This window comes from Amycolatopsis benzoatilytica AK 16/65, assembly GCF_000383915.1.
Classification (GTDB): Bacteria; Actinomycetota; Actinomycetes; order Mycobacteriales; family Pseudonocardiaceae; genus Amycolatopsis; species Amycolatopsis benzoatilytica.
Genome location: NZ_KB912942.1, coordinates 3109335 through 3221818 on the forward strand (window position 1 = coordinate 3109335; position 112484 = coordinate 3221818).

General features: G+C 71.4%; 107 protein-coding genes and 1 riboswitch (2 of these 108 cut by a window edge). Of the genes, 45 read left to right on the forward strand and 62 right to left on the reverse strand.

The features are described from left to right. The 4 genes from AMYBE_RS0114200 to AMYBE_RS0114215 all read right to left on the reverse strand — a co-directional run. On the reverse strand, window positions 1–534 hold the 5' portion of the coding sequence (locus AMYBE_RS0114200) for an ABC transporter permease (protein WP_154676203.1). 318 nt of this gene lie to the left of the window's left edge; only the first 534 of its 852 coding nucleotides appear in the window; it begins with the start codon at window positions 532–534; its stop codon lies beyond the left edge, outside the window. Beyond that, window positions 531–1544, reverse strand: a complete 1014-nt coding sequence (locus AMYBE_RS0114205; protein ID WP_020660054.1) for an ATP-binding cassette domain-containing protein — start codon at window positions 1542–1544, stop codon at window positions 531–533. Before AMYBE_RS0114205 ends, AMYBE_RS0114200 begins: the two co-directional genes overlap by 4 nt. 105 nt (window positions 1545–1649) lie before the next feature. Beyond that, window positions 1650–2930 carry a phosphoribosyltransferase family protein gene (locus AMYBE_RS0114210; protein WP_020660055.1) on the reverse strand — a complete coding sequence of 427 codons (1281 nt, stop codon included), beginning with the start codon at window positions 2928–2930 and terminating at the stop codon, window positions 1650–1652. Window positions 2931–2997: 67 nt separating this feature from the next. Continuing rightward, window positions 2998–3333, reverse strand: coding sequence for a hypothetical protein (locus tag AMYBE_RS0114215; RefSeq protein ID WP_020660056.1), 336 nt, complete (start codon window positions 3331–3333; stop codon window positions 2998–3000). A 211-nt stretch (window positions 3334–3544) separates the two neighbouring features. Here AMYBE_RS0114215 and AMYBE_RS0114220 point away from each other — a divergent pair, with 211 nt between their 5' ends. Genes AMYBE_RS0114220 through AMYBE_RS0114230 form a run of 3 tightly spaced genes read left to right on the forward strand, consistent with a single transcriptional unit; the run spans window position 3545 to window position 5818 of the window. After that, window positions 3545–4495: a 5,10-methylenetetrahydrofolate reductase gene (locus AMYBE_RS0114220; protein ID WP_020660057.1), complete on the forward strand. Its 951-nt coding sequence runs from the start codon at window positions 3545–3547 to the stop codon at window positions 4493–4495. Further along, window positions 4495–5031: a P-loop nucleotide/nucleoside kinase family protein gene (locus tag AMYBE_RS41690; protein WP_020660058.1), complete on the forward strand. Its 537-nt coding sequence runs from the start codon at window positions 4495–4497 to the stop codon at window positions 5029–5031. The genes AMYBE_RS0114220 and AMYBE_RS41690 overlap by 1 nt, the downstream gene beginning before the upstream one ends. A 46-nt stretch (window positions 5032–5077) precedes the next feature. Next, the gene (locus tag AMYBE_RS0114230; RefSeq protein ID WP_020660059.1) at window positions 5078–5818 is read left to right on the forward strand and encodes a class I SAM-dependent methyltransferase; all 741 of its coding nucleotides are present in this window, start codon (window positions 5078–5080) and stop codon (window positions 5816–5818) included. Between the two features lie 84 nt (window positions 5819–5902). Here the strand turns inward: AMYBE_RS0114230 and AMYBE_RS0114235 are convergent, their stop codons facing one another. From AMYBE_RS0114235 to ligA, 11 genes are all read right to left on the reverse strand, one after another. Further along, entirely contained in the window at window positions 5903–6901 is a 999-nt protein-coding gene (locus AMYBE_RS0114235) for a ribose-phosphate diphosphokinase (protein WP_020660060.1), read from the reverse strand. Between the two features lie 20 nt (window positions 6902–6921). Then, a complete protein-coding gene (locus AMYBE_RS0114240; protein ID WP_020660061.1) occupies window positions 6922–7728 on the reverse strand; it encodes a hypothetical protein in 807 nt (268 codons plus the stop codon). Further along, window positions 7725–7949 carry a hypothetical protein gene (locus AMYBE_RS0114245; RefSeq protein ID WP_020660062.1) on the reverse strand — a complete coding sequence of 75 codons (225 nt, stop codon included), beginning with the start codon at window positions 7947–7949 and terminating at the stop codon, window positions 7725–7727. The genes AMYBE_RS0114240 and AMYBE_RS0114245 overlap by 4 nt, the downstream gene beginning before the upstream one ends. Before the next feature lie 222 nt (window positions 7950–8171). Next, window positions 8172–9635 (reverse strand): hydrogenase large subunit, encoded by a 1464-nt coding sequence (locus AMYBE_RS0114250; protein ID WP_020660063.1) that lies wholly within the window; start codon window positions 9633–9635, stop codon window positions 8172–8174. Then, complete coding sequence (locus tag AMYBE_RS0114255) at window positions 9632–11089, reverse strand: proton-conducting transporter transmembrane domain-containing protein (protein WP_020660064.1); 1458 nt, start codon at window positions 11087–11089, stop codon at window positions 9632–9634. The genes AMYBE_RS0114250 and AMYBE_RS0114255 overlap by 4 nt, the downstream gene beginning before the upstream one ends. Next, entirely contained in the window at window positions 11089–11748 is a 660-nt protein-coding gene (locus tag AMYBE_RS0114260) for a hypothetical protein (RefSeq protein ID WP_020660065.1), read from the reverse strand. Before AMYBE_RS0114260 ends, AMYBE_RS0114255 begins: the two co-directional genes overlap by 1 nt. A gap of 7 nt (window positions 11749–11755) precedes the next feature. After that, window positions 11756–12694: a respiratory chain complex I subunit 1 family protein gene (locus AMYBE_RS0114265; protein WP_020660066.1), complete on the reverse strand. Its 939-nt coding sequence runs from the start codon at window positions 12692–12694 to the stop codon at window positions 11756–11758. Further along, entirely contained in the window at window positions 12691–14691 is a 2001-nt protein-coding gene (locus AMYBE_RS0114270) for a proton-conducting transporter transmembrane domain-containing protein (protein ID WP_020660067.1), read from the reverse strand. Before AMYBE_RS0114270 ends, AMYBE_RS0114265 begins: the two co-directional genes overlap by 4 nt. Continuing rightward, window positions 14688–15167 carry an NADH-quinone oxidoreductase subunit B family protein gene (locus tag AMYBE_RS0114275; protein WP_020660068.1) on the reverse strand — a complete coding sequence of 160 codons (480 nt, stop codon included), beginning with the start codon at window positions 15165–15167 and terminating at the stop codon, window positions 14688–14690. Before AMYBE_RS0114275 ends, AMYBE_RS0114270 begins: the two co-directional genes overlap by 4 nt. A 94-nt stretch (window positions 15168–15261) precedes the next feature. Beyond that, window positions 15262–15618 (reverse strand): ArsR/SmtB family transcription factor, encoded by a 357-nt coding sequence (locus tag AMYBE_RS0114280; protein ID WP_034288568.1) that lies wholly within the window; start codon window positions 15616–15618, stop codon window positions 15262–15264. Between the two features lie 318 nt (window positions 15619–15936). Then, window positions 15937–17928 (reverse strand): NAD-dependent DNA ligase LigA, encoded by a 1992-nt coding sequence (gene ligA, locus AMYBE_RS0114285; protein WP_027927649.1) that lies wholly within the window; start codon window positions 17926–17928, stop codon window positions 15937–15939. Window positions 17929–18066: 138 nt separating this feature from the next. Between ligA and AMYBE_RS43995 the strand changes: the two genes are divergently transcribed. The 11 genes from AMYBE_RS43995 (at window position 18067) to AMYBE_RS0114340 (ending at window position 30278) form a co-directional block, all read left to right on the forward strand. Further along, the gene (locus AMYBE_RS43995; RefSeq protein WP_281172136.1) at window positions 18067–18369 is read left to right on the forward strand and encodes an NUDIX hydrolase; all 303 of its coding nucleotides are present in this window, start codon (window positions 18067–18069) and stop codon (window positions 18367–18369) included. A gap of 209 nt (window positions 18370–18578) precedes the next feature. Then, window positions 18579–19610 (forward strand): LacI family DNA-binding transcriptional regulator, encoded by a 1032-nt coding sequence (locus AMYBE_RS0114295; protein WP_027927650.1) that lies wholly within the window; start codon window positions 18579–18581, stop codon window positions 19608–19610. Further along, window positions 19607–20563, forward strand: a complete 957-nt coding sequence (locus AMYBE_RS0114300) for a carbohydrate ABC transporter permease (protein WP_020660073.1) — start codon at window positions 19607–19609, stop codon at window positions 20561–20563. Before AMYBE_RS0114295 ends, AMYBE_RS0114300 begins: the two co-directional genes overlap by 4 nt. Window positions 20564–20566: 3 nt before the next feature. Next, window positions 20567–21394: a carbohydrate ABC transporter permease gene (locus AMYBE_RS0114305; protein WP_020660074.1), complete on the forward strand. Its 828-nt coding sequence runs from the start codon at window positions 20567–20569 to the stop codon at window positions 21392–21394. Between the two features lie 38 nt (window positions 21395–21432). Further along, window positions 21433–22710 carry an ABC transporter substrate-binding protein gene (locus AMYBE_RS0114310; RefSeq protein ID WP_020660075.1) on the forward strand — a complete coding sequence of 426 codons (1278 nt, stop codon included), beginning with the start codon at window positions 21433–21435 and terminating at the stop codon, window positions 22708–22710. Window positions 22711–22804: 94 nt separating this feature from the next. Further along, on the forward strand, window positions 22805–23965 hold the full coding sequence (locus AMYBE_RS0114315; RefSeq protein WP_020660076.1) for an ADP-ribosylglycohydrolase family protein: 1161 nt from the start codon (window positions 22805–22807) through the stop codon (window positions 23963–23965). Beyond that, on the forward strand, window positions 23962–25290 hold the full coding sequence (locus AMYBE_RS0114320; protein ID WP_020660077.1) for an ADP-ribosylglycohydrolase family protein: 1329 nt from the start codon (window positions 23962–23964) through the stop codon (window positions 25288–25290). Before AMYBE_RS0114315 ends, AMYBE_RS0114320 begins: the two co-directional genes overlap by 4 nt. Next, window positions 25287–26180 (forward strand): ribokinase, encoded by an 894-nt coding sequence (locus AMYBE_RS0114325; protein WP_020660078.1) that lies wholly within the window; start codon window positions 25287–25289, stop codon window positions 26178–26180. The genes AMYBE_RS0114320 and AMYBE_RS0114325 overlap by 4 nt, the downstream gene beginning before the upstream one ends. Continuing rightward, window positions 26177–28252 (forward strand): SUMF1/EgtB/PvdO family nonheme iron enzyme, encoded by a 2076-nt coding sequence (locus AMYBE_RS46125; protein WP_020660079.1) that lies wholly within the window; start codon window positions 26177–26179, stop codon window positions 28250–28252. The genes AMYBE_RS0114325 and AMYBE_RS46125 overlap by 4 nt, the downstream gene beginning before the upstream one ends. Then, on the forward strand, window positions 28249–29457 hold the full coding sequence (locus AMYBE_RS0114335) for a CaiB/BaiF CoA transferase family protein (RefSeq protein WP_020660080.1): 1209 nt from the start codon (window positions 28249–28251) through the stop codon (window positions 29455–29457). Before AMYBE_RS46125 ends, AMYBE_RS0114335 begins: the two co-directional genes overlap by 4 nt. Beyond that, the gene (locus tag AMYBE_RS0114340) at window positions 29454–30278 is read left to right on the forward strand and encodes an HpcH/HpaI aldolase/citrate lyase family protein (RefSeq protein ID WP_020660081.1); all 825 of its coding nucleotides are present in this window, start codon (window positions 29454–29456) and stop codon (window positions 30276–30278) included. Before AMYBE_RS0114335 ends, AMYBE_RS0114340 begins: the two co-directional genes overlap by 4 nt. A 33-nt stretch (window positions 30279–30311) precedes the next feature. Here AMYBE_RS0114340 and AMYBE_RS0114345 read toward each other — a convergent pair whose 3' ends face one another. Continuing rightward, on the reverse strand, window positions 30312–32021 hold the full coding sequence (locus tag AMYBE_RS0114345) for an MFS transporter (protein ID WP_020660082.1): 1710 nt from the start codon (window positions 32019–32021) through the stop codon (window positions 30312–30314). 55 nt (window positions 32022–32076) lie between these two features. Between AMYBE_RS0114345 and AMYBE_RS0114350 the strand changes: the two genes are divergently transcribed. After that, the gene (locus AMYBE_RS0114350) at window positions 32077–32586 is read left to right on the forward strand and encodes a MarR family winged helix-turn-helix transcriptional regulator (protein WP_020660083.1); all 510 of its coding nucleotides are present in this window, start codon (window positions 32077–32079) and stop codon (window positions 32584–32586) included. Window positions 32587–32646: 60 nt separating this feature from the next. On the opposite strand, the gene AMYBE_RS0114355 is transcribed toward AMYBE_RS0114350, so the two are convergent. Beyond that, complete coding sequence (locus AMYBE_RS0114355; protein WP_020660084.1) at window positions 32647–33054, reverse strand: RidA family protein; 408 nt, start codon at window positions 33052–33054, stop codon at window positions 32647–32649. A gap of 306 nt (window positions 33055–33360) precedes the next feature. Here AMYBE_RS0114355 and AMYBE_RS41700 point away from each other — a divergent pair, with 306 nt between their 5' ends. Both AMYBE_RS41700 and AMYBE_RS0114365 read left to right on the forward strand, forming a co-directional pair. Further along, window positions 33361–33822: a hypothetical protein gene (locus AMYBE_RS41700; RefSeq protein ID WP_020660085.1), complete on the forward strand. Its 462-nt coding sequence runs from the start codon at window positions 33361–33363 to the stop codon at window positions 33820–33822. 71 nt (window positions 33823–33893) lie between these two features. Further along, complete coding sequence (locus AMYBE_RS0114365; RefSeq protein ID WP_020660086.1) at window positions 33894–34637, forward strand: DUF2249 domain-containing protein; 744 nt, start codon at window positions 33894–33896, stop codon at window positions 34635–34637. A gap of 380 nt (window positions 34638–35017) precedes the next feature. Here the strand turns inward: AMYBE_RS0114365 and AMYBE_RS0114370 are convergent, their stop codons facing one another. From AMYBE_RS0114370 to AMYBE_RS0114380, 3 genes are all read right to left on the reverse strand, one after another. After that, complete coding sequence (locus AMYBE_RS0114370) at window positions 35018–35710, reverse strand: helix-turn-helix transcriptional regulator (protein WP_020660087.1); 693 nt, start codon at window positions 35708–35710, stop codon at window positions 35018–35020. Window positions 35711–35748: 38 nt separating this feature from the next. Beyond that, on the reverse strand, window positions 35749–36090 hold the full coding sequence (fdxA, locus tag AMYBE_RS0114375) for a ferredoxin (protein ID WP_020660088.1): 342 nt from the start codon (window positions 36088–36090) through the stop codon (window positions 35749–35751). 152 nt (window positions 36091–36242) lie between these two features. Then, window positions 36243–37133, reverse strand: a complete 891-nt coding sequence (locus AMYBE_RS0114380; protein ID WP_020660089.1) for a LysR family transcriptional regulator — start codon at window positions 37131–37133, stop codon at window positions 36243–36245. A gap of 93 nt (window positions 37134–37226) precedes the next feature. Here AMYBE_RS0114380 and AMYBE_RS0114385 point away from each other — a divergent pair, with 93 nt between their 5' ends. Next, a complete protein-coding gene (locus AMYBE_RS0114385; protein WP_020660090.1) occupies window positions 37227–38219 on the forward strand; it encodes a DMT family transporter in 993 nt (330 codons plus the stop codon). Here the strand turns inward: AMYBE_RS0114385 and AMYBE_RS0114390 are convergent. Both AMYBE_RS0114390 and AMYBE_RS0114395 read right to left on the reverse strand, forming a co-directional pair. Further along, window positions 38144–39274, reverse strand: coding sequence for a hypothetical protein (locus tag AMYBE_RS0114390; protein ID WP_020660091.1), 1131 nt, complete (start codon window positions 39272–39274; stop codon window positions 38144–38146). The two genes, AMYBE_RS0114385 and AMYBE_RS0114390, sit on opposite strands and share 76 nt — an antisense overlap. Beyond that, window positions 39265–40080, reverse strand: coding sequence for an alpha/beta fold hydrolase (locus AMYBE_RS0114395; RefSeq protein WP_020660092.1), 816 nt, complete (start codon window positions 40078–40080; stop codon window positions 39265–39267). The genes AMYBE_RS0114390 and AMYBE_RS0114395 overlap by 10 nt, the downstream gene beginning before the upstream one ends. Before the next feature lie 96 nt (window positions 40081–40176). Between AMYBE_RS0114395 and AMYBE_RS0114400 the strand changes: the two genes are divergently transcribed. The 3 genes from AMYBE_RS0114400 to AMYBE_RS43375 all read left to right on the forward strand — a co-directional run bounded on the left by AMYBE_RS0114400 (window position 40177) and on the right by AMYBE_RS43375 (window position 42349). Then, the gene (locus AMYBE_RS0114400; protein WP_020660093.1) at window positions 40177–40548 is read left to right on the forward strand and encodes a winged helix-turn-helix transcriptional regulator; all 372 of its coding nucleotides are present in this window, start codon (window positions 40177–40179) and stop codon (window positions 40546–40548) included. 142 nt (window positions 40549–40690) lie between these two features. Next, window positions 40691–41071 carry a hypothetical protein gene (locus tag AMYBE_RS0114405; RefSeq protein ID WP_020660094.1) on the forward strand — a complete coding sequence of 127 codons (381 nt, stop codon included), beginning with the start codon at window positions 40691–40693 and terminating at the stop codon, window positions 41069–41071. A gap of 129 nt (window positions 41072–41200) precedes the next feature. After that, window positions 41201–42349, forward strand: a complete 1149-nt coding sequence (locus tag AMYBE_RS43375; RefSeq protein WP_020660095.1) for a phosphatase PAP2 family protein — start codon at window positions 41201–41203, stop codon at window positions 42347–42349. Here AMYBE_RS43375 and AMYBE_RS0114415 read toward each other — a convergent pair. From AMYBE_RS0114415 to AMYBE_RS0114430, 4 genes are all read right to left on the reverse strand, one after another. Beyond that, the gene (locus AMYBE_RS0114415; protein WP_020660096.1) at window positions 42261–42905 is read right to left on the reverse strand and encodes a phosphate signaling complex PhoU family protein; all 645 of its coding nucleotides are present in this window, start codon (window positions 42903–42905) and stop codon (window positions 42261–42263) included. The two genes, AMYBE_RS43375 and AMYBE_RS0114415, sit on opposite strands and share 89 nt — an antisense overlap. An 11-nt stretch (window positions 42906–42916) precedes the next feature. Continuing rightward, the gene (locus AMYBE_RS0114420; RefSeq protein ID WP_020660097.1) at window positions 42917–43270 is read right to left on the reverse strand and encodes a hypothetical protein; all 354 of its coding nucleotides are present in this window, start codon (window positions 43268–43270) and stop codon (window positions 42917–42919) included. A 104-nt stretch (window positions 43271–43374) separates the two neighbouring features. Then, window positions 43375–44118, reverse strand: a complete 744-nt coding sequence (locus AMYBE_RS0114425) for a dienelactone hydrolase family protein (RefSeq protein ID WP_020660098.1) — start codon at window positions 44116–44118, stop codon at window positions 43375–43377. A 123-nt stretch (window positions 44119–44241) separates the two neighbouring features. Then, window positions 44242–44937, reverse strand: coding sequence for an FMN-dependent NADH-azoreductase (locus tag AMYBE_RS0114430; protein WP_034286988.1), 696 nt, complete (start codon window positions 44935–44937; stop codon window positions 44242–44244). Between the two features lie 72 nt (window positions 44938–45009). Here AMYBE_RS0114430 and AMYBE_RS0114435 point away from each other — a divergent pair, with 72 nt between their 5' ends. Beyond that, window positions 45010–45849 (forward strand): sigma-70 family RNA polymerase sigma factor, encoded by an 840-nt coding sequence (locus tag AMYBE_RS0114435; protein ID WP_020660100.1) that lies wholly within the window; start codon window positions 45010–45012, stop codon window positions 45847–45849. Here the strand turns inward: AMYBE_RS0114435 and AMYBE_RS0114440 are convergent. Next, the gene (locus tag AMYBE_RS0114440; protein ID WP_084470006.1) at window positions 45846–46859 is read right to left on the reverse strand and encodes a DUF3152 domain-containing protein; all 1014 of its coding nucleotides are present in this window, start codon (window positions 46857–46859) and stop codon (window positions 45846–45848) included. The genes AMYBE_RS0114435 and AMYBE_RS0114440 overlap by 4 nt on opposite strands. Window positions 46860–47262: 403 nt before the next feature. Here AMYBE_RS0114440 and AMYBE_RS0114445 point away from each other — a divergent pair, with 403 nt between their 5' ends. From AMYBE_RS0114445 to AMYBE_RS0114455, 3 genes are read left to right on the forward strand one after another with little or no spacing between them, the layout of a single operon-like run. Beyond that, entirely contained in the window at window positions 47263–48534 is a 1272-nt protein-coding gene (locus AMYBE_RS0114445; RefSeq protein WP_020660102.1) for an MFS transporter, read from the forward strand. 9 nt (window positions 48535–48543) lie between these two features. Continuing rightward, window positions 48544–50931, forward strand: a complete 2388-nt coding sequence (locus tag AMYBE_RS0114450) for a glycoside hydrolase family 3 protein (protein ID WP_020660103.1) — start codon at window positions 48544–48546, stop codon at window positions 50929–50931. 21 nt (window positions 50932–50952) lie between these two features. Then, window positions 50953–51582 carry a TetR/AcrR family transcriptional regulator gene (locus tag AMYBE_RS0114455; protein WP_020660104.1) on the forward strand — a complete coding sequence of 210 codons (630 nt, stop codon included), beginning with the start codon at window positions 50953–50955 and terminating at the stop codon, window positions 51580–51582. A 168-nt stretch (window positions 51583–51750) separates the two neighbouring features. Here the strand turns inward: AMYBE_RS0114455 and AMYBE_RS0114460 are convergent, their stop codons facing one another. From AMYBE_RS0114460 to AMYBE_RS0114480, 5 genes are read right to left on the reverse strand one after another with little or no spacing between them, the layout of a single operon-like run. Then, on the reverse strand, window positions 51751–52206 hold the full coding sequence (locus AMYBE_RS0114460; RefSeq protein WP_020660105.1) for a DUF3291 domain-containing protein: 456 nt from the start codon (window positions 52204–52206) through the stop codon (window positions 51751–51753). 31 nt (window positions 52207–52237) lie between these two features. Continuing rightward, a complete protein-coding gene (locus tag AMYBE_RS0114465) occupies window positions 52238–52882 on the reverse strand; it encodes a helix-turn-helix transcriptional regulator (protein ID WP_020660106.1) in 645 nt (214 codons plus the stop codon). A gap of 41 nt (window positions 52883–52923) precedes the next feature. Next, window positions 52924–53652 carry a mycothiol-dependent nitroreductase Rv2466c family protein gene (locus tag AMYBE_RS0114470; RefSeq protein WP_020660107.1) on the reverse strand — a complete coding sequence of 243 codons (729 nt, stop codon included), beginning with the start codon at window positions 53650–53652 and terminating at the stop codon, window positions 52924–52926. A 33-nt stretch (window positions 53653–53685) separates the two neighbouring features. Next, entirely contained in the window at window positions 53686–54501 is an 816-nt protein-coding gene (locus AMYBE_RS0114475) for a phosphotransferase family protein (protein WP_020660108.1), read from the reverse strand. A 34-nt stretch (window positions 54502–54535) separates the two neighbouring features. Then, window positions 54536–54925 (reverse strand): ArsR/SmtB family transcription factor, encoded by a 390-nt coding sequence (locus AMYBE_RS0114480; RefSeq protein WP_020660109.1) that lies wholly within the window; start codon window positions 54923–54925, stop codon window positions 54536–54538. A gap of 250 nt (window positions 54926–55175) precedes the next feature. Between AMYBE_RS0114480 and mgtA the strand changes: the two genes are divergently transcribed. Together mgtA and AMYBE_RS0114490 are read left to right on the forward strand one after the other, a co-directional pair. Further along, on the forward strand, window positions 55176–57737 hold the full coding sequence (gene mgtA, locus AMYBE_RS0114485) for a magnesium-translocating P-type ATPase (RefSeq protein ID WP_020660110.1): 2562 nt from the start codon (window positions 55176–55178) through the stop codon (window positions 57735–57737). 55 nt (window positions 57738–57792) lie between these two features. Further along, the gene (locus tag AMYBE_RS0114490; protein ID WP_020660111.1) at window positions 57793–58512 is read left to right on the forward strand and encodes an MgtC/SapB family protein; all 720 of its coding nucleotides are present in this window, start codon (window positions 57793–57795) and stop codon (window positions 58510–58512) included. A gap of 147 nt (window positions 58513–58659) precedes the next feature. Here the strand turns inward: AMYBE_RS0114490 and AMYBE_RS0114500 are convergent, their stop codons facing one another. The 6 genes from AMYBE_RS0114500 to AMYBE_RS0114525 all read right to left on the reverse strand — a co-directional run bounded on the left by AMYBE_RS0114500 (window position 58660) and on the right by AMYBE_RS0114525 (window position 68400). Beyond that, entirely contained in the window at window positions 58660–59895 is a 1236-nt protein-coding gene (locus AMYBE_RS0114500; protein ID WP_020660113.1) for an MFS transporter, read from the reverse strand. 38 nt (window positions 59896–59933) lie between these two features. Then, complete coding sequence (locus AMYBE_RS0114505) at window positions 59934–61394, reverse strand: aldehyde dehydrogenase family protein (protein ID WP_020660114.1); 1461 nt, start codon at window positions 61392–61394, stop codon at window positions 59934–59936. Beyond that, on the reverse strand, window positions 61391–63007 hold the full coding sequence (mdlC, locus tag AMYBE_RS0114510; protein ID WP_020660115.1) for a benzoylformate decarboxylase: 1617 nt from the start codon (window positions 63005–63007) through the stop codon (window positions 61391–61393). The genes AMYBE_RS0114505 and mdlC overlap by 4 nt, the downstream gene beginning before the upstream one ends. Before the next feature lie 184 nt (window positions 63008–63191). Further along, window positions 63192–64034, reverse strand: coding sequence for an IclR family transcriptional regulator (locus AMYBE_RS0114515; RefSeq protein ID WP_020660116.1), 843 nt, complete (start codon window positions 64032–64034; stop codon window positions 63192–63194). Between the two features lie 55 nt (window positions 64035–64089). Beyond that, window positions 64090–66825, reverse strand: coding sequence for a glycoside hydrolase family 2 protein (locus AMYBE_RS0114520; RefSeq protein WP_020660117.1), 2736 nt, complete (start codon window positions 66823–66825; stop codon window positions 64090–64092). Window positions 66826–66957: 132 nt separating this feature from the next. Next, on the reverse strand, window positions 66958–68400 hold the full coding sequence (locus AMYBE_RS0114525; protein WP_020660118.1) for an aldehyde dehydrogenase: 1443 nt from the start codon (window positions 68398–68400) through the stop codon (window positions 66958–66960). 110 nt (window positions 68401–68510) lie between these two features. On the opposite strand from AMYBE_RS0114525, the gene AMYBE_RS0114530 reads away from it, so the two are divergent. Beyond that, complete coding sequence (locus tag AMYBE_RS0114530) at window positions 68511–69053, forward strand: TetR/AcrR family transcriptional regulator (RefSeq protein ID WP_020660119.1); 543 nt, start codon at window positions 68511–68513, stop codon at window positions 69051–69053. A 61-nt stretch (window positions 69054–69114) separates the two neighbouring features. Here the strand turns inward: AMYBE_RS0114530 and AMYBE_RS0114535 are convergent, their stop codons facing one another. Continuing rightward, window positions 69115–69861, reverse strand: coding sequence for a nucleotidyltransferase domain-containing protein (locus AMYBE_RS0114535; protein WP_020660120.1), 747 nt, complete (start codon window positions 69859–69861; stop codon window positions 69115–69117). A gap of 177 nt (window positions 69862–70038) precedes the next feature. On the opposite strand from AMYBE_RS0114535, the gene AMYBE_RS45760 reads away from it, so the two are divergent. From AMYBE_RS45760 to AMYBE_RS0114555, 4 genes are all read left to right on the forward strand, one after another. Next, window positions 70039–70812: a hypothetical protein gene (locus tag AMYBE_RS45760; RefSeq protein WP_211226820.1), complete on the forward strand. Its 774-nt coding sequence runs from the start codon at window positions 70039–70041 to the stop codon at window positions 70810–70812. 10 nt (window positions 70813–70822) lie between these two features. Beyond that, window positions 70823–71725, forward strand: a complete 903-nt coding sequence (locus AMYBE_RS0114545) for an NAD-dependent protein deacetylase (RefSeq protein WP_020660122.1) — start codon at window positions 70823–70825, stop codon at window positions 71723–71725. Window positions 71726–71851: 126 nt separating this feature from the next. Next, on the forward strand, window positions 71852–72697 hold the full coding sequence (locus tag AMYBE_RS0114550) for an LLM class flavin-dependent oxidoreductase (protein ID WP_020660123.1): 846 nt from the start codon (window positions 71852–71854) through the stop codon (window positions 72695–72697). Between the two features lie 90 nt (window positions 72698–72787). Next, complete coding sequence (locus tag AMYBE_RS0114555) at window positions 72788–75196, forward strand: glycoside hydrolase family 2 protein (protein WP_034288587.1); 2409 nt, start codon at window positions 72788–72790, stop codon at window positions 75194–75196. Window positions 75197–75316: 120 nt separating this feature from the next. On the opposite strand, the gene AMYBE_RS0114560 is transcribed toward AMYBE_RS0114555, so the two are convergent. Together AMYBE_RS0114560 and AMYBE_RS0114565 are read right to left on the reverse strand one after the other, a co-directional pair. Then, window positions 75317–76525 carry a cytochrome P450 gene (locus AMYBE_RS0114560; RefSeq protein ID WP_020660125.1) on the reverse strand — a complete coding sequence of 403 codons (1209 nt, stop codon included), beginning with the start codon at window positions 76523–76525 and terminating at the stop codon, window positions 75317–75319. Beyond that, entirely contained in the window at window positions 76522–77052 is a 531-nt protein-coding gene (locus AMYBE_RS0114565; RefSeq protein ID WP_154676205.1) for a PadR family transcriptional regulator, read from the reverse strand. Before AMYBE_RS0114565 ends, AMYBE_RS0114560 begins: the two co-directional genes overlap by 4 nt. Before the next feature lie 684 nt (window positions 77053–77736). Here AMYBE_RS0114565 and AMYBE_RS41710 point away from each other — a divergent pair. Continuing rightward, a complete protein-coding gene (locus AMYBE_RS41710) occupies window positions 77737–78144 on the forward strand; it encodes an STAS domain-containing protein (protein WP_154676206.1) in 408 nt (135 codons plus the stop codon). Window positions 78145–78198: 54 nt separating this feature from the next. Here AMYBE_RS41710 and AMYBE_RS0114575 read toward each other — a convergent pair whose 3' ends face one another. Beyond that, window positions 78199–78714, reverse strand: coding sequence for a bifunctional nuclease family protein (locus AMYBE_RS0114575; RefSeq protein WP_020660128.1), 516 nt, complete (start codon window positions 78712–78714; stop codon window positions 78199–78201). Window positions 78715–78854: 140 nt separating this feature from the next. Between AMYBE_RS0114575 and AMYBE_RS0114580 the strand changes: the two genes are divergently transcribed. The 3 genes from AMYBE_RS0114580 to AMYBE_RS0114590 all read left to right on the forward strand — a co-directional run bounded on the left by AMYBE_RS0114580 (window position 78855) and on the right by AMYBE_RS0114590 (window position 80612). Further along, on the forward strand, window positions 78855–79304 hold the full coding sequence (locus tag AMYBE_RS0114580; protein ID WP_020660129.1) for an ATP-binding protein: 450 nt from the start codon (window positions 78855–78857) through the stop codon (window positions 79302–79304). After that, window positions 79301–80086 (forward strand): SigB/SigF/SigG family RNA polymerase sigma factor, encoded by a 786-nt coding sequence (locus AMYBE_RS0114585; protein WP_020660130.1) that lies wholly within the window; start codon window positions 79301–79303, stop codon window positions 80084–80086. Before AMYBE_RS0114580 ends, AMYBE_RS0114585 begins: the two co-directional genes overlap by 4 nt. Window positions 80087–80198: 112 nt before the next feature. Next, window positions 80199–80612, forward strand: a complete 414-nt coding sequence (locus AMYBE_RS0114590) for a VOC family protein (protein WP_020660131.1) — start codon at window positions 80199–80201, stop codon at window positions 80610–80612. 145 nt (window positions 80613–80757) lie between these two features. Here the strand turns inward: AMYBE_RS0114590 and AMYBE_RS0114595 are convergent, their stop codons facing one another. Further along, a complete protein-coding gene (locus AMYBE_RS0114595; RefSeq protein WP_051124946.1) occupies window positions 80758–82308 on the reverse strand; it encodes a S53 family peptidase in 1551 nt (516 codons plus the stop codon). Between the two features lie 138 nt (window positions 82309–82446). Here AMYBE_RS0114595 and AMYBE_RS0114600 point away from each other — a divergent pair, with 138 nt between their 5' ends. Then, window positions 82447–83652: an SGNH/GDSL hydrolase family protein gene (locus AMYBE_RS0114600; RefSeq protein ID WP_020660133.1), complete on the forward strand. Its 1206-nt coding sequence runs from the start codon at window positions 82447–82449 to the stop codon at window positions 83650–83652. Here AMYBE_RS0114600 and AMYBE_RS0114605 read toward each other — a convergent pair. From AMYBE_RS0114605 to AMYBE_RS0114615, 3 genes are all read right to left on the reverse strand, one after another. Beyond that, window positions 83639–84937, reverse strand: a complete 1299-nt coding sequence (locus tag AMYBE_RS0114605; protein WP_020660134.1) for an MFS transporter — start codon at window positions 84935–84937, stop codon at window positions 83639–83641. The genes AMYBE_RS0114600 and AMYBE_RS0114605 overlap by 14 nt on opposite strands. A gap of 257 nt (window positions 84938–85194) precedes the next feature. Beyond that, complete coding sequence (locus AMYBE_RS0114610) at window positions 85195–86058, reverse strand: LLM class flavin-dependent oxidoreductase (protein ID WP_020660135.1); 864 nt, start codon at window positions 86056–86058, stop codon at window positions 85195–85197. 12 nt (window positions 86059–86070) lie between these two features. After that, a complete protein-coding gene (locus AMYBE_RS0114615) occupies window positions 86071–86973 on the reverse strand; it encodes an alpha/beta hydrolase family protein (protein WP_020660136.1) in 903 nt (300 codons plus the stop codon). A 143-nt stretch (window positions 86974–87116) separates the two neighbouring features. On the opposite strand from AMYBE_RS0114615, the gene AMYBE_RS0114620 reads away from it, so the two are divergent. Beyond that, window positions 87117–87692 carry a TetR/AcrR family transcriptional regulator gene (locus tag AMYBE_RS0114620; protein WP_020660137.1) on the forward strand — a complete coding sequence of 192 codons (576 nt, stop codon included), beginning with the start codon at window positions 87117–87119 and terminating at the stop codon, window positions 87690–87692. 196 nt (window positions 87693–87888) lie between these two features. On the opposite strand, the gene ligD is transcribed toward AMYBE_RS0114620, so the two are convergent. Beyond that, window positions 87889–88875 (reverse strand): non-homologous end-joining DNA ligase, encoded by a 987-nt coding sequence (gene ligD, locus AMYBE_RS0114625; RefSeq protein WP_020660138.1) that lies wholly within the window; start codon window positions 88873–88875, stop codon window positions 87889–87891. Window positions 88876–88930: 55 nt separating this feature from the next. Between ligD and AMYBE_RS0114630 the strand changes: the two genes are divergently transcribed. Beyond that, window positions 88931–89299 (forward strand): MmcQ/YjbR family DNA-binding protein, encoded by a 369-nt coding sequence (locus AMYBE_RS0114630; RefSeq protein WP_034286996.1) that lies wholly within the window; start codon window positions 88931–88933, stop codon window positions 89297–89299. A gap of 199 nt (window positions 89300–89498) precedes the next feature. On the opposite strand, the gene AMYBE_RS0114635 is transcribed toward AMYBE_RS0114630, so the two are convergent. The 10 genes from AMYBE_RS0114635 to AMYBE_RS0114680 form a co-directional block, all read right to left on the reverse strand. Then, window positions 89499–90086 (reverse strand): YbaB/EbfC family nucleoid-associated protein, encoded by a 588-nt coding sequence (locus AMYBE_RS0114635; RefSeq protein WP_020660140.1) that lies wholly within the window; start codon window positions 90084–90086, stop codon window positions 89499–89501. Between the two features lie 176 nt (window positions 90087–90262). Then, window positions 90263–90649, reverse strand: coding sequence for a type VII secretion target (locus AMYBE_RS0114640; protein WP_020660141.1), 387 nt, complete (start codon window positions 90647–90649; stop codon window positions 90263–90265). 7 nt (window positions 90650–90656) lie between these two features. Continuing rightward, the gene (locus AMYBE_RS0114645) at window positions 90657–92591 is read right to left on the reverse strand and encodes a WXG100 family type VII secretion target (protein ID WP_020660142.1); all 1935 of its coding nucleotides are present in this window, start codon (window positions 92589–92591) and stop codon (window positions 90657–90659) included. An 11-nt stretch (window positions 92592–92602) separates the two neighbouring features. Beyond that, window positions 92603–93031, reverse strand: a complete 429-nt coding sequence (locus tag AMYBE_RS0114650) for a hypothetical protein (RefSeq protein ID WP_020660143.1) — start codon at window positions 93029–93031, stop codon at window positions 92603–92605. Between the two features lie 47 nt (window positions 93032–93078). After that, entirely contained in the window at window positions 93079–93930 is an 852-nt protein-coding gene (locus AMYBE_RS0114655; RefSeq protein WP_020660144.1) for an ESX secretion-associated protein EspG, read from the reverse strand. Window positions 93931–94871: 941 nt separating this feature from the next. Continuing rightward, window positions 94872–95558 carry a flavin reductase family protein gene (locus tag AMYBE_RS0114660; protein WP_020660145.1) on the reverse strand — a complete coding sequence of 229 codons (687 nt, stop codon included), beginning with the start codon at window positions 95556–95558 and terminating at the stop codon, window positions 94872–94874. Between the two features lie 166 nt (window positions 95559–95724). After that, window positions 95725–96540, reverse strand: a complete 816-nt coding sequence (locus tag AMYBE_RS0114665) for an FAD binding domain-containing protein (protein ID WP_020660146.1) — start codon at window positions 96538–96540, stop codon at window positions 95725–95727. After that, complete coding sequence (locus AMYBE_RS0114670; protein WP_020660147.1) at window positions 96537–97004, reverse strand: (2Fe-2S)-binding protein; 468 nt, start codon at window positions 97002–97004, stop codon at window positions 96537–96539. The genes AMYBE_RS0114665 and AMYBE_RS0114670 overlap by 4 nt, the downstream gene beginning before the upstream one ends. Window position 97005: 1 nt before the next feature. Beyond that, window positions 97006–99258 carry a xanthine dehydrogenase family protein molybdopterin-binding subunit gene (locus tag AMYBE_RS0114675; RefSeq protein WP_020660148.1) on the reverse strand — a complete coding sequence of 751 codons (2253 nt, stop codon included), beginning with the start codon at window positions 99256–99258 and terminating at the stop codon, window positions 97006–97008. A 53-nt stretch (window positions 99259–99311) separates the two neighbouring features. Further along, the gene (locus tag AMYBE_RS0114680; RefSeq protein ID WP_020660149.1) at window positions 99312–100076 is read right to left on the reverse strand and encodes a sulfite exporter TauE/SafE family protein; all 765 of its coding nucleotides are present in this window, start codon (window positions 100074–100076) and stop codon (window positions 99312–99314) included. A gap of 305 nt (window positions 100077–100381) precedes the next feature. On the opposite strand from AMYBE_RS0114680, the gene AMYBE_RS0114685 reads away from it, so the two are divergent. Beyond that, the gene (locus AMYBE_RS0114685) at window positions 100382–103447 is read left to right on the forward strand and encodes a discoidin domain-containing protein (RefSeq protein WP_020660150.1); all 3066 of its coding nucleotides are present in this window, start codon (window positions 100382–100384) and stop codon (window positions 103445–103447) included. Between the two features lie 3 nt (window positions 103448–103450). Here the strand turns inward: AMYBE_RS0114685 and AMYBE_RS0114690 are convergent, their stop codons facing one another. Then, a complete protein-coding gene (locus tag AMYBE_RS0114690; RefSeq protein ID WP_020660151.1) occupies window positions 103451–104086 on the reverse strand; it encodes a GTP cyclohydrolase II in 636 nt (211 codons plus the stop codon). Between the two features lie 100 nt (window positions 104087–104186). Here AMYBE_RS0114690 and AMYBE_RS0114695 point away from each other — a divergent pair, with 100 nt between their 5' ends. From AMYBE_RS0114695 to AMYBE_RS0114705, 3 genes are all read left to right on the forward strand, one after another. Continuing rightward, a complete protein-coding gene (locus AMYBE_RS0114695) occupies window positions 104187–105335 on the forward strand; it encodes an epoxide hydrolase family protein (RefSeq protein ID WP_020660152.1) in 1149 nt (382 codons plus the stop codon). 435 nt (window positions 105336–105770) lie between these two features. Beyond that, the gene (locus AMYBE_RS0114700; RefSeq protein WP_020660153.1) at window positions 105771–106040 is read left to right on the forward strand and encodes a DUF3040 domain-containing protein; all 270 of its coding nucleotides are present in this window, start codon (window positions 105771–105773) and stop codon (window positions 106038–106040) included. Between the two features lie 148 nt (window positions 106041–106188). Further along, window positions 106189–107250 (forward strand): DNA polymerase IV, encoded by a 1062-nt coding sequence (locus AMYBE_RS0114705; RefSeq protein ID WP_051124699.1) that lies wholly within the window; start codon window positions 106189–106191, stop codon window positions 107248–107250. Window positions 107251–107307: 57 nt separating this feature from the next. Beyond that, a riboswitch (S-adenosyl-L-homocysteine riboswitch) is annotated at window positions 107308–107386 on the forward strand. Window positions 107387–107409: 23 nt separating this feature from the next. On the opposite strand, the gene AMYBE_RS0114710 is transcribed toward AMYBE_RS0114705, so the two are convergent. Then, complete coding sequence (locus AMYBE_RS0114710; protein ID WP_034288596.1) at window positions 107410–108165, reverse strand: class I SAM-dependent methyltransferase; 756 nt, start codon at window positions 108163–108165, stop codon at window positions 107410–107412. A 113-nt stretch (window positions 108166–108278) separates the two neighbouring features. Here AMYBE_RS0114710 and ahcY point away from each other — a divergent pair, with 113 nt between their 5' ends. Together ahcY and AMYBE_RS44860 are read left to right on the forward strand one after the other, a co-directional pair. Next, on the forward strand, window positions 108279–109739 hold the full coding sequence (gene ahcY / locus AMYBE_RS0114715; protein ID WP_020660156.1) for an adenosylhomocysteinase: 1461 nt from the start codon (window positions 108279–108281) through the stop codon (window positions 109737–109739). A 146-nt stretch (window positions 109740–109885) separates the two neighbouring features. Further along, the gene (locus AMYBE_RS44860; protein ID WP_020660157.1) at window positions 109886–110041 is read left to right on the forward strand and encodes a DUF6131 family protein; all 156 of its coding nucleotides are present in this window, start codon (window positions 109886–109888) and stop codon (window positions 110039–110041) included. 170 nt (window positions 110042–110211) lie between these two features. Here the strand turns inward: AMYBE_RS44860 and AMYBE_RS0114725 are convergent, their stop codons facing one another. From AMYBE_RS0114725 to AMYBE_RS41715, 3 genes are all read right to left on the reverse strand, one after another. Continuing rightward, window positions 110212–110418, reverse strand: a complete 207-nt coding sequence (locus AMYBE_RS0114725; RefSeq protein WP_020660158.1) for a hypothetical protein — start codon at window positions 110416–110418, stop codon at window positions 110212–110214. A gap of 198 nt (window positions 110419–110616) precedes the next feature. Continuing rightward, window positions 110617–111507 carry a non-homologous end joining protein Ku gene (gene ku, locus AMYBE_RS0114730; RefSeq protein WP_020660159.1) on the reverse strand — a complete coding sequence of 297 codons (891 nt, stop codon included), beginning with the start codon at window positions 111505–111507 and terminating at the stop codon, window positions 110617–110619. A gap of 97 nt (window positions 111508–111604) precedes the next feature. Further along, window positions 111605–112484, reverse strand: the 3' portion of a protein-coding gene (locus tag AMYBE_RS41715) for a S41 family peptidase (protein WP_084470008.1). It continues 65 nt past the right edge of the window; only the last 880 of its 945 coding nucleotides appear in the window; its start codon lies beyond the right edge, outside the window — the gene reads right to left on this strand; it ends in the stop codon at window positions 111605–111607.

The window sequence follows — 112484 nt, forward strand, 5'->3', positions numbered from 1 at the left end:
CTGGGTGATGGCGCTGGCCAGCAGCACGCCGATCGCGGTGACCATCACCGCTGCCAGCGCCATCTCCCCGGTCAGCTCGAGCAGCAGCGCCGGACGGTAGGGAACCCGGACCGCGCCCGCCAGCGAAAGCATCAGCATGCCCTGCAGGGTCGCGACGGTGGCGCCGCCGAGGATCTTGCCGAGCACCAGCGCCGGGCGGCTGACCGGGGCGACCAGCATCTCGCGGAGGAAGCCGAATTCGCGGTCCCACACGATCGACACCGCGGAGAAGATCGCGGTGAACATCACCGTCATCGCCACGATCCCGGGGAACAGGAAGGTCCGGATGTCGAATCCGGCTCCGGCCGCGGCCAGCCGGGTCAGGCCGGTGCCGAGGACGAACAGGAACAGCACCGGCTGGGCCAGCGAGGCCACCATCCGCAGCCGGTTTCGGCCGAACCGGATCAGCTCGCGCTGCCACACCACCCGCAGCCCGCGAACCTCGCCGCGCAGCCCGGTGCGGACCGCCGGCGGGCTGAGCGCCTGCTGGATCACCGCCGCCACCTCCTCGCCATTTCACCCGGCTCGCCGGACGAGTCGATGTCGCGGATCGTGCGGCCGGTGCAGGAGAGAAACACGTCGTCGAGGGTGGGCCGGGACGCCCGCACCATCACCACTCGCACGCCGAGCCCGGTCACCAAGGCCGGCACGAACTCCTCGCCGTCGGGCACCGCGAAGGTCAGTCCCTCGTCAGTTCGCTCGGCGAGCAGGCCGAAACGCTCGCGAAGCGCCACGGCGGCGGCCGCGTCGTCGACGGTGTGCAGATCGATCCGGTCCTGCCCCACCATGCCCTTGAGCGCCTGCGGCGTGTCGTTCACGACGATCCGGCCGCGGTCGATGATGGCGATCCGATCGCAGTTCTCCGCCTCTTCGAGGTGGTGGGTGGTCAGGAAGACGGTGGTGCCCTCGCTGGCCCGCAACTGGTCGAGGTAGGACCAGATGTGCACCCGGGTCTGCGGGTCCAGCCCGAGGGTCGGCTCGTCCAGGAACAGCACCTGTGGCGCGTGCACCAGGCCGCGGGCGATCTCCAGCCGCCGCCGCATCCCGCCGGAGAAGGTGCGTACCAGCGCGTTCCGCCGGTCCCACAGTTCCACCATCCGCAGCAGCGGCTCGGCCCGCGCGGCGAACCGCCGCCGGTCCAGCCCGTAGAGCTCGGCGTGGAAGCGGAGGTTCTCCATCGCGGTGAGGTAGGTGTCCACTGTGGACTCCTGAAACACCAGGCCGATCCGCCTGCGCACCCCGGCCGGATCGGCGAGCACGTCCAGCCCGGCCACCTTCGCGGTCCCCGACGACGGGCGCAGCAGCGTGCACAGCATCGCGATCGTGGTGGATTTGCCCGCTCCGTTCGGGCCGAGGAATCCGAACGTCTCGCCTGGCGCCACCTCGAAGCTCACGTCGCGCACCGCCCACACGTCGCCGAACCGCCGGCTCAGCGCCTGGGCCTGCACGACCGGTTCGCCGTCTCCGACGCGGCGTGCGACGGCCTCGGCCACCGATTCCGTCATGCCCGCCTCCTTCCGCTGTCCTCCGAGAATCAGCCGTGCCGGCGGAACGAAAAAGGGACGTTCGCCCTTCGGGCGCGGGCACGCGGTCCTGCGTCCGCCGCCGGTTCAGGCCGCCGGGAGGTGCCGCAGGAACCACGCGCGGGCCAGCTCGGCGACCTGGCCGAGCGCGCCCGGTTCCGCGAACAGATGGGTCGCGCCGGGCACCACCGCGAGTTCGCTCGGCCCGCCCAGCGCTTCCTGCGCTTGCTGATTGAGCCGTAGCACCGCGCCGTCGCGGCCTCCGACGATCAGCAGGGTCGGGCAGCCGACCGCGCCGAGGACGTGCGCGGCCAGGTCCGGCCGCCCGCCCCGCGAGACCACCGCCCGGATGCCGGTTCCGGCCTCCGCGGCGGCGAGCAGCGCCGCTGCCGCCCCGGTGCTGGCGCCGAAACACCCGACCGGGAGGGCGGCGGTGTCCGGACGGGTCTTCAGCCAGCGAGTCACCTCGACCAGCCGCTCGCCGAGCAGCGCCACGTCGAACACCCGGGCGCGATCCGTTTCCTCGGCCGGAGTGAGCAGATCGAGCAGCAGCGTCCCCAAGCCGGCTCGGTTCAGCGTCGCGGCGACGCGCACATTGCGCGGGCTGTGCCGGCTGCTTCCGCTTCCGTGCGCGAAAACCACCAGCCCGGCCGGATCGCCCGGCAGCGTCAAACGGCCGGCCAGCCGGGCTCCGCGCACCGGGACTTCCACGTCCTCGTCCAGCGACGGCGCTTCTCGCGCGGCGAGGCGCAGCAGGTCGGCGACCTCCTCGTCGGAAACCTGGCCGAAACGGCGGTACCACTGCCCGACCGAACGGAACCAGGCCGGGGTTTCCAGGCACACCACCTCGTCGGCGTCGCGGGCGAGCGAGCCGATCGAGTCGTGCGCACCCACCGGAACCGCCAGGATCACCCGCTTCGCGCCCTCCGCTCGTGCCACCTGGCAAGCCGCGCGGGCCGTCGCCCCGGTCGCCACGCCGTCGTCGACGAGGACCGCGACCCGGCCCGCCGGCGACACCCGGGCCCGGCCGGGCCGCCACCGCTCCGCCCGCCGCTGCAATTCAGCACGCCCGGCGCGCTCGGCCGCCGCGAACTCGGCACGACTCACCCGGGTGTGGCGCACCACGTCTTCGTTCACGACCAGGACGTCGCCCTCGCCGATCGCGCCCGCGGCGAGCTCGGGCTGCCCGGGCACCGGCAGTTTGCGGACCACGATCAGGTCCAGCGGCGCCGCCAGCGCCCGCGCCACTTCATAGGCGACCGGGACGCCGCCCCGGGGCAGGCCGAAGACCACGACCTCCTCGCCCCGCAGTGATTCGAGCCGCTCGGCGAGCCGGCGTCCTGCCTCGGCGCGATCAGTGAACGGCACTGAACACCTCCCGTCTCGTCCCCCGCCCCGCCCCGGCCGCCCGGGAGCGGCCAGGGCGGTTCGTCGCTCAGGCCGCGCGGCGCAGGTGATGGGTCCGCTCGATCGTCTGTGCTTCGTCGGCGTGCTTGCGGGACAAGCCTTCGAAGTACAGGAGAATCTCGCGCCAGAAGTAGGCCGCCCCGGCGACGGCGACGCCGGTGAACACGATTCCGAGCGCGGGCGAGCGGACCGCGAGGCCCCACTCGGCGAACAGGTCGAAGTTGACGATCCATGCGACCGCGATGCCGAGCACGACGAAGGCAGCCGCCCAGAGCTCCCGGGCCAGGGTCAGCCACCGCGCGGCGATCGCGGACACCGCCACGATCCCGAGGCCGAGCACCACAAGCATTCCGAAGGCAGGCATGACGTTTCTCCCGACTAGCCGGACATTTTGTCCGTTTCACCGTGCGCGGCCACGCCGGACCGGCGATAGAGACCAAAGCCTCCGCCGAAGTGCCCCGAGTACCGGCCCGGAACGGTCCTACGTCCCCACCCGGGGTGGCCAGGATCACGCCCGCCGTCCCACCAGGTCGCGACGTCAGCGAAGCCGCGCCCGACCTGCTAGCTTCCGCGCCATGGCCGACCACGACAACGGAGCGCTCCGCACCCTGCTGACCAACGCCGACAGCGGCGTTCTCCTCTTCGGGATCACGCCGCCGCGAGTCAGCGCGACCGCGGACCGGATCCGCGAGATCACCGCGGCCACCCTCGCCCGGCTCAGCTCTCTCGACGTGGACGGCCTCGCCCTGTACGACATCGACGACGAGAGCGACCGCAACCCGGAGGAACGGCCGTTCCCCTACCTGCCGACCCTCGACCCGGCCGCTTACCACGCCGACTACCTCGGCGAATGGGACCGTGCCGCGGTCATCTACCGGTGCGTCGGCAAGTACTCCGAGACGGAGCTGCGCGACTGGATGCAGGCCACCGACACCGACAGCACGCTCGCGGTGTTCGTCGGCGCGTCGTCGAAGGGGAAGACAGTGCGGACGCGCCTGCCGGAGGCGCATTCGCTGCGCCAGGAGGTGCGGCCCGAACTGCTTCTCGGCGGCGTCGCGATCACCGAACGTCCCGGCGAGCACCTGCGGCTGATCGCTAAGCAGAAGGCGGGCTGCGGGTACTTCATTTCACAGGTGGTCTACAACACCGACGCGGCCAAGAGCATGGTCTCCGACTACTTCTACGCCTGCCGGGAACAGGGGCTCGAACCGAAGCCGGTGTTGTTCACGCTGTCGGTGTGCGGCTCGGTGAAGACGCTGGCCTTCCTGAAATGGCTCGGCGTCGATGTCCCGCGCTGGCTGGAAAACTCGCTCCGCCATGCCGACAACACGCTCGCCGAGTCTTACGAGCAGTGCCTGGCCAACGCGCGCGAACTCACCGCGTTCTGCCGCAAGCTCGGGATGCCGTTCGGATTCCTGGTGGAAAGCGTGTCGATCCGGAAGGTGGAAATCGAGGCGTCGGTCGCGCTGGCCGGCGAAGTGGGCCGGCTGCTGCGGGCCGGCGGATTCACGGCCAGGAAAGCCTGATGGCCGGTGCCGGGCTGATCGTGTTCGGCGGGCTTCCCGGCGTCGGGAAGACGACCGTTGCCCGGCAGGTGTCCCGGGAGCTGCGCGCGGCCTATCTGCGGATCGACCGGATCGAGCAGGCGCTCGCCGACTCCGGGGAACTCCCGGCGAGACCGATGGCGGCCGGTTACCTCGTCGGATACGAACTGGCGGGTGACCAGCTCGGCATCGGCCTCAGCGTGGTCGCGGACTGCGTGAACCCGTTGAAGATCACCCGCGACGCTTGGCGGGCGGTCGGAAACCGGCACGGACGGTGGACGCTCGAAGTCGAACTCGTCTGCTCACGGCCGGACGAGCACCGCACGCGGGTGCAGACGCGGACCGTCGACATCGCCGGGCTCACGCCGCCGCCGTGGGACCGGGTCGTGCGCCACGAGTACGAAGAATGGGATCGCGACCACCTCGTCATCGACACCGCGGTGACCAGCGCGCAGGCGAGCGCCGCGCTCGTGGTGCGGCAGGCCCGCGCCCTGGCCGATTCGGCCTCGACGAGCTGATTTTCGCTATCCTGCCCGCAACGCCGGCTGATCGCGGGAGGAAACCGTGACCGATCTCTACGATCGCATCGGCACCGGATATTCGCGCGGCCGGCGCACTGATCCGCGCTGGATGGCGCGCGTTCTCGCCGCTCTCGGCACCGCGGAATCGGTCGCGAACATCGGCGCCGGCACCGGTTCGTACGAGCCGCCGAACCGGTCCGTGCTCGCGCTCGAACCGTCTGTCGAGATGATCCGGCAACGGCCGCCCGGGTCCGCGCCGGCGGTCCGCGCGGCAGCCGAAGCCTTGCCGCTGCGCACGAACGCGGTCGACGCGGCGCTGGCGGTGCTCACCGTGCACCACTGGACGGACTGGCGAGCCGGGCTCGCGGAACTGCGCCGGATCGCGCCGCGCCGGGTGGTTCTCGGATATGACACCCGGGTGCACGGGGACTTCTGGTTCGTTCGCGAATACGTGCCGGAAATCGCGAAACTGGAGCTGAGCCGGCCGTCCGCCCCGGAAATCGCCGAAGAACTCGGCGCAGACCTGGTCACTCCCCTGCCGGTGCCGGGAGATTTCACCGACGGAGTGTTCCCCGCCTATTGGCGCCGTCCGGACGCGTATCTCGACCCGGCAGTCCGCCGGTCCTGCTCCGCGCTCGCGCAGACCGATCCGACCGCTGTCGAACGCGGTGTCCAGAAGCTGCGCGAAGACCTGCGCAGCGGGCGATGGCACGAACGCCATCGGGAACTGCTGGACCTCGACGAATGGGACGCCGGATTCCGGCTGATCGTGTCGGAAGGCTGAAGGCGATCGAGGACTGCCTGTCACCGAGCACGTCCGTGCAGGGCCCTTGCGGGAATCCAATTCCGGCAAGGGACCCTGCCCGACCTAGCCGCCGCTTGCCGGCCGGGAGAAGAGGCTCGTCACCGACCCGTCCGTGAACACCTCGTGAATCGCGTCCGCAAGCAGCGGCGCGACCGACCGGACGCGCAGCTGCGGAAACCGCTGTGCCTCGGTGATCGGAAGACTGTCGGTCACCGTGACTTCCCGGATCCCGCTCGCCGCGAGCCTCGCCGGCGCGTCCCCGGACAGCACTCCGTGCGTCGCCACCGCGACGACGTCCGACGCCCCCGCGTCGAGCAGCAACCGGGTCGCGCCGGCCGTGGTGGTGCCAGTGTCGATCATGTCGTCCACGATCACGCACAGCCGTCCGGCGACGTCGCCGATCAGCTGCGCCGGGGCCGGATACGCCGGATCGAGCGCGGCGCGGCGCTGGATGAACGCGATCGGCCGGCTGCCGAGCAGCACGGACCACGTTTCGGCCAGCCGGACGCGCGCCGAGTCCGGGGCGACGATCGCGATCTCCCGGTCCTGATGGTGGCGCAGCAGGTCGGCGGCGAGCAGCGGTTGCGCGCGCAGATGGTCGACCGGACCGCCGAAGAAGCCTTCGGTCTGCGGGGTGTGCAGGTCGATCGTGATGATCCGGTCCGCGCCCGCCGTGGTGAGCAGATCGGCCACCAACCTGGCCGAAATCGGTTCGCGGCCGCGATGTTTCTTGTCCTGCCTCGAATACGGGTAGAACGGCAGCACCGCGGTGATCCGTTTCGCGCTGGCCCGCTTCAGCGCGTCGAGCATGATCAGCTGGTCCATCAGCCAGGTGTTCAGCGGCGGGGCAGGCGCGTGCAGGACGAACGCGTCGCAGCCGCGGACCGACCGGCCGAACCGCACGAAACGCTCTCCGTTGGCGAAACTGTGCGCGGTCTGCGGGGTCACCTGAGTGCCGAGCCGAGTCGCGACCGCCTCGGCCAGTTCCGGGTGCACGTCGCCGGCGAAGAACATCAGCTTCTTGGTGACGGCGCCCGCCTGGCGCGTCGCGGGTTCGCTCATGCGCGCGGCCTCCCTCCCCTTCACAACGCCGGTTTCCGTGTTTCGAGGACCGCACGGGCCACCCGATACGAAAGGTCCGGGTCGGCGAGATCCGGCACGATCCGGTCGACGGGTGTCAACGTGACCAGCGCGTGCACCGCAGCGCGGTGCGCGTCCAGGCCGCCCATCGGGTCGCCCGCGCACCCGCCGATCGGCTCTTTGCCCAGCGCGTACAGCAATCCAGGCAAGGCCAGCAGGTGCGCGACCGGGTCCTCCCGGGCGGCGACGACGCGCGGAAGCCCGGTTGCCGCGCCGATCAGGTCCACGACGACGCTCGCGTCCCGGGACACCGACGACAGCGGGAACCCGGACGCGTCAGCTTCGTTCCAGGACGCGATGTCCGCCACGCCGACCGCCATCAGCAGCGGCACGAGCAACGGCAGCCGCGACGGCGCGGTGACGACCACCCGCGCGTTGAGCGGAGCGACCTCGGTCCGGCGCAGGATCACCAGCACCGCGGCGACGAGGCCGATCGCGAGGGTGTCCTGCTCTGTCACCACCAGGACGCGGCCGGTACGGGCGAAGTCCTGCTGCACCGCACGGGCCCGTGCGGCTTCGGTTCGGGCCAGGAAGATCGCGCTGGCGTTCTCGGCGACCGCCCGCGCCGCCACCGCCAGCTCGCCCGCGTCCCGCGCGGTCACCGCGACCCGGTACGGCGTGAGCATCGTGTGATTGCGGAGCAGCTGAACATCGGACTCCAGCGCTGCCGACACCGCGCCCGGGTCGCCCGAGACGCCGCCGGGCAGCGCGCTGCCGTCGCCCAGCACCGCGAGACCGGAAGCCGTCATTGGTCGAGAGCCGCCTCGTCCTCGGCGAGCGCCGCCAGCACGGCGGGCTCCACCAGGCCGTTCGTCTCGAACTCGTGCCGCCCGGCCATTTCCAGCAGCTCGGCGAGACGTGCCCGGTGCAGGTACGCCTCATACGGATGCCCGGCATCGACTGCGATCTTCGCGGATCGCTGCGCATCGCTGATCCCTCGCCGCAGCTCGGCGGCGAACTGAGTTGGCACTGGCGCCTCTCCCTGTCCCTGGCCCGTCACCAGACTTAGTAAAGCTACCATGTTGACACTTTCGGAATTATGCAACTCTTCACTAGCTAGGTCGAGCGGTGGTGCTGCGGCGGGCGAAGGAAACATCGGCGAGCAGCCGCGAACGCGACCGCCGCGACCCGCACCGAACCGCCACCGCGCCCCGGCAACCGCTCACCCGGCCAAGGACGGTTCCGTTGTCCGCTACAGGTCGTTGCCCGCGTAGGACAGATTGAAGCTCTTGTTGGCCAGCGGGAAGTCCGGGACGATCGTGTCGGTCAGCGCGACCGGCAGCGCCGGCCAGTTGAAAAAGCTCGGGTCGACGACCTTCACCCGGGTCAGCTGTCCACTCTCGTCCAGTTCGACGCGGTGCACGATGGTCCCGCGCCAGCCCTCCGCGATCCCGACGCCGGAACCGGCCCCCGCACGGACCGAGCCGCGCGCGTCGAGCGAATGGAGCTCGCCGGTCAGCCGCCCGATCGCGGCGATGGACGCGCGGATCTCCGCGGCCCGCACCAGGAATCGCGACAATACGTCGCCGTCGGTCTGCGCGTGCACGGTGCGTTCGAAGCCGGCAGCGTGCGGATAGTCGACCCGGGCGTCGCCGGTCAGGCCGCTGGCCCGGGCGACGCAGCCGAGCGTGCCGAGGTCCTCGGCCTGCTCGCGGGTCAGCACCGCCGTCCCGGCGAACCGGTCGCGCACCACGCTGTTTCCCAGCGCCAGCGCGACGATCTCCTCGACGTCCGAGCCGATCTCCGGCAGCCGGTCCAGCTGATGCAGGCTGCGCACGGCCGCGCCGCCGGGATGGATCGACCCGCGCAGCAGCCGGTGCCCGGTGACCTGCTCGTTCAGCCGCAGCAGCTGTTCGCGCACCCGCTGGGCGTGGTTGTTCAGGATCCCGTGGCCGACGTCGTTGCACAGCCCGCCGAGGTCGGCGACGTGGTTGTAGATCCGCTCCAGCTCCAGCAGGATCGCCCGCAGCCGCTGGGCGTCCTCGGCCGCGGACACGCCGAGCGCGTCCTCCACCGCAAGGCAGAACGCCAGCGTGTGGCCCACCGCCGTGTCGCCGCTGATCCGCTCGGCCAGCTCGACCGCGTCCGCCGGGCGGCGACCGGCGAACAGCTTCTCCAGTCCTTTGTGGACGAACCAGAGCCGGGCCTTGAGATTGAGGATGGTCTCCCCCACCACGGAAAACCGGAAATGTCCCGGCTCGATCATCCCGGCGTGCACCGGGCCGACCGGGATCTCGTACACCCCGTCGCCCTCGACCGCGCGGAACGGGTACGGCCCGTCGACGTCGCCGAACTCCGGCGGCTCCCCGGCGTCGGCCAGCATCGGATACCAGCCGCGCGGCCAGTGGAAGTGCCGGACCAGGCGGCGCGGCAGCGGGTGGTCCTCGGGGACGATGCCGAACAGGTCCCGCATCTCGCGTTCGAACCGCCCGGCCGGGAACGACAGTCCGGCCAGGCTCGGCACCCGCGGCTGCGCCTTGTCCAGCGGCACGTGCAGTTCGACCCGCCGGTCCGGACCGGGCGCGGTGAACAGGTACACCGCGCGGAGCCGGTCGCCGTCGTCGTGCCCGGCGGCCAGAGCGAGCCGGAATCCGCCCGCCAGCAGCGCCTCGGCCTGCCCGGGCAGCTCCGCCGGGGCGAGAATGCGATGTGTCATGGCGTCCTCGTGAGCAACTGGGCCGCGGCGTGCAGCAGCGACGACAACGGACCGGCCGCGATGCCGAGCACCGCGGAGGCCAGCAGCCCGCCCACCAGCGCGATGGCAGTGGCAGGCGACAGCTTGACCGGAGTGGCCGCCGCTCCGGGGCCTTCCGGTGCGGCGCCGAGCAGCATCCGGCTGGTGTGCCCGATCAGCGCCGCGGCGATCACCAGCATCAGCACGAGCGCGGTCCCGGTGGCCCAGCCCATCCCGCCCGCGAATCCGGCTCGTGCGATGCCGAGTTCGCTGGCGAACAGGCTGAACGGCGGCAGTCCGATCAGCGCCAGCACCCCGAAGCCGACACACCCGGCCAGCAATCCCCCGCGCGCGGCCAGCCCTCGAACGTGGTCGATCCGGCTGCTGCCGAACCGCTGCAGCACTTTTCCGACGCCGATGAACAGCACGCTCTTCGCCAGGCCGTGCCCGAGCAGGTGCAGCAGCGCGGCGGCGATGGCGAGCGGACTGCCGATCGCCGCGGCAAGAGAGACCAGGCCGAGGTGCTCGATACTGGAGTAGCCGAGCATTCGCTTGTAGTCCCGTTGCGCCAGCAGCAGAGTCGCGGCGACGGCGAGGGAAGCGAGCGCCATGATCGCGAGCAGCAGCCGCGCGAAGCCAGGGCCTAGCGCCAGGTCCGCGATGACCTTCACCCGCAGCACCGCGTAGAACGCGACCGACAGCAACGCACCGGACATCAACGCGGAAACCGGGGTCGGAGCTTCGGAATACGCGTCCGGCAACCAGGCGTGCAGCGGTGCGAGCCCGGCCTTCGCGCCGAAGCCGATGACGAGCAATGCCACCGCGATCCGGGTGACGCCGGGGTCGAGCGCGTGGGCGTGCCCGGTGAGCGCGGCCAAGTCCAGGCCGCCGTCCCCGGCGTGCGCCGCGGCGTAGTTCAGCAGGAACGTGCCCAGCAGCGCCAGCGCGATCCCGGTCGAGCAGATCACCACGTACTTCCAGGCCGCCTCGACCGCCGCCTTGGTGCGGTACTGCCCGACCAGGAACGCGGTGACGATGGTCGCGGCTTCGATCGCGACCCACAGCACGCCGAGGTTCGCGGCGAGCACCGCGAGGTTCATCGTGGCCAGGAACAACTGGACGAGCAGGCTGTGCCGGGCCGCGGTCCGCGCGGTCGCCCGCCCGGAAGCGATCTCGCCTTCGAGATGGGGAGGCGAGGCCAGCGTGGTCAGCAACGCGACCGCGCTGACGACGATCAGCATGAATTCCGAAAGCGCGTCGGCGCGCAGCAGACCGGCGCCGCGCGGACCCGAGATCGCGAGCAGTATCGCGGACGCGAGCATCAGCGCGGCCACGAACGGGGCCAGCCAGGCAGTGGTCCGCCGCCAGCCGAAGCCGGCGTACCCGAGCGCGGCCAGCAGCGGCAGCGCGATGGGGGTGAACAGGAAGACGGTCATCAGTCGTGCAGCTCTCTCAGTTCGCCCAGGTCCGTGTCGCCGAAGGTCTCCCGCATCCGGCTGGCCAGGATCTGCAGCACCAGCACGGCCAGCAGGACGTCGAGCGACACGCCCAGTTCGACGATCAGCCCGGTACTGGCCGTCGTGAGGAAGCCGACCGCGGTGATCCCGTTGTCCAGCAACAGGAACCCGACCAGTTGAGACAGCGCGCGCCGGCGGGTGACCAGCACGAAGAACCCGATCAGGACCACCGTCATGCCGACCGGAATCGCTTGGGTGGCCGGGGCCGGGGCCAAATCCACCAACGGCTGCGACACCGCGTACGCGATCAGCGTCAGCGCGGCGGCGGCCAACAGCGACGATGCGACGTTCACCAGCGGCCGGGTCTCGCGCTGCGCCTCCGCGGTGGTCGCCATCGCGCGACGCAGCAGCCACGGCAGCAGCCCGACCCGCAGGACCAGGATTCCGGCGGCGGCGATCCACAGTTCGGCCGCGCCCTCCTGCGCGGCGAGCACCGCGACCAAGCCGGCGAGCGCGACGCCCTGCAGCGCGAAGACCCGCACGATGACGCTCAGCTCCCGCCGCCACAGGATCAGCACCGCGGTGAGCAGCAGCGCACCGCACGCCAGGTCCAGCAGCTGGACGTATCCGTTCACCATTGCCTCCTCAGGCCAGGAAGAAGGACGCGGCGACCGCGAGCAGGGCCAGCAGGAACGAGCCGGCCAGCAGCTCCGGGACGCGGAAAAGCCGCAGCTTGGCCAGGAACACCTCGCCCGCCGCCAAAGCGGCGCCGAGCAGCCCGACCTTCACCGCCAGCGCGCCGATCCCGGCCAGCAGGGCCAGCGGCGCGGCAGTCGTCGCGATGCCCCATGGCACGAACAGGTTCGCCAGCAGGCCGAGGAACACCGCCAGCCGCATCGACGACGCCAGTTCGACCAGCGCCAGGTCCGGACCGGCGTATTCGAGGACCATCGCCTCGTGCACCATGGTCAGTTCCAGGTGCGTGGACGGGTTGTCCACGGGCAGCCGGCCGGTCTCCGCGACGATCACCACCGCCAGCGCGACCGCGGCGAGCAAGCTGACCGGCGAAATCACCCGGCCCGGGTCGTGCACAGTGGACGAGACGATCGCGCCGAGGTTCGTCGAGCCGACCCGCACCGACAGCGCGAAGATCGCCACCAGCAGCGTCGGCTCGACCAGCGCGAGGATGGTCACCTCGCGGCTCGCGCCCATCCCGCCGAACGCCGTGCCGGTGTCCAGCCCGGCCAGCGCCAGCGCGACGGTGCCCAGCGCGAGCAGCGCGACCACGGCGAACAGGTCCGCGACCGGCCCGATGGCCGGCGTCGTGCTCACGAACGGGGCGGCGACCGCCACCACCAGCGTGGTCGCCATCAGCACGAGCGGCGCGAACCGGAACACCTCACTGGTGCCGCGCGGAGCGATCCGTTCCTTGCGCAGCAGCTTGCGGATGTCCCGCCACGGCTGGCCTATCCCCGCTCCGGCGCGTCCTTCCAGCCGCGCCCGCACCTGCCGCATCAGGCCGCGCAAGACCGGCGCACCGGCGACGATCACCAATGGCTGCACGACGGCCGCGATCGCGTTCACCGGGTCACCGCCAGCAGGATCAGCACGCCGACGACGGTCGAGAACCCGTAGCCGAGGTAGCGGTGCACGCTGCCGTTCGCCAGCCGCCGTCCGGCTTTCCCCCACGCGGCCACCGCGGCCAGCACCGGCTGGTAGAAGCGCCGTTCGATCCGGTCCGGCACCCGGCTGCGGTAGCCGACCGCCCGGACCAGGTACCGGGATTCGGCGTAGTGGTCCACGTCGACGTCGGTTTCCGGCTGCACGACGTCGTCGAAGACCCGTTGCAGCGGCTCGGCGAACGACGTCGCGGTGTACTCCATGCGCGCCGACAGCGGGCCCGCGCCGCAGTCCCACAGCCGTGCCGCGCGCCGAGCTCGCTGTGCCGCGACCGCGCGGACCGCGGCGGCCAGCACGATGCCGCCCAGCAGCAACGCGAGGGTCAGCACCAGCGGGGACACCGCACCGGTCACCCCGGCGAGCTGGATCGTCACGAGCCCGGCGACGGCCGGATCGCCCAGTCCGGACGCGGTGCCGATGCCGGGCAGTACCAGGGTCGGCAGCACGGCCAGCACGACGCACGCGAGCGCGGCCAGTCCCATGCCGGCGAGCATGGCGGCCGGACTTTCGTGCGCTTGGTCCGCCGCCGCGGTGCGCGGTTTGGCCAGGAATCCGACGCCGAACGCCTTCACGAAGGTGGCCACCGCCAGCCCGGCGGTGAGCGCCACCGCCGCGACGGCCACCGGCATCACGATCGCGGTGGTGACGCCGCCCGCGGGCAGCCCGTGGACCAGCGCCTGCAGGAGCAGCCATTCCGACGCGAACGCGGTGCCCGGCGGCAGCGCCGACGCGGCCAGCGCGCCCAAGCCGAACAGCCCGGTGGTCACCGGCATCCGGGTACGGAGCCCGCCCAGCGCGTCGAGGTCGCGAGTGCCGGTGCCGTGCAGGACGGACCCCGCGGACAGGAACAGCAACGTCTTGAACGCGGCGTGGTTGACCACGTGCAGCAGCGCCGCCGCGAGCGCGAGCCCGGCCAGCGTCCGCTCTCCGGAGGCGGCGAACAGCCCGGCTGCGCCGACGCCGACCAGCACCAGGCCGAGGTTCTCCGTGGTCGAGTAACCCAGCAGCCGCTTGAGGTCGGTGTTCATCGCCGACTGGAGGATCCCGTAGACCGCCGAGACCGCGCCGAGCGCCAGCACCAGGACCCACCACCAGCGCGGACCGCCGCCGAGCAGGTCGGACCCGACGCGCACGATCCCGTACACGCCGAGGTTCACCATCGCCGCCGACATCAGCGCGGACACCTGGCTCGGCGCTTCCGGATGCGCGCGCGGCAGCCAGGCGTGCAGCGGGAGGATGCCTGCCTTGGACGAGAACCCGGTCAAAGTCAGGAGAAAGACCAGCGAGCTCGCGGCCGGGGACAGCCGCGCGTGCCGCAGCGCCTCGAACGTGTCGCCGCCCGCCCGCGCCGCGAAGATCAGCAGTCCGCAGAGGATCGCGACGAAGCCGAGGTGCGTCATCACGGCGTACCACCGGCCCGCCGACGCCACCGCCGGCCGACGGCGGTGCTCGGTCAGCACGAGAATCAGCGACGCACCGGCCATCAGTTCCCAGCACACCAGGAACGTCCCGACGCTCGCCGCCGCCGGGACGAACAGCATCGCGGTCACGAACAGCGGGAACACCGCTTGCGGGACGCGGGAATCACCGCTCCCCCGCGCGTACCCGATGGCATAGATTCCGGCCGCGACCGCGACCGCGCCGATCACCGCGACGAACAGCCCGCCGAGCGCGTCCAGCGTCAGCGAAATGCCGGAGAACGGGAGAATCCCTTGCCACGTGGCAGAAAACTGGCTTCCGGCGAGCGCTGCGATCCCGGCCGTCGCTCCCGCCGCGCCGGTCGCCGCGGTACCCGCGCCCACCACCGCCGCCCGAACCGGACGCGGGACCAGCACTCCCGCTGCCGCGCTCGCCGCTCCGATCGTCCCGGCCGCGCCGAGAGCCGCTGCCGCGAGGTTCACCGTCCGGTCAGCTTCCGCAGACCGTCCACAATGGCCTCCGGACGCGGCGGGCAACCGGCGATCTCCAGGTCTACCGGGACAATGTCGCCGACCGCGCCGGCCACCCCGTAGGCACCGGCGAAAACGCCGCAGTTGCGCGCGCAATCCCCCACCGCCACCACGGCTTTCGGCTCCGGCACCGCCGCGTACGTCCGGCGCAGCGGCTCGGCCATGTTGCGCGTCACCGGCCCGGTCACCATCAGCACGTCTGCGTGCCGCGGCGACGCGACCTGTCGCGCGCCGTACCGCTCGACGTCGTAGACCGGCCCGAACGCCGAGGAGATCTCGATCTCGCATCCGTTGCAGGATCCGGCGTCGACGTGCCGGATCTGCACCGACCCGCCCAGCCTCGCGGCCGCCGCGACCGGTTCCGGCCGTTCCGGCGCCGGCTCCGCCACCCGACCGGTGCGACGGATCTTGCGCCACAAACTCAGCACTGCTGCTCCTACTACCCGAACAAAAGGACTACGCGGGGTGCGGCCGCGCGACCGGCAGATCGGGACTGAGCGAATCCGGCCGCGCGACCGCGGGTCAGCTGCCCCTGGCGACGCTTGTCCCAGCCGGCCCGCGCAGGTCGTCCAGCAACTCGATCTGACCGGACAGCACGCCGCTCAGGATCTTGCGCGCGACCGCGAGCAGCTCCGCGACGTGCGGGCTGGTGAGGGCGTAGATGACGCTGGATCCGTCCTTGCGCGTGGTGACCAGCCCGGCCCGCCGCAAGACCGCCAGCTGCTGCGAGAGATTGGCCGGCTCGATGCCGACCTCGGGCAGCATCTCGGCCACCGCGTGCTCGCGCTCCGCCAGCAGTTCCAGCACCCGGATCCGCGCCGGATGCCCCAGCGTCTTGAAGAACTCCGCCTTCAGCTGGTAGAGGGGCCTGCTGTTCACCTTCAGTCCTTCCGACGCGCCGTCCGGACCCGCACTCCACCGGATCACTGTTTCAACACTTGCTAAGCTTAGCAAGTCCGAAAGCCGAGGGCGAACGGAGACCTCCTGGCCCTCCGGACGAGGCGGGGCAGCATGGCGGCACACCGGACGAAGCTGCTCGACGCGCTGGGCGGGTCCGTCCTGGACTGCTTCGAGATCGGCCTGGACCGGATGCTGGACCTGTCGTCCTTCGCGCAGGGCGCGTCCGGTAGGCGCCCGAGCGGGAAGCCTGTCCAGCACCACGGCGAAGTTCAAGGCTTCGCGGTCTGCCCGCCGCCTCTACACCACGCCGGCGGCGATCAGCTGCTCCCAGACCACTCCCTGATCGACCACCTCGACGCCGAGCTTCTCGGCTTTGGTCAGCTTGCTCGCCCCGACGTCCGCACCGGTGATCAGCAGGTCCGTGTTCGCCGACACCGACGACGCGGTGGTCGCACCCGCCGTCTCGCACAGCCGCTGGAACGTCGGGCGCGGCACCTTTTCCCCCGACCTCGGGTCGTTGATCGCGCCGGTCACCACCACCGTCTTGCCTTTCAGCGGGGCGCCCGCGACGACGGCCGGCGGCAGGTCCTCCTCCAGCACGTCCAGCGAAACCCCGCGCTCGCGCAGCCGTTCGAGCTCGGGGCGCAGCCGGGTCAGGTGCTCGACCAGCGACGCGGCGACCTTCGGCCCGATGTCCTCGACCGCCACCAGCCCGTCGACGCCGGCCTCCAGAACCGCTTCCAGCGAACCGAATCCGGCCCGGCACAGCCGGGCCGCGGTGCCTTCGGACGCCATCGGGATCGCCAGCCCGATCAGCGCGCGGCGCAGGCCCACCCGGCGGCTCGCGTCGATCGATTCGACCATCCGGGTCGCGGACACCTCGCCGACCCGGTCGAACTCCAGGAGCCGTTCCTTGGTCAGCAGGTAGAAGTCCGAGGGGTGTTCCAGGTCCCCGGCCTCGGCGAGCCGTTCGATCCACACGCCGCCGATCGCGTCGATGTCCGCGGCCGCGCGCGATGCCCAGTGGATCAGCCGCCGCACCGTCTGCGCCGGGCAGGAAACGTTGGTGCAGAACAGTTCCCGGCTGTTGCCCTGTTCGGTCAGCGGCTGCCCGCAGGACGGGCACGTCGACGGCGGGACGATCTCCTTCTCCGCCCCGGTCCGCTTCGACGCGTCGAGCACGCCCGCGACGAACGGGATCACGTCGCCCGCCCGGCGCACCAGCACGGTGTCGCCGATCTTGATCCCGCGGGCACGGATGACTTCCTGGTTCGCCAGCGTCGCGCGGGTGACCGTGGTGCCGCCGACGAACACCGGCTCCAGCCATGCGACCGGCGCGATCTTGCCGGTCTTGCCGACGTCCCAGACCACATCGGACAGCACGGTCGTCTTCTCTTCGGCCGCGAACTTGAACGCCAGCGCCCCGCGCGGCGAACTCGACCGGGTGCCGGCGGCGGCGTACGCGGCGCGGTCGGCGAGCCGCAGCACCGCCCCGTCGATGTCGTAGTCCAGGTCGTTGCGCTTCGCCTCGATCGCGGTGATCACCGTCTGCGCGGCCGCCGCGTCGGCGCACCGGCGCATCTCGGCCGCGGTGAAGCCCAGCGCGGCCAGCCCGGCGGCCAGATCGGTTTCCGTGTCGCCGGAATCGGCGTCCAGGTCGAAAGCGAAGAACCGCAGCCGCCGCTCCGCGACCGCTGCCGGGTCCTTCGCCCGCAGGGTGCCCGCGGCCGCGTTGCGCGGATTGATCAGCGGCTTGTCCGGATGCGCGGCGTTGAACGCGGCGAACGTCGACCGCAGCATCACCGCCTCGCCGCGGACCTCGACCCGGCCCGGAACGTCGACCTGTGGCGGGATCCCGTCGGTCAGCGCGCGGACCAGCATCGTCACGTCGTCACCGGTCGTCCCGTCGCCGCGGGTGACCGCCCGAGCCAGCCGGCCGTCCTCGTACACCAGGGCCAGCGACAACCCGTCCAGCTTCGGCATTACCACTACGGACTGCCCGGGGAACCGGTCGAAGAACGCCTCCACCTGCTCCGGCCGGGTCGCCTTCTCCAACGACAGCATCGGACGCGAATGCCGGACCGGCGCGTGCAGCACCGCCGGCGCGCCGACCTGCTCCAGCGGGTTCGGGTCCGGCGCCAGCTCCGGACTCGCCTCGATCAGCCCGCGCAACTCGTCCTCGACCGCGTCGTAGTCGGCGTCCGCCACCAGCGGCGAACCCCGGTAGTACGCGTCGCGCAGCTGCACGACCCGATCGGCGAGTTCCTGAATACGCTTTCCGACATCCACGGGCGAGACGCTACCCGCCCGCACCGACAAAACCGGACGCCAACGCACCGTGCCGGAGAAGACATCGCCGAGGAAGGACGGCCGGGACTCCTCGGGACCGGAAGGACGTCCGTGCCCGTCAACGACAAGATCGCCTGAATCCGGCTCGCCGCGGGCCGGGTCCTCAGCTCCCGTTCGCGGGACAGGGACGTCTGGTATCTGCCGGGCGGCAAGCGCGAACCCGGCGAGACGGACCTGCGGACGCTCGTGCGAGAGCTCGACGAAGAGCTGACGGTTGAGGTCGACCTGGCGAGCGCGCGCCGTTTCACCACGTACGAAGCGCAGGCGCGCGGCCACGCCGCGGGCGTGCGCGTCCGGATGACCTGCGCGCACTTGCGAATGTCCGTGAAGGGCCCCTTGAGGGAATCCAAGTCCCTCAAGGGGTCCTTCACGGACTGCTAGCCCAACGCCTGGCCGAACGAAAGCGAGCCGACGGCGTCCCAACGCCTGGCCGGTCACACGGACATCACAGATCACCGTCCGCGTTGACACCTCCGGCATCCGGGTGACATGATTCCGCCACCGCCTGGAAACGTTTCCAACTTTCCAATCCACACGTCGGAAACGTTTCCAACCGCAGTTTCCCCACCGCTGTCTGCCCTGGAGGGACGATGACGTCAACCCGAGCCACGCTGATTCAGGTGGCCGAGCGCGCCGGCGTTTCGCTGGCGTCCACGTCGCGCGCGCTGCACGGGACCGGCGCGAGCCAGGCCATGGTCGAGCGCGTGCGCGCGGCCGCGGTCGAGCTCGGGTACAGCGTCGACGCGATCGGGCGGTCGCTGCGGTTGAAGAAGACCTCGCAGATCGCTTTCGCGGTGGCCGACATCGGCAACCCGGTATACGTCGAGATCATGCGCGGCATCCATGAAGTCCTTGCCCCGCACGGATACCGGGTCGTCGTGATGTCCACAGGGGACACCGCGGCGTCGACCGCCGAACTGATGCAGAGCCTGCACGGCGGCTACGTCGACGGGATGATCGTCATCCCGCTGCGCACCGACGACGAGCTGATCGGCCACATCGGCCGCGCACCGGTTCCGGTCGTGGTGATCGGGCGCGCGATGAGCGACCGCGGGATCAGCTCGGTCTCCACCGATTCCGCCGCCGGGATCGGCGCGGCGGTGCGGCACGTCGTTTCGCTCGGCCGCCGTCGGATCGGGTTCCTGAACGGGCCGCTCGACACCACTCCGGGTGCGTCGCGCCAGCGCGGATTCGACGAGGCAGTATCCGCGAAGGACTTCGCCGCCGAGCAGGCGGGCGTCGAGGTCGCCGCCGATTTCACTGTCGCGGCGGGCATCGAGGCGGCCCGGAAGTTGCTCGGCGGTCCGCAACGGCCGGACGCGATCGTCGCCGCCAACGACCTGCTCGCCATCGGGGCCATCCACGCCGCCCGCGAGCTCGGCCTGAGCGTGCCGCGCGACGTCGCCGTGACCGGGATGGACGACACCGAACTGGGGCAGGTTTTCCTGCCCCGCCTGACCAGTGTGTCCCTCGGCTCGGCCGAGCGCGGGCGCGCCGCGGCCCGGCTGATGCTCGGGCTGACCGACGACGCGGACGCCCCGGCGCAGCAGATCTCGGTCGGGACCGAGCTGCGCGTGCGGGAATCGACCATCCTCGAAAACCCCGTGGAGACTGCGGAATGACCACGGCTACGCAGCCGCGGCGGGCGGCCCCCGCTCCCCCGCCGCGGCGCGCCAAGCAGGCCGCCCAGGCGCGCACCCGCCGACGGGAGGCGATCGCGCTGGTGATGCCGTCGCTGATTCCGATCCTGGTGCTGTCGGTCGCCCCGCTGGTGATCGGCATCGGGCTGGCGTTCACCGACACCCGGCTGGTCCGGCACCCGGACTTCGGCTTCGCCGGAATCGACAACTTTATCCGGCTCGGCGGGAACGCGCTGTTCTGGGACTCGCTGCGGATCGGTCTCATCTGGACGGTCGGCGTCACCGTCCTGCAACTAGCCGCCGCGATGGGCCTGGCCCTGCTGCTGAACTCCGGCCTCCGGCTCCAGGGCCTCACCCGGGTGCTCGCGCTGATTCCGTGGGCGATGCCGCCGGTAGTGGTCGCGATCATGTGGCAAATGATCTATTCCGCGAACGGCGGACCGCTGAACGCGTTCCTGGGCAGCCTCGGACTGCCGGACGGAACGAACTGGCTGGGCGATTTCACCACCGCGCTGCCGGCGGTGATCGTGGTCGGCGTCTGGGTCGGCATGCCGCAGACCACCGTCACCCTGCTGGCTGGCCTGCAACAGATCCCAGCGGAGCTGCACGAGGCGGCGGCCGTCGACGGCGCCGGCGCGTGGCGCCGGTTCACCGCGGTGACCTGGCCGAGCATGCGGCCGATCGTCAGCTCGATCACCAGCCTCAATTTCATCTGGAATTTCAATTCCTTTTCCCTGGTCTACGTCCTCACCGCGGGCGGCCCCGGCGGAAAGACGATGGTTCCGGTCCTGTTCGTCTACCTCGAAGCGTTCAAGAACCGGGAAATCGGCTACGCGGCCGCGATGGGGCTCGTGCTCGTCATCGTGGTCGTGGCTCTGCTCGCCATCTACTTGCGGTCGCAGTTCCGCGGCGACCGCCCGGAAAAGGGGCGGTGACCCATGCGCTGGTCCGTGCGCCCCGCGCAGTACCTGGCACTCGCGCTGTACCTGCTGTTCCTCGGTTTCCCCTTGCTGTGGCTGATTTCCGCGTCCGTGAAGTCCTCGGCCGAGCTGAACTCGCTGACCGTCAGCCTGGTCCCCGGCGAATGGCACTGGGACAACTACGCCGAGGCGCTGTCCCGGCAGGGCCTGCTGCACTCCGCGTTCAACAGCCTGCTGGTCGCGCTGGCCAGCACCGTGCTGGCGATCCTGGTCTCGGTGCCCGCCGCGTACGTGCTCGCCCGGTTGAAGGGCAAGCTGCGGCTGGCGGGCGTCACCTGGATCCTGGTCAGCCAGGTGTTCCCGGTGGTGCTGGTGATTCTGCCGCTTTTCCTCGTGCTCCGGACGCTCGGGCTCGCCGACAGCCTGGTCGGGCTGACACTCGTGCACACCACCTACATTCTCCCGTTCGCGCTCTGGATGCTGCAGGGCTACGTCGCGGCGATCCCGCTCGAACTGGAGGAAGCGGCGGCGATGGACGGCGCGAGCCGGCTCACCGCGCTGCGCCGGATCGTCTTCCCGCTGCTCGCCCCTGGCGTCGTCGCGACCGCGATGTTCAGCTTCGTCTCGTCGTGGAACGAGTTCTTCTTCGCGCTGGTGCTGCTGCAGTCGCCGGAGAACTACACGCTGCCCATCACGCTCACCATGTTCATCGGCGGCGAGGGCAAGGTCGCCCTTGGCCCGCTGGCCGCGGGCGCCGTGCTCGCGGCGATCCCGAGCATCGCCTTCTTCAGCCTCCTGCGGAAGAAACTCACCAGCGGCCTGATGGCCGGGGCGGTGAAGGGATGAGTCTCCACCCCACCGGAAACAGTTCGAAAGGTCGGTCGATGAAGACACGACGCGCGGCACTCGCCGCCGGTCTCGCCCTCACCAGCCTGCTCGCCGCCGCGTGCGGCAGCGGCGGCGGCAGCGCGGACAGCGGGCCGGTCACCCTCACCTTCCAGTCGCTGTCGGACCAGCCGGCCGCGATCGCCGCGACGAACAAGATCGTCGGCTCCTGGAACCAGGCGCACCCGGACATCCAGGTGAAGCTCGTCCAGGCGGGCTGGGACAGCGCCTACGACAAGCTGATCACCCAGTTCAACGCCGGCACCGCGCCGGACATCGTGCACTACGAGGCGGCCGGCATCGGCCCGTTCGCCGCCGACGGGTACCTCGCCGACCTCTCCTCGTACCTGACCGGGCAGAAGCGCGCGGACATCCCGAAGGGCGTCCTCGACTCGGTGACGGTGGACGGCAAGGTCGTCGCCTATCCGACCGAGCTGCAGTCCTATGTGGTCTTCGCGAACAAGAAGCTGCTGCAGCAGTCCGGCGCGCAGATCCCGGCAGGCGAGACGATGACCTGGGACCAGCTGCGCCAGCTGGCCAAGACCGCGACCAAGGACGGCAAGTACGGCCTCGGCTGGGGCCTGTCCAGCCCGACCGCGACCTTCGTGGCGATGGCTCCCGGGTTCGGCGGCAAGTACTTCGACGGCACCGGCGACAAGGCGCAGATCAGCATCGGCCAGGGCGAGATGGCGTTGCCGCAGCTGGTGCACGAAATGTCCGCCACCGACCACTCGATTCTGCCGGTGACGCTGACCCAGTCCGGCGGCAAGGCGCTGGCCCCGTTCTACGCGGGCCAGGTCGCGATGACGGTGCAGGGTTCCTACCAAGCGGCGAACATCGAGAAGGACGCGCCGAAGGACCTGGACTGGGTCGCGCTGCCCCCGATCGCCGGCCCGAACGGCCCGGCGCAGGCGGCGAACCCGCAGACGCTGTCGGTGAACAAGGACTCCAAGCACGTCGAGCAGGCCGCGAAGTTCCTGGAGTACTTCACGAACACCGAGAACCTGGCCGCGCTCAACGAGGCCGACACGCTGATCCCGGCGAGCAATTCCGCGCGCGAGGCGCTGGACAAGAAGCTGAGCGGCAAGAACGGCTGGAGCACGATCCTGGCCTCGGGCAAGTACCTGACCTCGGCGCCGTATCTGTTCGCCGGCAAGTACGCGCAGTGGAAGGACACTGTCGCGACGCCCGCCTATCAGCGGTTCCTGGCCGGCCAGATCGACGCGAACACGCTGGCGCAGCAGCTGAAGGACGGCTGGGCGAGCGTCGGCAAGTGACCGCCGCGCCGGGTCCGGGCCGGAGTCCGGGCCCGGCGCGCACACCAGGCGCGGGCACCATGCCCGCGCTGGAGAACGGAAGGGACGCAAGCCGGTGACCTGGCTGGAGGACCGCGCGGTGGCAGTGATCACCGGGGCGGCGGTGGGGGACGCGCTCGGCGGCGCGACCGAAGGGTGGACGCCCGAGCAGATCGAGGAGCGCCACGGCGGACGGGTGACCGGCATCGTCGGCCCGTGGTACCCGAACTGGCGGGACGCGCGGCCGATCGCGCCGTACCACAAGGGCGACGGGCACATCACCGACGACACGCTGATGACCCGGGCGCTGGTCGAGGTGTACGCCAAGCGGCGCACGCACCTCGACGCGTACTCGATGTCCGAGGACCTGGTTCCGCTGATGATCGGCGAACCGCGCTGGGTGCCGGAGCTGGAGTCGACCGCGCTGCTGCTGCAGCGGGTGTTCCTCGCCGAGAAGTGGATCGTCGCGAAGCTGCACTACGGGCATGCGGACCCGCGCGAGGCGGGCGTCGGCAACATCGTGAACTGCGGCGCGGCGATGTACATCGCGCCGGTCGGCGTGGTGAACCCGGGCGATCCGCAGGCGGCGTACGCCGAGGCCATCGACCTGACCGCGCCGCACCAGTCGAGCTACGGCCGGGAGGCCGCCGGGGTGCTGGCCGCGATGGTCGCCGCTTCGGTCGCGCCGGGGGCTGAGCTGAGCGACCTCGGGCAGGCCGCGCTTTCCGTGGCGCACGACGGGACGTTGGCCGCCCTGCGGGCCGTTGTGGACGCTTTCGAAGGCTGGGCGGCTCCCCCGCGGACCGACGACGAGGAGCGCGCGCTCGCCCGGAAGATCCGCGAGGTCGTCGCGCCGTTCGACTCGGTCGGCCCGGAGTACCGGCAGATGTCGATGGACGCCCGCCGTCCATCGCGCACCAAGGCGATCGAGGAGCTGCCCGCGGCGCTCGGGTTCGTGCTGGGCCACCAGGGCGACTACCGCGGCGCGGTGCTCGGCTCGGTGAACTACGGCCGGGACGCGGACTCGATCGCGTCGATGGCCGGTGCGTTGTGCGCTGGGCTCGGCGGCGCGGCGGCGGTGCCGGCCGAGTGGATCGACCCGATCGGCGAGGCCAGCAGGATGGACCTGCGCGAGACCGGGCTGCTGCTCGCGTCAGCCGCGGCGGACATCGTGAAGGCCGACCGTGCGCGGACTCGGGCGCGGCTGGACGCGCTGGACGCGCTGGACGCGGCATGAGGCTCACCTGGGCCCAGCCGGAAGACCTGCTCGCCCACGAGTTCGTCCAGTCCGCGGCGGAAGGCAAGGACGTGACCGCGGTGCGGGAGCGGTGGGTCGCCGCCGGCGGCGACCCGGTGCCCGCGGCGAGCGGGGCAGGACCGCGGCCGGCACCACCCGCGTTGCGGGCGCTGGCCCGGACGCTGCTGGACGAATTGGCCGCGGTCCCCGCCGCGGCGGCCCCGCACGAGCCGGACGGCTGGGACGAGATCGTCGCGCTGCTCCCGGCCGCGCCGGAGCTTCCCGCACCGAGCGAGGACCGCGCGCTGGGCGCGTGGACCGGCCGGGCCGCGGGCTGTCTGCTGGGCAAACCGGTGGAGAAGATCCCGCGCGAGGGCATCGAGGAAATCCTGCGCTCGACCGGGCGCTGGCCGCTGGAGCGGTGGTTCACCGCGGTCGGGCTGGCGGACGAGGTCGCGGCGCGGTGGCCCTGGAATCGCCGCTCGAAACCCACGTCGCTGGAAGAAAACATCTCCGGGATGCCGGAGGACGACGACCTCAACTACCCGATCATGGCGCTCACGCTGCTGGAGCGGCACGGCCGGGAGTTCGGCACCGAAGACGTCGCGCAGCTCTGGCTGGAGCAGCTGCCCGCCGGGCGGGTCTTCACCGCCGAGCGTGCGGCCTACCGGAACCTGCTCGACGCGCGTCCGGTGCCGGAGACCGCGACGCACCACAACCCTTTCCGCGAGTGGATCGGCGCGCTGATCCGCACCGACGTCTTCGGCTGGGTCTCCCCCGGTGACGTCCGCGGCGCGGCTCGGCTGGCGTGGGCCGACGCGCGGCTCAGCCACACCCGCAACGGCATCTACGGCGCGATGTGGGCGGCGGCGCTCGCCTCCTCGGCGATGGCAGCCGGTTCCGTCCACAGTGTCCTCGATGCGGCGCAAACCGTGCTGCCGCCGGAAAGCCGGCTCGCCGAGGCCGTGCGGTTCGGCCGGGAGGCAGCGACCGCTGGTTCGGTCCGCGACGGTCTGGACCGGCTGCACGCCAGGTACGGCGATCTGCACTGGGTGCACGTCCTGAACAACGCCTCGGTGATCGCGTACGCGCTCGCTCGCGGCGACGGCGACTTCGGGCACAGCGTCTCGATCGCGGTAACCGCCGGTTGGGACACCGACTCCGCGGCCGCGACGGTCGGCGGGGTGGTGGGTGCGCTCGCCGGGGTCGACGGGATCGGCGAGCAGTGGACGAAGCCGCTCGACAACCGGATCGCGACGTCGCTGCCCGGCGGCGAGCAGCGGATCACCGACCTCGCCGCGCGGACCGCTGAGGTGCCGCGGTGACCGGGCGGGTCGTGGTGGTCGGGTCGGCGAACGTCGATCTGGTGGTCGGCGTGCCCCGGCATCCGCGCGGCGGCGAGACGGTGCTGGGCGGCGACCTGCGGCGCAGTCCTGGCGGCAAGGGCGCCAACCAGGCAGCCGCCGCCGCGCGCGCCGGCGGCGCGGAAACAACGTTCCTGGGCGCGTTCGGTCCGGACGACGGGGCGGATTTCCTGTTGTCCTCGCTGGAGAACGCCGGGGTCCGCACCGATCTGGCCTCGCGAGCGGACACGGCGACCGGGACCGCGTTCATCCTGGTGTCGCCGGACGGGGAGAACTCCATCGTGGTCGCGCCCGGGGCGAACTCGCGGCTGCGGCTCGGCGAAGCGCAACTGGCCCGGATCGCCGCGGCGGACGTGGTTCTCGCTCAGCTGGAGATCCCGTTGGACGTCGTGGCCGCGGCCGCACAGGCCCGCCGATCCGGCGCCCTGATGGTGCTCAACGCCGCGCCGTCCTGCCCGCTGCCGCAACTCGACGTGGACGTGCTGGTCGTCAACGAGCACGAGGCGGCCGACCTGGCCGGGACGAGCGGCACGCCGGACGAGCTGGCCCGGATACTGCGGCAGCGCGCACCCGCGGTGGTGATCACGCTCGGTGCCGCCGGTTGTGTCGTCGCCGAAAGGGAAACCGTGCGGCTGCCCGGGTTCCCGGTGTCCGCTGTGGACACGACGGGCGCCGGAGACACCTTTTGCGGCGTGCTGGCCGCCGCACTCGCCGGCGACTGTTCGCTGGTCGAAGCCGCCGAACGGGCGAGCGCGGCCGCCGCGCTCGCGGTCACCCGGCCCGGCGCGCAGTCCGCTGTGCCGACCGCTGCTGAGGTCGCCGAGTTCGGGACCGGAGGAAACGCCCGATGACCTACGTGTTCGACCCGCTCGTCCCGCGTCCGATCGATCGGCCCACCGAAGTGCCGCTCGCCGCGCCGCTGTCGGCCGAGCACCTGGAAGCGCTGGACGAGGCCAAGATCTTCGCCGGTCCGGCGGACCCGGCCGACCGCGGCGAATGGCGAGCCCGGCTCGTGCGGTGGCGCGCGGACGCCCGGCGGCGGCACAGCTATCACGGCCGCGCCTACGATCGGCCGGAGGCCGCGTGGGCAGCGGGCTGCCACGCGGTGGCGCAGGTCTGGCTGTGGGACGAGCTGCTGTATTCGTTCGCGGAGCACCGGTTCACGCCGGAACGGTTCCTCGCCGACGCGCATCAGCGGTTCGGCGGGCTCGACGCGGTCGTGCTGTGGCACGCGTACCCGGTGATCGGGCTCGACGATCGCAACCAGTGGGACTTCTACCGCGACGTGCCCGGTCTCGCCGCTTTGGTCGAGACTCTGCATTCGGCGGGCCTGCGGGTGTTCGTGGACTACAACCCGTGGGACGTCGGCACTCGCCGCGGCGGCGAAGACGCGGCCGAACTGTCCGCGGTGCTGGCGGAGCTCGGTGCGGACGGCGTTTTCCTGGACACCTTGAAAAAGGCCGATCCGGCGCTGGTCGAGCAGCTCGAACGGGCGCGGCCGGGGGTCGTGCTGGAGGGCGAGTCGAAACTGCCGGTCGAGCGGATCGAGGACCATTCCGCGTCGTGGGCGCAGTTCTTCGCCGATTCGCCGGTTCCCGGAGTGCTGCGTTCGCACTGGTACGAGCGCCGGCACATGCAGCACCACGTGCGGCGCTGGCACCGCGACCACACCGAGGAACTGCAGTCGGCGTGGCTGAACGGCGTCGGCGTGATGGTGTGGGAAGTCGTGTTCGGCGTATGGGTCGGCTGGTCGCAGCGCGACGCGGCGACCGTGCGGCGGATGGTGACTGTCCAACGTGCCGCCGGGGACCTGCTGCGCGAGGGCGAGTGGACCCCGCTGGCCCCGCTGACCGCCGAGGCGGAGGCCGCGGGCGTGTACGCCTCGAGCTGGGAACTCGGCGACTGGACACTGTGGACGGTCGTGAACCGCGGCGCCGAGGACTACCGCGGCCCGGTGGTCGACGGCCCGGTCATCGACTTGTTCGCCGACCGATGCGTGCCCGCCCGCGGGATCGCCGCGCTGCTGCGGGTCGCGGACGGCGCGCCGGAGCCGTCGTGGCTGCCTGAGGTCGCGACCCTGCCGCACGACCCGGACGCGCGGTTCCCGCACCGGCTCGCGGTGCGGCTCCAGCCCGGCCAGCCTTCCGTGAAGGGCCCCTTCGCGGAATCCGAGTCCCTCAACGGGCCCTTCACGGAATCTGAGTCCGGCAAGGAGCCCCTCACGGAACCTGAGTTCCGCAAAGGGCCCCTCACGGAATCTGAGTCCCGCAAGAGGCCCCTCACAGACTTGGTGGTGCTGCCAGCCGGGCCGTACGTGCTGACCGTCCGGTACCGCGGCCGGGAAACCGGCATGTACCAGGGAGCGCCGTACGTGGACGAGTGGAAGCCGCTGCCGCCCCGGCTGCACGATGCCCGCACGCTGCAACGCGAAGGCGAACTGGCCACCTCGGTCGCCGTCGCCGCCGCCGAGGTGACGAACGCGCAGTTCGCCGAATTCCTCGCCACCGGCTACCGGCCGGCCGGATCGCACCGGTTCCTCGCGCACTGGATCGACGGCAAGCCCGCCCCCGGCGCCGAGGAGGAGCCGGTGACCTTCGTCGACTTGGACGACGCTCGCGCCTACTGCGCCTGGCGTGGCGGCCGGCTGCCGACCGAGGACGAATGGCAGCTCGCCGGCGAAACCGGCGGCCTGCGGCGCGGCGAGCCAGCGGTGTGGAACTGGACGGAAAGCGAACACTCGGACGGGAGGACCCGGTTCGTGATGCTCAAGGGCGGCAGCGACTACCGCGCCGAAGGCTCGGAATGGTATGTCGAAGGCGGCCGGCACGCGGCGGACTACAGCGTGAAGCTGCTGCTGCCCGGGCTCGGCCTCGCGCGCGGCGCGACGGTCGGGTTCCGCTGCGCGTGGGACGTGCGCCGATGACCGTGTCGAGGGACCCCAGCGCCGGCGCGCTTGCCGGACTGCGGGTGGTGGACGCGTCGACGCTGTTCGCCGGGCCGATGGCCGCGATGCACCTCGGCGACATGGGGGCCGAGGTGATCAAGGTCGAGCACCCGTCTCGGCCCGATCCGTCGCGGACGCACGGGGTCGCCAAAGGCGACGTCAACCTGTGGTGGAAGACGTTGGGACGCAACAAACGCACCGTCACCGCGAACCTGAACAGCGATGGCGGACGCGAGGTGTTCCTGGCACTGGTCGAAACCGCGGACGTGGTGATCGAGAACTTCCGGCCGGGCACGCTCGAACGCTGGGGGCTCGGCTACGAGGAACTGTCCACGCGCAATCCGGGACTGGTGCTGGCGCGCGTCACCGGTTTCGGCCAGCTCGGCCCCTACCGGTCGCGGCCCGGTTTCGGCACGCTCGCCGAGGCGATGAGCGGCTTCGCGGCGGCCACCGGAGAACCGGACGGGCCGCCGACGCTGCCGCCGTTCGGCCTCGCCGACGGCGTGGCGTCATTGGCCACCGCGTACGCGATCATGGTGGCGCTGGCCGGGCGGGCCGCGTCCGGGCGCGGCCAGGTGGTGGACGTCGCGATCATCGAACCGATTCTCGCCATGCTCGGTCCGCAGATCACCCGCTGGGACCAGCTCGGCACGGTCCAGCCGCGCACCGGGAACCGGTCGGTGAACAACGCGCCGCGCAACACGTATCGGACCAGCGACGGGCAATGGGTAGCCGTGTCCACCTCGGCGCAGTCCATCGCGGAACGGGTGCTGCGGCTCGTCGGACGCGCGGACCTGATCGACGAACCGTGGTTCGCCAGCGGCGCGGACCGGGCAGCGCACGCGGACGAACTGGACGAGGCGGTCGGCGACTGGATCGCGAAGCACACCCGTGCCGAGGTCGCGGTCGCGTTCGAGGAAGCGCAGGCCGCGGTCGCGCCGATTTACGACGGCGCCGACATCGTCGCCGACCCGCAGTTCCGCGCGCTGGGCACGATTCATTCGGTGGACGACCCGGAACTCGGCCCGACGTTGATGCAAGGTCCGCTGTTCCGGTTGTCCGGCAACGACGGCGTGATCGCGTTCACCGGCCGCCCGCACGGGGCCGACACCGACGCGGTGCTCGGTGACCTGGGCTTCACCGCGGAGCGAATCGAGTCGCTTCGCGCGGAAGGAGCGGTATGACGCCCGTGCTGACCCTGCTGTACGTCCCGGCGGACCGGCCGGATCGAGTCGCCAAGGCACTCGCGTCGGAAGCCGACGTCGTGCTGGTCGACTTGGAGGACGCCGTCGCGCCCGCGCGGAAGGACGCCGCGCGGGAGAACGCGGTGCGGCTGCTGGCGGAGGTGCCGCCGGCGCGTCTGGTGCAAGTGCGGATCAACCACTTGGACACGCCGTGGCACGCCGCCGACGTCGCGGCGGTCGCTGCGCTGCCGTCCGGTGTCGGCGTGCGGCTGCCGAAGGTCGAGAGCCCCGTCGACATTCAGCTGCACGCCGACGCGTTGCCCGGGCGGGAACTGCATCCGCTGATCGAATCGGCGCTCGGGGTGGAGCGGGCGCTGACGATCGCGCTGGCTTCGCCGCGGATCGCGTCGCTCGGGCTGGGCGAGGCGGACCTGCGGTCGGACCTGCGTCTCGCCGACGAGACTGGGCTGACCTGGGCGCGCAGCCGGGTGGTGAACGCCGCCCGCGCCGCCCGGCTGCCTCCGCCGGCGATGTCGGTCTACGCGAACGTCCGCGATCTGGACGGGCTCGCGCAGAGCTGCCGCACCGGGCGCGCACTCGGGTTCCGCGGCCGGACGGCCATCCATCCCGGCCAGCTGGCGACGATCCGGGAGGCGTTCCTGCCGACCGAGGCCGAGGTCGCGCAGGCGCGCGCCGTACTGTCCAAAATGGATGGAGCCACCCAGGCCGGGGTGGGGGCGATCGCGCTGGCGGACGGGACGTTCGTCGACGTCGCGATGCTCGACCAGGCTCGGGCGGTGCTGTCGCTGGTCGCGGAGTAGCCGCGGGTTGCCCGCCACGGACCGGCCGAGGGGCTAACCCTTCGGCGCGGAGGCCAGCCGCAGCAACGGATCGAAGCGGCCCGGCCCCTCGCTGGTGAGCCGCACCGGGCGAGCGGAAGGCTCGTACCCGGTCACCACCACGGTGTACACCCCGGGGAACAGGTCGTCGACGACGTAGCGGCCCGCGTCGTCGGTGACTGTCACCCGCTGGACCTGGCCGTCCGCGTCCAGCACCGCGACCTGAGCGCCGGGGAACGGGCCGCGGACCGCGCGGACGGTGCCAGTGAGCCGGACCGGTCCGGCGTTCTTCGGGCGGCGGGCCTTGCGCGTGCGGGACAGCACCACGTCGACCACGCCGAACAGCAACGCGAGCACGACCAGCCCGGTGGACCCGATCAGTCCGAGCGCGGTCGCCGCGTGGTAGTCCCCGTGCGACCGGCCGAGCTGGCCGAAGAACAGCGACCCGCCGAGCGCGGTGCCGACCGCGGACCCGATCCGCTGCCCGGTCTGCAGGACGCCGGCCGCGGTGCCGCCTTCGGCGGGCGGGACTTCCTCCAGCGTCAGCGTCGAGTTCGGCGAGATCACCAGCCCGCTGCCGAACCCGCCGACGAACAGCGGCCCGGCGAGCACGAGCGCGGTCCCGGTGCCCGAATAGTCCCGCACCAGCCACGCCGTGCCGGCCAGCCCGATCGCCGCCAGCAGTGTGCCGAGCACGACCATCGGCCGGCCGAACCGGTGCACCAGCCGTCCGCCGATGGCCGGCGAGATGGCCGACCCGATCGCGAAGGCCAGCATCGCCGCACCGGCCTGCAGCGCCGTGTAGCCGAGGCCCTGCTGGAAGAAAAGCGTCAGGACCAGGAAAATCCCGGTGAATCCGGCGAAGTACACCAGGCCGAGCGCGGACCCCATCGAGTAGCTGCGCACGGTCAGCAGCTTGAGGTTCACCAGCGGCTGCTTGCCGCGGTTGCCGAGCCAGCGTTCCCACAGCACGAATCCGACCAGCAAGGCCGCCGCGACGCCCATCAGCCACCAGCGCGGCGATGCGGCCTGTTCTTCCTCCTCGATCAGCGGCAGCATCACCAGCACGACCGCCACGCCGAGCAGCGCGGTGCCGACCAGGTCCGGCGTGCGTTTGCGGCCGCTGCGGGCGTCCTTGGGCAGCAGCCGCAGGCCGAACAGGATGGCGAGCAGACCGATCGGCAGGTTCACGTAGAAGACCCAGCGCCAGCCCTCTTCGATGCCGATCCCCTGGATCAGCAGTCCGCCGAGCACCGGCCCGACCGCCGTCGACAGCCCGACCACCGCGCCGTAGGCGCCGAACGCCTTGCCCCGTTCGCGACCGGAGAACAGCTGCTGCATCATGCCGATGATCTGCGGGTTCAGCAGCCCGCCCGCGATGCCCTGGCACAACCGCGCGACGACCAGCCACGTCGCGTTCGGCGCGGCCCCGCACAGCGCGCTGGTCGCGACGAACAGCGCCAGCCCGACCAGGAACATCCGGCGGCGGCCGTAGTCGTCGCCGAGCCGGCCGGCCGGCACGAGCGCGAGCCCGAAGGTGAGCGCGTAGCCGGAAACGACCCACGAAACGTCCGCGGGCGTCGCGCCGATACCGCGTTCCATCGACGGCAGTGCGACGTTGACGATGCTGACGTCCAGCAGCGTCATGAATCCGGCGATCAAGCACACCCACAGCGCCCGCCAGCGCTGCGGGTCGGGCTCGGCGCGTTCGGTGGTTGCAGGCACGGGCCATCCTGATTCGAGACCGGTAAGATAATGACTGGTGTTAAGGTACTCGCCCATGCCAGCGGAGTGGGACCACGTCGACGGGGTCATGGCGCAGATCACCGGAGTGCGCTCGGAAGACCGGGTCAGCAAGGCGCTGAGCTTCCGACTGCTCCGGGTCGCGCGGTTGCTGGAGACGGAGCTGCGGCGCGAGTTCGACGCTTTCGGCGTCGGCCTGTGGGAGGTCGAGCTGCTGGGCGCGCTGAAGCGGGCCGGTCCGCCCTACCGGCTGTCGGCCGGGCAACTGCTCTCGAGCATGCGCTTGACGTCCGGCGGGGTGACCAAGCGCGTGGCCGGGCTGGAGCGGAAGGGCTGGGTCCGCCGCGACATCGACCCGGCCGACCGGCGGCAGATCCTGGTCAGCCTGACCGACGAGGGACTGGCCCGGGCGCTGGAGGTGTTCGGGATGAAAACCGAAACCGAAGCCCGGTTGCTGCAGGTGCTGCCGAGTGAGACGCAGGAAGCTTTGAACGCCGACCTGCGGCGTTTGCTGCTGGACTGGGAAGGGCCGGATCCGGAGGAGTGAGCCGATCCTCCGCCTACGCCCCGCGTCCGGCGCGCGGGCGGGGGTGCGCCGGACCGCACTTCACCGGGGCACCGCGGCCATCGCTTCGATCTCCACCACCAGCTCCGGCTTCGCCAGCGCCGCTACGACGATCATCGACTGCGCCGGCCAGTCCCCTTCCGGGAACCACCGTTCGAACGTCTCCCCCATCGCCGTCCGGAAACCGGGCAGCTCTTCCGTGCCCGAGACCATGCTGAACACCTTCACCAGGTGCTCCGGCCGCGCACCAGCCGCGGCGAGCACGCGTTCGATGTTCGCCAGCACTTCCCGGGTCTGCGCCTCCGCGCCCGGCCCGGCGAGCTCGCCGTCCGGCCGCACTCCGATCTGCCCGGCGACGATGACCAGCTCGTGCCCCGCCGGCACCTGCGCGACATGGCTGTACCGCCCCACCGGTGCGCCGACACCATCCGGATTCCACCGCTTCGCCATCACTGTCCCCTCCCTGGTTTCCTGCCCTCAGCACACCACGGACCACCGACAATTCCGGCCGTTCGCCAGTCGATCGTCACGACGATTCTGCCGAGCCGGTCGTCGGCTCGACGAGCACGCCCGGGCCGTCGGCCAGCGAGGAGTCCAGTGCACGGCTGGCCGCACCGGCTGCGCTGCCGCACCAGCGAAGCTGACAGCATTGCCGGGAGCCGGACCACTCGACACGAATTGCGCAGCGGCGGGGAACCCGCGCCGCTGCGGCCCCGCCAACGGTGCCGCCATTTTTCACTAGTCTAGATTGGGTATATGACTCCCCGCATCGCCGCCGCGCCTTTCCTCGCCCTCGGCACCGCGTGCACAGTGGCCGGCGGGCTCGCGTCCGCGGTCATCGCGCCCGCACCGACCCCGCACGGCGCATGGGCGGTCGCGTACCTGGTGCTGGTCGGCGGAGTCGCGCAGACCGGCCTCGGCATCGGGCAGGCGGTGCTCGCACCGCGACTGCCAACCGTCCGGGCGATCGTGGCGCAGGCGGTCGCCTGGAACGCCGGAAATGCCGCCGTGCTAGGCGGAACTCTCGCCGGGATCACGACGATGGTCGACGTCGGCGGCGCGATCCTGGTGCTCGCACTGGCACTGTTCGCGTTCGCGGTGCGCGGCGGCGGGCGGACCGGGCAACGCTGGCTGCGGTACGGGTTCGAAGCGCTGGTCCTGGTGCTGCTCGTCAGCATCCCAGTCGGGCTGGTCCTGGCCCGGATCGGTCCGTCCTGAGTCCGACGTCACCCTCGCCGTCGCCTCCTTTTGCACTAATATTTTCGTGACTACTATTCCGGGAGGTTTCCGTGACCGGTTCGTCCGACGTCTACATCAGCGGCACCAGCACCGATCCGGCGATCCGCGCAGACGGCGCGCTGCGCGCCGAGTCCGCCCGGATTCTCGCCGGATACCGGGAAAAAGCGGCCTTGGTCACCGATCTGCAGCTCGACGGCCCAGCACGAAGCGAGGCCCGCGCGCGGCTCGCCGAGTTCGCTGCCGGCCCGCTGCGCGACTACCTGACCGCGACCGACCGGGTCCTCAACGCGACCGCGGCCGGCGCCGCCCCGACCCGGCTGCTGGTGCGCGCACTGCGGCGGTGGCAGGACGGCGTGCTCGACACCGTCGACGAACTGCTCCGGTCGGACACTTCCGCGCAAGCCAGCCACGCCGCGCAGGCGCTCGACGCGGTGCTGGCCGGGTACCTGGAAGTCGAAACCGCCGTACTGCTGCCCGCGCTGGCCGAGCTCCCCGGCGCCGACTTCCCGCTCCTCGCCGACGACCTGCGCACCCTCCTCCGCGGCGGCAGACTGGAAACGCCGGTCGAACTGGACGTCCGCGAAATCCCGCACGGCACCCGGCATCCGCGAATCTTCGGCCGGTACGCGCGGCTCGCACCCGGCGAGTCGTTCGTGCTGGTGAACAACCACGACCCGAAGCCGCTGCGCCGCGAGTTCGCCGCCACGCACGGAGAAGAGTTCACCTGGGAATACGAGGAATCCGGCCCGGAACGATGGCGCGTCCGGATCGGGCGCGCGGCGGCGCCGGCCTGACCACAGGCTGGCTGGGTGGCCGAAGCCGCGGGTCAGTCAATGCCGGGCGCGGACCGGCTGGGCTGACCTGGCTTCGGCCCAGCCGGTGCGGGTGCGGACCACCGACCGGCAGTTCCTCCCTCGCCGCAACCCATGCCAAGACCTCGACCGGCAGCAGCCACATTCCCCTGGTCCGCCGCCGGTCCGCCTCCGGTGCCGAGTTCCGCGGCACCGGGCTGCCGCGCTGGCCGGACTCCCCCGCCCCGGCCGGCGCGGCCCGCTCGTCACCGGGATCCGCCGCAGCCAACCCGGACCCGCCCGGTCACCCGGGATCCCCCCGCTCGCATCGGCGCGTCCCGCACCATCACAAAATCCGCCGCGACCAACCCGGATCCGCGCCGTCACCGCCGCCGTTTCCCGGTCGGTTTCAGATGTGCCAAGCACAGCGAGGGCTCCACGAACGCCTCCAACCGCTCCGCCGCCAGCGGTGCCCGCACTTCCGCGAGCACGCCGCGCATCAACCCCAGATGCAGCCCGCACACCACGTCCCGGTGCTCCTCCGCCACCTCCCGGAACGGGCAGTGCCGCAGCCGGATCACCGGATGTTCCGCGTCCGCCGCCGGCTCCGGAGCGAACCCCGCTTCATGGAGCACAGCGGACAGCCGCCGCATTGCCTCCGCTGCGTCCACTCGGTGCGTGGGGGCCGGGCGGTCGGCCAGGTACCGGCCCCATGCCTCGCCGGCAGCTTCCGCCGCTTTCCCGGGCTCCGCAACGTTTTCCGCGACCAGACCGGTCAGCATCTCGGCAAGCAGGCGGTAGCTGCGCCGGCCGGCGGCGGTCTCCTCGGCGACCGCCGCGTACACGGTTCGCGGGCGGCCCGGCTGCGTGCGGTCTTCGGATTGCCGCGAGGCGAGTCCGGCGTCGACGAGGCCGTCCAGATGAAAACGGGCCGTGTTGGGGTGCAGCCCGACCGCGGTCGCGATTTCCTGCACCGCGGCCGGCCTGCCGGTTTCCCTCAGCACGGCCAGCACCCGGGCCCGGCTCTCGCCCAGCACGCTGGGGGCGGCCGGGTCGGTCAGCGTCTGCTCGCTCATGACGGTCAGTTTAACCGAACTTTCTAGGAGAAACGCGGCTACTCGGGCTTCGGCAGCCCGGCCACCAGCGGGGTGTCCACCCCGAGGTCGCCCAGCTTCACCGCGCCGCCCGGGCTGTCCAGCGGACCGTCCCGGCCGGGCAGGGTTTCGGCGAAGAAGGCGGCGTTGTCCGCGGCGTAGATCCGCCAGCGGTCCGGCAAGTCGTCCTCGTAGTAAATCGCCTCGACCGGGCACACCGGCTCGCAGGCGCCGCAGTCCACGCATTCGTCCGGATGGATATAGAGCGAACGCTCGCCGACGTAGATGCAGTCCACCGGGCACTCGTCCACACACGCCCGGTCCATCACGTCCACGCACGGCTCGGCGATCACATACGCCATGACCCGCTCCTTCCGGCCAGTTTTCACCAATACTACTCAGCAAAAACCCAGGAACGCGAGCGTGCGCGAAACCCCCGTCCTGATCGCATCGGAGCCGGGTCTCCAGCGCCCGCGCGGCGTGCGCGCCACGCCAAGCCAGCAGGGTTCGCGGCTCAGTGACTCACATACCGGGCAGACGCGTCTCGCAACGCGTCCAGCGCTGCCCGGACGCCGCCGTGCGACTCCTCCCCCGCCCGGCACGCCGCGACGATCGTGCGGTTCAGCACCGGCCGCGTCGCCAGCATCCGGACTCCGTCCGGCACCTGCCCGCGCGCGAGCCGCGGGATGAGCGCGGCTCCGACGTTGCCCGCCACCAGCGCCAGCTGCGTCAGGTAACTCCCGACGGTGCAGCGGATCCGCGGCTCCAGGTCCTGCGAACGCAGCACCTGCATCAGCCATTCGTAACAGCCGGAGCGCCCGGTCCAGCTGATCCACGACACGTCGTCCACTTCCGACAAGTCGACCGTCCGCCGGTGCGCCAGACGATGCCCGGCCGGCAGCGCGAGATCGGCGACGTCGGTGAACAAGGTGACCTGCGCGAGCCCTGGCGGCACCACTGCCGGCCGGGCCGCCCAGCTCTCGAACACCGCCACGTCGAGGTCGCCGACGACCACCATCGGCAGCGTTTGTTCGGCCTCTCCCTCGTCGAGCGTCACGTCAAGGCGCGGGTGCTGTTCGGTGAGCGCCGCCAGCGCGGGCGGCAGCAGTGCGTGCACGCAGGTCGAGATCGATCCGATCCGCAACGGTCCCAGCACGTCCTCGCGCAACCGTTCCAGGTCGGTGCGCGCCTCGGCCAGCTGAGCCAGCACCAGCTCCGCGTGCCCGGCCAGCACCTGCCCGGCCCGGGTCAGCCGCACGCTCCGGCCGCGCGGTTCGAGCAGCTCCAGACCGGCTTCTCGCTCCAGTTTCGCCAGCTGCTGCGACACCCCGGACGGTGTGACGTGCAGCGCCGCCGCCGCGCGGGCGACCGAGCCGTGCTGGGCGACCGCGTGCAGGGCACGCATCCGATCCACACTGAACACAGTAGTGATGCTACCGGTTTTGCCGCACGAACATTCACTTGTCCTTGACAGTTGTCCAGGCTGACCATAGCTGTCATGACCATCGGACTCCCCGACTCGCCCGCGGCCGGCCCGATCGCCGCTCTCACCGGCCGTGCCGACCCGAGGCTGCTGGCCGCCGGCGGCGCTCTCTGCATCGCGCTGACCTCGGTGTTCATCAAGGTCTCCGGGGCGAGCGGCCCGACCAGCGCGTTCTGGCGCTGCGCCCTCTCCCTGCCGTTCCTGGTCGTGCTGGCGTTCAGCGAAGCGCGGCGTACCGGCGAGCGGGCGAGAATCCTGCTGCCGCTGCTGGGCGGTCTCGGACTCGGGCTCGACTTCGTGCTGTGGGGCGAGGCGATCCCGCGCGTCGGTGCCGGGGTCGCGACCATGCTGCTGTCGATCCAGGTGGTGCTCGTGCCGCTGCTGGCGCTGGTCTTCCTGAAGGAACGGCCGGCCCCGCGGTTCAAGTTCGTCGCGCCGGCGCTGTTCGTCGGGATCGTGCTGGCCGGCGGGCTCGTCGGGTCGTCGGCCACCGGCTCGGACCCGGTGCTCGGCGTGGTCTTCGCGCTCGCCGCCGGGGCCGGCTACTCGGTGTACTTGCTGCTGCTGCGGATCAGCAGCGGGCCGTCGACGCAGGTGCGGTCGCTGTCGCTGGCGACGGCGTCCGCGGGCTGCGTTTCGGTCGTCGCGGGCCTGCCGACGCACAAGCTCGACCTGACTCCGGGTCTCGCGTCGCTCGGCTGGTTCGTCGGGCTCGCGCTGATCGGCCAGGTCGTCGGATGGCTGCTGATCGCCGGCGCGCTGCCCCGGCTCGCCGCGTCGACCGGCGCGACGATGATGCTGCTGCAGCCGGTCGGTTCGGTCCTGTTCGGCATCGTGCTGCTCGCCGAGCAGCCGACCCTGCTGCAGCTGGCGGGATGCGTGCTCGTGCTCGCCGCGGTCTGCTTCGCCGGACGCGGCGCGGGACGCTCGCCTCAGCCGTCGGCCAAGCTCAGCCCGGCCGAGTCGAGCAGCCCGCGCGCCATGTCCCTGAACTCGTCCCGGCGGTGATCGACCAGCTCGGCCCCGCCGAGCAGGTCGGCGGCCAGCTCGTCGACCGGCCAGCACACCAGTTTGCCGTGCCGGCCGAGCAGCAGCCCGACGTCGCGGATCCGGTAGAGATCGGCGACGTCGAGCCACGCATACAGCAGGATCTGCCAGAGCCACCGGCCGGCGCGCTCCGGGTCGCCCACGGTCAGCACCGTCTTCACGTCGAGCAGCGTCGCGGTCCCGTCGCCGATGCCGTTCTCCGGGTCGATGCGGCCGAGCAGGAGGTCGCCGTCCGCCCACCCGGGCACGATGGTCGGACCGGCGATCCCGAGCTGCTGTCCTTCCGGCGGCGCTCCGGCGAGCCGGCGCAGCTCCCACAGCGCACCGTTGTCGTGCAAGCGTTTCGCCAGTTCGACCAGTTCGCGCACTTGCTCGTCGCCGGGCAGCGCACGCAGGTCGGCGACCGTGCCGCCGCCGTCGACCACTCTCGCGAGCCGCGGGTCGATCCGGCCGGACCGGTAGATGTCCTCGCACGCGGACAGCACCCAGTTCGTCCGGGCCAGCCCGGCCTCCGCGCCAGGTCCGCCGAGCACCCCCGGCGGGGCGTGCCGCGCTTGGTACCGGCGAGCTCGTTCCAGCAGGTCGCCCCAGAGTTCCTGAGCGCCGGGCAGTGCCGGGCCGTCCGGCATTCCGTCGCCGAGGTCCAGCCAGGTCACCGCGGCCGGCCGGATGCCGACCGCGCGCGCCCGGTACTCCGCGGGCAGGCCGGCATGGGTGGGATAGGCGGCTGCTTGCGCGTGCGCCCACGGACCGTTGCCCCACTGTGCACGCACCATGCCGAGAAGCGCGTAGTACGGCGGCGCCGCCTGCACGAGGTCCGCGATCCGCTGGCCGAACGCCCCGCCGATCTCCGCCCAGTGCTGACGCGGCGGACGGGCCAGCACCGGCCGGACCGGGCGTACTCCGCTGGCCGCCTCTTCCACCCGGCGCGCGGCGGCGGACGTGCCGGTGAACACCCGCGCGCACCAGCGCGCGAGCTTCCCGCCTGGATCGGCCAGTTCGGAAGTCAGCGACACCCGGACAGTATGTCCCGGGCAAGAAACGGCAGCAGCAGATCGAGGAGCTCGCGCGGCCGGTCCAGCGGAATCAGGTGCCCGCACCCGGGCAATACCTGTCCGACCAGGTCGTCGGCGATCGGCCGCAACTGCTTCTCCAGCGCGGCGCCGATCGGGTGTGCGCCGATCGCCATCGTCGGCACCGTCAGCCGCGCCGCGTTCACCTGGCGAACGCTTTCCGGCATCGCGCGGTAGTAGTCGAAGGCGCAGCGGAGCGCGTCCGGACCGGTGTACGCGTCCGTGAACGCGGCCTGGATCTCCGGCGGGACGCCCCGGCCAAGCGTGCCCTGGTCGAGGAACCAGCCGACGTACTCGGCCTCGTGTCCATTGAGGATTGTCTCGGCGAGACCGGGCACCGCGTGAAAACCGAACCACCACGGCGGACCGCCCGCGGGGAAACCGCCGGGCAACGACTCCATCAGCACCAGCCGGCGCACCCGCTCGGGCTCTCGCGCCGCCAGCAGCAGCGCACCGGCCACCGACAAATCGATCGCCACCACCGCGGCGGACGGTTCGCCCAGCGCGTCCAGCAGCGCGCTGAAGTCAGCCGCCGTGGTGCCCGCGTCGAAACCGTCCGCCGGACGGCTGCTCCCGCCGAGCCCGCGCAGGTCCGGCGCGATCACCCGGTACTGCTCGGCGAGCGTGGGAAGGACTTCGCGCCACAGCTGCCAGGTGTGCGGGAACCCGTGCAGCAGCAGCACTGCCGGGCCGCTCCCGGCGACCGCGACGTTCAGCCGGACGCCATTCGCTTCGACCTGGCGGATCATTGGACCTCCTGTGGTTACCATTGGTTACCAACACACGCTAAGAAACCAATGGGCGGGTGCCAAGACGGCACTTTCCCGACAGGTGGTGAGCCCGAGGTGACCCCCTCCGCACGCGGCGATCTGTTCGACCCGGCCTGCCCGACCCGGCGGCTGCTCGACCGGATCGGGACGAAGTGGACGTCGATGACGGTCAAGGTGCTCGCCGAGGCCGCCCCGGACGAAGTCCGGTTCGCCGACCTCCGGCGGCGCGTGCCGGGAGTTTCGCAGAAGATGCTGTCGGTGACGCTGCAAAGCCTCGTCCGGGACGGCCTCGTCGCACGCAGGGTGGAGGATTCGGTGCCGCCGCGGGTGTTCTACCGGCTGACCGCGCTGGGCACGTCGCTGGATTCGGCACTGGCGGTGGTGCGCGAATGGGCGGAGGCGAACATGGCGGCGGTGGATCGGGCCAATCAGCGCGCCGATGGCTGACCTGCTTCCGCAACGGCTGATTCCTGTTCGACCGGCGAAGTCCCGCCGTGACAAGCCGAGCGGCTCCGGCGGCGGCGCGTCACGCAGGCACGCCGCGGGCACCGCCGGGCCGGACCGCCCTGGCCCGGGTACAGTCCCGAGCGTGATCAAGAAGACACTCTCCGCCACCATCGCCGTGATCACGCTGGCCAGCGTCTGCGCGTGTTCCAATCCGACCGGCAAGTCGTGGGCGATCACCTACGAGGTCACCGGCGCCGGGCCGGTCACCGGCATCTCCTACGGCGAGTCCGGCAACCGGTACGAGGACAAGGTCGCGTCGCACGAGCTGACCGGCCCGCTCGGGCTGCCGTGGAAGCAGGACGTGGTCGTCAGCGCCGGGCAACCGGCGTCAGTGACCGCGACGCCGTCGTCGGCCGCGGTGCTCACCTGCCGGATCCTGCTGGACAAGACGAAAGAACTCGCGAAAGCGACCTCCCCGGCCGCTGGCGAGCCGGTGACCTGCAAGCACACCACCGACTCCTGACCTCGCCGCGAGTCCATTGTGGACTTCTCGGGGGCTCCGTCACGGCTTCGCTACCGATAGGTACCCTCGTAGCCTTCGGGTGAACACGAGGTGGCCGCCAGGCGAACGCGGCGGCCGGGCGGGGGCGGCATGGCGAGCACAGGCGGAGCTTCGGGCAGCGCGACCTACGACGCGGTCACCGCGTTCGCGCTGAAGACGCCCGGCTGGGTGCAGGCGCTGATGCTCGCCTACACGTCCTACGGCCTGGTTCTCGTCGCCCCGCTCTTCGGCTGGCTCTGGTGGCGGGCCCGCAAGACGGGCGCCCCGGAGCGGATGGCGGCCGCGCTGCTGGTCCCGGCCGGGACGGTGGCCGCGTATCTGCTCAGCGAACTGGTCAAGGCATTCGTCCACGAACAGCGGCCGTGCCGGGGACTGCCCGCGTCGGCGATCGTCGGCACCTGCCCGGCGGCGGGCGACTGGTCGTTCCCGAGCAACCACTCGACGATCGCGGCCGCGACCGCGCTGGGCGCGGCGTTCGCCTGGCGGCGGGGCGCGCCGTGGCTGGCGCTGTTCGCCGCGTCGATGGGGTTCTCGCGGGTGTTCGTAGGGGCGCACTATCCGCACGACGTACTGATCGGGCTCGCGCTCGGCGCGGGAATGGCGCTGCTGCTCCAGCGGTATGCGGTAGCCCCGGCGACGACGGTCGTCCGGCGGTTCGCCGGGCGTGTGCCATTCGGCCTGCTGGGCGTTTCACCGCAGCCCGCCGCGCCTGGCCAGAGCGGTTTCGAGCCGACGCAGCGGCCGGGTCCCGGATTCGAGACACCGGATGCCCGCCCGGCTCGCGGCACCCGGTCCGGGCAGGCTCGCGGCAACGCTGGCCCGGTTCGCGAAGGCGGCCCGGCTCGACCGGTGCCTGCCCGCGGCCCGGCGGCGCGAGCCGCGAACGGCGCGCCCGTCAACGAGGCCAGCCCGATGCACGCACCCGGCACCGAAGCACCGCCCGCCCGCAGCGTCGACGCCGATCCGCGCCAGCCCCGCAACCGCGCACCAGCTTCCGGCGGCAACGTCCCGCCAGCTCACCACCGCGACGGAACCGCCAACCCGCCGCGCAACCCCAACCCCGGCCGGGCAGGCCGCTCCCAGCAGCCCCGCCCCGCCGGTCCCCCGGCCCGGCCCGCCGGGCAGAGCCCCGCCGGCCAGTCTCCGGAGATCAGCCCGGGAGATCGCCCGTCGCGGCGAACTCCAGGCGCTTCGCGACCGACACCGCCTGGTCGGCGAACCTCTCGTAATAACGGGTGAGCAGGGTCAGCGCGACCGCGGTCCGCTGGCCCTCGCCCCAGCCGGCCGAGGTGATCGTGGCCATCACCCGGGCGTGCAGCGCGTCGACCGTCTCGTCGGCGCGGCTCAGCTCCGCGTAACCGCCGCGGGCCTCGCCGTGCACGAGTCCGGCCAGCCGGTCGGCCATCGCGGACGTGACCTGGCCCAGTTCGGCGAACACCGGCGCCAGGGCGGCGGGCACGGTCGGCTCCGGATGCCCGCGGCGGGCCGCGCCGGCGACGTGCGCGGCCAGGTCGCCCATCCGCTCGAGCTTCTCCGCGCAGTACACCGCGGCCAGCACCGCACGCAGGTCGCCGGCCACCGGTGCCTGCAGCGCGAGCAGCGAATACGCCTCGTCCTCGCAGGCGGCGCGCTGGTCGTCCAGCGCCGCGTCGCCGCTGATGACCTCTTCGGCCAGCGGCAAGTCGATCTCGAGCAGGGCCCGGGTGGCGCGGCGCATCGCCTCGGCCGCGGTCTCGGCCATCGTCGCCAGGCGCCCGTCGAGCTGTTTCAGGTCGTCCTGGAAGCTGTCGCGCATGGTCAGCGACTTTACCGGCGAGCTCCGGCCCAGGCCGCGCCGGCCAGGAACCCGGACTCCTCGGGCGCGGCCAGTTCGTAGCTGTGGCTGCCCTCGTGCCCGCCCAGGACCCGGCAGGACAGGCCTTCGTCGGACTCCGCGCCGCACGTCGAGCGGGTCTCCAGCACCCGGCGGCCGGGCCACCAGCGCAGCCACAGCAGTGGCCCCCCGCCGCGCCCGACCGGGGCGGCGTGCTCGTGGCCGTGTCCGGCCTCCAGCTCGCAGAAGAGCTCGGATTCGGTCCCGCGGACGGCGACACTCCGCAGCATCGAGCGTTCCCGCCCGGTCAGCTCCACCGGTTCGCGGCACAGCGCACCTTCGGCCATGCGGGCCAGCCTAAACGCCCGGCCCCGATCCCGCGCGCAGGACCCGGCCCGCGGAGCAACCCCGCGGGCCGGCCCCAATCAGTCCATTCTGGACCGAAAACCGGTCAGCGCACCCGCTCCAGGAGCGCGAACAGGTTCTCCCAGTGCCGCTTCTCGCCTTCCTCGTGATAGGCCGCCGTGTCCGACATCGTGTAGCCGTGGGTCGCGCCCTCGTAGACCTCCGACTGGTAGGGCACGCCTGCCTCGTCGAGCGCGTTCTCCAGCACCTTGATCTGCTCCGCGGTGATCGACGGGTCCTGGTCGGCGTGCCCGAAGTAGACCTCGCCGGTAATCGACCCGACCGCCAGGTGCGGGCTGTCCGGCGCGTCGGTGGCCAAGCGCCCGCCGTGGAACGAGGCGATCGCCTTCACCCGGTCGGGGAACGCCTCGATCACCCGCAGCGCCTGCGTGCCGCCCATGCAGTACCCGGTGATCACGACCGGGCCCTCGGCGACGCCGTCCTGGCCGGCGAACCAGTCGAGATACTTCTCCGCGTCCCGTTTCATCGAGTCGACGTCGAGACCGGTCAGCAGCGGCATCAGCTTGGCGAACTCCGCCCCGCGCCGCTCCGGGTCCTCCAGCGCGGACATGTCCACCCGCGGCCCGCGGCCGCCGCGGTAGAGCAGGTCCGGAGCCAGCACCGCGTAGCCGGCCTCGGCGATCCGATCGGCCATCTCCTCGATTCGCGGCCGGAGCCCGAACGCGTCCATGAAGAGCAGCACCCCCGGATGCGGTCCGCCGTCCGGCACGACCAGGTACCCCTCCGCGGTCCCGTCACCGGCCGGAACGTCCACCTTCTCCTTGCGCATCCGCTATGTCCTCCCATTGGTTGGTCTTCGTTCCCAACCTATCCCCGCCCCGCATATTCCCCGGTGCTTTCCCCGGCCGCCGTTCGCCGTCCGTGAAGGGCCCCTTCCGGGACTTGGATTCCCTCAAGGGGCCCTTCGCGGACGCGGGCGAGCCAGGGTTTGGAGGCGAGCGACGGCTGCGGCCTTTGAGTCGGCGGCCAGGTGTTCCAGTCCGTCCAGGGCCGGGACGTCGCCTGCTCTGGTGAATTCCGCCGGAACGAACGTGGTGCGGGTCGCGCCCTTGTCGGCCAGGTAGGCGCGCAGGTAGGACTCCTGGAACTCGAAGGATTCCCTGGGGGTGCCCGGGCGGTAGCCGCCGCCTCGGGCGAGGACGACGACAAAATCCTTGTCTGCCAACAGCTTGCGACCGCTGCCGGGCTCGAGGAAGACGCCGGGAAAGCTGATCCGGTCGATCCACGCTTTCAGGGTCGCGGGGATGCCGAAGTTGTACATCGGGACGCCCAGCAGGACGGTGTGCGCGTTCAGGACCTCCGTGATCAGCGGGCGGGTCAGGTGCCATTCCCGCTGTTCCTCCTCGTCCGCGATCAGGGTTTCGATGTCGTCCAGGGACAGCACTCCCTTGCGCTCCACCCGGCGGCCCAGCCGGGCGTATGCCTCGCGCAGCGGCGCGACCGGTTCCGCGGAGACGTCGCGGTGATGCACGGTGCCGCCGGCGGCCAGCCATTGCCGAGCGAACAGGTCGCCCAGCTGCCTGCTTACCGACGCGGCTCGGTCGGCGCTCGAATCCACCCGCAGCAGGGCGGTTACTATGCCAGTCATCGGTTCCTCTCTCGCCTGATCTTCACGGGCCGGCTAATCCCATGACGGATCGAGACGAGAAAAGGTGACCGGATGGACGCATTGGCCAGCCGCTTCCAGGAGGAACGGCCGCGGCTGCACGCGCTGGCCTACCGGATGCTGGGCTCTGCCGCCGAGGCCGAAGACGCCGTGCAGGACGCGTGGCTCCGGCTCGGCCGAGCCGGAGACGTCGGCAACCTCGGCGGCTGGCTGACGACGGTCGTGTCGCGGCTGTGTCTCGACGTGCTCCGGGCGCGGCGGGAGGTGCCGGTCGAGGAAATTCCGGACGCGGCCGGCGGGCGTGAACCCGAGAGCGAGATCGTGCTGGCCGGCGAGGTCGGACGGGCGTTGCTCGTGGTCCTGGACCGGCTCGCGCCGGCCGAGCGGGTGGCATTCGTGCTGCACGATCTGTTCGCGGTGCCGTTCGACGCGGTCGGGCCGATTCTCGACCGGACGCCCGCGACGGCGAAGAAGCTCGCCAGCCGGGCTCGGCTTCGGGTTCGGGGGCCGGAAACAGCGGCCGCCGGGCAAGCCGCGGCGCAACGAGAAGCGGTGGTGGCATTTCTGGCCGCGGCGCGCGGCGGCGACCTGGCGAAGCTGTTGACCATCCTCGCGCCGGACGTCGTCCGCCGGGCGGACCCGGCGACGCTTCCGCCGGGCGCGGTGGCGGTGCTGCGCGGCGCGCAGGCGGTGGCGGAGGGGACGAAGCTGTTCGCCGGGCGGGCGCGGCTGGCGGAGATGGCGCTGGTGGACGGGAAAGCCGGTCTCGTGCTGGCACCGGCCGGGCGGCTGGCGGGCGTGCTCACGTTCGAGGTGCACGACCGCAGGATCGCCGCCTACTCAGTGGTGGTGGCTCCGGATGTGCTGGCCCGCACGGAGATTTCGCTGGCCTAGGCCGGGAACGGCCACGGGTTCGGCTTGCAGACGCGGTGATCGGCGGGGACAGCGCCCTGGTCGCCGCCGGGGATGTCGTTGAGTTTCGCGACGTAGTCGTCGGCGACCCCGAACGACTGCTGCATCATGACCGGAGCGGGAGTGTTGTCGCCGCCGCAGCCGACGTGCAAGTGGCCGAGTGCGTGGCCGACCTCGTGATTGATCGCGTATTCCCGGTACTCGGTCAGGTTGCCGGCGTAGGCCAGCGCGCCGTGCGCCCAGCGGGACAGGTTGATCAGCACTCGCCGTTTGAGGCTGCTGCGATAGCACGACGCTTCGAAGGTGATGTCGAACCCGCACGCGTCGGGGCGATGCGTCGTCGACGGGCTGGTCAGGCTGACCCGGAAGTCCGGTTTCGGATAGGTCGCGTCGACTCGCTGCAGCGACACTTTTCCGTCCTGGGTCCAGCTTTTGGCGTCGGACAGGATGCCTTCGACCGCGGTCGCGAAAGCATCGTCGCCGCTGTAGCTGGACGGGTCGAGGCCGTCTTCGACCTCGATCGTGTAGTGGTAGAGCTTGCCGGCGTCGCCGACGCGCTTGCCGGTGCCCGGGATGATGTGCCAAGTGCCCGCACCGGCCTGGGTGAACGGGCCGCCGCCGGGCAGGGCGGCGGTGTCGGCGGTCAGGTTCTGCGGTTTCGCCGGGGCTTCGTGGACGCTTTGCTCCGGGGCCGGGCCCGGTCCGGCTGGCGCAGCGGCGGCGGGCTGGGCGGGAGTGGAGTTCGCCGGTGAGGCCAGCGAATCGGTGACGACGAGCGCGGTGACCGCGAGCAGCGCCGGGATCACGCCGACCCGCCAGCCGTAAGTGCGCAGGAAGCCGGCGCGCCGGGCTTTGCGTCCGGCGAGCGGGTTCCGGGACGCAGCCAGTGGCTTCCGCTCGGCAGCCGTCCGGCCGGCCTGCGGTTTCGACGGCCCGGCCAACGGTTTCCGCAATGCGGTCAGCGGCTCCCGGCGCTGCTCGGCCACGCACATCCCCCACAAGATTGGCACGAATGAGTCCCAAAGCCAGACGGCTGTGCCCGGGCAAAGGTTGCGCGCGTTCGGCAAGAACCGCGCGAGCAGGGCGCTCGCTGCTGCCGCAGCGCCCCTTGAGCGGGAACTTCCGCCGGTTCCTTCCGAGGCACCGCCACGCCCATCCGGTCGGCGCCAATGTAGTGAGCGGCGTCCCCTGACCTGCGAATTCGGCGGATTCCGCAGCGGCTGTCCGCAGGTGACCGGCGGTGCCGGGCAGGTACCGACCGCTCAGCACATCCAATGGCACTTTATTACGCAGTGATTTCGATAAGATAACGCTGCGGTCGACAGACCGAGTAGTCGGTCGGTCGCCGTGCTGTCATGAGTCCCTCCCCGCCGAGGAATCGCAAGGAGGCGATCCATGGCCGCCACAGCATCCGCCGCCCAGGTCGGGCCCCTACTTCCCGCTCCCGTCGCGAAGGCCCCGCCGCGCGTCGTCGCCACGATGGCGCTCGCCCAGCTCGGACTCTTCTTCGCCCTGCTCACCCCGGTGATGGCCAGTCTGGCGATCAAGGTGCAGACCCTGACCGGGCCGGACGGCGCGGTCGCCGCACTCGGCACGGTCAGCAGCGCCGGCGCGGTCGCGGCGTTCCTCGCCAACCCGGTCTTCGGCCGGATCAGCGACCGCACCACCGGCCGGTTCGGCCGCCGCCGGCCCTGGCTCGTCCTCGGCGCGACCGGTCTGACCGTCTGCCTGGTCGTGATCGCGGTCGCGCACAGCCTGCTGCTCATCGCGATCGCCTGGTTCGTCGGCCAGGCTTTCGCCAACGCCGCGCTCGCCGCGCTGATGGCGACCGTCGCCGACCAGATCCCGATGCGCCAGCGCGGCAAGGTCAGCGGCCTGCTCGGCGTGATGCAGCAGGTCGGCATCCTCGGCTCGGCATACGCCGCGCAGTTCCTCGGCGCCGACCTGTTGCTGCTTTTCCTGATCCCCGGCCTGGTCGGGCTGGCCCTCACCGTGCTGTTCGCCCTCGTCCTGCCGGACCGCCAGCTGCCGCATCGGCCGCCCGCCGACGGCTTCGCGACCGTGCTCAAGACATTCTGGGTCAGCCCGCGCAAGCACCCCGACTTCGCCTGGGCCTGGGTGTCGCGGTTCATGGTCATCCTGGCGTCGTTCCTGTTCACCACCTACCGGCTGCTCTACATGCAGCACGAGCTGTCCCTGACGCTCGCCAAGGCCACCGCGGTGATGGCCACCGGCGTGCTGCTGTACACGATCATGGTCGCGATCACCGGCCAAGCGGCGGGATGGCTGTCCGACCGGCTCCGCCGCCGCAAGCCGTTCGTCGCCGCCGCGACCGTCCTTTTCGGACTCGGCATGGTGCTGCTGGTGCACGCCGACACGATCGGCGGCTTCTACGTCGCGGAGATCGTGCTCGGCGCCGGGTACGGCGTGTACATGGGCGTGGACCTCGCGCTCGTCGTGGACGTGCTGCCGAATCCGGACGACTCCGCCAAGGACCTCGGCGTGCTCAACATCGCCAACGCCGCCCCGCAGGCACTCGCCCCCGCGCTCGGCGCACTGCTCATCGGCGTCGGCGGCGGCCAGAACTACTCCCTGCTGCTCTGGGTGGCCGCCGCCGTGTGCGTGGTCGGCGCCGCCGCCATCCTGCCCATCAAGACGGTCCGCTGAAGGGATCCCATGTCCGAACTCGAGAACCGCCTCGACAAAGCGATCGGCACGCTCGACCTCCCGGCGAAGGTCCGGCTGCTGACCGGGGCCGCGCTGTTCAGCCTGCACGCAGAACCCGCGATCGGACTGCCCGAGATCGCGCTGTCGGACGGCCCGACCGGAGTCCGCGGCAGCCGGTTCGCCGGCGGCGAGGTCGCCTGCCTGCTGCCCAACGCGACCCTGCTGGCCCAGCATTGGCGTCCGGAGGCCGCCGCGGAGGCCGGCTCGCTGCTCGCCGACGAAGCGGTGGCCCAGGACGTCCGAGTGGTGCTCGGCCCGACCGTCAACCTGCACCGCACCCCGCTCGGCGGGCGGCTGTTCGAAGCGTTCAGCGAGGATCCGCTGCTCACCGGCGCGCTCGCGGCGGCGTACGTGAAGGCGTTGCAGGACAAGGGCATCGCCGCGACACCAAAGCACTTCCTGGCCAACGAGTCGGAGACCGACCGGACCACAGTGGACTCGGTGGTCGCCGAACGCGTGCTGCGCGAAGTGTATCTGCTGCCGTTCGAAATGGCGGTGGCCGAGGCGAATCCGTGGGCGATCATGGCGTCCTACAACCGGATCAACGGGGTGCCGGCCACCGAGCACGGCGAATTGGTCGAGGGCGTACTGAAGGGAGAATGGGGCTACGACGGGCTGGTCATGTCGGACTGGTTCGCCACCACCTCCACCGCGGAGAGCGCCAACGGCGGTCTCGACCTCGTGATGCCGGGGCCGGTCGGGCCGTGGGGCGACGCGCTGGTCGCCGCCGTGACGGCCGGGCGGGTTGAAGAGTCCGTTGTGGACGAACACCTTCGGCGGCTGCTGCGGCTGGCGGCCCGGGTCGGTGCTTTCGACGGCCCGGCCGAGCGGCGGCCGGACCTGCCGGCACCGGACAGCCCGGTGCGCCGCGAGCAGTTGCGCCGGCTCGCCGCGGGCGGCATGACGGTGCTGGTCAACCGGGAGCAGACGCTGCCGCTGCCCGCGTCCGGGAAGGTAGTGCTGGTCGGCCGGCACGCCACCGAAACCATCGCGCAGGGCGGCGGTTCCGCGCAGGTCCGGCCACCGCACGTGGTCTCGATCGCGGACGGCCTCACCGCCGCGCTCGGCGCGGACCGGGTCGTGCTCGCCGACGGAGTCGAGGTCCGGGACCAGCCGCTCGCCGCGGCCCCCGGCACGGTGCTCGACCCGGAGACCGGCGCACCCGGCATGCGGCTGACCGCGCGCGACGCGGCCGGCGACGTCGTGGTCTCCCGGCATGTCGACTGGGCGGAAGTCGTTGCCGGAGAAGGCTCCGACGCAGCCTTGGACGGCGCAGCGAGCATCGAACTCAGCGCCCGGCTGAGCAGGTCCGGACGAACCCAGGTCGGCGTCCGCGGTGCCGGGTCGTGGACGTTCACCGCGCCCGGGCACGAGGCACGGCTGCGGCTGGACGCTCCGGGCGGACCCGGCGGCGCGGTGCTGCACCCGCCCGCGCAGACCGTCGATCTCGACCTGGAGCCGAACTCGGTCATCACCGCCGTCACCCCGGGCGAACCGGGGATGCGGGTGCTCGGTCTCGTCGCACGCCAGGCCGCGCTGCCAGCCGCCGCGGCGATCAGCGCGGCGACGCACGCGGTCCGCGACGCGGACCTGGCCGTGGTCGTCGTCGGGCTGACCCAGGAACAAGAAACCGAAGGCGCCGACAAAACCACGCTTGCCCTGCCCGGCGAGCAGGACGCCCTGGTCGCCGCCGTCGCCGCGACTGCCCGGCGCACTGTCGTCGTGGTGAATGCCGCGACACCGGTGCTGATGCCGTGGCTGAACCAGGTCGACGCGGTGCTCTGGGCCGGTTTGCCCGGCCAGGAGGCGGGCGCCGCCGTGGCCGCCGCGCTGACCGGCGAGATCGAGCCCGCCGGCCGTCTCGTCACCACGTTCCCGGCCCGCGACGGCGACGGTCCGGCCTGGTCGCCGGTTCCGGTCGACGGCGCGCTCCCCTACTCCGAAGGCGTCGGCGTCGGCTATCGCGGCTGGCGGACCGAGCCGCTGTTCTGGTTCGGACACGGCCTCGGATACACCGAGTGGAGCTACCACGGAGCGGAAATCACCTCCGGGGCAACGGTGGAAGAGGTCCGCGTCGAGGTCGCCAACAGCGGCGCGCGGGCAGGCCGGGAAACCGTCCAGGTCTACCTGCGCCCGGACGGCGAGCCGGTGCGGCTGATCGGCTGGGCGTCGGTCGAGCTCGCGCCGAGGGAACAGTCGCGCGTCACCGTGCCCTGCGATCCGCGGGTGCAACGGATCTGGACCGGCGACGGCTGGCAGCCGCTCCCGCCGTCCGGAGAAGTCCTGATCGCCCGCGGACTCGGCGACATCCGCATTACGCTGCCCTTGGGCAGCTGACCGCCACCGAGGAGAGCTTGCATGTCGTTCCCGCCCCGCTACCGCACCGCCAGGGCGAAGTCCCGCGGCGAAGCCTCCGGCGAGGCTTCGCGCGAGAAGGCGGTGAAGGTCGCGCTGGAACTGTTCGCCGCTAGCGGGTTCAAGGGGACTTCGATCGCGAAGGTGGCGGAGAAGACCGGCCTGTCGCAGTCCGGTCTCCTCCACCACTTCCCGAGCAAAGCCGCGCTGCTGTCCGCGGTGCTGGAGGAACGCGACGCCGAAGACGGCCAGTTCCTCAGCAGCGCCGGCGAACCCCCGCTCGGCTGGGCGGCGTTCGACTCGCTCGCCGCGCTGGTGGCCCGCAATTCGACCCGGCCGCACCTGGTCGGGCTGTTCGTCCGGCTGTCCGCTGAAGCGATCGAACCCAGCCATCCCGCGCACGAGTGGCTCAAGGACCACTACGCGGGCATCGAAGCGTGGCTGACCGACGCGATCCGGACCGGACAGGAACGCGGCGAGATCCGGGCGGACGCACCAGTGCGGACCATCGTGCACACGACTGTCGCGGTTCTGGACGGGTTGCAGCAGCAATGGCTGCTGAACCCGGATCGGGTTTCGATGGTCGGAGAGTTCGCGGCGCATGTGGAGACGTTGCGGCAGCGGTGGAGCTGAGCCGGAAGCGGGCAGCCGGGCCGACGGCGCAGCAGATCACGTCGAAGATGAGGATCGTCCGACGGTCAGATGCGCGAGCGGCCTCGCAGCGGTGCTCAGAGCTTGTCTCAGTTGACTGAGGTGCCGAGATCGCGCACGGATGGCCGCCTGCCCACCAACTCCACGGGGTCAGCAGACGGCGGGCTCGTAGTTGTCCCGGAACCCGAACGCCCGAGGCGAAGGCCCCTCCGCCCGCAGCAGTTCCAGCCGTTCGACCGCCTCCTCCACCGACGGCAGATGCCCGGCCGGAACCCACCACAGCACCTGGAACGGCGCCTTCGGCAACCGGAACCACTCCGAACGACGGCGCAGCAGGTCCAGGTGCCCGCTGCGGTACACGTAGTCCCACAGCGCGTCTCGGCTCTCCCAGACCGACATGTTCACCAGAACGTCCGGGCCGAGCGTCGTCCGGAGCGAGGTGGCGTCGTTCGCGCCGTCCTCGACCAGCCGCCACACGAACCCCGGCGCGTTGTCCGCGACCTCGTTCAGCGCGTCGAGCATGGAGGTGAAGCCGTCCATCCGAGGGTCGTCGAGCGGGAAGTTCAACGCGCCCACGTTCAGCTGGGCGAGGCGGGGTCCGGTCATGCCCTCACTTCACCATCGCCGGATCTCTATGTCAATGATCGTTGTTTTTAGAATGTTCGACCGCGACGCAGCACAGTCCCGGCCGCGGGTCCATCCGCGCTCGCAGGCCGGGCGCGCCGTCGAGAAGTCCTTCCAGCAGCGCCAGGTTCATGCCGCAGACCAGCCCCGGATGCCGTTGCGAGAGGACCTGGAACGGGCAGTTGGCCAGCCGCAGCACGTCGCCGTCCGGGCGCGGTTCGTAGCCGCGGCCCGCCAGTACCGCCGCGGCGGCGGAGAGATCCCCGACCGGCTGGGCGGCCGCCCGGCCTTCCCGCCGGGCGGCGGCTTGCAGCGCGGTGTCGAGCCGGGCCACCTCGGCGACCTCGGCCAGCAGGTCGGCGGCAGTACGGTAATCCCGCTCCGGGACCGAGAACTGCAGCTCGGCGCCGGACCGCCGGTACAGCTTGGCGGGCCGCCCGGCACCGGGGCCGGACTGCCCGCCGAGCCGCCGGCTCTCGGTCTCCAGCAGGCCGGCATCGACGAGTTTGTCCAGGTGGAACGCGGCGAGCGTGCGCTGGACGCCGACCGCTTCGGCCGCGTCGCTCCGGCTCACCTCGCCGCGCTGGGCGACGACGTATTCGTACAGCCGCCGGCGGACCGGATCCTGCAGGACGGCGATCGCCTCGATGTCTTCCACCCGGTCATTCTAAGAACAACGAGGCTGCCCGATAGAAGCCGCTACTTCTTGAGCCGCCGGCTCCCGGCGTGCCAGTCCTGCTCCTGGCCCGCCTCGCCGGGCGCGACGCCGAACGACGGCAGCTGCGGCATCTCCCGCAAGCTCCGCTTCAGCTCGGCGAAGCCGCCGAACGAGGCCAGCCCGACCACGTGATCCCACAGCCGCACCGCTTCCTCGTCGGACGGCAGGCGGCTGATCACCGGCCCGAAGAACGCGACCCCGGCGGGCGGCCGGAAGTGCAGGATGGGCGTGCCGACGTCTTTTCCGGTCAGCGACAGAGCTTCGTCGGTCTCGCGCTGGATCTCGGTGTCCCAGCTCTCGTCGTCCACCGCGGCGGCGAACGACGCAGGCAAGCCAGCACGTGTCAAAGCCGCTTCGGCAGCTTCTCGACTGCCTTGCGCGGCACGCGCTTCCGCGGTGTTCTCAACCAAACCGCGCTCGAAGTTCTGTTCCCCCAGCGCTTCGTACAGCGGACCGATCGGTTCGCGACCCTCCGACGCGCGCACGGCCGCCGCGACCCGCAGCAGCCGGAGACCGGTGGTGTGCCCCGCCTCGTACTCCGGCGGGAAGTGCGTCGAGTAGTCGAGATGCGCGTTCAGCAGGCGCAGCGAGATGAACCGCCAGTCGACGGCGTATTCGCGCTGCCGGGAGACTTGCCGGACCCATTTGCTGGTCATCCACGCGAACGGGCACGTCGGATCGAAGTAGAAATTCAGCTCAGCATCGGCCATGGCGACAGCGTACGACCGATCCGCGCGAGAAGTTCACGATGTGGACTCCAGCCACGGCACGACCGCGCGAACGAACCCGTCCGGGCTCGTCATCGGACGGCCGTTCATGCACGCGACCAGGTGTTCCACCCCGAGCAAGGCGTCCCACGTGCGAGCCCGGCGGTACGTCTCGGCCGGAACGGCGCGCCGGACGGTTTCCCAGCCGTGCCAGGACATCAACGCCGCGTCCAGAGCCGGATCGCCGGGCATGGCCAGGTCCCAGTCGAGGATGCCGAGCAGCTTGCCGTCCGGCGACCAGTGGATGTTGGACCCGGACAAGTCGCCGTGCACCAACGCGTCCGGGACGGGTTCGAGCGCCAGCGCGGCGTCGAGCCGGCGCCGAACCTCGTCCCGCCACCGGGACGGCAGGCGCGAGACGATGTCCGTCTCGATGATCTCCGACCAGTGCCGACCTTCGGGGCGGCCGTCCAGCACAGTCAGCAGGTCGTCGTCGAGCGGCACCGACCGGACGGCCTCCAGCGCCTCGGCGATCTGTGCGACCGACCCGGTGCCCGCGGGCAGCCCGGCTCCGTCGATCCACGAAACGGCGACCGCGGCCCGGTCGCCGAACATCGTCACCGGCGTCAACGGCTCCGGAACCCGAAACGGCAGGCCGCCGGATGCCAGCCGGCGCAGCGTTTCCACCCGCCGGGGCATCGTCGCGGCGGCCAGCGGGCGTTTGCTGACCCGGACCGCCGCGACGCCCGGAATCAGGAGCACGTCGTGGATGTTGCCGTCGGGCGCGCGGACTGCCCGGTCCAGCCGGGCGCCGGGCAGCAGCGCGGCGGCGATCTCCAGAAGGTCGTCCACGGGATTCCTGTTCCGCAGCAGAGAGAGCCGGCCGTCAAGCCCTTTTGCGGCTCCGGCCGCCGTCGGACAGTTCGCGCTGATGCTCGACCGCCAGCTGGACGATGTGCCGCACGTGCGGGTCCTCCAGCACGTAGATCTGCCGCTTCCCGTCCCGCCGGGCGCGGACCAGCCCGGCCAGCTTCAGCTTCCCCAGATGGTGGCTCGCGGTCGGCACAGTCTGCCCGGTCTCCTCGGCCAGCGTCCCCACGTCGCGCTCGCCGTGCGACAGCAGCCACAGCAGGTGCAGCCGCACGGTGGCGGACAACAGGCCGAAGGTCGCGGCGGCGTCCTGCAGGAGGTCGGCCGGGAGCGGTTCGGGCGCGGCCGGCTCCAGCGGGACCGGGCCGGGCGGCGGAGGTTCGGGCGGGGTGGGCACGGCGGACATCCTCTCGGGTGGGACCCCAGGGTGACTTAGCCCCCATCACTTGCACAACCGTTTGACTGTTTTCGTGATCTGCGCTCTACTGATCCCGGCCCCGCCGACCTGGTCTTGCGAAGGAGGTGAGCCGGGTGACCGGCGAAGGAAGTAGTCGCGACCGCACGGGAATCCGGCCTGCCGCCAGCGCGGAGTAGGTCCGGGCTGCCCGCGCGGTCTGCTGGCGTTCAGCTGCGACCTCGAGGGACGAGGACCTCCGATGACCCGCTTTCCCGCCCTGCGCGCCCACGGCGACGCGCCGGTGCTCACCGTCTTCCGCAACCTGGACAGCTCGCCGAAGGGCCTGACCGAGGACGACGCGGCCGACCGGCTGCGCCGCTACGGCGACAATCGCGTCGCCGCCACCCGCACGCACCGGCTGCCCACCCGCGTCTGGGCCGCGGTCCGGAGCCCGTTCGTCGCGCTGCTGACCGTGCTCGGCGCGGTGTTCACCGGAGTCGGCGATCTCCGCGGCGCGATCACCGTCGGCACCATGGTCGCGCTCAGCATCGGCCTGCGCTACTGGCAACAGGCTCGGTCCGAGCGCGCGATCAGCGCGGTCCGCGACCAGATCACCACCACGGTCACCGTGCGCCGGCGCGCTGCCGCGGGGTTTCCGGCCAACGAGCGCGAAGTGCCCACCGCCGATCTGGTTCCCGGCGATGTCGTCTTGCTCGGGCCCGGCGACGTGATCCCGGCCGACGTCCGCATCGTCACCGCGCACGATTTCGTCGTGGACCAGTCCGCGCTGTCGGGTGAGGCGCTGCCGGTCGCGAAGCGAGCGCCGGAACTGGGCGCCCGCGAGAACCACGAACTGGTCGAGACCCCCGCGCTCGCGTTCGCGGGGACGTCGGTGGTCAGCGGCACCGCCACCGCGGTCGTCGCCGCGACCGGAACGGACACCTACTTCGGCGCGCTGGCCCGGGAATCCGCTCAACCGCGCACCGAATCCAGCTTCGACGCCGGCGTCCGCCGGGTCGGCTGGACGCTCGTGCGGTTCATGCTCGTGATGGTGCCGATCGTGCTCGTCGTCAACGGCACGGTGACCGGCGACTGGGCGCAGGCCGGGATGTTCGCGGTCGCCGTCGCGGTCGGGCTCACCCCGGAAATGCTGCCGGTCATCGTCACGACCAACCTCGCCCGCGGCGCCGCCGCGCTCTCCCGGCGGAAAGTCATCGTCAAGCGGCTCAACTCGATCCAGGACCTCGCCGCGATGGACGTGCTGTGCGTCGACAAGACTGGCACGCTCACCGAGGACCGGATCGCCTACGCGCACAGCGTCGACTACTCCGGCAGCCCGGACGGCGAAGCCGCCGAGTACGCCGGGCTCGCCGTGCGGTTCCAGACCGACCAGAGCGACCGGCTGGACGACGCCATCGCGACGCTGTTCGAAGAGGACCCGGTCGCCGACGCGTTGTTCGCCGGGGTCGCCGAGATCGGTTTCGACCACACGCGCCGCCGGGCGAGCGTCGTCGTCCGGCGCGCTGGCGAGCACCTGCTGATCAGCAAGGGCGACCCGGACGAAATCCTCCCCCGGTGCAGCCATGCCCGGCGCGACGGCGTCGTCGTCGATTTCGACACGGCGGCGCGGACCGGCGCCAACGAGCTGGTGCGCGCATACGCAGAACACGGCATGCGAGTGCTCGCGGTCGCGGCCCGGGAAGTCCCGCGCCGGCTCGGCGGATATGACGAGACCGACGAGAACGAAATGGTCCTCGTCGGTTTCGTGGGATTCGTGGACCCGGTCCGCGAGGGCGTCGTCCAGGCGGTGAAAATCCTTGGCGAGCAAGGTGTCGCGCTGAAGGTGCTCACCGGGGACAACCGGCACGTGGCCGAGCGCGTCGCGGATCAGGCCGGGATCCCCGTCGGCACCGTGGTCCAAGGGCGCGAGATCGAGGCGGCGGACGACGCTGAACTGCGCAAAATCGTCAACGACACCAATGTTTTCGCGAAGCTGACGCCAGCGCACAAGGCCCGGGTGGTCACCGCGTTGCGGGAGAACGGCCATGCGGTCGGCTTCGTGGGCGACGGAGTCAACGACGTTACCGCGCTGCGCACCGCCGACGTCGGGATCGCGCCCGACACCGCGACCGACGCCGCCAAGGACGCGGCAGACCTCGTGCTGCTCGAACGCGACCTCGGCGTGCTGGCGCGCGGCGTGGCGGAAGGACGGCGGACGCTCGGCAACACGCTGAAGTACGTCAACATCACCGCCGCGTCGAACTTCGGCAACGTGCTGACCGTGCTGGCGGCGAGTGCGTTCCTGCCGTTCCTGCCCATCCTGCCGATCCAGCTCGTGGTATCGAACCTGCTCTACGACCTGGCGCAGCTCGCGCTCGCCTGGGACCGGGTGGACGAGGACTACCTCGGCCGTCCGCGCCGCTGGGACGCGCGCGGGCTGACCGGTTTCATGCTGGTGTTCGGGCCGCTGTCGTCGCTGTTCGACCTGGCCACGTTCGCCGTGCTGTGGCACGTGTTCGGGGCCGGGGCGGACCCGCTGCTGTTCCAGACCGGCTGGTTCGTCGAGGGCTTGCTCTCGCAGCTGCTCGTCGTGCTCGTGCTGCGTGGCCGCTCGCTGCGGCCCAGCCGTCCGGTCGTGCTGGCGACCGCGACCGCCGCGCTGGCCGGGCTGCTGGTGCCGCTGTCCCCGCTTGCCGGTCCGTTGCGGATGCAGGCGCTGCCCGCCGCGTACCTGGGATGGCTGGCACTGGTGCTGGCCGGCTACGCACTGGCCGCCCAAGTGGCGAAACGCGGCTATTCCCGCCACCGTACGTGGTGGTGAGCTTCGCTTTTTCCGACCATTTCTGAACTTTCGGCAACGAATAGTGGGAGCGCAGATGACGACTGCGGAGATGCTGCTGCGCTTGGGCGCCGGCGTGGGCTTGGGCACGGTCATCGGATTCGAACGCCAATACCGCGCGCGGATGGCCGGACTGCGGACGAACGCGCTGGTGGCAGCCGGTTCGACGCTGTTCGTGCTGCTGTCCGCGCACGGTTTCAGCGGGGCCAGCGCCGATCCGACGCGAGTCGCCGCGCAAATCGTGTCCGGAATCGGTTTCCTCGGCGCCGGGGTGATTCTGCGCGAAGGATTGACCGTCCGCGGCCTCAATACCGCGGCGACGCTGTGGTGTTCCGCCGCCGTCGGCGCCCTCGCCGGGGCCGGGCTGTACCCGGCGGCCGGGGCGGGCACGGTCGTGGTGATGGCGGTGAACATCGGCCTGCGTCCGCTCGGCCGGGTCGTCGACCGCCGTCCTGCCACCGGACGCGAGACGCCGACGTCCTACACCTTCCTGGCGGTGACGAAGGACGACGCCGAGGCACACGTGCGGGCACTGCTCGTGCAGGCGTTGGCGCGAACGGATTTCGCGCTGCAGTCGGTCACCAGCATCAACGCCGGCTCCCCGGGGCAGGTCGAGGTGCGCGCCGAGCTGTCCGCGGACCAGCGCGACGACAAGCAGATGGAGTCGGCGGTGAGCAGGCTGTCGATGGAGCCGTCGGTGACGAGTGTGCGGTGGCAGGCGGAACTGGCTTACGCGGAACGAGACGGGGAGGGTTGAGCCGTGAAGGGCCCCTTCCGGGACTTGGATTCCCTCAAGGGGCCCTTCACGGACAGACCGGCGAGGACGCCGCGGTCGACCAGGTGCCCGTGCAGGTTGATCAGGTCCTCGATCGCGAACCGGACCTCCGGAGTCACTGCCACCCGGTCATCGTTCCACTGACGCCGGAAGATCCGCCGAGGGGTCCGCCGCCGGCTCGCGGTTCACCGCCGCGATCGCGGCCGCGCCGATCACCGCTACGGCGGCGAAGAGATAGAACCCCCACGGATAAGCCAGTCCCGCCGACAACAGCGCTCCGGTCACCAGCGGCCCGGACATCGCCCCGAAGCGGCCGATCCCGCTCGCCGCGCCCAAGCCGGTTCCGCGCGCCGACGCCGGGTACACCCGGGCGATGTAGACGTACACCAGCACCTGCGAGCTGAACGTGAACACCCCGGCCAGCAGCACCCCGGCGTACACGCTCGCTCCGGGCAGCTTGATGCTCAGCAGTGCCAGGAACACCGCGGCCGCCACGAACCAGGCGACGCTGGAACGGCGGTAGCCGATCCGGTCCGCCACCCGTCCGCCGATCAGCAGGCCCAGTACCGCGCCGACGTTCAGCACCAGCAGCAAGGCCAACGCAGCGCCGAGTTCGTAGCCCGCCTCGCGCATGATCTGCGGCAGCCAGGTATTCAGGCCGTACACCAGCAGCAGGCCCATGAACGAGGCGACCCAGAAGGCGATCGTCGCGCGCCGGTAGCCGCCCCGGAACAGAGTGCCGAGCGGGTTCCGCCGGGTCTCGCGGGTCCTCGCCAGCGCCTTCGACTCGGGCAGGAACTTCGCCATCAGCGGCACCAGGACCAGCGCCGGCGCGGCCCCGATCACGAACATCCACTGCCAGCCAAACCGTTGCAGCACCAGGATTCCCAGCAACGCGGTGAGCACCGCGCCCACGTGGTAGCCGGTCATCAGCACCGTCGTCGCGCTGCCGCCGCGGCCGACCCGCGCGTACTCGGTGATCAGCGCCAGCGCGGTCGGCAGCACGCCGCCCAGCCCGAGCCCGGCCAGCAAGCGCAGCACGCCGAACAGCCACGGGCCGGTCGCGAACGCGCAGAGCAGCGTGCAGACCGAGAAGCTGGTCACGGTCAGCAGCATCATGGCGCGCCTGCCGAACAAATCGCTGAGCGGGCCGATGGCGAACGCGCCGATCGCCACGCCGAGCAGCCCGATCGCGGTGATCAGCGAGGCCGAGTTCGGGTCGATGCCCCAGCTCTTGTCCTTGAGCAGCACCGGCAGCACCACGCCGAGCACCACCAGGTCGAATCCTTCGAGCGCCACTGCGGTCCAGCACAACGGAGCGACCCAGCGGGCATGCCGGGCACGGGGATCGATCGGGAGCGTCATGTCATCACCTGCGTCGTCGAAGGGGACCGGGCACTGCGTCAGAACGGGTACTGCGGGAGGTCGCCGCGCACGGTGACCCACTGCGTTTCGGTGAACGCCTCGAGATTCGCCTGCGCGCCGCCGTGCCGGGAGCCGGTGCCGGAGGCGCCCACTCCGCCGAACGGGGCGAGCGCCTCGTCGTTGACCGTCTGGTCGTTGACGTGCACCAGCCCGGACGGGATCCGGTCCGCCACGGCGAGCCCCCGCGCGACGTCCCGGGTCAGAATGCCCAGCGAGAGACCGTATTCGGTACCGCCGGCCAGGCGGACCGCTTCGTCCACAGTGGAGAACGGCACGACCGGCGCGACCGGGCCGAACACTTCCTGCGCGTAAGCCGGCGCGGTCAGCGGGACGCTGGTCAGGACCGTCGGCCGGTAGAACAGGTCCGCATAGGTCCCGCCAGCGGCTATTTTCGCGCCTGCCTCGGCGCTTCCGGTGACCAGCGCATGGACCTTGTCGCGTTGTCCCGCGTCGATCAGCGGGCCGAGGGCGACGTCGTCGCGAGCCGGGTCGCCGACGGTCAGCCCGGCCGCGTGCTCGGCGAGCGCGGCCGCGTAATCGTCGGCGATCTCGGCGGCGACCAGGTGCCTACCGGTGGCCATGCAGATCTGGCCGGAGTGGTTGAACGAGCCGAACGCGCCGACTGACACCGCTTTCTCGACGTCGGCGTCGGCCAGCACGATCAGCGCCGAGTTGCCGCCGAGTTCGAGGTGGACGCGCTTCAACCGCTCCCCCGCCGCCGCGGCGATGCGCCGGCCGGCAGCGGTCGAACCGGTGAACGCGATGACGCGCACCAGCGGGTCTTCCACCAGCGCCGCACCGACGTCCGCGCCGCCGGGCAGGACGTGGAACAGTCCTTCCGGCAGCCCGGCTTCCTCGAAGATCCGGGCCAGCAGCACGCCGCCGCACACCGCGGTGCGCGGATCCGGTTTGGCCAGCACCGCGTTGCCGAGCGCCAGCGCGGGGGCGATGGCACGGATCGAGAGGATGATCGGCGCGTTGAACGGCGAGATCACCCCGACCACGCCCGCCGGCACGCGGCGCGCCATCGACAACCGCGGCTGGCCGGACCGCAGCAGCTCACCGTAGGGATGCGCGGCGAGCGCAGCGGCTTCGTGGCATTCCTCGGCCCCGACCGCGCGGGTCTGGAACCGGGCGAACGCCCGGGTGGCACCGGATTCCCGGACGAGCCATTCGTCGATCTCGTCGCCGTGGTCCTCGAACAGCCGGGCCGCGCGGCGCAGGACGCGTGCCCGCTGGTCGTAAGGCTGTGCCGCCCATTCTCGCTGAGCGTCCCGCGCCATCGCGGCGGCCTTCGCGACATCGGCCGGAGTTGCCTCGCCGACCTGCGCCAGCGTGGCTCCGGTGGCCGGTTCGACCGCGTCGTACGTGCCGCCGGAGCCCGGGACCCAGCCGCCGGAGCAGATCCGGCCCTGCCAGTGCGCATCGAGCAGCGTCACGGCGTCACCGCCACTTCCAGCAGCAGCGGCTCGGTCCGGTCGACCAGTGTCGGCAGCACCTCGGCGAGAACCGATTCCAGCTCGTCGTACGTCTCGACGCGGCGCGCCGGGCAGCCCAGCGACCTCGCCAAGCCGCTCACGCTGATCTCCGCGAACGACGGCCACGGCGGCGCACCCGCGGCGGAGGTGCGTTCGCCGTGCCGGGCAGCGAGTTTGTCCATGATCGCGTAGCCGCCGTTGGCCAGCACGATCACCAGCACACCGACGCGGTAGTGCGCGGCGGTCCACAGCGACTGGATGGAGTACAGCGAGGAACCGTCCCCGATCACCGCCACGACCGGCCGGTTCCGCCCGCCCATCCGCAGCCCGATCGCCGCCGGGACGCCGAAGCCCAGGCCGCCCATCGCCGCGCTCACGAAGCCCATCGGCTCGCGCGCCGGGACGAGCGCGTGCAGCAGCGGACGGCTCGACGGCGATTCCTCGACCAGCACGGTGTTCTTCGGCAATTCGCGCGCCAGCAGGGCGAACACGTGCTCCGGCCGGAGCTGCTCGCCGTCGTCCGGCGCGCCGGGCAGGTCGACGGTCCGGCCGATCTTCCCGGTTCCCGCCTCGCGCTTCGAGACCAGCTCGGCCAGCGGCCCGCAGACCGCGGACGGATGCGCCAGCACCGCCAGGTCGGCCGGACTTCGGTTGGCCTCGTCGGGATCCTGCGTGACGACCGCGATGCGGGTGCCCGGTTCGGTGAGCGGACCGGGTTCGCGCGGGTACTGCCGGAATACCGGCGCGCCCACCGACAGGACGGCGTCGTGGCCGGACAACGCCTTTCGCAGCTCCTCCCGGCCCGCCGGCAGATGCCCGGCGAACTGCGGGTGGTCCTGCGGGAACCCGGCTCGTGCGCCGAAAGCTTCCTGCCACACCGGACAGGCCAGCTTCTCGGCGAGCGCGGTCAGCCCGCGCCAGGACTCCGCATCGTCGGCACCGGCCCCGGCCACCAGGACCGGGTTGCTTGCCTCGGCCAGGAATTCCGTCAGCTCGGCCAGCACGGCGGGCTCGGCGGCCGTCGCCTTCGCGACCCGCGCCGGGGCAGCCAGCGGCTCGTCCAGATCGGCCGGCGCGGACCAGTCGTCCATCGGCACGATCACCAGCGCCGGGCCGCGATGCTCGCGCGCCTCGTGCCACGCGCGGGCCAGTGCGCCCGGAACGTCCTGCGGCCGCGGCGGTTCGGCGACCCACACCGGTGCCGGCCGGGCCAGATCGTCCAGCCGGTTGCCGGTCAGGAACGGCTCCAGCGCGAGGTGGCGGCGGTCCTGTTGCCCGACCAGCACGACCAGCGGCGCCCGGTTCACGCGTGCGGTGGCGAGCGCGCCGACCGCGTTGCCGAGCCCGGCAGTGGTGTGCAGGACGGCAACCGCCGGCCGGTCGTGCGCCAGCGCCCAGCCGGTCGCCATGCCGACCACCGAGCCCTCGTGCAGCGCCAGCACGAATTCGAGGTCCCCGGGCAGGTCGGTGAGCAGCGCGATCTCGGTGGACCCGGGATTGGCGAACACCGTCGTCGCGCCGAACCGGCGCAGCACGTCGAACGCGGCGTCGCGGACGGTCGTGGTGGAACTCAAGGACTCTCCTCCGGCAGGCGGCAGCGGCTCGGCCTGGAGTGTCGCCGGTGCGCAGCGGCGCCGCCCAGCCCTACTTTCACTCAGCGGAAAAAGGAGTTCCGGGCCGCATCCGGCAGGCCGCGCCTCGCGCTGAGCGACCCGGCTCGTCCGACCGGATCAGCCGCCGGCGAACGCGCCCGCAGCGTCAGGCCTGCAATGCCCGCGTCACGCCGAGAGCCGCCATCCGCACCACCGGCACCAGCCGCGACAGGTTCGGCGTCTCGCTCGGCACCACCACCGAAATCGCCGCCACGACCTGCTCCCCCGGCCCGCGCACCGGCGCCGCGACCGAGGCCGCCCCGTCGGTCATCTCGTCGCGCGAGATGCAGAATCCCTGCAGCCGGATCTCCGCCAGCACCTGCCGCAGCCGGGCCGGGTCGGTGATCGTGCCGCTGGCCCTTCGCTCCAGACCGGCGGCGAGCACCCCCTCCAGCCGATCCGGCGGCGCGTGCGCCAGCAGCACCTTGCCCGGCCCGGCCGCGTGCAGCGGCAGCCGCAGGCCGACCCGCGACGTCACCACGACGTCCGGGTGCGCCTCGAGCTTTTCCAGGTACAGCGCGCGATCCCCGTCGAGCACCACCAGATGCACGACCTCGTGCGTCACCTGCAGAAGGTCCTGCAGGAACGGCAGGGCGACGTCGCGCAGCTCCCGCCCGCCCGGCGCCTGCGCGCCGAGCTGCCACAGCCGCAGCCCGATCCGGTACCGGCCGCGCCCGGTGCGTTCGAGCGCTCCCCAGCCGGTCAGCTCGGCCAGCAGCCGGTGCACGGTGGCCGGCGCGAGCCCGGTGGCGCGGGTGATCTCGCCGTGGGTCTGTTCGGGGCGGCCGGGCCGGAAGGAATCCAGCACTGCGAACGCGCGGCTGAGAACCGTGCGCCCGGGCTCGGCGGCGTTGCCGGCGATCGCGTGCCTCCGAGGCTGCGGTGGAACGGGACGGGGACTGGCCGCCATCATCCGCCAGTCGCGCGGACACGGCAACCCGCCGTCCACCGTCTGTCCATACTGGACACTCGGACTGCCCGATCGGCCACTCGCCGGGTCGCGGTCACCTGCCGAACGTGTTCGCCGCCGGGTCCGTCGCCAGCGCCTCCTGATTGAACGTCACCGCCAGCCCGTGCCCGGTCAACCGCGATGCTCGCTGATCGACCTTCCAGCCGTCCACCCGCACCCCGACGTTCGGCCGCGCGTCCGCCAGCCGAGCCCGGACGGTCACCGCCTCCCCGGCGACCAGGTTCAGGTAGTTGTCGCTGAACGTCGCGGGCAAGATCCGCTCCCCGGTGCGCGTGTCGTACACCTGCAGGTGCAGCATCAACGCGACCGGCTGGCCGATGTTCTTCACGTCCACAGTCACGTCCTGCCCCCGGATGCCGGCCACCGCCGACACCGCGGCCGCCGGCGCGGCGTCCAGTCCCGCGAATCCCGAAGGGCGAGCCGGGTTCTCGGCCCAGTAGAAGTTCCGGACCAGTTCCGTGCCGCGCGGATCGGTCAAGCTCAAGCGGACGAAAGCGACCTCCGACGGCGCCTTCCGCAGCTGCGCCGCGATCGAACCGAGCACCGTGTGATCGGACGCCGCCGCGCGCACCGGGAACGACGCGCGAGAGAAAGCCGTGCCGTTCAGGTCGAAGAGCGTCACCGCGGCGGTGCCCTGCACCACATCGCGGGTGTGGTTCGCGAGCACGACGTCGAAGGTCTGGCTGTTGAAGATCACGTTCACCCGCCGGCACGCGTGCTGGACGGCGTAGAACGACGAGTGCGCCTCCAGGTCGTGGCTGTACATCTGCCACACGAAGCTCGGCTGCGCGGGATTGGTCATCCACATGATGACGCCAGTGCGCGGATACCGGACGCCGCTGCGCATGTTCGCCGCAGACGCCTCGTAGATCGCCTTGATGCACTCGTAGTTCATCAGCTGCGATTTGCGGGCGAAGTCCGGCAGGTTCGCCAACTCGCCGTAGCGTTTCGCGGTGAGCGCGAGATAGCCCGCGCCGCCGCCGTTCCCGCCGTTGCCGTTCACGTCGCGGTCGGCCCAGAAGTCGTCCGGGTGCTCCCACGACGACTCGGGCAGCATCTTCCGGATGAACTCCAGCGTCGGGATCGAATACGACCCGACCTCGTTGTGGAACGGCGGCCACTGCGTGCCGTCGCTGAGCGAGAAGTGCTTGCTCGGCTCGACCCAGTGGTACGGCCCGCCGGAGCGGTAGCCGTCGATCGGGTTCTTCCCGGTGTCGCCCGCCGAACTGGTCAACGCGGCCCGCTGCGGGTCGAGTTCGGCGACCAGCGCGTCCAGCCCGTCGATCAACGGCTGCGGCGGCGGGCCTTCGTTGCCGCCGCACCACAACAGGACCGACGGGTGGTTGCGGAAGCGCAGGATGCAGTCGCGGATGTTGGCCAGGTCGCGTTCGGTGTTCTCCGGCGGCGGGCCTTCGGTCGAGCAGAAGAAGTCCTGCCAGACCAGGATTCCGTACTCGTCGCACGCGGCGAAGAAGTCTTCGGTGCTGCTCTGCCCGTTCCAGTTCCGGATGAGGTTGAGGTTGGCCTCGCGATGCAGCCGCACCTGCGCGCGCAGCCGCTCCCGAGGGATGCGTTTGAGCGCCTCGTCCAGGCCCCAGTTGCCGCCCATGACGAGGATCGGCTGGTTGTTGACAGTGATCGCCAGACAGTTGGTCTCCGCACCGGACGGGGACCGCATCGGCGTGGTGTACTCGATCCGCCGGATCCCGATCCGGAGCGTGCGCTCGTCGTGCAGCTGCCCGCCGGACTCGGCGCCGACCGTCAGCCGGTAGCGATACGGTTCGCCGTAACCGTTGGGCCACCACAACTTCGGCTGGTTCACCCGCAGGCGGACCTTCGCCGACGACGCGCCGGGCGGGGCGGCGACCGCCTGCGCGAACTCCTGCCCGTCCAGGGATCCCTTCAGCAGCACGGACTTCCCGGCGGAGCTGTCCAGCGCGACGTCGATCTCGACGTCCGCGGTCTGCAGATCCGCCGACAGCGTCGAAGTGACCTGCACGTCCGCGATCCGGACCGGGCCGGTCGTCGACCAGGCGACCGGCTGCCAGATGCCGAGGTCGCGGTCCGGGATGGTGGGCAGCCAGTCCCAGCCCGCGGTGCAGAAGAAGGTCGGGCCGTTCTTGAGCGTCACGCCGGTCTTCCCGCCGTTGCGGCCGCCACGGGTGACGCCGCTGGCGTAGCTCGGCAGCGCGGGCGGATCGGTGTAGTCCAGTTTGCCGACGAGCACCGCGAGATGCGCGACCCTGTCGGCCTTCGCGACGATGTCGGTGACCTCGAAGATGCCGCGCTGGAACGCGCCCTCGACGGTGCCCACCCGTACCCCGTTGAGCCAGACGGTGCCGAGGTAGTTGATGCCGTCGAACCGCAGCCAGAACCGCTGCCCCGGGAGGAGCCGCGGCACCGGGAAGCTCGTGCGGTACCAGTAGCCGGTGTCCTTGAGCGTGTCCGGAACCGTGTCGGTGACGATGTGGCCGTACAACGGATCCGGGTACTCGCCGTTGACGATCATGCTGGTGAGCGGCGTGCCTGGGACCACCGCGGGTTTCATCCCGGCGACCTGCCCGGCGCTCGACATCGTCGCGCCCGGCGCCGTCGCCGCGTCCGCCGGCGCGAACGTCCAGCCGGTGGTGATCTCCTTGCCGCCGCTGTGAAACGGCCGTCCGGCCGGGTCCGCCGCGGCGATGCCGGACAGCCCGGACGCGCCGAGCACACCACCACCGGCCGCCGCGACGGCGCCGGAAAGGAACCGCCTGCGATTCACCTGGGTCACGTCGCTCCCGTTCTGACATCGTTGTCACACTGAGGTGAACCCCATTATTCGGTCGCACGGCGGTCCCATGTCAACCGGCATCGGGAGGATTTCGGGCGGTGGCAAGGATTTCTGTCCGGCGGACAGAACGGCTCACACGGTGACGGTCTTGGCTTCGGTGTACTGCAGGAGACCCGCCATGCCGTACTCCCGGCCGATGCCGCTGGCCTTGAAACCGCCGAACGGGCCGTCGAAACCGATCGGCGCGCCGTTGACGGTGACGGTGCCGGCGCGGATCCGCCGGGCGATCGCGAAGGCGCGCTCCTCGTCTCCCGACCAGACCCCGCCGGACAGGCCGTACTCGGAGTCGTTCGCGATCCGGACAGCGTCGTCCTCGTCGTCGTAGGCGAGGATCACGAGCACCGGACCGAAGATCTCCTCCTGCGCGATCCGCATCGAGCTGTCGACGTCAGCGAACACTGTCGGCGTCACGTAGTTCCCGCCTTCCAGGCCGAGCGGGACCTCTGGCCCACCGGCGACCAGCCGCGCTCCTTCTGCGAGCCCGACGCGGATGTAGTCGAGCACGCGCTGCTGCTGGTCCCGGCGGACCATCGGCCCGATGAACGTCTTCTCGTCAGCCGGGTCCCCGACGCGCAGCGACTCGACCATCTCCTTCACCGCGGTCGCGACCTCCGCGTACCGGCTCCGCGGCGCGAGGATCCGGGTCTGGGCGATGCATGCCTCGCCGTTGTTCAGCAGCGACGAGAACTGCAGCCCGCGCACCGCTTTCCCGAGGTCCGCGTCCGGCAGCAGGATCGCCGCGGACTTGCCGCCCAGTTCGAGGCTGACCCGCTTGAGCTGTTCGCCCGCCAGCGAAGCGATCCGCCGCCCGGCCCGGGTGGAGCCGGTGAACGCGATCTTGTCCACCCCCGGATGAGTGACCAGGTATTCGCTGGTCTCGCGGTCGGCAGGCAGCACGCTGATCACGCCCTCCGGAAGACCGGACTCTTCCAGCAGTTGCGCGAGCAGGTTCATGCTCAGCGAATTCTCCGGGGACACCTTGAGCAGCACCGTGTTGCCCGCCAGCAGCGCCGGGATCACCTTGGCCAGCGCGGCCGAAAACGGCGAGTTCCACGGGATGACCGCGGCCACCACGCCGATCGCCTCGTGTCGCACCACCGACCGGAACGGGGCGTCCGGATCGGACGGGTCCAGCGTCTTCTCCCAGCCCAGTTCTTCGGCCGCCTTGAGGTAAGCGTTCGCCTGCCGGGTCAGGCCCGGCTGCCCGGCGCGGGTGAACCAGAGCGCGGACCCGTTCTCGGCCGAGATCAGCGCGGCGATCTCGTCGGCCCGCTCCTCGCGCAACGCGGCGAGCCGGCGCAGGACGGCGATTCTTTCCGCGGGCGGGGTATTCGGCCAGTGCCCTTCGTCGAACGCTCGGCGAGCGAGGGCGACCGCACGATCGACGTCGGCCCGTTGCGCCTGCGCCGCACGGCCGAGCAGCGCTCCGTCGTGCGGGGATACCAGGTCCAGCAACGCCGGATCGCTCGGCTCGGTCCAGGTTCCGCCAATGAACAGCTGCTGATGGGTGACCACAGGTCCTCCTAGGACGCTCTCGTATCTGTCTCACCAATGTAGCACTTAAATGCCACAGCACTGTGGCATCTATTGTCTGGAGAGTCACACCGTGCGGTAAGTTCGAAGCCATGAGAGCCGACGCCGCGCGCAACCTGGAACTCGTGCTGGCCACCGGCGCCCGGATGCTCGCCGCGGACCCGGCCGCGAGCATCACCGCGATCGCGGCCGAAGCCGGCGTCGACCGGCGGACCGTCTATCGCCGGTTCGCTTCCCGCGACGAACTGCTCGCCGCCGTCTACCAAGCACGCCTCGACGCCATCGAGGCAGCGATCGGGGCCGCCCGGCTGACCGAGGCGCCGGTCGCCGTGGCGCTGCACCGGTACGTCGAGGGCATCATCGAGGTGAACCGCACCTGGCCAGTCGACCTGGCTCGGATGCGCACCGTCCCGGCAGCGCGCGAACGCCGGGAACACGCGGTGCGGACGGTCGACGCGTTCTTGCGCCGGGCCGCGGACGAGGGCCTGCTGAAACCGGGAATGCCGGACGGCTGGGCGGGAGTCGTGCTGGGCAATCTCTTGCACCTCGCCGCGCGGGAGCTGCCCGCGCTCAGCACTGCCCAGGCGGCCGACGTCCTGGTGAACACTTTCCTTTCCGGCTTCGGCGCGGGGTGAGGAACTCCGGCAAAGCCGCGTCGGCGCATTCCCGGCCCGCCTGCGCAGCCGCCGAAACGGCCTACTCCAGCCCGCCGACCCTCCGCAACAACGCCACCGCCGTAGCGAACGCCCCCTCCAGGTCCCGCCCCATCCCCATGACCAGGTCGTCCAGCCCCCGCAACCCAGCCCGATCCAGCAAGGTCTTCTCGTTCGTCACCCACTCGCCCCGCGCCGCCAGCACCGCGTGCCCGGCCTGCATGGCCGCCACTCCCACCGAAGCGGCCGCCTCGGTCACCCGGCCGCGCCGGACATAAGCTGCCTTCGCGTACTTCACCGTCTGCGCCGCCGACGCTCGCCACACCGCAGGGGCCTTCTCCTGCAACAACTCCGGATACGCCGGCCGCGGCAACGACCCTCGCAGGACCCGGTTCAGCGCCAGCTCCGCCACCACCAGGTAGCTCGGGATCCCGGCCAGGTGGAACGCCAGCGGCTCCCACCGGAAACGCCCTTTCTCCGCCTCCGCCAGCTCGTGCTCCACGACGTCGAGGTCCCGGTAGTGCACGTCCACCGGCCGCCCGCCGACCGTCAGCCAGGCCCCGCCGTTGAACCCGCCGCCGCCCCATTCGCCCAGTTCCGACACCGTGCCGGGCAGATTCAGCGCACGCAGGTCGTCCGGGTCGAACGTGCCGCGGTAGTACAGCGCGTAATCCCAGTCGCTGTCCGGGCGATGGGTTCCGCGCGCTCGCGAACCGCCCAGCGCCACCGCGACCACTCCGGGCAAACGCGACAGCTGATCGGCGAAGGTTTCCTCGTCGTTTTCCGGCATCACCCGAAGATGCCATGAATCAGTGTCAAGATCACTTGAATTGTCCCTTCGGCCTGGGGAATCCGCCTGCCTTGGCGCGGCAAGCTCGCCGCAGACAGGACGATTTCCTGGACCGGCAACGAAAAGACCGCCGATCCGGGTTTCGGCAAGGCGACCGCGGTCTCCGGCCCACGCCGGGTGAGCGTGTCGACCGGCGCCGACGGTGCGACCCCGGCACAGACCTTGCGCTACTCGACCGCCCGCGTCACCGGCGGCCGGATCCAGTACGAGCAGGTCGCGTTCGACGAGTACCAGCAGGGCGACGCGGCCGAGCTGCAGCCGGGCGCACTGTTCTACGGTGCCCCGGCCCGGGAATCCGCGTTCCTGGTCGCCGCGTGCAAGAGCGGTCACGTGATTCGCGGCTGGGACTTCGACAACGCCGGCTGCGCCACCGATCCGCTGGTTAACTGCCGGCCACGAACCATCCGTACGACGACTGGTACCGGCAGCTCACCAAGAACGCCGCGCACTGACCGTCGGCCCTTCGGCGCGACGCGTCCGGAGCCAGCGGCGCGGCCCGCCGCCGGCCTGAACGCGAAGCAGGCCCGTGCTCTCCCACCCCGACGGGGAGAGCACGGGCCTTCGCCCATCGGCTGGACATCCGATGTTCCTCCCAAGAACACCGGCCCTCCGGCCGATGAGCCGCTTCACCCGGTCCGGCCGGCCTTGAAAACCAGCGCACCGGCGGAAACGACCGGCATCGACGCCTCCCGAAGCGCCGCCCGTCCTACCGCCTTCCGGCCCGCCTTGCCCGGCGTCCGGTCGCAATATCGCTCGACCCGCTCCATGAGCACGGCGGCGATCATCACGACCACGGGCGTAGCCAGCGCGAACCACATGCCGCTTTGGTACCCAGCAGGACCGAAGTCCAATCGCCCTTTCCCCGGCCGGGTCGTCCCCGCCGCGCCGTAGACTGGCGGACGTGCGCACGCGACCGACGCTGACCTGGGCCGGGCCCGGAGAACCACTGCCGCGCGCCGGCACCGTCGCGGAGGTGGCCGAGGTGGTCGCGGGCCGCCGGGTGCTCGTGCTCAGCGGAGCCGGGCTGTCCACCGAGTCCGGCATTCCCGACTACCGCGGCGAGACCGGCAGCCTGCGCCGGCACACCCCGATGACCTACGGCGATTTCGTCGCCAGCGAAGAAGGGCGGCGGCGCTACTGGGCGCGCAGCCACCTCGGCTGGCGGACCATCGCGCGCGCCGCGCCGAACGCCGGGCACCGCGCGGTTTCCGCGTTGCGGTCCGGCGGCTGGGTTTCCGGCGTCATCACGCAGAACGTCGACGGCCTGCACCGGGCGGCCGGCACCCCGGCGGTGGTGGAGCTGCACGGCAATCTCGACCGCGTCGTGTGCCTCGGCTGCCGCCGGATCACCCCTCGCGAGGAACTCGACGTCCGGCTGCGCGCGGCCAATCCGGACTTCGGCGGCACCGCGACGCGGATCAACCCGGACGGCGACGTCGAACTCGGCGACGACGCGGTCCGCGCCTTCCGCACCGTGCCGTGCGCGAGCTGTGCCGGGGTGCTGAAGCCGGACGTGGTGTTCTTCGGCGAGAACGTGCCGCGCGCCCGGGTCGAACGGTGCTACCGGATGGTCGACGAGGCGTCCGCGGTGCTGGTGCTCGGTTCTTCGCTGACCGTCATGTCGGGCCTGCGATTCGTCCGGCGAGCGGCGAAAGCGGGCAAACCCGTCGTGATCGTCAACCGCGGCCAGACCCGCGGCGACGAGCACGCCTCGGTCCGCGCGGACCTTCCGCTCGGCCCCGCGCTCACCGAGCTGGTGGCGGCGCTGGAAAACCGATTGCCCGCCGCGGCCGAGGCTCGTTAATCTGCCGGGACTCCGACGGCACGGTCCCAGAAGTACGCCGCAGAACGGACCGGCCGGCCTGAGCTGGTCAGCGCGAGGAGCGGGCGGCAATCCGATTTGTCGACCCGTTTTCCCGGAGGTTCCCCGATGTCTGTCGGCATTGGCCTGCCCATCAGCGATCCCGCCGCCCTGCTCGAGTGGGCCCGGCGCGCGGACGCCGGGCCGTTCCGCACGCTCGGCCTGCTCGATCGCCTCGTCTACGACAACCCCGAGCCGCTCACCGCGCTCGCCGTGCTGGCCGGCGCGACCACCCGCGTCCGGCTGCAGACCGAAGTCCTGCTCGCCCCGCTGCGCGGCACCGCGCTGCTGGCCAAGCAGGCTGCCACGCTCGACCGGATGAGCGGCGGCCGGTTCACCCTCGGCCTCGGCGTCGGCGGCCGCGAAGACGACCACCACGCCGCCGGAACGCCGGTGCGCGAGCGCGGCCGGCGGTTCGACCAGCAACTCGCCGCCTTGTGCTCGCTGTGGTCCGGCGAACCGCACAGCCAGCACGCCGGTCCGATCGGCCCGGCCCCTGCCCGCGAAGGCGGGCCGGAGATTCTGATCGGCGCGTTCCAGCCGAAGGCGCTCGCCCGGGTCGCCCGTTGGGGGGACGGCCTGCTCGCCGCCGCGCCGCCGTCGTGGGCGGGCAGCCTGTTCGACACCGTGCGCCGCGACTGGGCGATACAGGGCCGCCAGGGCGAGCCGCGGCTGGTCGGACAGGTGAACGTCGCGCTCGGCCCGGATTCGCTCGTCGACGAAGCGAAAGCGGCGATGGGCGCGTACTACGCGTTCAGCGGCCGGGCGGAGGAGATGGTGCGCGGAATGCTCACCACGCCCGGCGACATCCGCGCCGCGATCCGCGGCTACCGCGATCTCGGCGCGGACGAAGTGATGCTCTACTGCTACGGCGGCGACCCCGATCAGGTCGAGCGGCTTGCTGACCTCTGCTGAACAGCGTTCGAAGTAAGCTCGCGCCATGCAGGCATGGACGCACCCCGGCGGCTCGGCCGAATCCCGGCCCGGAACCGCCCGCTGCCGGGGATGACCGGCGAACCTGCGGAGCCCGCCCGCGTCCGGTGGCTCGCCGCGCACCCCCGGCGCACGTTCCTGCTCGGGGCCGGCGCGGTGCTCGCCGGCTCGGGTGCGGCCGCCGCGGCGCTTTCCCGTCCCGCACCTCCGGTGGCGCGGGACAAGTTCGGCGCCGACTGGCTGTTTGGCCCGTACCTGGACGGCTGCACCGAACCGGACTTCGACGACAGCGAAATGGCGCTGGTTTCGGTGCCGCACTGCGTGGTCCCGCTGTCCTGGCAGGACTGGCATCCGCCGGACTGGGAGCACGTGTGGGTGTACCGGCAGCATTTCCTCGCTCCCGAGCAGCTGCGCCGCAACCGGGCGTTCCTGCAGTTCGACGGAGTGCTGAGCGCGGCCACGGTCTACCTGAACGGCCGCCGCGTCGCCGGACGCAGCGGCGGCTACCTGCCGCTGCGCTGCGAGGTCACCGGCCTGCTCACCGACAAGGACAACGTGCTCGCGGTAGTCGTCGACGGCCGCTGGCAGCAGAACACCCCGCCGGACCTGCCGGAATACCCCAACCCGTCGGCGATCGATTTCTACCAGCCCGCCGGGATCTACCGGCAGGTCCAGCTCACCGAAGCGCCGCAGACGTTTCTGTCCGATGTGTACGCCCAGCAGATCGCGGTGCTGACGCCGAACCGCGAAGTGCTCGTGCACTGCACGGTGGATTCGGCGAAAGCGGTCAAGGGCAAGATCCGGATCACCGCCACGCTCAGCCAGGACGGCACGGAAGTCGCGACCTCCTACACCGACCTGACCGGTCTGCCGAAAGGCAGCAGCGACAGCACGGTCTCCTTGCGGGGCCTCGAAGCGGTTCAGCTTTGGGGCCTGGACGACCCGGCGATGTGCGACATCCTGGTCACGCTCTCGGTCGGCGGCCGCAAGGTGCACACCTACCAGGTCCGCACCGGCCTGCGCGACGCCCAGTTCACCGTGGACGGCTTCCGGCTGAACGGGCAGCCGCTCAAGCTGTTCGGCCTCAACCGGCACCAGTGGTACCCGTTCGTCGGCGGCGCGATGCCGGACCGCGTGCAGCGCCGCGACGCGCAGCTGCTCAAGGACGAGCTGAACTGCACCATGGTCCGTTGCTCGCACTACCCGCAGGCCACCGCGTTCCTGGACGCCTGCGACGAACTCGGCATCCTGGTCTGGGAGGAGCTGCCCGGCTGGGACCACGTCGGCGACACCGCGTGGCAGGAGCTGGCGGTCCGGGACGTGCACGACATGATCGTGCGGGACCGCAACCACCCGTCGATCATCGTGTGGGGCACCCGGGTCAACGAGACCCTGGGACAGTACGCACTGTACGGGCGCACCGACCAGCTGGCCGCGGAACTCGATCCGACGCGGCCGTGCACCGGCGCCGTCGCCGGCGAACGCGGGTACGTTTCGCCGCTGTACCCGGTGAAAGCGGCCGGCGGGGTGTTCTCGTTCAACGACTACAGCCGCCCGCATCCGCCCGGCTCCCCTCCCCCGCTGCGCCCGCCGCGGCGCGGGGTGCCGTACCTGGTCAGCGAAGCCGTCGGCACGCTGGTCGGTTCGCCGTACTTTCGCCGCACGGATTCGCTTGCGGTGCAACGGGAGCAGGCGATGCTGCACGCCTGGGTGCACGACCACGCCGCGTCCGACCCGCGTTACTGCGGCCTGATCGGCTGGTGCGGTTTCGACTATCCGTCCGGCTGGTACCACAACTACCGCGGCGTGAAATACCCCGGCGTGATGGATTTCTTCCGCATCCCGAAGCTGGGCGCGGGGTTTTACCGCGCCCAGCGCGACCCTTCCCGCGGGGCGGTGATCGAACCGGCGTTCTACTGGGATTTCGGCCCTGGCTCGCCGCCGGGCGGGCCCGGGCGCGACGCGATCGTGTGGTCGAACTGCGAGGTGCTGGTGGTGACCGTGGCTGGCAAGCGACCAGTGACGGTCCGCCCCGACCGCGCGCGGTTCCCGCATCTCGCGTACCCGCCGTTTTCGGTGGATCTGAGCGTGGACGGCCGGTCCCGCCCAGAGCTGACCATCGAAGGCCAGATCGGCGGGCAGACCGTGCTGCGCCGGAAGTTCAGCGCGGACACGTCGATGGACATCATCGCGGTGACCGCCGACGACAGCCAGATCACCGCGGACGGAGCGGACACCACCCGGGTCACGCTGCGCTCGCTCGACCGATACGGAGCCCCCCGTCCGCACGCTCGCGGCGTGCTGGCGGTGGCGGTGGACGGGCCCGGGGTGCTGATCGGCGACCCGTACCTGGATTTCGGCGCGCTCGGCGGGGCGGCCGCGGTGTGGGTGCGGTCGATGCGCGGCGCACCCGGCACGATCACCGTCAGTGCCACGCATCCGTTCCTCAACACCGGAACCGCGACCGTGACGTCGGTTTAGCGCCCGAGATCGCTCACCGGATGTCCGTGAAGGGGCCCTTGAGGGACTTGGATTCCCGCAAGGGGCCCTTCACGGACGAATCCGCCCGTCCCTGCCGACCGCACCAAACGAGACGCGAACTCACCACCGCACCGGCACCTCGGACACGCCTCCGGTCAGCCGGTTCGACCGCACTTCCAGCTCTTCGGCCGGCACCGCCAGCCGCAGGTCCGGGAACCGCCGGAACAGCGAGCCGAACACCACCCGCAGCTCGGTCCGCGCCAAGCTGGCCCCGATGCAGAAGAATCCGCCGTACCCGAAGGCGATGTGCGAGTTGGGTTTGCGTTCCGCGTCGAACTCGTCCGGCGACGCGAACACCGACGGGTCGCGGTTGGCGGACGCGGTCGAGATCAGCACCGCGTCGCCGCGCGGGATCCGGACGCCGCCGATTTCGGCGTCCTCGTGGGCGTACCGGAGCAGGCCCAGCCCGCCCGGAGCGGACATCCGCAGGATCTCCTCGACCGTCGCGTGCACGCGGCCTTCCGGGTCGGCCGCGAGCGCGTCGCGCCGGGCCAGGTCGGTGAGCAGGAACAGGACGCCGAGATCGATCCGGTTCGACGTCGTCTCGTGGCCGGCGAACAGCAGCCCGGCGGCGAGCCGGCCGAGGTCGTCGTCGGTGAACGTCGGGTCGTCGGCCTGCGCCGCGACCAGATCCGAAACGACGTCCTGGCCCGGGTTCGCGCGTTTGGCGTCGGCCAGGCCGGACATGTACGCGCTGAACTCGGTCATCGCGACTTCGGCGTCGCCGCCGCTGTCCAGCACGCCGATCCGGTCGGACAGGTCGCGGAACTTTTCCCGGTCGCCGTACGGGACGCCGAGAAGTTCGCAGATCACCAGCACCGGCAACGGAAACGAGAGGTGCTCGTGCAGGTTGACCGGCCCGTCGCCGCCGGCCGCGGCCATCGTGTCCATGCACTGGTCGGCCAGTTGCTGGATGTGCCCGCCGAGGCGGCGCATCCGGTTGGCGGAGAACGCGGGCACCAGCAGCCGGCGCAGCCGGGCGTGCTCGCGCTCTTCGTTCTCGAAATCGCCCTGCGGTCCGCTCAGCACCGCGGCGTCGGACACCGTCGAGGCTTCCTCGGGCACCGGGTGGGAACGGCCGAACCGGTTGTCCGAAAACACTTGCCGGGCTTGGTCGTAGGCGGTGACCAGCCACGCCGGGTCACCGGCCGGGGTGGTGACCGGGACGATCGGGCCTTCGCGCCGCAGCACTTCGTACAGCGGCGCGATGTCCAGGACGTTCGGCCGCGCGAACGGCAGCTTGTCCGGGGTCTTCACGGGCGTGGTCATCGGGGCTCCTCCTCGGGTGCTTCCGCTCGCGTGCGCAGCGCCGCGAGCCAGCTCTGTTCGTCCTCGGCCCGGCGCTGGACCTCCGCCAGCACCAGCCGGCTCCACGGATCGGTCTGCCCGGCGGCCAGTTTCGCCAGCCGGTTTCGCTGCGCCTCGACCGCGGCCTGCCGCGCGTCCAGCACCCGCAGCCGCTCGGCCGGGGCGAGCAGGCTGAACGCGGCCAGCCGGGCCAGGAACTCCACGGGTTCGCCGGCCAGTTCGGGCGGCAGATCGGCGAGCAGGTCGTGCAACAGTTCCCGTCCGACGTCGGTCAGTGCATAGACGTGGCGCGGCGGACGCCCCTCCTGCGGCTCGGCCGTGCGGGTGACCGCGCCGGCTTCCGCGAACCGCCGCAGCGCCGGGTACAGCGAGTTGTTCGACAGCGTGCGGCCGCTGGACTCTTCGACCTGTTTGCGCAGTTCGTAGCCGTGCCACGGGCGCTGGGAGAGCTTCGCGAGCAGCAGCACGTCGATCCACACATAGGTCACCGTAACCTAGGGTTTGGTGACCGGGCAACGTCTGAACGGCGTACACGGGCAGAAGATCTCGGGTTTCACCGGCGCCGCCGGATACTGTCGCGGCAATCGCAGGGAGGGACCCCGGCAAAACCGCACCCGTCCGATTTGGCTTGCACCTGCCCGCTTTCGGCCCGTTCGGCGAACGGGCCCTGATCAGCGACGGCGTGTTCTCGAGCCCCGGACCGCGTCCGCAGGAACCGGGCGTGCTGGCGAAGCTCGTGGCCCAAGCCTGCCCGGACGGTCGCCGCGACGACGTGGCGGTGGCCGGAAACGCCAGCCCCGCCTGGGAGGAGCCCGGCACGGTTCGATCTCGCCGCCCTCACCGAGGCGGGCATGACCTGGTGGATGGAATCCCTCATCCACTGCGATCCGCTGGAACTCTCGCTGGCGATCGTCGATGCCGGACCGCCGAGGATCGAGAGGCCGCTCCCTGCCGGAGCCAGCGATGCACCACTCTCCCGGCGGCCGCCCGGCGGATCCGCCGCCGCCGTCCGTCCCCCATCGGCGGCTTCCCCGAGACGCCGCTGGGGGTTACGGTGGTGGTCGGTTGAGCTTCCAGCCGTCCTGATCCGTTGTGCGCGCCGGGATATCCAGTGCCCGGCCGGTCCGGCACTCCGCCGCGGCCCGGTGCGCGACGCAGAGAGAAGTGCCGTGATGACCGCGCCGCATCTCGCCCGATCGCTCGCTTTGCCGTGGCCAGGTCCCGGAGGAGGGCTTCGGGTGCGCGTGTGCCACCCGACCGCGCGCACAGCCGTCGTGGAGGTGGCCGGCGAGATCGACCTCGCCACCGCACCGCACCTGTCCGAGGTCGTAGAGACGCGGCTGCGCAGCACGGTCGGCCTCGTGATCATCGACCTGCACGGCACCACGTTCCTCGCCGTCGCCGGGCTGCGCGCCCTGCACCGGCTGGAGCTGCTGGCCGCCGCGGCCGGAGCGGAGTTCTACGTCGACCCCGGCGATTCCCCAGTCGTCCGCCGACTGCTGTCGCTGTTCCCGCTCGGCTGCGAACGGCCCGGCGCCGCCGAAGGACTGGCCGGAATCCCCTCGCCCCGCCGCGCATGAACGGCCCGGCCGTCTCTGCCCCGAACGCCGGGCGCGGGACGCGACGACGGCCGCTCAGGCGTCCGGGTCCCGGAAATCCTCCGGGCTGACGTCGTCCAGCAGATCCCGGAACCGCCGGATCTCGTCCTCGTCCGGCGGTTCTTCGGCGACCAGCGCAGACTCGTCCCCCACCGCCACCGTCACGTCGACCGCGGCCTCGTCCAGCACCGCCTCCGCCACTTCGAGCGGCACGCGCGTGCGGAGCCCGATCGCGATCGCGTCGCTCGGCCGGGCCGAGATCCGGACGCCGCCGGACAGCACGAGGTCGGCGTGGAAGATGCTGTCGAGCAACTGGGTGATCTCGACGCGCTCGACGTGCTGGCCCAGCGCCGCCAGCACCTCGATGATCAGCTCGACGGTGCCCGGCCGAGCCGACACGACGTGCTCCTGTGCGGCGGCCAGCTCCTGGGCTTCCGGCGCGCCGATGGTGATGGCGAGCCACCGGCGCGATCCGGTCTCTTCGCGCAGCAGCACGACCGGTGCCGATTCCTGCGCCACCACGGCCAGCCCCTGCACCCGCACCTGCACCATGGGGATCACCCCGCTTCCGAAAGAGGTCCTCGTCTGTTGACTACCCAACCACCTCCGCATTGTCACCCGAAACCTGCGCGCGCTCGTTCCGGTGCCGCCCGGGATGTGTCAGCACTGCCCCAGATGGGTATGCGGCTGTTATGAACGACGAGGGACCGGGCAGCCGTGCGCACGGCGCCCCGCCCGCGGCGGATCGGCTGCTCGACGAAGTCGTCGAGCTGCGGCTGCCCGCGGCGACGCACCAGATCCCGCTCGTGCGCGTGCTGGCTCAGGCGGTCGCGGCCCGCGCGGACTACGGACTCGACGCGATCGCGGACGCCAAAATGGCAGTGGACGAGGCCTGTGCGCAGGCGGTCGGGACCGCCGCCCCCGGAGCCGCGATGACCTGCCGGTTCACTGTCGCGCCCGGCGGCATCCGGTTCACCGTCGAGACCTCGACGCTGGAACCGCTGCCGCCCAGCGAGCGCAGCTTCGGCTGGCACGTGCTGACCACGCTGGCGGCGAACGCGGCGGCGCGGTGCGTGCCGGATCCGGCAGGCGGTTACGCGCTGACCCTCGAGCTCGACCTGCACCGGGAGACGAGCGGGTGAACCGGCCGCCGGTGATCCGCCACCGGGACGAATACGCGCACGCCGCCCCGCTGTTCGAGGAGTTCGCCCGCCTGTCCGCGGACGACCCGCGGCACGCGCAGCTGAGGGAGCGGCTGGTCACCGAGTTCTTGCCGGTCGCCGAGCACATCGCGGCCCGGTTCACCGGCCGCGGCGAGCAGCGCGAGGACCTGGTTCAGGTCGCCCGGATCGGGCTGATCAACGCGATCGACCGGTTCGCCCCGGGCCGGGGCCCGGATTTCCTGTCCTTCGCGGTGCCGACGATCATGGGCGAGATCCGCCGGCACTTTCGCGACACCGGCTGGTCGGTGCGGGTCCCGCGCCGGCTCAAGGAGCTGCACCTCACGCTCAGCCACGGCTCCGGCGAGCTCGCCCAGTCGCTCGGCCGCGCGCCGACCCCGACCGAACTCGCCGACTACCTCGGGCTCGACCTCCCCGAAGTCCACGAGGGGCTGATCGCCGGACACGCGTACCAGACGCTCTCGGTCGACAAACCGGTGCACGACGACGCCGAACCGCTCGTCCTCGCCGACACGCTGGGCGAGGACGATCCGGAAATCGAGCACATCGAAGACCACGAGGCCCTGGCGCCGCTGCTGCGCGCGCTGCCCTCGCGCGAGCGCGCCATCCTCGTGATGCGGTTCTTCGGCGGCTTCACCCAGACCCAGATCGCCGAACGGGTCGGGATCTCCCAGATGCACGTCTCGCGGCTGCTCGCGCACACCCTCGAACAGCTGCGTGCGAAGCTCGCCACCGAGCCGTGAACCACGCCCCGGAAACCCCCGTCCCGGGGTCGCCCGTCCGGGCCCGATCCCGTTGTCGCACCCGGCCCGGTCTGCGACGATGCCCCTCGACCATCGACCGAGGAGGGGCCCGATGACCTCGAAGCTCAACCCCTACATCAATTTCGCCGGCAACGCTCGCGCGGCGATGGAGTTCTACCACGGCGTCTTCGGCGGGGACCTCGCGCTGAACACCTTCGGCGAAGCCGGCACGCCCGCCGACAGCGGCTACGCGAACCACATCATGCACGCGCAATTGGTGGCCGACAACGGTTTCACGCTGATGGCATCCGACGTTCCGCCCGGCATGGAACACCACCCGGGCACCAACATCACGGTCAGTCTCAGCGGCGACGACGGCGACCTGTTGCGCGGCTGCTGGGCGAAGCTGTCCGAGGGCGGCACCGTGACGGTTCCGCTGGAGAAGCAGATGTGGGGCGACGAGTTCGGCGCCTGCGTCGACCGGTTCGGCATTCCCTGGATGGTCAACATCGGCCAGCCTCGCTGAGACGGACCCGCCGCGCGCCGGCAACGGCGATTCCAGCCGTCCCGTTTTCCCTTCCGCACTGCGAAGGAGCGGGCCGCCAAGGTGCGCACGGCGGCAACGGGTCGCTGCCCGGTACCCAAGCCGGAGTCCGGGCAGCGACCGTTGCTCAGGCCTTCTTGCCGCCGAGGACCTGCTGCAGCGCCGTGCCGTCCGGCACGCCCAGTCCGGTGCAGGCGTCCCAGCCCGCCGCTGCCGAGTACGCGCCGTTGCTGCCCTGGGTGATGTCGCGGAACCCGGGCTGCACCTTGCCCGCCGCCACCCCGGCGTACAGCTTGGTGTGCACCAGCCCGAATCCGTGTCCGGCCGTCTGCGCCAGCCGGGCGAGCAGCGCCGACCACAACGGCGCCACCGCGCTGGTGCCTCCGAAGACCGCTTGTTTCCCGTCGACGAGAATCCGGTACCCGGTCGCCGGATCCGCGTTCCCCGCGACGTCCGGAACGCCGCGCCCGGCCTTGCCGTCACCCGCGCGGGCCGGCACTCCGGCCGCGGTCTGGAAGGGCGGGACCGGGAACGCGTCGCTCACCCCGCCGCCGGTCGACCCGCCGCCGTTGGTGTTCCAGACCGTCTCGGCGGTGACCGTCGACGGCGGAGTGCCGTCGAGCCGGGTCCCGCCGCAGGCGAGCGCGTGCGGACTGGACGCCGGGAAGTCGACGTGTTGCGCGCTGTCCGTCGAGCCGTCAGTGCTGCCGTTGTCGCCCGAGGCGCAGCACACCGTCACGCCGAGCGCGGCGGCGTCGGCGAACGCCTGGTCCATCGCAGCGCGCGCCTGCGGGGTCCATTGGTCCTCGGACCCGCCCCAGCTGATGCTGACCGCCACCGGCGTCGGCGTCGCGTGCACCGCGGTGCTCACCGCGTCGAGGAAACCCTGGTCGGTGTTCGGCGCGAAGTACACGATCTGCGCGGCGCCGGGCGCGATCGCGCCGATCACCTCGATGTCCAGCGCCACCTCGCCGTCCGCCGAATTCGGGTCGCCCGCCGGGGCGTTCTTCGCGCCGTCCACGCCGGTCGCGGTGATCTTCGGTTCCGGGATCTTCAAGCCGGCGAAGTAGTTCGTGAGATCCGCCGTCGTGAAGCCGCCGCCCAGTTCGATCACCGCGACGGTCTGCCCGGTGCCGTCGGTGCCCGCCGGAAACCCGTACAGCTCGCCCACCTGATCCGGGGAGTACCCCTGTCCAGCGGCCTCGGCGTGCATCCGGAACAGCGCGCGCGCCTGCGGACGCTCGTCCAGACCGAGGACCGCGACCACGACGTCCTCCAGCGGGGCGGGCACCTGCAGACCTCCGGTGCGGGCGGCGAACTCCCCGGATTCGCCGTGCCGGACCCGGTTCAGCTCGGTCTGGAACGCGGCGGTCATCGCCCGCGCCGGGCCGCGGACCGCCACCCGCCGCGATCCGGCGTGCGTGTCGGTGACGGTCAGCCCGGCGTCGGTGAGGACCGTGCGCACGAGGTTGAGGTCGTCGTCGCTGGCGCCGTACTGGTCGGCGAAGTCCGCAGCGGAAAGCGTCTCGCCGAGCGAAGCGAGGTCGAGTTCGCTGCGGCGCCGCAGCACGACGGTCGCGGTGATCGTGGCGTCCGGGTCGACTGGGCCGAGCACTTCGGCCGAAACGAGCTCAGACCGGACACTTCCGGCAAGGGATACCCATTGTGGTGGTGTCATCGCTCTATGGTCGCGCCGCAGCGGCTTGTGCACCACCGCCGCATCCCCCGTCCGGCGGCAGAATCTGTCCGGTCTTTTGTCTGCCCGGTCGCTGGGACGGCTGGTGACGCGGGCCGCGCGCACTCGCACAGTATTCCCATGAAACGGATCCTGACTCTGGGCACGGCCGCCGTGCTCATGCTCGGCGCGGTCGCCGCGTCGGGCAGCGCTGAGGGGGACCTGGCCGCGCACGGCTGGGTCGGCACGTGGGCCGCCGCGCCCGCGGCCGCGGTGCCGAACACACCGCAGGGATATCCGAACTACTCCATCCGCAACGTCGTGCACAGCAGTGCCGGCGGAAACCAGGCCCGGGTCCGGCTTTCCAACACCTTCGGCACGCAGCCGCTGACGTTCGGCCACGTGACGCTCGCCGTCGCCGCGGCCGCCAGCAGTCCGCAGGCGGCACCGGGCACGATGCGCACGCTGACCTTCGGCGGACAGTCCACAGTGGTCGTTCCGGCCGGCGCCGAAGTGCTGAGCGACCCGGCGTGGGTGCGGGTGCCGGCCGACGCCGATCTCCTGGTCACCACCTACACGCCGGCTCCCTCCGGCCCGGTCACCTATCATCCGCTGGCGCAGCAGACCTCGTTCTTCACCCGCGACGGCGACTTCTCCGGCGAGGAGTCCGGCGCGTCCTTCACCGAGCGGACCGGCGTGTGGCACTACGTCAGCGAAGTTGACGTGCGCGGACCGGCGCGCGCAGCCGTCGCCACACTCGGCGACTCGATCACCGACGGCGCGGCATCCACGCCCGGCGCCAACCACCGCTGGCCGGACTACCTGAGCGACCGGCTGCACGGAACGCTCGGTGTGCTCAACGCCGGCATCAGCGCCAACCGGCTGCTGCTCGACTCCGCGCCGGGCGGCAGCTCCGGCCGCAATGCGCTGGCCCGGCTGGCCGACGACGTGCTGACCGGCGAGGGCGTGCGCACGCTGATCGTGCTGGAAGGGATCAACGACATCCAGCAGGACCCGCACCAGACCGATCCGGCGATGATCGTCTCCGCGCTGCGCCAGATCGTCGCGCAGGCCAAGGCACAGGGCATCCGGGTGCTCGGCGGCACCATCACGCCGTTCCAGGGCTGGAAGGTCTACGACCCGACGCTGGAGCAGACCCGGCAGGCGGTGAACACCTTCATCCGGACCAGCGGCGTCTACGACGGAGTCGTCGATTTCGACGCCGCGCTGCGCGATCCGGCGCACCCGCTCGCCATGCTCCCGGCCTACGACTCCGGAGACCACCTGCACCCGAACGATGCCGGGTACCAGCGGATGGCGCAGGCGGTGCCGCTCACTCTGCTGTGACCGGCACGAGCGGACGGCGCGGGAACGTCAGCACGGCGAGGAGGCTGAGCACCGCGACGCCCACCATGTAGAGCGACACCGACAGCGAGGTCCCGGTCGAGGTCTGCAGCGCGGACGCGATCAGCGGCGCGAACCCGCCGCCCAGCACCGCGCCGACCGCGTAGGCGAACGACGATCCGCTGTAGCGGAAACGGGATTCGAACAGTTCGGAGAACAGCGCGGACTGCGGGCCGTAGGTGGCGCCGAGGCCGAGGTTCAGCACGACCACCGCGACGATCAGCAGCCACGGCCGCGCGGTGTCCACGAGCAGGAAGAACGGGATCGGCCAGACCACCAGCAGCACGGAACCCGCCAGGTAGACCGGTTTCCGCCCGGCCGAGTCCGACCAGATCGCCGACGCGACGATGCTCAGCAGCCACACCACGCTGCCGACGATCACCACCACGAGCATCGTCGCGCTCGACAGCTTCAGCACGGAAGTGCCGTAGGACAGGAGGTAGGCGAAGAAGAGGTAACCGAGCGCGGTGTTCGCGATGAAGCTGACCGCGGCCGCGAGCACCTGCTTCGGCCGCGCGCGCAGCACCTCCACGATCGGCAGCCGGCTGCGCGCGCCGGAGCTGCGCAGCTGCGCGAACACCGGGCTTTCCTCGACCCGCAGCCGGATCACCAGACCGACCCCGACCAGCACCAGGCTGAGCAGGAACGGGATCCGCCAGCCCCAGGACCGGAACTGATCCGGCGACAGCGAGCTGTTCAGCACGAAGAACACCAGCTGCGCCAGGATCAGCCCGGCCGGGACGCCGATCTGCGAAAACGACCCGTAGCGGCCGCGTTTGCCCGCCGGCGCGTGCTCGACCGCCATCAGCGCCGCGCCGCCCCATTCGCCGCCGGCCGAAATCCCTTGCAGGACACGAAGTGCGACCAGCAGGATCGGCGCGATGACGCCGGCCTGGGGATAGCTGGGCAGGGTGCCGACGCCCGCCGTCGCCAGCCCCATCAGCAGCAGCGACGCGACCAGCATCGCTTTGCGCCCCACCCGGTCGCCGAAATGTCCCCATACGATGCCGCCCAGCGGCCGCGCGACGAACCCGACTCCGAGCGTCGCGAACGCGGCGAGCGTGCCGGACGCCGGAGACAGCGAAGGAAAGAAGAGTTTGTTGAACACCAAGGCAGTCGCGGTGCTGTAGGCGAAATAGTCGTACCACTCGATGGTGGTGCCGACCGCGCTCGCGAGCGCCACCCGCCGGATCCGCCCCGCTGTGTTCGCTTGCTGCTCGACGACCATTCGCGAGTCCCCTCTCGTCCAGGCGGGTCATCTTGGCACGCCCGATCGGTCCCGGTCGACCACCGGACGGCGGGTTCCTGCCTGCTCCGGACGGCGCTGGCCGAGCAGGGCCAACGACAACCGCGCGTCCGCCTCGGCCCCTGCCGCGCGGCATCGACAGTGGACCAGACCTGCGGGCGCCTGATCGCCTGGGCGAACGCCGAGCCGAGGAAGAACGTCGCGGAGATCGGCCGGCTCCGCTGGCCGGCGAGCCGCCGCTACCCGGCCTTCTCGATCAGTTCCTCCGCCACCCACGCCGCGACTCCGGCCGGATACGGCGCGGGCAGTCCCAGCACGACGTGACCGACGCCGGCCGCCACCGCGCCCGCGATCGCCTCGCGCACCGCGCCCGGCTGGTCGTAGGACACCGGCAGATGGATCGACCGCGTGATCTCCGCCGGGTCGCGGCCGATCTCCGCGCAGTACTCGTCGAGTATCGCGCTGCGGCTGATCACGTCCGCGAGGTCGCCGCCCGGAATGTTCCAGACGTCGGCGTGTCCGGCGACCACCCGCAGCGTCGCGCGGGCGCGGCCGCCGATGACGAACGGCGGATGCGGGCGCTGCACCGGCTTCGGGTTGCCGAACGCGCCGGTCAGCTGGAGGTGCGCACCGGTGAAGTCGAACGGCTTGTCTTCGGTCCACAGCTTCTTGATCACCGTGCACGCCTCGGCGAACCGGCCCACCGCGTCCGCGGTTTCCAGGTACGGCAAACCGTGTCCGTCGTACTCGCGGCGCGCCAGCGGGTGACTCGGCCGCGAACCGACGCCGAGACCGAAGTCCAGCCGTCCACCGGACACGATGTCGACGGTCGTCGCGATCTTGGCCAGCATCGCGGGCGGACGGAACCGGTTGCTGGTCACCAGAAGGCCGAGCCGGAGCCGTTCAGTTTGCGCGGCCAGCGCGGAAAGCAGCGTCCAGCCTTCGAAAATCGGCCCGTCCGGGTCTCCGGCGATCGGCATCAGGTGGTCGAACAGCCAGGCGTGCTCGATCGACGGGATCGCGTCCGCTTCGCGCCAGACCTGCTGCAGCTCGGCATAGGTCGTCTGCATCGGCGCGGTCAAAATACCGAAGCGAGGGTTCATGACTGGCTCCTCCTACTGGTGCGATTCGATACGGCCGAGCGGGCTCTGCGGCACGCGAGCCCAGCTGTCGTCGCCGGGGATCAGCTCGCTGCGGAGGTAGGCGACGCTCAGCCGCTGCTGCAACGCCACCCGCTCGGGGTTTTCGTCAGTGGTTTCTTTGGCTTCGTAACCGGGAATTCCGCCGAGCGAGTGCTCCGCGCCGAAGAGCGTCAGCAGGCTCTTCGGCCCCGGGCTGAGCCGGTAGGCGTCGGTGAACCAATCCGGCCCGCGCACCGAGAGCATCGAGTCGTCCTGGTCTCCCGCGACGATCAGCGCCGGTGCCTTCATCTGCGCGAAACTCGGGCTCAGGAAAGGGAAATGCTCGGCCGCGAACGGTGTCAGGTCGGCTCCGCCGGTACCGGTGAGGGCGAACAGCACGCCAGCGGACACCCGCGGATCGGACAGGTCTTCGCCGAGGCTGCCGTCGGCTTCGAGAACGCGCGCGCCCAGCAGCATGCTCGCCGACTGCGCACCCCAGGAATGCCCGGCCACCGCGACCCGGCTGCGCTCGACCCGGCCGGCCAGACCAGGCATCGCGGCCTCGACGGCGTCCAGCTGGTCGAGAACGTGCCGGAGATCGTCCACCCGCAGCCGCCAGATCCGCGGCGTGCGCGGGTCTCCGGCGGGCAGCGCGCGAGCCCGCGAGTCGAGGTGGGTCGGCTGGACGACGACGAACCCGTGCGCGGCCCAGAAATCGGCGAGCGGGCCATAGCCCTCCGACGACGAGCCGAACCCGTGCGAGAACACGACCACGGGCAGGTCGCGGCCGGTTTCCGGGGCCGACACCCGGACCGGCAGGTCCTCGCCGCGGCCCGGCGCGGCCAGCCGCACCGGGCGGACTGACACGACCGGGACCGGCGGCGTGAGTGCGATCATGGGAGTTACCTTCTTTCGCGGCCGGGCCGCGAGAGGTGGCAGCCGACGGCCGGATCTGAGACGATGAGCAAACGGAACGTTGCTCCGGCAACTATACGGAACAACGTTCCGCTTGTCTACCGGCACCTGCGGAGGAATGGCACATGAGCGCGAACGCGGGAGCCCGTACCAAGCGGGCGGATGCCCGGCGCAATGAGAAAACCCTGCTCGACGCCGCTTCGGCGGTGTTCGTCGCGTCCGGGGTGGACGCCCCGGTGCGCGACATCGCGGCGAAGGCGGGCGTCGGCGTGGGCACGATCTACCGGCACTTCCCCACCCGCGCGGACCTGATCATCGCGGTCTACCGGCACCAGGTCGAAGCATGCGCGGAGGCGGGGCCGAAGCTGCTGGCGGAGAACGCATCGCCACATGCCGCGCTCGCCAAGTGGATCGACCTGTTCGTGGATTTTTTGGTCACCAAGCACGGGCTGGCCGGCGTCATGCAGTCCGACCACAGCGGCTTCGAGACACTGCACGCGTACTTCCTGGAACGGCTGGTCCCGGTGTGCGCGGAACTGCTCGCCGCGGCGAACGCGGCCGGAGAAATCCGGACCGATCTCGAACCGGTCCACCTCATGCGCGGCGTCGGAAACCTGTGCATCGGAGCGGAAGCCGACGCCCGCTACGACGCCCGGCAGCTCGCCGCGCTGCTGATCGCCGGGCTGCGGCAGACGGCCTAGCCGTCCACGACGGCGGACGCCCGCCGGGCACAGCTCCCGCCAGCCGACGAGCCCGGTCGAGGACGACCTGTTCGACCGGGCCGGCGCCGAATTCGAGGACGAGCGAAACCGCCGTGGCGAGACCGGCGATACCGGAGGCGCACGCCTCGCCAAGAGGTCCGAGGTCGCAGCGGTATCCCGACGCACGACGGCACATTCACCGCGGCGGAGGCACCTTTGCCTCGGCCGGCTCCCGGTCCGGACGCAGACCGCGCCAAGCGGCGTGCCGCAGCCGCCCCTCGCCCGGCGTGAACCGGCGGTACACCACCTCCCCCACCACCTCCGGCGACAGCCAGTGCACACCGCGCGCCCGATCCCTCGGCACCTCGTTGTCGAATGGATTATCCTTGCGCTCCAACGGAATCAGCTGCGCCAGCAGGTCGTCGAGCATCGTGTCGGTGAAGCCGGTGCCGACGTCGCCCAGGTACCGCAACGCGCCGTCGCTGTCGTACCCGCCGAGCAGCAGCGCGCCGATCGTTCCCTCCCGGCGGCCGTGGCCCGGCTGCCAGCCGCCGAGCACGACTTCCGTCGTATGCACGAACGGGTGCTTGAGCCATTCCGGGCTGCGCCGCCCCGGGTGATACCGCGACGCCCGCGCCTTGACCATCAGCCCTTCCAGCATCGTCTTCCGCGCGACGTCGAGCAGCCCGTCCGGAGTCAGCCCGTTCTCGGCGAGATCGCTGTGCCGGTACCAGGGCGTGATCGCGACCAGCCGCCGGTCCGGCGGCTCGATCCCGGCGAGGATCTCGCGACGTTCCTCGTACGGCGCGTCGAGCAGGCTTTCGCCACCCAGCTGCAGGAGGTCGAACGCGAAGTACGCGACCGCCTGCCCGGCTCGGTTCTGCAGCAGCCCGAAATCCGGCCGGCCTTGTTCGTCGAGGGCGACGATCTCGCCGTCGAGCACCGCCGAGCGGCCGCCCAGCGCGTCGCCGAGGGCACCGGCCAGCTGCGGGAACCGAGTGGTGAAGTCGTTGTTGTTGCGGCTGGTCAGCAGAGTGGCGCCGTTCGGGGCGATCCGCATCGTCGAGCGGTAGCCGTCCCATTTGAACTCGTAGGCGTACGCCGGGTCGTCGCGCAGGACACCGCCGTCCGGCGACGCCAGCATCGGCTCGATCGCGGACGGCATCCCCTGCGCTTCGGGCATTCCGGCACCTCCGCGCACCACGGTAAGCCGAACCGGCCGGATCCGCCGCCGTAGGATGAGCGCGTCCAGACTGGAGGGTGACGTGCCTAGCGCGGATTTCGAACGGATCGTCGAGGCGCTGCGCGACGTCGAACGCGGCAGCGGCCGCGACTACACGTCGTTCAGCGTGCGCGGCAAGCGATTCGGCTACTACTGGCCGCGCACCGACACGGTCGGGCTCAAACAGACGATCTCGGAGCAGCAGGCGCTCGTCGCGGAGCGCCCGGACATCTTCGAGGAGCAGTTCACGTCCGGCGGGTTCGGCTGGGTGGTGGTCCAGCTGAGCGGCGTCGAGGCGGACGAACTCGCCGAACTCGTCTACGAGGCGTGGCGGCTGTCGGCGCCGGACGAGCTCGCGGCGGAGGTTCCGCTGCCCCGGGTCTGACGCCGGCCGCGAACCAGCGCCGCGGATCTCGCCTCGACGGTCCATAGTGGACAGCCGATCGGTCCGCCATTGTCCCGGCAGGGGCGTGAAGGGAACATTGCGGGACTCTGAGTCCGTGAATGTTCCCTTCACGCCACTGCGGACGACGGCCAACAGAAAAGCGCCCCGGCCGCATCGGCCGAAGCGCTTTCCGCACCTGTCACCAGGGGTTGTTGTCCTGCTCGTCCGGGTCGATGCCGCCTGGACGCCGCGGCGGCGAACCCGCCGGACCACCGCTCGGCGGCGGGGTCGCGGGCGGACGGCCGGTGCCTCCGGCCGGGGGTGCCGGCCGGGCGGGCGGCTGTTCCCGCGGTTCTTCCGGGGCCTCTTGCTTGTCCGCCGCTTCCGGGTCCGGGTCGGGGAACCGGTCGCGGAGCGAGTCGAGCATGACCGCGCGGGTGTCCGGGTCCTCGTCGCCCAGTTGCCTGCCCATCACCTCGGCCACCCGCTCGCTGATGCCGGACTGCGCGCGCCGCATGGTGTCGAGCACCATCCGCGCCAGTTCCTCGGGCGGGACGGTGCGGGTGCGGGAGCTGAACACCAGGTCGGAGACGACCCCGTCGGCTCCGACGGTGACCTTGACGGTGCCGTCCGGGCTCGACGCGGTCAGCCGCAGCTGCTGGGTCTCCTCCTGGGCCGCCGCGTAGCGCTCCGCCTTGCGGGCGAACCCGGCCGCCCATTCGTCCATCCGCCGGATTGCGTCGTCGGGGTCCCTGATCAGGTCACCCAGCCCGCCCGCGCTGGTCATGTGTTTCGTTCTCCTCGAGTCCGCCTCGCCCGCGCCACCGCGCGGGGCCTTGCCGGCACGCGCCCGCGCGCCGTCGTTCCGCCGACGTTACCCGCCTGCGCTACCCCGCTGACGAGCGCACTCGCCAGCCAGGCCGGGCCTGGTGACGGCCCCGGCCCGGCCGGCGAGCGCCTCGGCTACGCCTCCGAGTGCTGCACGCCGCCGACCCGGAACCGGTTCCGCATCTGGTCTCCGACGCTCAGCGCCCCGTCGGTCTCCGCGTCGACCTTCTTGAACGGCTGCGATTCGCCCTCGTCGCCGTCCTGGTACGACTTCGCCGCCGTCCGGACGTTGTCCGAGGTCGCCTGCACACCCTCGACCGCGGAGCCGATCGCTTCCTTGGCCTTCTCGCCGGTCGGATTGATGATCGGCGGGAGGAACGCGCAAAGCAGCCCATACGCGTCGTCGGACATCGCGTAGTCCGCCGCCTGCGACGCGGTGTTCAGCCGGTCCACCAGCCCGTCCAGATGGCTCGCGTGCGCCATCAGATCGTCCGGCTCTACGCGGAATCCGCCTGCGGTCATCCCCGCCTCACTTCCAGTCCTTGTTCTTCCAGTCGCCGATCACCGGCGGGGCCACGACCTCGTCCGGCGCGAAGAACGACGGGTCGTCCGACTCGACGTAGCTGGCGATCTTGTGTTCCTTGTCCTCCTGGCCCTTGCCGCCCTTGGCACCGCCCATGGCCCCCATGCCAGGAGATCCGGGGGCACCCTTGCCGCCCGCTCCGGCGGCGCCGGCCGCCCGGGCGGCGGCCGCTTCCTCGGCTGCCGCGCCGGACCCGGCCGCGCCGGACATCGAGCCCGGACCGCCCGAGCCCATGCCCCGGCCGCCGAGGCCGCCCGAGCCGCCTCCGCCGAGCCGGCTGCTGATGCTCTCGCCGTTGACGCCGCCGATCTTGCCGAGGTTGGAGCCGGAGATCTTCTCCCCGCCCGGACCGGTGATGTTCAGCGGCTTGCCGTCCGGACCGATCTTCGGCGGGTTGAACGGCGACGGCTCGTACGGGTTGCCCTTGATCCCGTTGGGGCCGCTCGGGATGGGCGGCATCTTGAACGGGGTCGGCTTGTACGTGCTCGGATTCCCGTCCGGGCCGATGGTCGGCGGGGTGAACGGCGGCGGGGTGAAGCCCGGCGAGTTGGGCCCGCCGCCGCCGGGGATCGGCGGGAGGTTCGGCATGTTCGGGCCGGTGCCGGTCGGGCCGCTCGGGATCGGCGGCAGCGTGGGCGGGGTCCAGCCCGACGTTCGCGTGCTGCCCGGGTCGCCCGAGTGCCCGCCGGGGATCGACCCGCCGGGGCCGCCGAAGGAGCCGCTCCCGCCGCTCCCGCCGCTGCCGCCGATCTCCGGGATCTTCGCGCCGCTGCCGTGCGTGCTGCCGCCGGGGCCGCCGGAACCGGAGCCGCCGCCGGAACCGAGTGGCTGGCCGTCCGGACCGATCAGCTGCCCGTTCGGGCCGATCCGCTGGCCGGGGATGTTCCCGCCGCCGAGCGGCTGGCCGTCCGGTCCGAGCGGCTGGCCGTCCGGGCCGACGCCGCCGGGCGCACCCGCGCCGCCGCCGGCCGGGCTGCCCATGAGCGCCGGCTGCAGCCGGGCGGTCTCGGCGGGGAGCGCGGGCGGCTCGGCGAACCGCGGCGTCGCCACCGCACCGCCGACGGTCTGGTCGTATTGGGTCATGATCTGCGCGGCCTGCTCGCGGGCGGCCTGCTGCTCGTTGTAGGTCTTCATGTCGGCCGAGTACGCCTGGACGTACTGGACCGGGTCCTTGATCGTCATCAGCTTGGCGTTGGCCTCTTGCGCCGAGAACTGCACCGGCGGATTGGCCTGCATCGCCTTCTGCGTCTCGTTGAGCGCCTGCGAGTGGATCTCCTGCTGGCGCCCGGTGAGGGTAGCGCCCTGCGCGGTGGAGCCGAGCCACTTGGCGACGTTGGCCATGTGCACGCGGGCCGCGTCGCCGCCGGAGCCCTTCCAGTCCGCCGCGCTCGCGTTGATCGCGTCGCCCAGGTTCTGCTGGTGGGTGGCGAGCTCGTTGCCGATGCTCACCCACTCCTCCGACGACTCGCCGACCGCGGCCGGGTCGGCGTTGGTCGTGATGGCCTGGACCATCTGCTCGTGCGTCGCGTTCTTCCAGTCGCTGTGCGGCGCCGCGCCCGGGTCGCGCATCTCGAGCCCGTCGCCGAGGTTCTTCTTCGCGTTCTCCAGGTTGGCCTGGTACATCGACTGCACCAGCTTGTCGTGCGTCTTCTCGTCGACCTTCGGGAACAGCCAGCCGTTGAACAGGTTGTCGACCCAGTTGGTGGCCTGGTTGCGCAGCTCGTCGCCGGAGCGCAGGTCGTCCGGCCGGACCGGGCCGATGTAGTACTTCGACTGCGGGTCGAGCGTCATGTCGTAGAGCGGGCTGGAGGGGTTGTAGTCCGTCGACTTCGGGTCGGAGACGGACTCTTTCGTCGGCTGCTTGTTATCGGTGTCGGCCACGATTGTCCCTTTCAGCTCAGCTCTTCGGAGCGGCCGATGGTCTTGAACGTTTCCCGGGAGGTGTGCTCGCGGTCCTTGTAGTTCTGCTTCGCGAGCCGGATCGCCTCGACGTAGGTCGGGAACGCGTCCTTGGCCGCCTGCAGCTGGGTGAGCAGGCCCTGCTGGTCGGCCGCGGTGTCGGTCATCTGCTTGCTCACCCACTGCGCGGCCGGGCTGTCCGACATCTGCGGGGTCCGGCCCACCTTCTGCAGCGCGCTCCAGCGTGCCTGCAGCGCGTCGACGACGCCTTCGAGAGCGGCGATCATCTTGTCGCCGGTGGTGTCGTCCACCGCGAACGAGCCCTGCGAGGCCAGCGTCCTGAGCTGGCGCGCCTCCACCATCGGAACGGACGCCGTCATCTTGGTCCGCTGGACCATTTCGGCGGGTACCTCGTCGGTCATCGGGACCTCGGTCTCCTTGTGAGCTTTCTCCGTTGTGCCGGAAACGATCAGTAAACTGCGGAAATGGCCTGCTGGACAGCGCGGGCCAGGTCGCGGTGCCCGGCCGGGAGGTAATCGGCGGTCAGGTCGCCCGCCGGGCTGACCTCGGACTTGATCAGGTAGCGGCCGTCGGCGGTGTCGAGCCAGCCGAGCGGGGTCCCGCCGCGCCGCTCGCCGTGCCTGCCCCAGCCGGTGACCGAGATCTGGCCGCCGCCGAGGCGCGGCTGGGCGAGCACCCGCTCGAGCACCTCGACGCCGCCGGCCGGAGCCCGGGAGACCCGCGGGTCCGGACGGCGCGCCTCGACCCGGCCGCTGACCTCGATCATCCCGAACGCGTCGGTCTCTTCCTCGTCCTCGGCCGCCTCGGCCCGGCGGCGCGCGGTCATCGCGGACACTTCCTGCGAAGCCGCCTGGCGGACGGTCGCCGCGCCGGTGCTGGCCGGCCGCGCCCGGGGCAGCACCCCGGCGACGACCTCGACCAGTTCCTCGTCGGCGAACAGCGAGAACAGCAGCTGGTCGGTCTTCGGGTCCTGGGTGATCCCGAGCGCCTGCCGGCCGTCGGTGAGCGCGAGCACGGCGATGTCCGCGCCGAGGCCGTCGACGCCGCTGACCGCGACCGACACCCGCGGCTTCGCGAGCAGCTCGAAGGCGGTCCGCACGGACGGCCGCAAGTCGTCGCCGACGGAAAGCCGGCGCTCCTCGACCGAGTCGTTCACCTTCTTCGCGACCTGCACGAACCGTGCCGGGTCCGAGGGCAGGGAACCGATCCGCAGCGGGAACTGGCGGATGTTGCCGCCGGTCGCCTCTCCGATCACCAACGCTTCGACGACGTCGAGAACGAACTCGAACCTGTCCGCCATCCCGAGTGCATCCTTCCCACATCCGGGTCCGGCACGACCGCTCCGGCATCACCCGATCGTGGTGCCGAATTGCGTTGCCGTACCAGGGATTCGCAATGGGGAAAGAGTATCAGCCCGAGGTTGACAAGTGATCACCACACGGGCGGCTGCCCCAATGTACCGGCAGCGGTGTCCTAAGAGACATGACCTGCGGTTTCGCCGCGCGATCCGGTTGACGGGCGTCGTCGACGGGACGGCGATTCCTCCTTTCCGGTGGACGGACAACCGCCGCCGCGACCGGCCGAGGGCCTGCGGCGGGCCGCCGCGGAGGGGCGTTTCCGCAGCTCGTCGCTCCACAGTGGACTCGCCGATGGCCGGGAAACGGACTCCGCGCGGCCGGCTCGCGACGGCGGCGGGGCGGGCCAGCGGTTCGCCGGACATTCGCCTGAGGTTCACCGGAACCTGCCGGTGTTATGCCGGTGTTCTGCCGGTGCGCGGCGGGTGCACGGCCCGGAACCTGCCGGAAGTCTGCCGGTATTCTGCCGGTCGCTTCCGGGCGTGGCGAGCTTCTGCGGCGGGTTCGCGGTTCGGGGGCAGCGCGTCTTCGGTGCGGTGCGGGGTCAGCGCGGTGCGGGGTCAGCGCGGTGCGGGGCGGAATTGTCAGATCCTCGGCGGTCCTGGGTCGGCGGCCCGAGCGGGCCTGGACACGGCGGCCCCGCGGATGCGCTGGCAGCCGCAGCGGGCGGGCAACTCCCGGATCGGCCCTCGCCCGGAGGCATGCGAGCACCGCAGCCGCCCACGGCCAGTGGTCGACCACCGCCGCCAGGACCGCCGACCGCACCGGCGATCGACCAGGAGCGGAGCTGGCCAGGTCGCGGTGTTCCAGCCGGCGTCGGGCGCGCGGGCGGAGCAGCCGCGTCCATCGCCTTCACCGCCCGCTCGCCCGCCCGAGGGCCGTCCGGTCAGGAGATCCCGCGCGCCCGCTCGATGTCCGGCGAGCGGTAGAGCCGTTCCGGAATCTGCGCCAGCGTCGACTCGTGCACCTGCGGCCCGAGCCCGTACAGCTTCTGAAAACTCATGATCAGCGGCCGCCAGGCGTCCGGGTCGACGTGGTCGTCGGTGCCGGCCAGCCGGATGTCGTCGTGCACGAAAACCCGCTGCACGCGCACCTCCAGCCCGACGATGCCGCCGCGCTGGGACTCGTCGTCCTCGGCGAACGGATGGACCGCCTCGAGCACCGCCTCCATCGCCACCGGGCACTCGGCCACCCGAGGCGGCGCGACCGTCTCGGACGGCACCGGGGTCAGCCCTGCCCGGCCGAACTTGTCGCCGACGTGGAAGTAGCCGCGCTTCACCTTCGCCGCCGGCACCGGATCCGACCCGGTGGTCATCGCGAGCCGGTCGACCTGGGCGGCCAGCGCCGACGACGGGAGGTTCAGCACGCATTCGCGCGTGCGCATGAGGTTCTGCGTGGTCTTGGACCGGGCGCCGAGGCCGAGCATCGCGCGCCAGCCGAGCCAGAACGCCGACGACATCGGGGCCAGGTTGGCCGAACCGTCCTCATTGGACGTGGAGAGCAGGACGACCGGGGTGCCGAAGTACAGGATGCCGGGCTCGATTGCCGTGTGGGCGGGAAAAGTCGTTTTCACACCGCCAAGTCTGGCCAGCGGGCGGCACGGGGCGCTGGCGGAAATCCGCCCTCGCGATCACGCCCGGCTCGCACCCGCACTGACGCGGTGAAAGGCCCCTTGCCGGAATAGGATTCCGGCAAGGGGCCCTTCACGGACGTCTCCCGCCCGGACGGGAGCGGAACCGTCAGGCGATTCCCGCGCTCGCCAGCGCCCGGCCGGTCAGCACCCGGGCCAGGTGTTTCCGGTACTCCGCCGTGGCGTGCGGCTCTTCCGGCGGCGAAGTGTCGTCCGCCGCCAGCTTCGCCGCCTCCGCCGCGCTGGCCCCGTCGGCCAGCGCCCGTTCGGTCGCCGTCGCGCGCAGCGGGGTGCCGCCCATGTTGATCAGGCCCACCGAGCGGCCGGTGACCGCGACGCCCACGATCGCCCAGTCGATGGCCCGGCGGGTGAACTTCTCGAAGCCCCAGCCCAGTCCCGCCTGGCTCGGCAGGCGGATCTCGGTGAGCAGCTCGTCCGGCTCCAGCGGAGTGGTGAACGGGCCGAGGAAGAACTCCGCGGCCGGGATGCGCCGCTCCCCCGATGGGCCGCGCGCCACGAGCGTCGCGTCCGCCGCCAGCACCGCCGCGGGCAAATCGGCGGCCGAGTCGGCGTGCACCAGCGAGCCGCCGATGGTGCCGCGGTGGCGGACCTGCGGGTCGCCGACCGAGCCGGACACGTGCGCCAGCAGCGGCGCGTGCTCGGCGAGCACCGGGTCGTGCTGCAGGTCGTGATAGCGCGAGAGAGCGCCGATCACGACTTCGTCGCCGTCCAGCCGGACGAACTTGAGCTCCCGCAGCGGCGCGATGTCCACCACGATCTCCGGCGCGGCGAACCGGAGTTTCATCAGCGGCAGCAGCGAATGCCCGCCGGCGAGCAGCTTCGCGTCGTCTCCGTGTTCGGCGAGCAGCGCGAGCGCTTCGTCCACAGTGGACGCGCGACGGTAGGAGAAACCGGCCGGGATCACTGCGCCACCTCCTGCCCGGACGCGTCGAGCACGGCGCTCACGATGTTGTGATAGCCCGTGCAGCGGCAGAGGTTGCCCTCCAGCGCGGCGCGCGCTTGTTCCCGGGTCGGTTTCGGGTTTTCCTTCAGCAGCGACACCGTCGCCATCATCATGCCGGGCGTGCAGAACCCGCACTGCAGGCCGTGCTGCTCGCGGAACGCACGCTGCACCGGGTGCAGGCCGTCCTCGCCGCGCAGACCCTCCACAGTGGTCACTTCGTGCCCGTCGGCCTGCGCGGCCAGCACCGTGCAGGATTTCACCGACTCGCCGTCGAGCAGCACCGTGCACGCCCCGCAGGACGTGGTGTCGCAGCCGATGTTCGTGCCGGTGAGGCCCGCGGTGTCCCGCAGGTAGTGCACGAGCAGGGTGCGGTCGGGCACCTCCGCGGCGGTCTTCTGGCCGTTCACCTCGATCGAGACCTGCACGTCAGTTCGCCTTCCTAGCATCGTTGAGGGCCGTCCACACCCGCAGCGGAGTGGTCGGCATGTCCAGGTGCCGCACCCCGAGGTGGCCGAGCGCGTCGACCACCGCGTTGTGCACCGCGGGCGTCGAGCCGATCGTCGCCGCCTCGCCGATCCCCTTGACTCCCAGCAGGTTCCGGGTCGTCGGCGTCTCCATGTCCACCAGCTCGAAGTCCGGCAGCTCGGTCGCGGTGACGAACGAGTAGTCGGCGAGCGTGGCGGTCGTCGGGTTGCCGTCCGCGTCGTAGCTCATCACCTCGAGCAGCGCCTGCGCGATGCCCTGGCCGAGCCCGCCGTGCCGCTGGCCGCGGAACGTCAGCGGGTTGACGATCGGTCCGGCGTCGTCCAGCGCGACCAGCCGGCGCACCTCGACCTTCCCGGTCTCGGTGTCGACCTCGACCACTGCGAGGTGCGCGCCGAACGGAAACGTCGGCGAGCCGTCGCCGAACCAGACGTCGGCGGTGAAGCCGCCGGCCTCGCCGGCCACCCGGGCCCAGTCCAGGGTGGCCGACGACGGGGCGCCGCGGACCTGCCAGACGCCGCGTTCGACGTCCAGCTCCAAGTCCTCCGGCGCGGCTTCGAGCAGCTCAGCGGCGACCTGGCGGGCCTGCGCCACGACCTCCTCGGCGGCCCGCCGGATCGCCGAGCCGCCGAGCTGCAGCGACCGCGAGCCGAACGTGCCGATCGCGCGCGGGACCTCGTCGGTGTCGCCGTGCCGGACGGTGATCTTCTCCATCGGCACGCCGAGCTGGTCGGACAGCAGCATCGCCAGCGAGGTGCCGAGCCCCTGGCCGTGCGGCGAGCTGCCGGTCCACGCGGTGATCGAGCCGTCCTCGTGCACGTCGACCCGGCCGCTCTCGCCACCGCCGTCGCCGCCGGTGATCTCCACGTACGTGGCGATGCCGAGGCCCAGCGCGACCGGGTCGCCGGACGCGCGGCGCGCTTCCTGCTCCTCGCGCAGCTGCGCGTAGCCCGCCGCCGCGAGCACCTTGTCCAGGGCCGCGGCGTACTCGCCGGTGTCGTACGAGCCGCCGGTCGGCGTCGTGTACGGAAACTCGTCCGGCCGGATGAAGTTGACCCGCCGCACGTCCGCCGGGTCCATCCCGATCTCCGCCGCGAACAGGTCCATCGCACGCTCGACCGCGGCGGTCGCCTCCGGCCGTCCCGCTCCGCGGTAGGCCGCGATCGGCGTGGTCGTGGTGACGACACCGCGGCTGCGGGTCTGCACGGTCGGGAACCGGTACACGCCTGGCGCCATCAGCTCGGTGAGCGTGGGCAGGAACAGCGCGCGCGGGTACGCGCCGGCGTCCTGGAGCACGTCCAGCCGGTACGCCAGCACCGTGCCGTCGCGCTTGCCGCCGATGGTGACGGTGTTGCGCTGCGCGCGGCCGTGCGTCATCGAGGTCAGATTCTCGCTGCGCGACTCGGCCCACCGCACCGCGCGGCCGGACTTCTTCGCCGCCCAGGCGAGCAATGTCGCCTCCGGGTCGGCGCCGATCTTCGCGCCGAAGCCGCCGCCGACGTCCGGCACGATGACCCGCACCAGCTCGTTGTCGATGCCCAGCCCGGCGGCCACCGTGCCGCGGGCGATCTGCGCGTTCTGCGTGGACAGCCACAGCGTGACGCGGCCGTCCTCGCCCCACGCGACGGACGCGCCGCGCGGTTCGAGCGGCGCCGGCGCGACGCGCTGGTTCAGGATTTCCTCGGTGACGACGACGTCGCAGTCCGCGAAGACCGAGTCGTCGAACTCCTCCATGCCGTGCACCTGCACGACGTTGCTGCCCTGCTCCGGGAACACCAGCGTCTCACCGGCGAGCGCGCCGTCGAAGTCCGCGACCGCGTCCAGCGGGTCGTAGTCCACGTCGACCAGCTCCGCCGCGTCCGCGAGCTGGTAGCGCTCCTCGGTGAGGACCAGCGCGACCGGCTCCCCCACGTACCGCACGACGTCGCCGGCCAGGTACGGCTCGGGAACCGGCCCCGCCTTGCCCGGCTCGAGGTCCAGCTCCGCCGCGGTGTAGACGGCGACCACGCCCGGCGCGGTGCGGGCTTCCTCCGCGTCGATCCCGGTGACCCGCGCGTGCGCGATCGGGCTGCGCACGAAAACCGCGTGGACCGCGCCGGCGAGCGACTCTTCCCTCAGGTCGTCGACGTACGTTCCGCCCTCGGTGATCAGCTTCTCGTCTTCGACGCGCACCACCCGGGTGCCGACAATGCTCATCTGTCCTCCTGCTTGGGTACCCCGCCGACTATGCCTGTTCCCGCGTCCCCGCGTCAGCCCGAGTAGGCCTGCCAAGCGAGAACCGCTGCGAGAGCGAGCCCGCCGAGGCCAATCGCGATCCGCAGCGGCGTCGCGGGAAGGTAGCGCACGAGCACCGAACCGAGCCACGAGCCCGCCACCGAGCCGAGACAGACCGCGATCGCGGCGGGCCAGAACACCTTGCCGGTGAAAGCGAAGACGAGCGCGGCGATCAGGTTCGCGGTGCCGGTGGCGATGTTCTTGGCGGCGTTCGTGCGAGCAAGCGACTGGCTCCAGACCGTGGTCAGCAGCGCGAGCATCAGCACGCCCGCCGCGGCCCCGAAATATCCGCCGTAGACGCCGACGAGGAACGCGGCGATCCCGGTCAGCGGGCCGATGCCGTGGTGCTCGCGGCGTTCGGCCATCCGGCGCAGCTTCGGACCGGCCATCAGCAGGATCGACGCGCCGCCGATCAGCCAGGGCACGACGACGGTGAAGGCGTCCGGCGAGCTGACCAGCAGGACGAGCCCGCCGCACGCACCACCCGCCGTGGTGATGAGGCAGAGCGGCAGCAGGTGCCGGCCCTGCCCCTTCAGCTCCGGACGTGCGCCGGCGGCGGCTCCGGCGGTGGTGCCGAGCATCGCGACGGTGTTGGTCATGTTCGCGGTGACCGGCGGCAGCCCGGCGGCGAGCAGCGCCGGGTAGGACACCAGCGAGGCGAGCCCGGCGGTCGCGCCGGTGAGACCGGCCCCGACGCCGGCCACCACGAGCAGCAGAAGTCCGCCAGGGCCGATGATCACGTTGTCATCTCAACACGGCGGGTACCGGGAGAGCGGCACCGGGTCGGCCCGGCTGTCCAGCAGAGCCTGCCGCGCGCGTGGGGCGCTTCGTTCGCCGTCCGGGTCGAAGCGTGTCAGGCCCGCGCGAGGCACCCGCTCGCCGCCTGGGTCAACAGGCTCCCCCACCCTCGCCGGACCGTATATATCGTTATACACTACTCGTCCGCACTTGTCCGAAACCGGACGAAATCCGGCCCGGAGCTTGCCCGGCTGCTGGGCGCCGCACAGAATCCCGCTGACAAGGTTGTCAGGCTCCGGAGGCGCAGATGGCCAGGCTCACCCGGCGGCAAGTGTTCGCCCTCGCCGGCGCTGCCGCGCTGCTCGCGTCGGCGCCGGACCTGGCGCACGCCGGTCAGCCCGCCTCGTCCGCGCCCGATCCGGTCGCCGCGACCTACCTGCGGGTCCTCCTCCGGCACACCCGCTGGGCCGAGCAGCAATTCGACCCTGCCGCCGGCATCTACCCGGCCCGCGACTTCACCTTCGCCGTAGTGCTCGGCAACGCCCTCCTGTTGACCCGCCCCGGCTACGACGCCGCCGTCGCCGGAGTCGACCGCGAAACGCTCCGCGCGCACACGCTCGCCACGATCAGCCACTTCGCCGCCTCCAACCGGCTCACCGGCGGAGCCGAATGGGGCCGGAGGCTCTTCTTCGACACCACGTTCCAGTCGTACTTCCAGCTCGCCGCGCGTCTGCTGTGGACAGACCTGGACGCTGTCACGCGACGGAACGTCGAGCGCATCGCCACCGAACAAGCCGCCTACACCGCCAGCCTCGGCACCGGCAACGACCCGGCCTCCGGCGACTGGACGCCGAACGGGCTGCGCGGCGGCTACGTCGGCGACACGAAACTCGAAGAAATGGGCGTCTACGCGCAATCCCTCGCGCCCGCGCTCGCCTGGGCGCCGCAGGATCCCCGCGCGCCGGAATGGCGCGCGGCGTTCGGCGCGTGGAGCCGCAACGAAGGCGGGCTGCCCGCCGCCGACCAGGCGAATCCCCGCCTGGTGGACGGAAAACCGGTCAGCGACAACACCGCCGCCAACCTGTACGACACGTTCCTGGTCGAGAACCACGGCTCGTTCGGCCCGCACTACCAGGAAGAACTCTGGCGCACCTCCGGCCGCAACGCGATGCACTTCCTGGCCGCTGGAACGCCGCTGCCCGAAGTCCTCACCGCGCAGCCGAACGGCGAACTGCTGTGGCGCACCATGCTCCTGATGACCAGCGACGCCGGCGAACCGCTCATGCCGATGGTCGCCGACCGCGAGCACCTTTACGGCCGCGACGCCATCCCGCTCGCCTTCCGCGCGCAAGTCCTCGGCGACCGCTTCGCCGCCTACGCGGAAGCGCAGTTGGCCGCCCGGCTGGAGCCATATCAGGCGTACCCGCCGGTCGACCGGATCACGAAGTTCTCCGGCGAACCGAAGTACGAACCGGAAGCGCGCGCCGAACTCGCCATCAGCTACTTGCTGCACGAGTGGCGCGCACAGCACGGCGGGCCGATCTCCCCAGTCGGCAAGGAAGAATTCGACACACGGGCCAGCGACGCCAAGGATTTCGGGCCCGGACCCGGCCTGCTCGCGCACCGCTCCCCAGCCGCCTGGGCCGCGACTGTCAGCAAACCGGGGTTCGTCAAATTCGCGTGGCAGCCCAACCATGACGACTGGCTGTTCGTCCTCGGCGGCGCCAACCCGATGCTGCTGCCCACCACCGACGTCCCGGTCCGGGAACGCCACACCACGGCGTACCGGAAGATCCGGGACGGATTCGACGGGACCGTCGGCGTACTCCGCTTCGACTCCGGCTACGCCGCGCTCGCGACCCTCCCGACCGGAACCGCGGTCTACGCCAGCACTGGCGTGGCGCCGGGCGAAGGCGTGCTCGACGTCTACAACCTGTCCATGCCCGGCATTCCGGGACTCGACGGCACCCGCGCTTACACGGCCGCCGAAGGCACCGTCACTCTCCAAGCACCGAGCGGCGCCCGCACCGACGACCTGGTCTTCGCTCCCACGACCGCGCGGCACGTCCGGATGCTCGGTGTCGAACCAGATCCGCAGTACGGCTATTCGCTCTGGTCCTTCGAGGTCCGCGACGGCGACGGCGCCGACCTGGCACCGGCTGGAACGGCTTCCGCTTCTTCCGCCTCCCCGGGCAAGGAGGCCAAGTACGCCACCGACGGCAACTCCTCGACCCGCTGGGCGGTGTCCACCTCGGACCGCCGACGCGCGGACAGCTGGCTGGCCGTCGATCTCGGCGCGCCCCGCCGCCTCGATCGCGTCCGGTTGAGCTGGGAAGCCGCCGCCGGACGGAAGTACCGGATCGAAACCTCCGCCGACGGCGCGTCGTGGACTCCGGTCGCGACCTACCCGACGCCCGCGCTGCGCAGCACCGGCGGCTGGCTGGACATCGACAGCCGGGCCGGACTAGTCGTCGCCGGCCCGAATCCGCTCACCGTGACGAACGACCGGGTGACCCTCTCCGACGGTCCCGCCGCGCCGTTGCTCGCCGAGCTGTATCCCGGCCGCGCCGACCTGCCGAAGCTGGCTGCCCGGCCGCGCGCCGCCGCGACCGGAATCCATGCCACCGTGACCGACGGATTCCTGTTCCTGGCCAACCTTTCCACCGCCGAGGCGACCGGAACCGTTGCGCTACCCCGAGATCGCCGGGAAATCCGCCTGTACCGCGGCGCGCAGACGGTCCGCTCGACCGGCACCGAAGCCGAATACGACCTGTCCCCCGCCGAAGCCCGGATCGAACCGCCGCGCTTCGCGCTCAGCGGAACCGTCCCCGCCGGATTGCGGGCCGTCGTGCACGACGCGAGCCGCGTCGAGCTGACCGGCCCGCCCGGCCCGCGACCGTTCCCGGTCACGGTGACCCCGGCCGGCGGGACCCCGCGAACCGTCGCCGTACCGCCCGGCCGCACCGTGCCGGTCGTCATCGGCGGAGTCCGCCCGTACCCGTTGGACGACCGTGCCCTGGGCGCCGTGACGTTCCCTGCCGAACCGCTGCCACCGGGCATGACCAGCCCGGACGCCGCGGTCGACGACAACGGGACGACTGCCTGGCAGCCCGGCCCCGACGGCCGGATGGTCGTGGACCTGGGCGCGGCCCTGCCGATCCGGACGGTCGAACTCGCCTGGACGCCCGGCCGCGTGCCGGGTGCCGTCCTGGAGACCAGTACCGACGGCCTCACTTACGCCGAGGCGGCCCGGCCGGACCGGAAACGCACGGTTTCGGTGCCCGTCTCCGGCCCGGTCCGCTATCTGGCCGTCCGCACCACGGACTGGCGCACCGCCGATGCCGCCCTGATCCGGGTCTCCGCCCGGACCTGACCGTCACACCGCCGACCCGGCCCAGCTGTCCGGCTGCGGCAACGCCAGCGTGTGCCCGGTCTGCTCGGCCTTCGCACGCAGGTACCGCACGTTGTTCTCGTTCGCGAAAACCCCAGTGCGCACCTGGTCGCGGACCGCGATGCCGTGCCGTTCGAGCTGCGCCGCCTTGTCCGGGTTGTTGGACAACAGGTCCAGCTGCCCGACGCCGAACACGCGGAGCATCTGCGCGGCCGCCGTGTAGTCGCGTGCGTCCTCGGGCAGGCCGAGCGCGGAGTTCGCGGCGTACGTGTCCAGGCCGGCGTCCTGCAACGCGTAGGCGTCGAGCTTGTTGTACAGCCCGATTCCCCGGCCTTCCTGTCGCAAGTAGACCAAGTACCCGCCTGCTTCGGCGATCCGTCCGACCGCCTCTTCCAGCTGGGGACCGCAGTCGCAGCGCGCCGAGCCGAAAACGTCGCCGGTGAGGCATTCCGAGTGCAGCCGCACGAGCGGCACCGGACCGGGTTTCCCCAGCACGAAGGCGAGATGTTCGAGCCCGTCGGACAACCCGGCGAAGGTGACCGCCTCCGCGTCGACCGCGGGCGCGGCCCCGAACCGGAGCGGGATCCGCACGCGCGTCCGCACCGAAGGAACTGTCGTCATCCAGCGACTCCTTTCCCCCTCGACCCGTTCCGACCTTACCCAAACCGGGCGCGGGAAACGCCGTCTCGGGGTGCGGCCGAGATCACGTAGGCTCGCGGGCATGGCCGAGAGCCCGGAATTGTTCGCCTCCGAAACCGACCCCGCCCAACTCGCCGACCTGCGTTCCCGCCTGCGCGCGACCCGCTGGCCGGACTCCCCGGAGGACGGCTGGGCGCAAGGCGTGGACCTGGACTACCTGCGCGAGCTGATCGGCTACTGGGCCGACGGGTTCGACTGGCCGGCCCAAGAAGCCGAGCTGAACCGGCTGCCGCGCTACCGGGTCCGGCTCGGCGATTCGCGCATCCACTTCGTCCATGCCCGTGCCGCCGCGCCGCCCGGCTCCGCGTTGCCCCTGATCCTCACCCACGGCTGGCCGGACTCGTTCTGGCGGTACACGAAAGTCATCCCGCTTCTCACTGACCCGGCCGCGCACGGCGGCGACCCGGCGGACGCGTTCGACGTGATCGTCCCCGACCTGCCCGGCTACGGCTACTCCGACCGGCCGGCGGCGAAAACCCCCGATTCGATCGCCGTCGCCGCCTTGTGGGCCGATCTGATGACCGCACTCGGCTACCCGCGCTTCGCCGCGGCGGGCGGCGACATCGGCAGCAGCGTCAGCCGTTTCCTGGCATTGAATTGCCCGGACCGGGTGGTGGCGGTGCATCGGATGGACGGCGGCCTGCCCGCTTTCGCCCCCGACGACCTCACGCCGGAAGAACGGGACTGGCTCGGCGAAGCCGCGGCCTGGGGCGCGGCCGAAGGGGCATACGCCGCTCTGCACCGCACCAAGCCGCAGACCGCCGCGGTGGGCCTGACGGACTCCCCCGCCGGCCTGGCCGCCTGGATCGTGGAAAAACTCCGCACCTGGAGCGACTGCGACGGCGACGTGGAAAACGCTTTCAGCAAAGACGAAATCCTCACCAACGTCACCATTTACTGGCTGACCGGCACCATCGGCTCCGCCATGCGGATGTACCGTGCCAACGGAGCGATTCCGCCGGAACAGTACGCCCGCCGCGTAGAGGTCCCGTCCGGTTTCTCGATCTTCCCCGCCGACCTGGTCCGAGCCCCGCGCAGCTGGCTGGACCGCATCGCCAACACGGTGCGGGCAACCGAACCAGAACGAGGCGGCCACTTCGCCCCCTTCGAACAACCTGAGCTGTACGCCCAAGAACTGCGCGATTTCTTCCGCCCTTACCGCACCACCTGAGAGCGACCGCGGACCCTCGCCCGAGCATCACCGCGGACCACGGGCCGCCGCCGACCCGTTCGAGCGGCCGGTACCGGCTGCCGATCAGCTGGTCCGCGCGCACCGACGCTCCCCTTGGAGCGACCCGACCCCGGTGAGGTAACTCGCAGTGACGAGACTGCGTCAGGTCCGGTGGCAGAACGCGGCCCGGACCGCGTCCCGGCCGCTGCGCGGCCATTGTGGACGGTCCGGTTCTGACTGCTCGTGACCGGGCCGGTCCCAGCCTCCGCGCTTCGCCCGCCGACCGGCCGTACGCCCGGCACGGACGGTGAGCTCGCGGGCTCGCCCACGGGGTGCTGCTCAGACACCCGGGTGAATCCGGCAGGGCGCGATTCGCACGCGGGCCGCCCGGGTACCTCTCCGGCGACGGCACCGCGGCCGTCGAAGGAGACCTCCATGCTCAGTCACCACGAGCGCGTCGAGCTGGACAAGATCGAGCGCTGGTTCGAGACCAGCGATCCCGAGCTGGCCGCTGCACTGCGCCGGGGCAAACCGGCGCAGTCCGCGGCACTGCTCACGGTCTTCGCTGTGCTGCTCGACCTTTCCGCCGCCGGTCTCTTCGTCGCGGGGCTGGTCAGCGGCAACCCGGTGCTGACCGTGTGCGCGGCTTTCGCCGCGGTAGGCGGGGTTTCGGCGCACTTGGCCCGCAGCCACGACCGCCACTGACCCGCGCTGCCTCGTCGGGCTTCGGCTGCCAGCCGAACCACACGCGGATGGGCGGTCAACGTCACCCGGCCGGTGCCGTGTTTGTCCCTTCCGGACCGCAGGCAGCTGCCGCCGCGTCCGGCGCGGCTGAAAATCCGCCCGGTTCCGGATGCGCACCCTCCCCGCCGCACCGCACACTGGTCCGGTGTCCGACTGGGTCCTGCACGTCGATCTCGACCAGTTCATCGCCGCCGTCGAGGTCTCGCGGCGGCCGGAGCTGCGCGGCCGTCCGGTGATCGTCGGCGGCAACGGCGACCCGGCCGAACGCGCCGTCGTCGCCACCGCCTCCTACGAGGCGCGCAAGTTCGGCATCGATTCCGGCATGCCGCTCCGGCTGGCCGCGAAACGCTGCCCGGACGCCGTTTTCCTGCCCGTCGACGCCCCGGCTTACCAGGAAGTATCCGAGCGCGTGATGGCCCGGCTGCGCGAGTTCCCGGTGGTCGTCGAGGTGCTCGGCTGGGACGAGGCGTTCCTCGGCGCGGGCGTCGACGACCCGGAAGCGCTGGCCGAGGACATCCGCCGCGGCGTCGCCGATGAGACCGGGCTGTCCTGTTCGGTCGGCATCGGCGACAACAAGCTCCGCGCCAAGCTCGCCACCGGTTTCGCGAAGCCGGCCGGCGTCTACCGGCTCACCCAGGCGAACTGGTGGGACGTGATGGCCGAGCGGCCCACCGACGCGTTGTGGGGCATCGGCCGCAAGACCGCGAAGAAGCTCGCCGAAGCCGGCTACCGCACCGTTCTCGACCTCGCCGGCGCGGATCCGGCCGCGCTGGCCGCGAAGTACGGCCCGCGGCTGGGCCCGTGGTATCGGCTGCTCGCCGGCGGCATCGGCGACGCCGAGGTCAGCGCGACCCCTTACGTGGCCCGTTCCCGAAGCAGGGAAACAACATTCCAGCAGGACCTGACCGATCCGGAAGCCATCGCCGCGGAGATCGAGACCCTCGCCGGACGCGTCTCCCGCGATGTCGCGGACGAGGGCCGCCCCGCGGCACGCGTCGCGGTGAAGGTGCGGTTCGCGCCGTTCCTGACGCACACCCACAGCGTGACGCTGCCCGCACCGTCGTCGGATCCGGCGGTGCTCGCCGCGGCCGCGCGAACCCTCTTGGACCGCTTCGACTTCGGCAAACCGGTGCGGTTGCTCGGGGTCCGCGCGGAGTTCCCGCGCGCTTGACAGGTCCGGACCTGCCTTGCCATGGTGGAAACCGACGCGCCCGCGGAGGCGCGGCTCCGGGCCGAGAGGCGCTGCGACGGGGATTCCCCGCCACGCTCGGCCTGCGAGAGTTCTCGATGAAGGGCGCCTCCTGTCCAGGAGGTGTGGTCAGTGTTTCGCTCAGAGCCGCCGGGCGAGATGCAGCGTCAGGTCGGCGACGACTTCGACGGTCTCCGGGAGAACGTCCCGGATCCGCTGGAAAACCCTTTCCCGCACCGGAATCGGCAGCATCAGGTAGGCCGAAACGGTGGACAGCCGGGCGACGTACTCGCCCGCGGGCACCGTCAGCCGCCGCGCGAGGACGACCTGGCGGACGTCGGCGAACAGCTCGGACCGGTCGAGCTCCGTGCCCGGCCACTGCAGCTCGTCACCGGCCGGCGTGCCGTCCGGCGACGGGATCTCGTCGCTTTCCGCAAACGGCGCGAGCGCGACTTGGATCGCTTGCGCCACAACGGGATCAGCCGGACGGGCCGGGCTGCCGAAGGAAGCGAACGTCCCGCCGGGCGCGAGCAGCGCGGCGATCCGCGGCCATCGCCGGTCCTCGTCTGTCCAGTGCAGCGCCGCGGCCGCGTACACCAGGTCGTGCCGCCGCTGCGACCGCAGATCCTCCAGCGCCGCTTCCCGCGTTTCGACGCCGGGCACCCGCTTGCGCAGTTCGGCGAGCATCGCCGGATCCGGGTCAGTCGCGGTGACCGCGATCCCCCGCGCCGCGAACAGCCTGGTCGCTTTCCCGGTGCCCGCACCGATTTCGAGGGCGGCCCGGACCGGCTTGCCCGCGTAGGCCAGCACCGTATCGGCTAGCTCGGCCGGATACCCCAGCCGGTACCGCTCGTACGACTCGGCCACCTGCCCGAAACTCAGCGCGCGCTCGCCCATGCCCGGCATTCTCGCCTGATCCGGTTCTGCCCGCCTCACCTTTCGGACGCCGCTCGCCGCGTCCGCGTTTCGCCCTGCTCGAAAAACCCGGAAAGCCCTGGAAAGGAACGCTCATGGCACCCGCCTCGCGCACTGTCGACGGTCTCGAATTCGCCGTCGCCGACCTGTCGCTCGCCGCGGCCGGACGCACCCAGCTCGACCTCGCCGAGCACGAGATGCCCGGACTGATGGCCATCCGCCGCGAATTCGCCCCGACTCAGCCGCTCAAGGGCGCGCGCATCGCCGGGTCGCTGCACCTGACCGTGCAGACCGCGGTGCTGATCGAAACCCTGGTAGCGCTCGGCGCGCAGGTGCGCTGGGTGTCCTGCAACATCTTCTCCACCCAGGACGAGGCCGCCGCGGCGGTCGTCGTCGGTCCGGACGGAACGCCAGAACACCCGGAAGGCACTCCGGTCTTCGCCTGGAAGGGCGAAACCCTCGAGGAATACTGGTGGTGCACCGACCAGCTGTTCCGCTTCCCCGGCGGCGAGGCGGCGAACATGATCCTGGACGACGGAGGCGACGCCACCCTGCTCGTCCACAAGGGAGCCGAGTTCGAAGCGGCCGGCGCGGTGCCCGCCCCGCACGAGGACGACCCGGAGGAGTACCGGATCATCCTGCGGACCCTGGCGGCCAGCCTCGCCGCCGATCCCCGGCGGTTCACCCGGATCGCCGCCGGCATGCGCGGAGTCACCGAAGAGACCACCAACGGCGTCAAGCGGCTCTACCAGCTCGCCGCCTCCGGCGCGCTGCTGTTCCCGGCGATGAACGTCAACGACTCGGTCACCAAGTCGAAATTCGACAACAAGTACGGGATCCGGCACTCGCTCCCGGACGGCCTCAACCGCGGCACCGACGTGATGATCGGCGGCAAGTTCGCCGTCGTGTGCGGATACGGCGACGTCGGCAAGGGAGCGGCCGAAGCACTGCGCGGGCAGGGCGCGCGGGTCGCGGTGACCGAGATCGACCCGATCTGCGCGCTGCAGGCGGCGATGGACGGGCTGGAGGTGGTCGAACTGGACGACGTCGTCGAGCGCGCGGACATTTTCCTGACCACCACCGGGAACTTCGGCATCATCTCGGCCGCGCAGATGTCCCGGATGAAGCATCAGGCGATCGTCGCGAACGTCGGCCACTTCGACAACGAGATCGACATGGCCGGCCTCGCGCGAATGCCCGGCGTGGTGAAGGCCGAGGTGAAGCCGCAGGTGCACACCTGGCGGTTCCCGGACGGGCACGCGATCATCGTGCTGTCCGAGGGCCGGCTGATGAACCTCGGCAACGCGACCGGGCACCCGTCGTTCGTGATGTCCGCGTCGTTCGCCAACCAGGTGCTCGCGCAGATCGAGCTGTTCGCCAAGCCAGGCGAGTACCCGACCGGCGTGCACCGGCTGCCGAAGCAGCTGGACGAGAAGGTCGCCCGGCTGCACCTCGACGCGCTGGGCGTGCGGCTGACGAAGCTGAGCAAGCAGCAGGCGGACTACCTCGGCGTCGATGTCGACGGTCCGTACAAACTGGACCACTACCGGTACTGACCGGGGACCGGATACCCCCGAACGGAGCAGCGACTGGTCCGAATGCCGCCGTTTCCGCCCGGGCCGGACGGGAGATCCGTGAAGGGCGCGCACCGACTGCCCGGCATCCGCCCGGCGGCGATCCACTGTTCGAAGGAGACCGCCTCGTGCTCGTTCTCGGAGTTATTCTGCTCGTCCTCGGATTCCTCTTCAGCATCCCGGTCCTCTGGACGATCGGGATCATCCTGGCCGTCGCCGGCGCGGTGCTGGCCGTGGCCGGGGCGACCGGCCGCCGGATCGGCGGCCGCGCGCATTGGTACTGATGCGAAAGGGAGTACCGGCACGAAAGGGGTCCTCCGGCTCCGAGGGGGAGGGAGAGCCGAAGGACCCCCGGTAGTGTTAGCACATCGCCAAGCAGCTTGTACACGGCCGCCTACCCGATCGGGTAGAGATCAGCGGCCGGGCGGGCCGCCGCACCCAGGGTCGACGAAGGTCAGGAAGCCTGGCGCAGCAACGGTTTCGCCGCCCCGGTGCAGGCGCAGTCCGCGTCCAGGGTGTGACAGTCGATGATCAGCCCGTGCCGGACCCGGTCGAGGTCGGTGCAGGACGGGTCGGTGCACTCGGCGAATCCGTGGTCCGGGTGCACCACCAGGGTGCCGTGACAGTGGTCGAGTTTGCTGGTGCAGAACGCGCACTCCATGCTCAGCCGCCTTCCGCTTCGGTGTTCGTGGCCGCCGGCCCCGAAACTCCCGGACCGGACGGCTCCTTGGTACCACTGGAAAAGCGGCGGCCCGGGAAAACCGGCGGCGTGTCGGCCCACTCGGTCCGGTGAACTGCGTGCAACCCCCTCACGCGGTGTGACGAACCGGGTTTCCGGACGACAGCGGCGAAATCGCGGTCAGGCGCTCTTCGACCGCCGGGCCGGTTTCTTCGCCGCCGGCTTCGCGTCTTCCGCCTTCGCTTCCTTGGTCTCCTCAGACTTCGCCGTCTTCGCCGTCTTCGCCGGGCGGCGGCTCTTCTTGGCCGCCGAGACGCTGGCCTCCAGAGCCGCCATCAGGTCGACGACCTCGGCCTTCTCCCCTTGCCGCGGCACGCGGGCGGTCTCGCCGCCGCCCGCCTTCGCCTCGATCATCGCCTCGAGCGCCTCGCGGTAGGCATCGGAGTACTTCTCCGGCTCGAACACCGGCTCGGACAGCGAGTCGATCAGCGAGCCCGCCATCGTCACCTCCTGCGGCCGGACCTGCGGCGGATCCTCGTGCAGGAACGGGAAATCCGGGACCCGGACCTCGTCGGCCCACAGCATGGTGGTCATCACCAGCACGTCGTCCACCACCCGCAGCAGCGCCAGGCTCTCCCGCTGGCGCACCGCGACCTTCGCGATCGCGACGTGGCTCGCCTTCTGCAGCGCGTCGCGCAGCACCACATACGGCTTCACCGCGTTCTTCTGCGGCTCCAGGTAGTAGCTGCGATCGAACCGGATCGGGTCGATCGACTCCAGCGGCACGAACTCCAGCACGTCGATCGCATGCTGCGTAGGCAGCGGCAGGTCGGCCAGGTCGGCGTCGGTGATCACGACCATCTCGCCGTCCGGCAGCTCGTAGCCCTTGGCGATGTCGGCGTAGGGCACCTCCTCGCCGTCGATCGAGCAGAACCGCTTGTACCGGATGCGCCCGCCGTCGGCGACGTGCACCTGGCGCAGCGACACGTTCTTGTTCTCGGTCGCCGCGTACAGCTGGATCGGGATGCTGACCAGCCCGAAGGACACCGAGCCCTTCCACATCGACCGCATGCCGCGCACCTCCGCCGCGTCGCCGGTACGTACTCACGCTCGGTGACCACCGTAGCCGCGATCGGCGCGTTGCGACAGTCGTCGCAGGTCGAGGGCGTTATCCGCACCGGGCGCGCAACCAGTTCCGGGCGGCGGCTTCCGGATCCGCGGACGGGAAGTCCGGCGGGATCGGGCTGTTGCCGCAGGCCCGGCCGGTCCGGTCCACCGCGACTGAGGTGGTGACGAGCAGCTTGGCGCCGTCGGCGAGCGGGTACACCTCGTTGCCGGTCGCGTACCCGGCGGTCGGCGCGCCGAAAACGGCGCTGCGGCCCAGTCCGCGCAGAGCGATCAGCGTCATCTCGCCCGAACTGCCGGTGTCTCGCGAGGTCAGGACGGCGATCGGCGGCTTGGGGCGGGACAACCGCACCGGATTGGTTTCCGCCTCTGCTGTGCCGTCCAGCAGAGCTTGACCGCCGCGGACGGACCAGGCCCTCGAAGCGATCCCCGGACCGGCGAACGAGCCGATGTCGCCGTCGCCGAGCAGCGGTGCCAGCACGGTCAGCATCGGCCACATGTCGCCGCCGGTGTTGCGACGCAAATCAACGATCCAGCCGCAGGACGCCTGCGCTTGCACCGACCGCAGCGCCGCGATGCCCGCGTCGAGATAACGCCGCTCCCCCGCCGGATCCGCGACGAAACCCGGGATTACGAGCGTCGCGATCGCGTCCGCCGCCCGGCTCCGCGGAACCGGGATCCCCGCCGGCGCGGGCGGCTGAGCCTGGCTCGGATCGAGCAGCACGGTATGCGGATTGCCGAGGTCCGCGATCGTCTTCCGGATCACCGGATAGGTCTGGCTCGGCACCAGAAATCCCTCCGTGGCCCGCACTGCGTCGGCTTCGGTGCGCGGCCAGTCCAGCCGCTCCCGGTCGATCGAGTGCGCGCGCAGCAGACGCAGCGCCCGCAGCAGATACGCCTGCGGACTAGCTGCGTCCGGCACC

Coding starts and splice junctions, on each gene's coding strand:
- AMYBE_RS0114205 (WP_020660054.1), bottom strand. CDS start 1,544: ATGACGGAATCGGTGGCCGAGGCCGTCGCACGCCGCGTCGGAGACGGC.
- AMYBE_RS0114215 (WP_020660056.1), bottom strand. CDS start 3,333: ATGCCTGCCTTCGGAATGCTTGTGGTGCTCGGCCTCGGGATCGTGGCG.
- AMYBE_RS0114220 (WP_020660057.1), top strand. CDS start 3,545: ATGGCCGACCACGACAACGGAGCGCTCCGCACCCTGCTGACCAACGCC.
- AMYBE_RS41690 (WP_020660058.1), top strand. CDS start 4,495: ATGGCCGGTGCCGGGCTGATCGTGTTCGGCGGGCTTCCCGGCGTCGGG.
- AMYBE_RS0114235 (WP_020660060.1), bottom strand. CDS start 6,901: ATGAGCGAACCCGCGACGCGCCAGGCGGGCGCCGTCACCAAGAAGCTG.
- AMYBE_RS0114240 (WP_020660061.1), bottom strand. CDS start 7,728: ATGACGGCTTCCGGTCTCGCGGTGCTGGGCGACGGCAGCGCGCTGCCC.
- AMYBE_RS0114250 (WP_020660063.1), bottom strand. CDS start 9,635: ATGACACATCGCATTCTCGCCCCGGCGGAGCTGCCCGGGCAGGCCGAG.
- AMYBE_RS0114255 (WP_020660064.1), bottom strand. CDS start 11,089: ATGACCGTCTTCCTGTTCACCCCCATCGCGCTGCCGCTGCTGGCCGCG.
- AMYBE_RS0114260 (WP_020660065.1), bottom strand. CDS start 11,748: ATGGTGAACGGATACGTCCAGCTGCTGGACCTGGCGTGCGGTGCGCTG.
- AMYBE_RS0114295 (WP_027927650.1), top strand. CDS start 18,579: ATGACGTCAACCCGAGCCACGCTGATTCAGGTGGCCGAGCGCGCCGGC.
- AMYBE_RS0114300 (WP_020660073.1), top strand. CDS start 19,607: ATGACCACGGCTACGCAGCCGCGGCGGGCGGCCCCCGCTCCCCCGCCG.
- AMYBE_RS0114305 (WP_020660074.1), top strand. CDS start 20,567: ATGCGCTGGTCCGTGCGCCCCGCGCAGTACCTGGCACTCGCGCTGTAC.
- AMYBE_RS0114310 (WP_020660075.1), top strand. CDS start 21,433: ATGAAGACACGACGCGCGGCACTCGCCGCCGGTCTCGCCCTCACCAGC.
- AMYBE_RS0114320 (WP_020660077.1), top strand. CDS start 23,962: ATGAGGCTCACCTGGGCCCAGCCGGAAGACCTGCTCGCCCACGAGTTC.
- AMYBE_RS46125 (WP_020660079.1), top strand. CDS start 26,177: ATGACCTACGTGTTCGACCCGCTCGTCCCGCGTCCGATCGATCGGCCC.
- AMYBE_RS0114335 (WP_020660080.1), top strand. CDS start 28,249: ATGACCGTGTCGAGGGACCCCAGCGCCGGCGCGCTTGCCGGACTGCGG.
- AMYBE_RS0114340 (WP_020660081.1), top strand. CDS start 29,454: ATGACGCCCGTGCTGACCCTGCTGTACGTCCCGGCGGACCGGCCGGAT.
- AMYBE_RS0114350 (WP_020660083.1), top strand. CDS start 32,077: ATGCCAGCGGAGTGGGACCACGTCGACGGGGTCATGGCGCAGATCACC.
- AMYBE_RS0114355 (WP_020660084.1), bottom strand. CDS start 33,054: ATGGCGAAGCGGTGGAATCCGGATGGTGTCGGCGCACCGGTGGGGCGG.
- AMYBE_RS41700 (WP_020660085.1), top strand. CDS start 33,361: ATGACTCCCCGCATCGCCGCCGCGCCTTTCCTCGCCCTCGGCACCGCG.
- AMYBE_RS0114370 (WP_020660087.1), bottom strand. CDS start 35,710: ATGAGCGAGCAGACGCTGACCGACCCGGCCGCCCCCAGCGTGCTGGGC.
- fdxA (WP_020660088.1), bottom strand. CDS start 36,090: ATGGCGTATGTGATCGCCGAGCCGTGCGTGGACGTGATGGACCGGGCG.
- AMYBE_RS0114380 (WP_020660089.1), bottom strand. CDS start 37,133: ATGCGTGCCCTGCACGCGGTCGCCCAGCACGGCTCGGTCGCCCGCGCG.
- AMYBE_RS0114385 (WP_020660090.1), top strand. CDS start 37,227: ATGACCATCGGACTCCCCGACTCGCCCGCGGCCGGCCCGATCGCCGCT.
- AMYBE_RS0114395 (WP_020660092.1), bottom strand. CDS start 40,080: ATGATCCGCCAGGTCGAAGCGAATGGCGTCCGGCTGAACGTCGCGGTC.
- AMYBE_RS43375 (WP_020660095.1), top strand. CDS start 41,201: ATGGCGAGCACAGGCGGAGCTTCGGGCAGCGCGACCTACGACGCGGTC.
- AMYBE_RS0114415 (WP_020660096.1), bottom strand. CDS start 42,905: ATGCGCGACAGCTTCCAGGACGACCTGAAACAGCTCGACGGGCGCCTG.
- AMYBE_RS0114420 (WP_020660097.1), bottom strand. CDS start 43,270: ATGGCCGAAGGTGCGCTGTGCCGCGAACCGGTGGAGCTGACCGGGCGG.
- AMYBE_RS0114425 (WP_020660098.1), bottom strand. CDS start 44,118: ATGCGCAAGGAGAAGGTGGACGTTCCGGCCGGTGACGGGACCGCGGAG.
- AMYBE_RS0114430 (WP_034286988.1), bottom strand. CDS start 44,937: ATGACTGGCATAGTAACCGCCCTGCTGCGGGTGGATTCGAGCGCCGAC.
- AMYBE_RS0114435 (WP_020660100.1), top strand. CDS start 45,010: ATGGACGCATTGGCCAGCCGCTTCCAGGAGGAACGGCCGCGGCTGCAC.
- AMYBE_RS0114440 (WP_084470006.1), bottom strand. CDS start 46,859: ATGTGCGTGGCCGAGCAGCGCCGGGAGCCGCTGACCGCATTGCGGAAA.
- AMYBE_RS0114445 (WP_020660102.1), top strand. CDS start 47,263: ATGGCCGCCACAGCATCCGCCGCCCAGGTCGGGCCCCTACTTCCCGCT.
- AMYBE_RS0114450 (WP_020660103.1), top strand. CDS start 48,544: ATGTCCGAACTCGAGAACCGCCTCGACAAAGCGATCGGCACGCTCGAC.
- AMYBE_RS0114455 (WP_020660104.1), top strand. CDS start 50,953: ATGTCGTTCCCGCCCCGCTACCGCACCGCCAGGGCGAAGTCCCGCGGC.
- AMYBE_RS0114460 (WP_020660105.1), bottom strand. CDS start 52,206: ATGACCGGACCCCGCCTCGCCCAGCTGAACGTGGGCGCGTTGAACTTC.
- AMYBE_RS0114470 (WP_020660107.1), bottom strand. CDS start 53,652: ATGGCCGATGCTGAGCTGAATTTCTACTTCGATCCGACGTGCCCGTTC.
- AMYBE_RS0114480 (WP_020660109.1), bottom strand. CDS start 54,925: ATGTCCGCCGTGCCCACCCCGCCCGAACCTCCGCCGCCCGGCCCGGTC.
- mgtA (WP_020660110.1), top strand. CDS start 55,176: ATGACCCGCTTTCCCGCCCTGCGCGCCCACGGCGACGCGCCGGTGCTC.
- AMYBE_RS0114490 (WP_020660111.1), top strand. CDS start 57,793: ATGACGACTGCGGAGATGCTGCTGCGCTTGGGCGCCGGCGTGGGCTTG.
- AMYBE_RS0114500 (WP_020660113.1), bottom strand. CDS start 59,895: ATGACGCTCCCGATCGATCCCCGTGCCCGGCATGCCCGCTGGGTCGCT.
- AMYBE_RS0114530 (WP_020660119.1), top strand. CDS start 68,511: ATGAGAGCCGACGCCGCGCGCAACCTGGAACTCGTGCTGGCCACCGGC.
- AMYBE_RS0114535 (WP_020660120.1), bottom strand. CDS start 69,861: ATGCCGGAAAACGACGAGGAAACCTTCGCCGATCAGCTGTCGCGTTTG.
- AMYBE_RS0114550 (WP_020660123.1), top strand. CDS start 71,852: ATGTCTGTCGGCATTGGCCTGCCCATCAGCGATCCCGCCGCCCTGCTC.
- AMYBE_RS0114555 (WP_034288587.1), top strand. CDS start 72,788: ATGACCGGCGAACCTGCGGAGCCCGCCCGCGTCCGGTGGCTCGCCGCG.
- AMYBE_RS0114560 (WP_020660125.1), bottom strand. CDS start 76,525: ATGACCACGCCCGTGAAGACCCCGGACAAGCTGCCGTTCGCGCGGCCG.
- AMYBE_RS41710 (WP_154676206.1), top strand. CDS start 77,737: ATGACCGCGCCGCATCTCGCCCGATCGCTCGCTTTGCCGTGGCCAGGT.
- AMYBE_RS0114575 (WP_020660128.1), bottom strand. CDS start 78,714: ATGGTGCAGGTGCGGGTGCAGGGGCTGGCCGTGGTGGCGCAGGAATCG.
- AMYBE_RS0114580 (WP_020660129.1), top strand. CDS start 78,855: ATGAACGACGAGGGACCGGGCAGCCGTGCGCACGGCGCCCCGCCCGCG.
- AMYBE_RS0114590 (WP_020660131.1), top strand. CDS start 80,199: ATGACCTCGAAGCTCAACCCCTACATCAATTTCGCCGGCAACGCTCGC.
- AMYBE_RS0114595 (WP_051124946.1), bottom strand. CDS start 82,308: ATGACACCACCACAATGGGTATCCCTTGCCGGAAGTGTCCGGTCTGAG.
- AMYBE_RS0114600 (WP_020660133.1), top strand. CDS start 82,447: ATGAAACGGATCCTGACTCTGGGCACGGCCGCCGTGCTCATGCTCGGC.
- AMYBE_RS0114605 (WP_020660134.1), bottom strand. CDS start 84,937: ATGGTCGTCGAGCAGCAAGCGAACACAGCGGGGCGGATCCGGCGGGTG.
- AMYBE_RS0114610 (WP_020660135.1), bottom strand. CDS start 86,058: ATGAACCCTCGCTTCGGTATTTTGACCGCGCCGATGCAGACGACCTAT.
- AMYBE_RS0114615 (WP_020660136.1), bottom strand. CDS start 86,973: ATGATCGCACTCACGCCGCCGGTCCCGGTCGTGTCAGTCCGCCCGGTG.
- AMYBE_RS0114620 (WP_020660137.1), top strand. CDS start 87,117: ATGAGCGCGAACGCGGGAGCCCGTACCAAGCGGGCGGATGCCCGGCGC.
- ligD (WP_020660138.1), bottom strand. CDS start 88,875: ATGCCCGAAGCGCAGGGGATGCCGTCCGCGATCGAGCCGATGCTGGCG.
- AMYBE_RS0114630 (WP_034286996.1), top strand. CDS start 88,931: ATGAGCGCGTCCAGACTGGAGGGTGACGTGCCTAGCGCGGATTTCGAA.
- AMYBE_RS0114635 (WP_020660140.1), bottom strand. CDS start 90,086: ATGACCAGCGCGGGCGGGCTGGGTGACCTGATCAGGGACCCCGACGAC.
- AMYBE_RS0114640 (WP_020660141.1), bottom strand. CDS start 90,649: ATGACCGCAGGCGGATTCCGCGTAGAGCCGGACGATCTGATGGCGCAC.
- AMYBE_RS0114650 (WP_020660143.1), bottom strand. CDS start 93,031: ATGACCGACGAGGTACCCGCCGAAATGGTCCAGCGGACCAAGATGACG.
- AMYBE_RS0114655 (WP_020660144.1), bottom strand. CDS start 93,930: ATGGCGGACAGGTTCGAGTTCGTTCTCGACGTCGTCGAAGCGTTGGTG.
- AMYBE_RS0114675 (WP_020660148.1), bottom strand. CDS start 99,258: ATGAGCATTGTCGGCACCCGGGTGGTGCGCGTCGAAGACGAGAAGCTG.
- AMYBE_RS0114685 (WP_020660150.1), top strand. CDS start 100,382: ATGGCCAGGCTCACCCGGCGGCAAGTGTTCGCCCTCGCCGGCGCTGCC.
- AMYBE_RS0114690 (WP_020660151.1), bottom strand. CDS start 104,086: ATGACGACAGTTCCTTCGGTGCGGACGCGCGTGCGGATCCCGCTCCGG.
- AMYBE_RS0114695 (WP_020660152.1), top strand. CDS start 104,187: ATGGCCGAGAGCCCGGAATTGTTCGCCTCCGAAACCGACCCCGCCCAA.
- AMYBE_RS0114700 (WP_020660153.1), top strand. CDS start 105,771: ATGCTCAGTCACCACGAGCGCGTCGAGCTGGACAAGATCGAGCGCTGG.
- AMYBE_RS0114705 (WP_051124699.1), top strand. CDS start 106,189: ATGCGCACCCTCCCCGCCGCACCGCACACTGGTCCGGTGTCCGACTGG.
- AMYBE_RS0114710 (WP_034288596.1), bottom strand. CDS start 108,165: ATGGGCGAGCGCGCGCTGAGTTTCGGGCAGGTGGCCGAGTCGTACGAG.
- ahcY (WP_020660156.1), top strand. CDS start 108,279: ATGGCACCCGCCTCGCGCACTGTCGACGGTCTCGAATTCGCCGTCGCC.
- AMYBE_RS0114725 (WP_020660158.1), bottom strand. CDS start 110,418: ATGGAGTGCGCGTTCTGCACCAGCAAACTCGACCACTGTCACGGCACC.
- ku (WP_020660159.1), bottom strand. CDS start 111,507: ATGCGGTCGATGTGGAAGGGCTCGGTGTCCTTCGGGCTGGTCAGCATC.